We start from the raw sequence: 112329 nt of genomic DNA, 5'->3' as shown, positions 1-112329 counted from the left end.
GGCCGAGGATTGCTGGGAAGAGTGGCAGCAGTATCGGCGAGAGGCGCAAGCCTGAGAGGCGGACTTGGCGTGATCTCGTAAGTTTGTTGGGGTGGCTGGGAACGGCTTCTCAGCGCCTGCTCAGGGCCAAGCGAGCCGCAAACAGTACGAAGATCATCCCTGTGGTGCGGTCCATCCACTGGATCACCTTTTCCCGCTGCAGCACACCCGCCAGGGGCCGGGTGGCGGCAATCAGCAGCAGCGACCAGACCAGCCCCAGCACCACGTGAATGCTCACCAGGCCAAAGGTCCACAGCACCAGTGGCTGCCCCTGGGGAATGAACTGCGGCAAAAAGGACACATAGAAAATCCCCACCTTGGGGTTGAGCACGTTGCCCAGCAGGCCCTTGAGAAACCAGTTGGCCCCGGGTTTTTCAGCGGTGCCAGCGGGGGAAAATGTGCGGCGCGGGCGCAGCAGCATGTTCAGCCCCAGCCAGGCCAGGTAGGCGGCGCCGCAGTACTTCAACAGGTTGAAGGCCAGTTCCGACACCGCGATCAAGGCCCCCAGGCCGAAGGCCACGGCCGCTCCCCAGAGCAGGCAACCTGCGTTGATCCCCAGCGCCGCGCGTAGGGCCTGGCGTTTGCCTTCCACAGTGGCGGTGCGCAGCACCAGGGCGGTGTCCAGGCCCGGGGTCAGGGTCAGCAGGGTGGCGGCCAGGGTGAAGGCCAGGAGATTCTCGGTGATGGACATGGGCAGGGTTTCAGGTTGCGAGGTTGGCGAACGTTAGCACAGCCGCGCAGCGCTGATGCGCTGCACGGCGGTGTGGGCAAACCGCAGCGGTTCGTGCGCTGCAGGCCCGCCTCAGGCCTTGCACCGCACCAGCGCCAGATACACCCCCGAGCCTTTCCCGGGTTCGATGTAATGCGCGTCGTCCAGATCGGCTATCCGGGTCGGTTTCATTACCAGTTCCAGCTCCGGTGCGCCGGCGTACCATTCGTTGTTGTCGTTCAGGCCATTCTCGAAAGCGGCGAGAAACGCCGGGCAATCGTCGAACTTGCCATAGCTGTAGTTGCCTTGCTGGTCGCTGTAGAAGCGTGAGTAGCTCAGCAGCACGATGCCCCAGCGCTCGATGCGCTCACCAGGACTGGTGCGGGGAATCTGCTTGACCAGGTCCTTGCGGATTTCCCAGATCTTGTAATAGGCATTCTTGTTGTTGTGCACCACCTTGAACTCGATGGCGGTCGAGGGCTGTTCGGCGTAGCTGTCCTCGACCCAGATATCCACCTTGCGCCGCTCGGCGGCGATCAGCCAGCGCGGCACGTTGCTGCGCGCAATGCTGATGTTGCTGGGACGAAAGTCGTCGCGTTGATCCAGCTGGCCGCCGAGGCCGAGGTGGTCGCGATTGATGTCCAGCAATGCCGCCGATTCCAGGCTCAGCCACAGTTCCGGAGCGGTGGTGACCATGATGGATTTGAGGATGCGCTGGCGTTCGTCTTTTTTCAGGTGATTGAGCAGCAGCTCGGTAAAGCCGGGAACAAAGGACATGGGATCTCCTTATCAGGTCCGAAAGGGTGGAGCGGTCAGATCAATGCCCATCTGTAGGAGCGAGCTTGCTCGCGATGCTTTCCAAAGCGCCGCCTATCCCCTGCCAGTGCGCGTTATCGTTGAGGTTCTTCGCGAGCAAGCTCGCTCCTACGAGAGGGCGGCGGTCAATATGGGCCGCGGGGTTCAGGGATGCCCCGTTGCTGTTGCCGGGCTTCGAGCTGTTTGTCCACGGCGCGTTTGCCACTGAGTAGCTTGAGGTGCTGCACGCTGGGCGGTAGCTGGCTGTCGATCAGTGTCAGCAGATCCATCTGTGGGGCCTTGATGATGCGCAGGTCAGCAATGTTCGAGGTTTTCAGGCCGCTGAGTTCCGTCAAGGCCTTGAGATTGGCCAAGCGCAGCCTGCGCAGATGGGGAGTGTCGCCCAGCGCCAGCCGGCTCAATTGCGCCTGATCCTCGATCTGCAGCACTTGCAGCTGTGGAAACCCGTCCAGGTCCAGGCGGTTGAGGCCACGGACCCGCAGGATATCCAGTTCCTTAACGTACGGGTTGCGCAGTTCCGGCATGCCCTCGCGGCTGCCGAAGCTCACTGACAGGCTGTGCAGGCCGGACATACGGGCCACCATGCCCAGGGGCGTCTTGGCCGGCATGCGGTGCAAGTTCAGGGTGGCGATGTTCGGGCACTGGCTCAGGACGTCCAGGTTGTGGCTTTGCACACAGATGGATAGCTGTTGCAGGTCGGGCATCTGGTCGATCGGCGCGAGGTCGATGGCGGGGCCCTTGTCAAGGGAGAGCCGCAGTTGTTGCAGGTGCTTGAGGTTGGGCAGGCTGAGCAGTTCAGGCAGGTCGGCGCTGATCACCTGCAGGGCAAACTCCCGAAGCAGGGGCAGGCGGCCGATAGCCTCGTAATGCTCCAGGGCATCGAGGCAATCCAGGCTCAGGGACTGCACATGGGGCAGGGCCAGCAACACTCGGGCATCGAACGCGCTGCCCGGATAGTGGCTATAGAAACGCACCTTGAGGCGTTCACCGAAACGGGCGCAGAGCGTGTCGAGCTGACTCAGCAGTTCGCCGTCGTACTGTTCGGCCTTGGAGAACTGGACGATGACCTGGGCCTGGTCATCGGCCTCCAGGCGGGCGCTAACCTGCAGTTCCAGGTCGGCCTGGCTGGGGGCTTGAATTCGATGGGGAAACATCAGCGGTCCTTGATGATTTTCGCCGCGGCATCATGCCATTGCGCACGCTTCATCGCCATTTGCGCGCAGGCCCGGCCAACTGCCGGGCCGCCTTGCAGAAAAGGTTACGGATCGACCTGACCCATCAGCTCGGCCACCGATTCCGGGCGCTTGGCGTAGCGCTGGGCCAGCACCGCGCAGACCATCAGCTGGATCTGGTGGAACAGCATCAGCGGCAGAATCAGCACGCCCAGGGTGCTGCCGGCGAACAGCACCTGGGCCATGGGCACGCCGGTGGCCAGGCTCTTTTTCGAGCCGCAGAAGAGGATGGTGATGCGGTCTTCCTGGTCGAAGCCGAACAGCTTGCCGAGAAAGCTCGAGGCCAGCAGCACCAGGGCCAGGAGGATGCAGCAGGCCACCACCAGCCCGCCCAGTTCCCACAGCGGGATCTGCTGCCAGATGCCTTCGTTCACCGCTTCGCTGAAGGCGCCGTAGACCACCAGCAGGATCGAGCCCTGGTCGACGAAGCGCAGCCAGTTCTTGTTGCGCCCGACCCAGGCACCGATCCAGCGCCGGGCAATCTGCCCGGCGATAAAGGGCAGCAGCAACTGCACGCTGATCTTGAGGATCGCATCCAGGGTCGAGCCGCTGTCGCCGTGCACGTTCAGCAGCAGGGTCACCAAAAGCGGGGTGAGGAAGATGCCGAACAGGCTCGATGCCGCGGCGCTGCAGATGGCCGCCGGGATATTGCCCCGGGCCAGGGAGGTGAAGGCGATGGCCGATTGCACCGTGGCCGGCAGGGCGCACAGGTAGAGCATGCCCAGGTACAGGTCGTTGCCCACCAGCGGCGACAGCAGCGGCTTGAGCGCCAGCCCCAGCAGCGGGAAGAGCACGAAGGTCAGGCTGAACACCAGCAGGTGCAGGCGCCAGTGGCCGGCCCCGGCTATGATCGCTTCGCGCGACAGCTTGGCGCCGTGGAGGAAGAACAGCAGGCCGATGGCGAGGTTGGTCAGCCAGCCGAAGCCGACCGCCACCTGGCCGCTGGCGGGCAGGAAGCTGGCCAGCAGCACCACGCCGATCAGGGTCAAAGTGAAGTTGTCGGGCAAAAGACGCGAGCGTGTCATAGCGGGATCATCCGGAGGTTGCCAAGTGCGGTGGGGCGACTCTAACGTGGCTGGAATTTACCGACTAACGCCAAGGAGCCCATTAATGCCGCCTAAAGGACATGAAAAAATCGTCCGTCGCAGTATTCCCGGGCTGCCCAGTCTGCCGCGACCGGTGTACGGACGCACCGAATCCTTGCCCAATCGCGCCTTGACCCGGCGCCACAGCCACCCCTGGGTGCAGTTGTCCTACGCGATTGCCGGGGTGCTGGAGATCCAGACCAGCGCCGGGCGCTTTATCGCTCCGCCGCAGCGCGCGGTGTGGATTCCCGCCGGGGTGCCGCACCGGGTGTTCAGCTCGCCGCGCACCGAGATGCGCAGCCTGTACCTCGATTGCAGCGTTACCACCTGGGCGGCGCCAGACAGCTGCCAGGTGCTGGCGGTCAGCAGCCTGCTGCGCGAGCTGATCCGCGCCTTCAGCGAATTGCCGGTGGAGTATGTCGAGGACAGCGCCGACGGGCGCCTGGCCCAGGTGCTGCTGGACCAGCTGGCCGCCGCGCCGCAACTGGACCTGATGCTGCCGCTGCCCCTGGACCCGCGTTTGCGCTCGATTTACCGCAGCCTGCAGGTGCACCCGGAACAGCCCACGACGCTGGGCCAGTGGAGCCACAAGCTGGGTGTTACGGAGAAAACCCTCAGCCGCCTGTTTCTCAAGGACACCGGACTGACCTTCCGCGCCTGGCGCCAACGCTTGCGCCTGCTCGGCGCGCTGACTCCGCTGGAGCAGGGCGAGCGGGTCACCGATGTTGCCCTGGCCTGTGGCTATGACTCGACTTCGGCGTTTATCGCCGCGTTTCGCCAGCAGTTCGACGCCACCCCGGGGGAGTTTTTCCGCGATCTATGAAGGCTTGGCCGCTCCTTGTAGCCGCTGCCGCAGGCTGCTAACGGTCGCGAAGCGGCCGCAGCGTTATATCAGGATGCCGGTGTGGGTCTGCTGCGCAGCCCATCGCAGCCTGCGGCAGCGGCTACAGGGTGCGACGGTGCAGCGGTATGGGATGTGCGGCAGTGCGAAAACTACCGCATGGTGCGACAAGGCGCGGCAGGTCAGGCCCTTGACGGGCGCAGCAGTGCGATCTGCTCCGGCGGCACCAGGGTGCGCAGGGTCTTGTACAGGGCCCGGGTTTCCAGCAGGTTCCAGATCCGCAGCAGGGTTTCCAGGGCGTCCAGCGGCTTGCTGATGAAGTCCCGGGCGCCCAGGGCCAGGGCCCGCAGGCGGGTGTCGCGGGTGGCGTCGGCGGTGAGCACCAGGATCGGCAGGTAGTCGTGGGCCGGGATCCGCCGGTTGAGCTGTTCGAGCACGGCAAAGCCGTCGAACTCGGGCATGTGCAGATCGAGGATCACCAGGTCCGGTTCGAAGCTGTTGAACAGCTCCAGGGTGCGCAGCGGCTGGGTGCTGCTCAGGACGTTGTGCAGGCCTTCGCGGGCCAGCAGCTGTTCCATCAGGTCCAGGTTGGGGCGCTGATCATCGACGATGAGGATGCGCATATCGGCAGTCATAGGGGCTCCGCTAAACAGGCGTCCAAGTGGGCGAAGAACGCCGGGATTTGAATGGGCTTGGTGAGGATCGCCGTGGCGCCGGCTTCCAGCAGGCGGCGCTGGGTCAGTTCGCTGGCGTCGGCGGTGATCATCAGGATCGGCGTGGTGGCGGTGTTGCTGGAGGCCCGCAGCCGTTGCAGCACTTGCAGGCCTTGCAGGTCCGGCAGGTTGACGTCCAGCAGGATCATCTGCGGTGTGTGCTGGCGGGCCAGGTCCAGGCCCAGTTGGCCCTGCATGCTCGACAGCAACTGAATCCCCGGGCGGCGCTGCAGCAGGGTTTCGATCAGCGCCAGGCTTTGCAGGTTGTCTTCGATGCAGAGGATCTTGCCCTGATAGGGGCTGGGCGTGGGCAGCGCCGGCGGTTGCAGCAGTACAGTGGCCGGCGTCGCAGCCGGGGCATCGGGCAGGCGCACGCAGGGCAGTTCGAGGATGAAGCGGCTGCCGCTGCCCGGTGTGCTGTGCACCTCCAGGCTGCCGTCCATCATCTCCAGCAGGCTCTTGCTCAGGGCCAGGCCCAGGCCGGTGCCTTCGACCTTGGGGTCGGCGTCCAGGCGTTCGAAAGGCTTGAACAGGCGTTGCAGGTGATCGGCGGCAATCCCGGCCCCGGTGTCGATCACGGCAATGCGCAGGCGCGGCTCCTCCAGGGTCACCTCGATGCTGACCCGGCCCTGGGCGCGGTTGTACTTGATGGCGTTGGACAGCAGGTTGAGCAGCACCTGGATCAGCCGCTGGCGGTCGGCAATCACCCCGCTGTCGGCGGGCAGTTCCGGCAAGGCACTGAGCTGGATGCCGGCGTCGGTGGCCATCGGCGACACCAGGGTCAGGGCCTCATGCAGCACCGCCGCCAGGGGCATGGGCTCGACGTTCAGCGGCAGGCGCCCGGCTTCGATGCGGGCGATGTCCAGCACCTCGTTGATCAGCCCCAGCAGGTGCTGGCCGGCCCGCAGGATATGCCCGACCTGGGGGCGCTGGCCGGCGCTGGAGTCCATGTCCAGCAGTTGCGCGAAACCGAGGATGGCATTGAGCGGGGTGCGCAGTTCGTGGCTCATGCGCGAGAGGAATTCGCTCTTGGCGCGGCTGGCGCTTTCGGCTTCTTCGCGGGCGGTGCCCAGGGCGATTTCCGCGGCGCGGCGGTCGGTGATGTCCCGGGTGATCTTGGAAAACCCCCGCAGGGCGCCGCTGGCGTCGTATTGCGCGGTGATCACCACGCTGGCCCAGAAGCGGCTGCCGTCCTTGCGGCAGCGCCAGCCTTCTTCCATGTAGTGGCCGTGGGCGGTGGCTTCGCGCAGGGCCATCTCCGGGTGCTGCGGGCATTCCTCCGGCAGGTAGAACAGGGAGAAATGGCGGCCGATGATTTCCTGGTCGCGGTAGCCCTTGATCCGTTCGGCACCGAAGTTCCAGGTGGTGACCATGCCGGCGGTATCCAGGGCGAAAATCCCGTAGTCCTTGACCCCGTCGATGATCAGGCGCAGGCGTTCTTCGTTGTCGCGCAGGGCGCGCTCGCGCTCGGCCAGCAGTTGCCCCGCCTCCACCAGGCGCGTGCCCAGCTGGCCGATTTCATCCAGCTCCGGGGCTTGCGGCAGCAGGGGCTGGCCCAGGGCCAGGCGCTGGGCGTTGCCCTGGACCTGCTGCACCCGGGTGACGATGCCCCGGGACAACAGCAGCACCGCGACGATGGCGCCGAACAGCCCGCAACCGGCGGCCAGCAGCGTGGCGAACAGCAGGCGCATGCGGGTTGCCGCCGCGGCCGCGGTGCGCTCTGCCAGCAGTGCGTCCTCGTGGATGCGCATGGCGCTGATCTGCTCGCGCAGCACATCCAGCACCTGCTTGTTGTCGATGAGGATCGCGGTCACCGTGGCGCTATCGTCGCGGCTGCCGTTGCGCAGGGCCACCAGGCCTTCGAGCTTGGTCTGGATCAGCGGGGTGATGCTGTGCAGGTACTCGCGCATGCGCGTGTCGCGCACGTTGCGATCCAGGCGCTGCAAGGCGGCTTCGATCTGCGGGCGGGCCTGGAGGTAGGCGGGCAGGAAGTCCTCGCTGCGGGTCAGCAAGTAACCGCGCACACTGGCCGCGGCCTCGGCCAGCAGGGTGTGCACGGTCTGGATGTCGCCCTGCACCAGCAGCACCCGGCGCACGTCTTCTTCGGCGCGGGCGGTCTGGCGTTCGGCGCTGTAGATCAGCACCAGCGACAGCAGCAGGATCACCAGCGGCAGGGAAATCACCACCAGCGCCTTGCCCCGCAGCGGCAGGTCGGCCCAGCGCCGGGCGCTGCGCAGGTTCATGGCCACTGCCCGCTGGGCTGGGCCACCAGCCCCAGGGCGATGCCACGCACCGCCGCCTGGGTGCGGTCGGAGGCGCCGAGCTTGCCGATCACCCGCTCGACGTGGGCCTTGGCGGTGCCGGTGGTGATGCCGAGCTTTTCGCCGATCTCGCGGTTGCTGAAGCCACCGGCCACCAGCCCCAGGACCTGGCGCTCGCGTGCCGTCAGGGCCTGGGCCTGGGGGATCTGGCCGCTGCCGCGCTCGGTCATGCGTCGCAGCAGGCGCGCGCTGACCGCGCTGTTGAGGGCCTCCTCGCCCTGGGCCACCCGTTGCAGGGCGCCGATCACTTCGTCGCGGCTGGCGTCCTTGAGCAGGTAGCCCACGGCGCCGGCGGTCATGGCCGCTTCCAGGTGATCGGGGCTGTCGTCCATGGTGAAGATCACCACCTTGACCTCGGGCTGGCGCTGCTGCAGAAGGCGCGCGGCCCCCAGGCCATTGAGCCGCGGCATGCGGATGTCGAGGATGGCGATGTCCGGGCGCAGTTGCTCGCACAGGGCCAGGGCTTCTTCACCGTCCCTGGCCTGGCCCACCACCTCGAACTCCGGGTTGCCCGCCAGCAGGGCGACGAAGCCGGTGCGGGTCACTTCATGGTCGTCCGCCAGGACCAGGCGTATCAGGCTACTCATGGCGCTTGCTCCAAGGGTTGCACGGGCACGCTGGCCAGCAGCCGGGTGCCGCTGCCGGGCCGGCTGTCGCAGCTGAAATGGCCGCCCAGCAGATGGGCGCGCTCATGCATGGCGACCTGACCCAGCTGCTCGGCCACCGGGGCCGGCGAGCTGACGAATCCGCAACCGTCATCGTTGACCCCGAGCAGCGCCAGGCCGTCTTCCAGGGCCAGGCTCAGGTGCACCTGCGAGGCCCGGGCGTGCTTGAGGATGTTGTTGATGGCTTCCTGGGCGATGCGGAACAGGGCGATCTCCACCGCATCGGGCAGGCGCTGCGGCGCGCGCTGCCCCCAGTACACCAGCAGACCGGCGTCGCGCAGGCGGTCGGCCTCGCGGTCGATGGCCCGCAGCAGGCCGAAGTCGTCGAGCACGTGGGGGCGCAAGCCGCCGATCAGTTGCCGGCCTTCGCCGACGCAGCCCTGGGCCAGTTGCAGGATGGTCTGCAGGTCCTGGTGCAGCTCGGCGGGCAACGGCGGACAGCGCCCGGCGAAGCCCTGCAGGCGCTGGTGCAGCCCGGCCAGGGTTTGCGCCAGGCCGTCGTGCAGGTCATAGGCGACCCGCTTGCGTTCGTCTTCCTGGGCGCTGAACAGGCGTTGCACCAGCTCCGACATGCTGCGCTCCCGGGCTTGCAGGTCGCGCAGCAGACGATGGTTTTCCAGGTGCGCCGCCAGCAGGGTGGCCAGCAGTTGCAGGGATTCCAGGTCTTCGCTGTCCGGCGGGCTGATGGGCACGCTGTTGGCCAGCAGCAGGGCGCCGAAGGCCCGGCCGTCGGCGCGGTGCAACAGCACGCGCAGCACGGCGCTGTCCGGGGTCGGCGGCGGCTCCGGCCAGCGCGGGTGATCGGCCAGGGCGCGCAGGCCTTGCAGGCGTTCTTCATGACCCAGGGCGGCGCGGGTGTGGACCACGCCGTCTTCGGCCCATTCCAGCAGCAGCCCGTGGTCCATGGCGGCAAAGGCGCAGGCCCGTTGCACCACCCGCTGGCGCATCTGCTCGGGGGGCAGTTGCAGCAGTTCCTGGCCGGTGTCCACCAGCAGTCGCAGGCGCGCGGCGCGGCTCTGCGACTGTCGATACTGGCTGCGCAGGGCCAGGGCGCTGGCGGGGTCGAAGGATGGGGTGGACATGGCGGGGCTCCAGTGCGGCGGCGCTGCTGTTGAACAAAAGCGGGCATTAGACCCGCTGCTGCACGTCACGCCTATCTGCCGAATGGCATAGGCCAAAAGCTCCAGTTGGCCGATGGCGCGGGCGATGGCGATAGGCAAAGTGTGGCTCATTGAAACCCACTGGAGAAATCGTATGAAACTGAAAACCACTGCCCTGGCCCTGTTTTTTGCCTTCACCGCTCCACTGGCGGTGGCCGCCGAGGTCAAGCCCTATGTCTACAGCGCCGTTGCCGAGCAGCCGCAAGCGGCCCAGGACCGTGAGATCGCCGGCCTGTTCGATCGCTGGAACAGCGCCTTGCAGACCGGCAACCCGCAGTCGGTGGTGAGCCTGTATGCGCCGAACGCGGTGTTGCAGCCGACCGTATCGAACCAGGTGCGCAGCACTCACGCACAGATCCAGGACTACTTCGAGCACTTCCTGGCGTCCAAGCCGGTAGGTCAGATCAACTACCGTGAGATCCGTCACCTGGGCCCGGATGCCGCCCTGGACAGCGGCGTCTACACCTTTACCCTGACCGATGCGTCGGGCAAGGCCGAGAAGGTCCAGGCGCGCTACACCTTCCTGTACGAGCGTATCGATGGTCAGTGGAAGATCCTCAACCATCACTCCTCGGCCATGCCGGAAGTCCAGCCGCAGCTGGCCGCTCACTGATCCACCTTGCGTTGCCTTCACGCCGAGCTTTCGCTCGGCGTTGTCGTTTCCGCGGCTCACTGCTCGCGGTAGCGCCCCGGGGTCATGCCGAACCAGCGCAGGCAGGCCTTGTGAAAGCTGCTCTGGTCGCGAAAGCCCAATAGCGCGCCGATGTACTTGACGCTGCGCATGGAGTTGCGCAGGAAGCTGTGGGCCAGCATCAAGCGGGCTTCGTCCTGCAACGCCGAGAAGTGCACGTCTTCATGGCCCAGGCGGCGCTGCAGGCTGCGGGTGCTGACCCCCACCGCCTGGGCGATATGCGGCAGGTCGCTGGGCGCGCCCTGGGCCAGGGATTCGGACAGGGCCCGACGCACCCGCGCCGTCATCGAGCCGCTGAGCAACACGTTGAGCCGGTTGCGCGCATATTCCATGTGCAACACGTCCAGGGCCGGGTCGGCGGTGGGCAGGGCAATGGCGCAGTCCTGACGGCTGAACGTCAGGCTGTTGTGCGGAGCATCGAACTGCAGGTTGTCGCCCATCAACCGGCGCAGCATGCGGGTGTCCGCCGGCTCGGGGTAGGTGAAGGCGGCCATCTGCGGCCGCGGTTTGTGCTGCGGCAGCAGCCAGTGCAGCAGGCCCAGGGTCTGGGCGGCGCCGGCGTCGATCAGTGCCCGGGGAATCAGCGAGGGCTCGGCGGTGATATCGAAGCCGATCAGTTGCAAGGCATCGGGCTTGCGTTCCAGGCACATGCAGAAGCTGTTGCGGGTCAGTGCCTGGTAATCCACCAGGCGTTGTAGCGCCGCCCCCAGGGTCGCGCAGGACATCACCGCATAGCCCAGGGCTTCCAGGTTGGCTGGATGGGCCTTGCTGTAGGCCAGCAGGCCGAGGTCCGGGTTGCCGGTGCGCCGGGCGGCTTCGCGCATCACTTGATAAACCAGTTCCAGCCTCACGCCCTTGGGATTGTCCTCAACGTCCTGGATGCTGCTGCCGAAGGTTCTGAGCAGGGCGTCGACGTTGGCGCCGCCTTCTCTGATGACATCGGCAAGCACCCGAAAGCTGGCGCTGGTCATTCTGTGCATAGGTCTTCCTGAACTAGTGGCTAAATGATATCGATGAGGCCTTTTGCATGATTGCAATAAACAAAAGGCCGCAGACGAATAAGCACTGAGCCAGGTTTCCAAGGACAAGCGAAAGGTATCCGGGAACACTTCCGGGTGGCCTGGGCAGGGTCGATCATGGTTGGGCAGGGACCCTTGGGCGCGCGCTGGCCACGGCGTCACACCATGTCTGAGGGTGCATCGTTGGCTGGCCTATGGATTCGTCATGCAGAGCATCAAAGACTTTTATCGCGAACTGGCCGAAGGCCGTTTGATGCTGGCATTCCAGCCGGTGGTGTGGCTGCCGGACAGCAGCCGGGTGCTCTACCACGAAGGCTTGCTGCGGCATATCGATGCCCAGGGGGGCGATGTCTACCCCCTGGCGCTGCTGGAAAAGCACCAGGTGATGCGCGAGCTGGACCGCAGCGTGGTGCTCTGCGTGATCGATGCCCTGCAACGGGATGAACGCCTGCGCCTGGGGTGCAATATTTCCGCCCAGAGCGCGATCATCGACCCCTTCTGGCACGCCATTGTCCAGCAACTGCGAGACTTCCCCTCAGTCGCCGCGCGACTGGTGATCGAGATCACCGAAAGCGCCACGCCGCCGAGCATCGAGGCGGCCAGCGAATTCGTCCTGTGCCTGCGGGAACTGGGCTGTCGGGTGGCCATCGACGATTTCGGCGCGGGCCTGGGCACCCTGGAGTTCATCCGCCAGACCCGACCGGACATCGTCAAGATCGACAAGGGCTACATCCAGCGTGCCCGTGGCGAACTCAATAGCGCCCAGACCCTCAGCCACCTGGTGCAGCTGTGCAAGACCCTGGCGCCCTGCGTGATTATCGAAGGGGTGGAGGTGGGCAGCGACCAGAACCTGGCCACCGCCTGTGGTGGCGAGTGGGGGCAGGGCTATCTGTTCGGGCGTCCGCAGGTGGATCGCCTTGGCCGGCGCTGCCGCCTGGAGCAGCGGGCGGCAGAGTTGTGCGCGCCGGATCAGGCGTAGCCACGCTGCGGCAGCGGGGCTGGGATGGCGCGCAGTTCAGTCGGGCTGCACAGTGATGGGCGGGGTGTTGGCGGTCGGGTCTTGCACCTCGGCAGCGACGGGCAATGCCGGCAGGTCTTCCAGGGGCGAACGGGTCATGTCCACGTGCATGTTGCGCTTGGGCCGTTCCGGCTGGAATGCGTCGTAGGGCAGCAGCACCGTGTCGAGCGCCGCATCCAGGGGCAGGCTGGCGATCATCAGGATCGGGCACACCACCGTCACCCAGCAGCCGCCGGTGATCATGCGTGCGTAGCCCATGTCGTAGCCAGTGAGCACTTGGGCGTTGGTCTTGACGCTGCGGTAGTAGCGGTCGTCGCGAAAGTCCAGGGCATTGCCGCGAGTCATGTAGGTGCCACAGCCGGACAGCAGCAGGGTGTTGAGTAGCAACAGGTAATGGAGGATTCGGATGATCAGGCTTCCACGCAGGGTCGAGACAGGGGCGGGCGCGAATCAGTGATTCATCGCGTCGTAGGGCAGCAGCGCGGTGTCGGCCACGGCGTCCACCGGCAGGCTGACGATGGCCACCACCGGGCAGACGATGCTCATCCAGCAGAAGACCGTGGTATAGCCGTCGTAGCCGCTGGCGCCGCGCATGGTCAGCAGTTCGATATTGGCCTGGGTGCCTTTGTAGTAGTCGTAGCCGCTGTGGGCATTGGGGGTGCGGGCGATCAGGGTGCCGCAGCCCGTCAGGGACAGCAGGGTCAACAGAAGTGCAGCGTTGAGGGCTTTGATGATGCCATTCCTTAGCGAGCGGTTTTTTGCGCGCGCATCGTCGCAGAAGCCAGGCGCGCAAGCTAGATCAGGCCCGGATAAATAATCGCCAGGCGCGGCCCGATCAGATCTCTGACGGGATCAACAGCAGCAGATCGGTATCGCCGATATCCACCCCGGCCTGGCTCAGCAGGGTGCTGGCCTGGCCTCGGTGATGGGTCTGGTGATTGAAGAAATGCACCAGCAGGGCGTGGAAATTGCGCTCGGCGGCCACGCCTTTGGTGTTGGTGTAATGCAGGCTGCTGTCCAGGTCGGCGTCGCTCAGGGACTGGCTGAAATCCAGGATCAACTGGTCCAGCCATTGGCGTTGCTGCCAGAGCCCGCGCAGGTCGGGGAACAGCAGGGTCTTGAGGTCCTGGGGCAGGGCCACCTGCTGCAGCGGGGCCAGCGCCGGAGGCTGCGCCGGGTGTCGGGCAAAGCGCTTGAGCCAGATCGTGTCACCGGCCAGCAGGTGGTTGAGGGTGCCGAGGATCGAGCCGAAAAACGCCTGGCGGTCGAGGACGATCTGCGCCTCGGGCAGGCTCATGGCGGCCTGGTATAACTTGGCGTTCATCCACTGGTTGTAGCGGGCCATCAGGCACAGGTGCTCGGTGCGCTTCATGGTTGTTCCTCTGGGGTTGTGCGGGCGGGTGCGCAGCAGCTTTGCAAGCCTCGCTGCACACTTGCAAGGGGCGCGACGAAAGCCTTGCGCGCCGGCTGTTTGCGGGGCCTTGCAGCCATTAAAAAAACCGCCCCTTTGGCCCCGATAACATCGTTTCTCGGGGCTTGGGCTTTTCTCTATATTGGCCACCAGATCCAGCGCGGCAACAGGCCGCGCGCCCTCTATGGTGAGCCGTTGCAATGAATAAAAAACCTGAACGCACAGGGCTGGAAAACCCCGGGACCGCCACTCGCGTGGTCTGGGGCGGAGAGCAGATCCGTCACCCCTACAACGCCACGCAAACCCCGATTGTCGCCAGCGCCGCCTACGGTTACGACGACATCGACCAGTGGTACGACGTGGCCCTGGGCAAGGCCCCGGGCTTCATCTACAGCCGCATGAGCAACCCCACGGTGGAAACCTTGGAAGCCAAATTGTGCGACCTGGAAAACGCCGAATCGGCGGTGGCCTTCAGCAGCGGCATGGCGGCCATCAGCGGCGTGCTCTACAGCTTCCTGCGCCACGGCCAGCGAGTGGTGTCGACCAAGGACAGCTACGGCGGCACCAACAAGATTTTCGAGGAGTTCCTGCCGCGCATGGGCGTGGCCGTGACCCTCTGCGAAACCTTCGACCAGCAGCAGATCGAAGCCGAGATCGCCAAGGGTTGCGACCTGCTGTACCTGGAGACGCCGACCAACCCGACCCTGAAGATCGTCGATATCCAGCATCTGGTCGCCGCGGCGAAACAGGTCGGTGCCCTGGTGGTGGCGGACAACACTTTCGCCACGCCGCTGAACCAGAACCCCCTGGCCCTGGGCGTGGACGTGGTGATCCACAGCGCCACCAAGTTCCTCAGTGGCCACGGCGACGTGCTGGGTGGAGTGGCCTGCGGCAGCGAGGCGCTGATGAGCCAGGTGCGCCATTACCGGGAAATCAACGGCGCCAGCCTCGATCCGTTCTCGGCCTACCTGATCATCCGCGGGATCAAGACCCTGGCCCTGCGCATGCGCCAGCAACAGCACAGCGCCGCGCAGCTGGCGCAGTTCCTGCTCAACGAGCCGCTGGTGGAATCGGTGAACTACCCGGGCCTGCCCAGCCACCCGAACCACGCCGTGGCCTGTGCGCAGATGCGCGGTTTCGGCGCCATCGTCAGTTTTGTCCTGGTGGGCGGCATGGACAGCGTCAAGCAACTGTTGCCACGCCTGCGCTATGCCCACTGCGCCGGCAACCTGGGCGCGGTGGAAACCATCTACGGCCCGGCGCGCACCACCAGCCATGTCGAAAACACCCTGGAAGAGCGTCAGGCCCTGGGCATTTCCGAAGGGCTGGTACGGATCTCGGTGGGCATCGAAGACACCGATGACCTGCTGGCCGACCTGCAGCAGGCCTTCGCCTGGCTGCGCCAATCCCTCAAGCACAACCCGGCGCCCGGCGCCGTCCCTTCCCTGAATGCCCGGGCCGAGGTCGCCCACTGACAGAGCGCGCAACACCCCCACAGCAAGGCAGCCCGTGGGGGCTTCATGAAGAGGAATAACAATAAAAACCTGGTGGCATCCGATTTGTTTTCTGCCCATTTCCACAGTCGCAGAAATTGAGACTTGCCCTGACAACTTTCATGAGAACCATCATGTCCCTACAAGAACAACAGACCGACTTGCGCGGCGGCTTCAAGCAAGAAATGCAGACCCGGCACATTGTCATGCTCGCCCTCGGCGGGGTGATCGGCACCGGACTGTTCCTCACCTCCGGCTACACGGTGAACCAGGCTGGCCCGCTGGGCGCGGTGATTGCCTACATCATCGGCGCGCTGATGGTGTACCTGGTGATGATGTGCCTCGGCGAACTGGCGGTGCAGATGCCCGAGACCGGCTCCTTCAGCACCTACGCCACGCGCTTTCTCGGCCCCGGCACCGGCTACACCGTGGCCTGGCTGTACTGGCTGACCTGGACCGTGGCCATCGGCTCGGAATTCACCGCCGCCGGGATCCTCATGGCCCGCTGGTTCCCCGAGACCCCGGTGTGGATCTGGAGCGCGCTGTTCGCCATGGTGGTGTTCCTCTCCAACGTGGTCTCGGTGCGGCTGTTCGCCGAGACCGAGTTCTGGCTGTCGCTGGTCAAGGTGATCACCGTGCTGGCGTTTCTGGCGGTGGGCGGCGGGGCGATCCTCGGCCTTTTGCACATCGACCAGGCCCATAGCATTGGCCTGAGCAACTTCACCCGCGAGGGGCTGTTCCCCACCGGCTTCATGCCGATCGCCATGACCCTGCTGGCGGTGGCCTTCGCCTTCTCCGGCACTGAGCTGATCGGCATCGCCGCCGGCGAAACCCGTGACCCGCAACGCAACGTGCCACGGGCGATCCGCACCACGGTGCTGCGCCTGGCTATCTTCTTCGTCGGCACCATCTTCGTCCTCGCCACCCTGTTGCCCCGGGAGCAGGCCGGCCTGGTGGAAAGCCCGTTCGTCACGGTGTTCACCTACATCGGCATTCCGTACTCGGCCGACATCATGAACTTCGTGATCATCAGTGCGCTGCTGTCGGCCGCCAACTCCGGGCTGTACGCCGCCTCGCGGATGCTCTGGACCCTGAGCGACCAGGGCCACCTGCCCAAGCAGTTCTCGGCCCTGACCCGCATGGGCACGCCGCTTAACGCGATCATCGTGAGCATGGCCGGGGGCGCCGCCTCGCTGCTCAGCAGCGTGTTCGCCCCGGACACCATCTACCTGGCCCTGGTGTCGATTTCCGGGCTGGCGGTGGTGGTGGTGTGGATGAGCATCGCCGCCAGCCAGATCGCCTTCCGCCGGCACTTCGTGGCCAACGGCGGTGATGTGCGCGACTTGAAATTCCGGGTCCGTGGCTACCCCTGGGTGCCGCTGGGGGCGCTCCTGTGCTGCGCCCTGGCCTGTGTCGGCATCGGCTTCGACCCTGAGCAGCGGGTGGCCCTGTACTTCGGTGTGCCGTTCATCGCCTGGTGCTACCTGGTGTATTACATTACCCGCAGCAGCCGCCAGCGGCGCCTGGCCCTGGCACCTCTGGCACGCTCGTCCGATGCCCTGCCGGGCTGACGGATGGCAACGGCATCCAGGGCGTTGATGAGAGCCAGGCCATGAAGCAGAAAAGCTTGCCCCCGCTGAACTGGCTGCGCGCCTTCGAAGTGTCCGCCCGCTGCCTGAACTTCACCCACGCCGCCGAGGAGCTGTTCCTCACCCAGGGCGCGGTGAGCCAGCAGATCCGCCAGCTGGAAAGCCATCTCGGGGTGGCGCTGTTCAAGCGCCTGCCCCGGGGCCTGGACCTGACCGAGGAGGGCCGCTCCTACCTGCCGGTGGTGCAGGACGCCATCACCCGGCTGGCGGTGGGCACCAACGAGATCTTCGGCCAGCACCAGCACCGGCCGATCAAGGTGCGCGGCAGCCTGGCGTTCTTCGTCCACTGGCTGGCGCCCAAGCTGCCGACCTTTCAGCAGGCCCAGCCGCAGGTGGACATTCGTTACATCAGCAATATCTGGGTCAAGGAGCTGGATGGCGAAGACGACCTGGAAATCCGCTGGGGCCGCGGTCACTGGCCGGGGCTGGTGGCCCAGCGCCTGACCTGGGACAGCCTGTTCCCGGTCTGCGCCCCGGCCTTGCTGGCGCGCCTGCCGCTGCAGGTGCCGGACGATCTGGCCCGCCATCAACTGCTGCACGTGCTGGGCTACGAAGAGGGCTGGGGCTACTGGCTTGAACGAGCCGGCGCCAGCCGGGTGGACTCGTCCCGGGGCATGCAGTTCGACACCCTGATCTCGACCCTGCGCATGGCCGAGCTGGGCCAGGGCGTGGCCCTGGCCCGCTCCTCGATGGTCGCCGACATGCTCGCCGATGGGCGTCTGGTGGAGCCCTTCGAGCAGCGTATCGAGGCCAGCGAATCCTTTTACCTGGTGCGCGGCGCCGATGCCGAGCAACACCCCGATGCGCTGAAGTTTTCCACCTGGCTGGTGGAGCAGGCCCATCGCTACAAATGACTGGCCGGAGCCAAGCATGCGCTATGTGAGTACCCGCAGTGCCGCCGAACAGGTGGATTTTGCAACCGTGGTCCTGTCCGGCGTGGCCGCCGACGGCGGGCTTTATGTGCCGCAGCGGCTGCCGTGTTTCAGCCCCCAGGAAATCGCCAACTGGTCGACCCTGGATTACCCCGAACTGGCCTTTCGCGTGCTCAGCCCCTTTGTTGGCGACAGCCTGCCCGAGGCCGACTTCAAGGCGCTGCTGCACAGGGCCTACAGCGGTTTTGGCCATCGCGCGGTGGCGCCCCTGCGGCAGATCGATCGCAACGAATGGCTGCTGGAGCTGTTTCACGGCCCCAGTGGTTCGGCCAAGGATTTTGCCGCGCGCCTGCAGGCCCAACTGGTGAGCTACTTTCTCCAGCGCCGGCAGCGGCGTGGGGTGCTGGTGGGCGCCAGCAACGGCGACACCGCCCTGGCGGCGATCGACGCCTTCAAGGACTGTCCGCAGACCCAGGTGCTGGTGTTCTATCCGCAAAACGCCGTGCCCGAGCAGCAGGGGCGGCAGTTGCAGGCGGCCCATCACCCGGGGCTGTGGCGCTTTGCGGTGCAGGGCAGTTTCGACGACTGCCAGACCCTGGTCAGCCGCCTGTTGCGCCAGTGGCCTTTGCCCGAGCACGAGGCGATCGGCTTCAACTCCAGCAACTGGGTCGGGGTCATGGCCCAGCTGGTGCTGTATTTCCACGCCGTGCTGCAACTGGGCGGCGGCCAGCGGCCCATCGGCTTCAGCGTACCGGCGGCGAGTTTCGCCGAAGTCTATGCCGGCTACATCGTGCAGAAGATGGGCTTGCCGATCACCCAGATGATTGTCGCCACCAATAGCAACGACGCGCTGCATCAGCTGTTCCTGAAGAACCGCTACTCCCGCGGGCAGGCCCGCCAGAGCCTGTCGCCGGCCATGGACCTGTCGCTGTTCGCCAATCTCGAACGCCTGGTCTGGGAGCTGTATGGCCAGGACCCGCAGGCGGTGGCGGCGCTGATGCGCGGGTTCGAGGACAGCGGCGAGATGAGCCTGAACAACGAGGCCTGGCTGCAGGCGCGGATGATCATCGACTCCTATTCGGTCAGCGACGAAGAGACCGGCAAGGAGATCGTCAGCCTGTATCGGGACACCGGCTACGTCATCGATCCCCATGCCGCCACCGGGGTCCTGGCGGCGCGCCTGTACCGCCGCAGTCTGGTGGCGCCGATGGTCACCCTGGGAGAAATCGCCCCGGCCAAGTCGGCGCGGCTCCTGGGTTCGCTGGGCATTCCAGGGGTGGTCCCGCCACCGGTGGCCGCGCCCTCGACGCAGCAGTGGCAGACCCTGGCGGCGGATGATTTTGCCGCGCTGCTGCATCACCTCAAGGCACTGTGATGGACCGGTTCAAGGGGGCGGTATGAAGCGGATTCTCGATCCTCTGGATGAGCGCATCCTGGCCGAGCTGAGCGTCAATGCCCGGGCGGCCCACGCCGAGCTGGCGGCCAAGGTCAACCTGTCGCGCAACGCCGTGCGCCAGCGCATCGAACGCCTGGAACGCGACGGCGCGATCCAGGGCTACACCATTCGCCTGGGCGAAGGGCGCGGGGCGGATACCCGGATCAATGCGCTGATCTTCGTCTACCGCTACGACCGCATGCGCGGCGCCGAAGTGCTGCAGGCCTTGCGGGCCATGCCGGAGATCGTCCAGTGCGAAGTGCTCAGCGGCGAGTTCGACGTGCTGGTGCGAGTCAGCGCCGCCAGCGCGGAACGGGTGCACCGGGTGTGGAATGACATCGCCGCCTTGCCCGGGGTGGAAAATACCGTGACTTCCTTTGTTTTGTCGTCGGTGAGTTAGGCGCTGTTCGCCACGAAAAGAAGCCAACGCAAGTTGGCTTTTTTATGCCCGCTCACCTGGCTCCAGGGTTGGGCAAATTGCTCAGCAAATACAGCAAAACGGCATATTTCACTGCCCGGCCCCGACCCCTAACCTTGTGTCCATCAGCTTTTCAACCCGGATGGAACACAACAAAAATGACTGAATACAACATTGCCCTGGTGGGCTTCGGCGGGGTCAATCGGGCCCTGGCGCAATTGATTGCCGAGCGCAATCAGACCTGGAAACAACAACTGGGTTTCAGCCTGAAAATCGTCGGTGTCAGCGATCTGTTCCTTGGTTCCATCGTCGCTCCCCAGGGGCTGGATGCCGGTCTGCTGAGCAAGTTGCCGGCAACCAAGGGCGCCTTGGCGCAACTGCCCGGCGGCCAGGTGGAGGCGCTCAACGAGCAGGTGATCAAGGACTCCGGCGCCGACATCATCGCCGAGGCCACTTTTACCAATCCGGTGGACGGCGAACCGGCCAGCACTTTCTGCCGCTGGGCCCTGGAGCAGGGCAAGCACGTGGTGACCACCAACAAGGGGCCGATTGCCCTGCACGGTGCCGAGCTCAAGGCCCTGGCCCAGCGCAATCAGGCGGCGTTCGAGTACGAAGGCGCGGTGATGAGCGGCACCCCGGTGATCCGCATGGCCCAGCAATCCCTGGCGGGCAGCGAGCTGCTGGGTTTTGAGGGCATTCTCAATGGCACCTCCAACTTTGTGCTGACCCGCATGGAAGCCGGCCTGGGCTTTGCCGAGGCGGTGGCCGAGGCCCAGGCCCTGGGCTATGCCGAGGCCGATCCGACGGCGGATGTCGAAGGTTTTGACGTGCGCTTGAAGGTGGTGATCCTGGCCAATGAGCTGCTCGGTGCACAGCTGACCGTCAGCGACGTCAGTTGCCGCGGCATCTCCGGCCTGACGGCGGCGGATCTGGAGCAGGCCCGGGCCGAGGGTGCGCGCTGGAAGCTGATCGGTTCGGCCCAGCGTCTGGCCGATGGCTCGCTGCAGGCCAGTGTCGAGCCGCGGCTGTTGCCCTTGGCCCATCCGCTGGCGGGGATTGGCGGGGCGATCAACGCGGTGTCGTTCAACAGCGAACTGCTGGGCGCGGTAACGGTGTCCGGGCCGGGCGCTGGGCGCATCGAGACGGCCTTTGCCTTGCTCTCGGACATCATCCACATCCACCAGTCGCGCACCTGCCGCTAGGAGCCTGCCCATGAACCTGTCACGTCTGGCGCCGGTCGCCGATTCGATTGACGTCTGCAGCCCCTTCGATGGTCGGCTGATCGGGACCGTGCCACGCCTTGAGGCCGGTGCCGTGCCCTACCTGTTGCAGCAAGCCCGCCAGGGCGTCAGCGACTGCGCGGCGCTGCCGCGTTATCAGCGGGCACGGATTCTGGAGCGGGCGGCCTTGAACATCGAGCGCGATGCCGAGCACTTTGCCCGGCTGATCGTCGATGAAGCGGGCAAGACCCTGAAACAGGCACAGAAGGAGGTCAAGCGCTGCATCAACACCCTCAAGCTGTCGGCCGAGGAGGCCAAGCGCAATGCCGGCGAGGTGCTGCCATTCGATGCTTATGAAGGCTCGGAAAACCGCCAGGGCTGGTTCTCCCGCGAGCCTTTGGGGTTGATCCTGGCGATCACCCCCTACAACGATCCGCTGAACCTGGTGGCGCACAAGCTGGGTCCGGCCATCGCCGGGGGCAACGGGGTGATTCTCAAGCCGTCGGAGCTGGCGCCGCTGTCGGCGATCAAGCTGGTGGACTACTTGCGCGATGCCGGGCTGCCGGCTTCGGTGGTGACCCTGGCCACCGGCGGCGCGGAGCTGGGCAAGGCCCTGGTGGCGGCCCGCGAGGTGCGGATGATTTCCTTCACCGGCGGCTTTGTCACCGGCGAGCAGATCGCCCGCAGCGCCGGCCTGAAGAAGCTGGCCATGGACCTGGGGGGCAACGCGCCGGTGATCGTCATGGCCGACTGCGACCTGGCGGCGACGGTGGAAAGCTGCGTGTCCGGGGCGTTCTGGGCGGCGGGGCAGAACTGCATCGGCACCCAGCGCCTGCTGGTCCAGGCCTCGATCTATGAGGCGTTTCGCGAGGCCTTTGTGCGCCTGGCCCGGGAGCAGGTCAGTGGCGACCCGTTGGCCGACAGCACGGATATCGGGCCGATGATCAGCCTGCAGGCGGCGCAGAACGCGCAGAAGGTCGTGGATGAAGCGCTGCAGCAGGGCGCGCGGCTGCTCTGTGGGCATCAGCGCCGTGGTTCCTGCTACGCCGCCACGGTGCTGGAGGATGTCGACCATGGCAGTCGGCTGTGGCAGGACGAGGTCTTTGCGCCCGTGGTGGTCTTGCAGCCGTTCGACGATCTGGATCAGGCCATCGCCCTGGCCAACCAGCCCGAATACAGCCTGCATGCGGGGATCTTCACCAACGATCTGCGCACCGCCATGGACGCTGCACGGCGGATCGAGGCCGGTGGGGTGATGATCAACGATTCGTCCGACTACCGTTTCGATGCCATGCCGTTTGGCGGCTTCAAGTACGGCAGCCTGGGCCGCGAAGGGGTGCGGTTCGCCTATGAGGAAATGACCCAGCCCAAGGTGGTGTGCCTCAACCGCCTGAGCTGAGGCCGAATGCAGCAACACGACAGGTCGTCGGGCACCGGGCAGGTTTGGTCACCTGCCCGGTGTTTTTTTGTCTGGGCGCCAGCGGAGCGAATCGACCCGGACAGCGGCGGTGGTAGAGTCCGCCCACTCAGGATGAAGGATGCGGGAAGCACGAATGATCAAACTGTTGTGGCAACAAGGGCGCGGCCTGTGGCTGGCGCTGTTTCTCGGACTGCTGCTGCCGGCGCAGGGGTTCGCCGAGCCGGCGCCGCCGGGGGTGGCGAGGATCGACCTGGACCGGCGGATCATCGATCTGAGCGGCACGCTGGACGCGGCGCAGCAGCAGCGAATGACCGAGAAACTCGCAGCCCTGGAACAGCGCCGCGGTGCGCAGATCGCGGTGATGCTGGTGCCCAGCCTCGGCCAGCAAAGCATCGAGGCCCTGAGCAACCAGCTGTTTCGCGCCTGGAAGCTGGGGCGCAAGGGGGTCGATGACGGCATCCTGCTGCTGGTGGCGAAGAACGATCGCCAGGTGCGCATCGAGGTGGGTTATGGCCTGGAACCGGTGGTCACCGACCTGCTGGCCGGGCAGATCATTGCCCGGGACCTGACCCCGGCGTTTCGCCAGGGGGATTTTGCCGGGGGCATCGAACAGGCCCTGGATGACCTGATCGTGCTGGTGGACGGCGGCGAGCTGCCGGAGCCGGCGCCCTTGAGCGTACCGCTCGAAGCCTATGCCTTGCTGCTGGCATTCATCATCGGCTCGGTGGCCGGGGTGATGCTGGCCGCGGGCTGGAAGTGGCGCCGGGTCCTGGCCGCTCTGGTGCTGCTGGTGGCGTTGCTGGTGGGCGCGGTGGGCGGTCGCGAGTGGCTGGTGCAATTGTTCCTGGTGCCGCTGTGCATGCTGGTGGGCGGCGCGACCTTCGCCGGATTGTGGCAGGCGCGCCGGGTGTTCTATGGGGTGCTGGGGCTGTTGCTGTATATCGCGCTGCTGACCCTGGTCAGCCGGTATCTGGGCCCTGCGACCTTCCTTTACGGGTTGGCCTGGCCGGTCGGCGTGCTGCTGGTGCTGGGAGGGCATTGGCTGCTCTACCGGATGATGCGCAACCGTTGGCGCATGAGCCCCAAGGGCTTTGCCTGGCGATTTGTGACGCTGCTGGTGCTGATCCTGCTAATGGCCTGGGGTGTCGATGCCTGGAGCACGGCCCGGCAGTGGCTGACGGTGTTGCCGTTCGCCTACTTCCTCGGTTTCATGCTGTTTGCCAGCGTCGGCAGTTTTCGTTGGTCCAGCAGCGGCGGCAGTGGTGGCAGTTCGAGCTCGGGAGGCGGGTTCTCCGGAGGCGGTGGATCCAGTGGTGGCGGTGGGGCGTCGGGCAGTTGGTGATGCGCCTGTTTGCCTTTGCCATGGCGGACGGACCCGGGCGCTGCCGTGTCCGTCCGGGTTCGTGGATCAGACCACTTCGTCGATCAACGAGGTGTTTGGCGCCGTGACCGTGACCGGTGGCTGAGGCTGTTCCTTGGCCTTGTCCCTGAGTTTTTCCAGCGCGTCTTTTTGTTCCGCCGTCAGGGGCGGTGGGGTCAGCACCTTGCCCGAGTCAGGCAGCTTGATGCCAGGCTGGGAGCCGCCGGCGGTCAGTGGGGGAAGGGGACGGTTGTTTATTTCCATGTCACTGCATCCTTGAGTGGGGGGTGAATAAAAGATAACGACCGCTTTGCACTGATCTTTAGAGCCTATGCTCTAGATCGCCGCTCGCGGGCCGATCCAGGTGGTCTGCAAGTTCAACCCACGCTTCAAGGCGCGCCGGGGCGGGGCGAAAAACCGCAACAAGGGTTGATCCAGCGCCGGCTGCTGTCCTGCACAGGGCGCCCCGATACGCTGCAAGTACCGCCAGGCGCCCTGGTGGCCTATCGGCCCAGGCGGGCGATCAGGGGTTCGAGCGTGGGGCGTTTGCTCTGCCACTCCGCCTTGGTGATGCCCAGCAGGACCACGTCGATGCGCTGGCCATCCTTGAGGATGTTCTGGCGCCGCAGCCCCTCCTTTTGGAAACCGAATTTCAAGTGCATGTTGATGACGGCAGGGTTACTGGCCAGCACCTCGCAGTTGAGCTTTTCAACGCCGGCTTCATTGAAGGCGTAGTCCAGCATCCAGAACTCGATCCGGCTGCCCAGGCCTTTGCCTTGCTGCTCGGCGTCCAGGTAGAACGCCCAGTCGGCGGTTTTCTGGCGGGCATTGATGGCATTGAGTGAGACGATGCCCAGGGCCCGGCCTTGCTCCATGACCACAAATACCGCCTGGGTCGGATTGCCCCGCAGGGACTCCAGCCAGCGCTGGTGTTCCTGCTCGCTGATTTCGTGGGAGGTGTACATGTACTGGCGCACCTCTTTCTGGTTGCGCAGCGTGCGTACATGGGCCTGGGTGGCGGGGTCGGCATCGACCAGGGGGATGAACTGCATCCTGATGTCCTTCTCGGATGGGTGAGCGGTGCTGGCGCATGATGGCATATCCACTGCTGTCGCATGGATTTGTCTCCCGGGACAAGAACCGGTAGAAAGAGCCCTCGCATTCAGAAAACAGATACCTGCATGAGCAACATCGAGAAACCCAATAGTCGTCTGTTCGACCTCGACTTGCTGCGGGCCATTGTCACGGTGGCCGATTGCGGCAGTTTCACCACGGCCGCCAGTCGCCTGCATTCGACCCAGTCCACCGTCAGCCAGAAGATCCGCCGCCTGGAGGAAATGGCCGGGCAGCGCCTGCTGGAGCGTGGCAATCGCGACGTGCTGCCCACCGATGCCGGCGCCACGCTGTTGGGGTATGCCCGGCGCTTGCTGGCGCTGAACGACGAGATGCTGGAGGCGCTGTCCGGCGCCACGGTGGCGCTGACGGTGCGCATCGGGGTGCCGGATGACTTTGCCGCCGGGCGCACCACCGAGCAGTTGGCCGCCTTCAACCGCCGCTATCCCCAGGTCAAGCTGGAAGTCACCAGCGGCCTGAGTCGCGACCTGAGCGCCAGCTATGACCGCGGTGAACTGGACCTGGTGGTGCTCAAGCAACTGCGCAACAGCCGCGAGGCCCTGGGCTGCTGGCCGGAGAAGACCTGCTGGGTGGACAGCGCGAACAACCCCTGCATTGACCTCGATCCGCTGCCTATCGTCACCTTTCCGCCGCGGGGGGTGTACCGCGATGAAATGATCAATGCCCTGGAGTCCATCGGCCGGCGCTGGCACATCAGTTTCACCAGTTCCAGCCTCAGCGGCCTGCAGTCGGCGATTGCCGATGGCATGGGCATCGGCCTGCTGCCGATGCGCGCGGTGACGGCGGGGCATCAGGTTCTGGCCCGCAGCACCGGGCTGCCGTCGGTGGATGTGTTCGAGGTGGCGTTGCTGCACCGTCCGGCGGCGGATCCCATGGTCAAGGAGCTGGCCCGGGTATTGTCGCGGGTGCTGGCTCAGGACACTCGGAGCTGAGCCTGTTTGGTATTTGATAAATGAATATGCCGGATTCCGGTATTTAATTTGTGCATGAAGGCGGCGCTGGATATCGTGGTGCCCAGCAGTGGTCCGCGTCACCTCGTGGCGCGTCGACCCGCAGCTTTGTTCACCCCGGCGGCGCTGCCGCACGGGGCAGCAAAACAACAATGAGGAGAGTCTCGATGTCCAAAACCACTTATTACGCACCCCACGGCGGGCACCCGGCGCAGACCGAAATGCTCACCGACCGTGCCATGTTCACCGAAGCCTATGCCGTGATCCCCAAGGGCGTGATGCGTGACATCGTCACCAGCCACCTGCCGCACTGGGACAACATGCGCATGTGGGTGATTGCCCGTCCGCTGTCGGGTTTTGCCGAAACCTTTTCCCAGTACATCGTTGAAGTGGGCGCCAATGGCGGCAGCGACAAGCCCGAGCAGGACCCCAACGCCGAAGCGGTGCTGTTCGTCGTCGAAGGCGAAGTCAACCTGACCCTGCAGGGCCAGGAGCATGTCCTCAAGCCCGGTGGCTATGCCTTTATCCCGCCGGCGGCCGACTGGAAGCTGCGCAACACCAGCGGCACCGAGGCGCGTTTCCACTGGATCCGCAAGCACTACCAGAAAGTCGACGGCGTGCCGTACCCGGATGCGTTCGTCACCAACGAGCAGGACATCGAGCCGCGGGTGATGCCGGACACCGAGGGTCGCTGGAGCACCACGCGTTTTGTCGACATGAGCGACATGCGCCATGACATGCACGTCAACATCGTCAACTTCGAGCCGGGCGGCGTGATTCCGTTCGCCGAAACCCACGTCATGGAGCACGGCCTCTATGTTCTGGAAGGCAAGGCGGTGTATCGCCTGAACCAGGACTGGGTCGAGGTCGAGGCCGGCGACTTCATGTGGCTGCGCGCGTTCTGCCCGCAGGCCTGCTACTCCGGCGGCCCGGGTCGCTTCCGCTACCTGCTGTACAAGGATGTGAACCGCCAGATGCGCCTGACCCTCAACGCACCGCATTGATCCAACAGCAGGGCAGGGGCGCTCAAGGCCTCTGCATGGCTGGATGGCCAACCACGGGAACCGGCGACCATTCGCCGGTTTTCTTTTTTCTGCGGGCTGCGCCCGCCGGGAATATTCAGCGCTGCAACAGGCCACATCGTTCCCTTGCTCGATCCCCTTCACGTCCAGGATCGTTGCGGGCTTTTTGAAGCCGGCAGCAATGCAAGAGCGAGCCTGGTTGTAGCGCCATCACATCTCGATGGTCGGCATGGTGCTCTTGCCGCAGCTGATGAGTTGCCCTGCGGTGACCTGGAGCCCATTGCTGGGTTTCGCGCTGTACCCGGCGAGGAAGCCTGCCATTACCAAGGCCGTGTATAGAATCGATTTTCTGAAGATCATGCTGGTGCCCGCTGTAGGGGGGATAGGAACCTGTGCAGCACTGATCCCTGTTCCGGGAAAAGGTTCCTGATGAGCCGGCGCAACGGATAGCAGGCGCAGCTCGGCATTGACCGCGGTACCCGTGGAGGTCTGCGGACGTGGCGGAGCGTCGATGACTGGAGGGGGCGGGAAGCGCACTTGCGCAGTGGCGAAGGCCGCGAGGACAAGGTTTGGAAGAGGGCGCTGTGGATAGTCTTCGGGTCTCGCAACTGCTGCGGACCCGAAGGGCTTGTAGCTTACTTAGATGCGGTGAATCTGAGTGATGTGCGGCTTACCGTTAATTGGCGCGTAGATTTCAACTATCGCCTGCCAGCTGCTGGACGAGCCCGGTAGCGTCGCTTTCGTCTGGTAGCGATAGTTGGTGCCGTTGACTACCTGGGTCGACACCAGTTCGGGCGTGTAGTTAACACCTACGAACCCGGCCAAGGCCTCTTTGAAGACTTCCTGATCCTTTGGGGTCAGTTTGTGGTAAGCGGTCCATCCACCAACAAGATGTTCTTGAGCAGTCATGAATTAAATCTCCATATTTAAATTCCTACTCGTCTGGCTTTTCGGATTTCGCCCCGTCTATTGAATGGTTTCCGGAATCCATTTCCTGAATGGTTTTCCGAGCATCCCTACTCCTATTTACTGTGAATCCGGGTGCTTGGGAAAACACCGATACGAGCCTACTGCCGGCTCGGGGGAGTGTAGATCAGGAACGTTGTCTGGGCTGGCGGCCCTGCGCATAGGGGCGCGAGTTCGCCGCAACTCCTGGGCATCGGTCCACTCTGCGGTCATGGGCGTGTCGACCAGGCCTGGCGCCACAGCGTTTACGCGAATGTCCGGCCCCAGCGATAACGCGAGCAAGCGGGTCATGTGATTAAGTGCGGCTTTGCTGACCGTCCGTTGGAACTTGAGGAAAGTGCTGTGGGGGAGGCTGATTTTATTTCAGGCATGACGTTGATGAAGTCCTGTGCCGCTGCACGTGATGCCAGGAGAACAGACTTCAGAGCGTAGTAGCGATTGCCAGGGCCAGTTGTTTGTCGGTCATGTACGGCTGGCCATAGGCCGAGTGGTAGTAGCGAACGGCTTGCTCGAATTGAGCGCCGCGAATCTCGCCGTTTGAGCCTACGAATGCCAGTGCATCAGCCTTGGCAGGCTGGAATTGCTTCACCGCCAGCTCAGATAGTCCGGTTGTTCCTGAAAGAAGCAAGGTTGGAGCCAGCGTTATCATCATCATCGAGTTTTGATAGGAGCCCTTGTTTTCCGCCGCGGCTTGAGCGCCGGTCAATGCCAGGATGACGAACACTAGAGTTTTCCATTTATGCATTCCTCACCGCTTCCTTGCTGCCTGCCGAATAGTGGCGCAACGATACCAAGGTAGGTCGCTGTAGAGATAGAAGCATTCCGGTGCTGGGCCGGGTGCGAGGGGGAGGCCTGTCAATGATCAGCCGTTGTTCAGCGCATCGCCGTCGGCGGGCTTGGTTGAGGGCTTTATCAGCTGTGGCCCGTGGTTCCTGACGTTGCCAATGGCCGCGCTGACTCTGAACCACTCGAAGGCGCCGACAGGCTCACCCTGGAGCAAGGCCATCTGTTCTGCACGCTCCTTGGGCGTGCCAGAGTCGAGCCATTCTCGGGCCAGGTCCGGCGCCAGGACTACCGGCCGGCGGTCGTGAATATCGACCATGCCACCTTGAGCGTCGGCAGTGATGATCACAAAACCGTCGTGCTCGCCGTGGTCCGGGGCCGGAAGCTGTCCGATCGAGGCGCAGAGGATAGGAGAGCCGTCGAAGTGCCGGATCAGGTAGGGCTGCTTCTTCGGGCCGCCTTCGTCCACCCACTCGAACCAGTTGTCGATTGGGCATATGGCCCGGTGCGGCCAGATCTGGCGGAAGAACGGGCCGTGGGCCACTTTTTCGACCCGGGCATTGATCGGGGCTGCGCGATCATCCGCCCAGTGCGGCCGCCAGCCCCAGCGCACGGCGTTGGCATGCAACGCCTCGCCGACAACATGGAAGAGGGCAAGCTGCATCGTCGGTGCTGCGTTGTAGTGCCCCAAGGGCTGGTCGCCAATGCTGTTGACCAGTGCCCCTGGCATGCTCAGGGCAGCGACGAAGTCGTGGATACCGCGATACTGAGAGAGTCTTCCGCACATTGCTGTGCCCTCACGCTAGGAGCGTAAGCATAGCTTCGCCTGGGGACTTCTATTGATCAGCACGCTTGCTGGTGCAGAGCTGTGGCAGCGCGTCAAGCCTGAACGCCAGACACAAAAAAGCCCTGAAAAATCAGGGCTTTCTCGTTGAGATTTGGCGGAGGCGTAGAGATTCGAACTCTAGGACCTGTTACAGTCGGCGGTTTTCAAGACCGCTGCCTTAAACCACTCGGCCACACCTCCAGATCGCATTGCGGGCGCCATAATACCCGAATGAAACACACTGTCAAACTCTCTGCGTCGCGAGTTACAGAGCCTCTGTTATCATCCTTGCCACTAAATGTTTCCCCCAACAGGAGTGTCGCCATGCGCGAACAGGATTACGCAGTTAATAACGGCGTGCAGGCCGAGCAGCTAGAGGTTAGCCGCGTCCTGCGCAACACTTACGGCCTGCTGGCCCTGACCCTCGCGTTCAGTGGTGTCATGGCTTATGTGGCGCAGCAGATGCGCGTCGGCTACCCGAATATCTTCGTGGTGCTGATCGGCTTCTACGGTCTGTTCTTCCTCACCAACAAACTCCGTGACTCGGCCTGGGGCCTGGTGTCGGCGTTCGCCCTGACCGGCTTCATGGGCTTCTTGCTCGGCCCGATCCTCAACCGTTACCTGGGCATGCAAGGCGGCGCTGAAGTGGTCAGCTCGGCCTTCGCCATGACGGCCCTGGTGTTTGGCGGTCTGTCGGCCTACGTGCTGATCACCCGCAAGGACATGAGCTTCCTCGGTGGTTTCATCACCGCCGGTTTCTTCGTCCTGATGGGCGCCGTGCTGGCCAGCCTGTTCTTCCAGATCAGCGGTCTGCAGTTGGCGATCAGCGCCGGTTTCGTGCTGTTCTCCTCGGTGTGCATCCTGTTCCAGACCAGCGCCATCATCCACGGCGGCGAACGCAACTACATCATGGCCACCATCAGCTTGTATGTATCGATCTACAACCTGTTCGTCAGCCTGCTGCAGCTGTTCGGCATCATGGGTCGCGACGACTGATCCCGGTTGTTGAACCCATAGAAAAAGCCCGCTTCGGCGGGCTTTTTGTTGTCCGGGTTCCAGCAGCGACAAGGCTTCAAGGGCTGTGCAGCTGCAAGCGTGCGTTGGCCATGGCGTCCTTGTTGACTTCGATGGAGAAGGACAGGACCGAGACGTGCTGCTGCTCCAGCTGGTCGATCCAGGTGATCAGGCCGTTGAGCGGACCTTCCAGGCTGAGGTTGACCCGTCCTTCATCTTCTTGATCCATGCGTTCGAGGTTGAGTCCGGCCAGGCTGCTGGAGCGTGCCAGCATGCCGGGCAGGGCATCGCCGGAAATGGCCGGGCCGCGAAGGGAAGAGGTGCTGGCGGGCAGTTGTTGTAGATCGTGAAGCAATTGCGTTTCCTCGGTATAGCGTTGCTCGGCCTGGGCCAGAGCCTGTTGTTGCGGTTGCCAGAGCAGGTAGAGGCCGGTCAGGCCAGCAAAGACGGTCAGGGCTTGTAACGCCCGTTGTTCGCGTGTTGCCAGACGCTGCCAGCGTTGCCGGAGTGGGGTCACCAGGGCGGTCTTGGCCGGAGTCGTGGCGCTGGATGGATTCACGTCTTACTCCTTGATTTGAAAACGCGCGGAGACGCCTTGTGCGTCACGCACGGATGAATCGGTGCTGACATTCAGGCCCTGGTTGATCAGGCCCTCGCGCAGCAGTTGCAGATCGGCAAAGGCCGGGGCGCTGACCTGCAGGCTCCAGCCTTCCTCGGCCTGGTAATCCAGGCGCTGGATCTGTGACAGGGCGCCGCCGCTGGCGGCCCATTGCTCCGCCAGTTGCGACAGGCGCAGGGCCACGCCGGGTGTTTCCTGTACCTGTTGGCGTTGCTTGAGCCGCACTTGATGCGCCAGGTCGCGGGTAACCGGTTCATCGGCGAAGCGCTCTTGCCACAGACTCTGGCTGGCCGCGTGCAACTGGTCACTGCGCTGCTCCAGATACAGCCGGTGCCCGACGTTCTGCAGCAGTTGCGCGCCGCCGGCGATCGCCAGCACCAGCAGCGCCAGGCGCCAGGGCGTCGCTTTGCGGGTGCGGCGCTGGAACTGGCCCTGGCACAGGTCAATCGCCTGCACGCTGCCCTGGCTGAGCACTTGCCAGGGCTGCTTCTCGGCTTGCCAGTTCTCCGGCTCCAGGTCGTCGATGCCTGGGGCCTCGGCGCCTTGCCACAGCAGCCCGTCCGGCAACAGCCGGCCGAGTTCGCCAAGCTCCCGCGGGTCGAGACTCAGGCGCATCGCGGCGCTGCCGCCGAGCAGCCAGCGACCGTCCCAGGCCAGGGCCCGTGGCCGGTCCTGGGGCAGGCAGTCGGCATCGATGTGCATGCGTGACGGTTGCAGCCCGTGCTCGGCCAGACGCTTGAGACAACGCTGCAGGCGCTCGCGGTTGATGACCAGCACTGTGCAGTGACGTCGCTCGCGCAACGGGCCGTGGGCCAGGTGCAGATGCTCGACGTCCTCGATCAGTTGTTCTTCCAGGGCACTGTGCAGGGCCTGGCGCAACCAGCGACCGCTGCGCGCCGGGACGCTGACCTGGTGAAAGCTGGCCATTTCCATGGGCAGCAGCAGGGCGAAGGCCTGTCCGCGCAGGTGTTCGGCGGCCTGCTCCAGATCGCCTTCCCGGGGAGCGCTGTCGGTTGACCACCAGTGGCAATGCCAGGGGCGGTCGCCCGGGGTATGGGGTGAAAGGTAAAGCCAATGGCTCATCAATGGTTACTCGGTAAGCGAATGGTCGTTGAGCGGCGCGGGCAGCAAGGTGCGCTGTTGCACGCGGACCTGGTCGGCACTCATGACCCGCAGGTCGCTGACCAGGCGCAAGCGTCGGCCATGCAGTTCAACGTCGATGGTGGCGCGGAACTGGCGGCTGTTGACGCTCAGCCCGCGCGCGGTAATGTCCCGGCCCTGCAGCATGGGATTGGCGAGAAACGCGGCGACCGTCGGGTAGCCCTTGGCCGGGCGTGTCTGGGCCAGGGTCCGGGCGGTCGGCAGATCGATGCCTTCGATGCTGGCCAGCACCAGGGCGCCGGCGGTGTTGAGGTTGATGTGTCCCTGCTCGTAGGTCGCCACCAGCGGCGCCAGGCGTTGCAGGGTGTCGGCGCCCACCTCTGGCAGTGGCCGCAGTTCACTGATGTCGCTCAGGGGCAAAGGGCGGCCTAGGCGATCTCGGGGGCGCAGCAGCGCCGCCGGGTCGTGGGGCTTGATCTGGGCCAGGGCCAGCAGCCGCTGGTAGCGGGCGCGGGGAATGACATCGTCCTGCACCAGCGTGCTGTTGAGGTTGAGCCGGGCGCCCAGATCGACGATCTGGATCGCAATCCTGCCACCTTCGATCGGGAACGCCGGTGCCGGCCGGGCCCAGTGCTGGCCCAGATGGGTCACCAGCAGGCCGCCTTCGCTGCGGGCGTCTTCCAGCAACTGGCCGCGGGCCCAGCTCTCGCCGCTCAGGGCCAGTTGCCAGAGCTGCTGGTGCTGCACCAGATGGCTGCTGCTGGCCAGGCTGAGCCGCTGGCGGGCGAGCATATTGCTGACGATCAGGGTCACCAGCGCGGTGATCAGCAACACGCTGAGCAAGGCGACGCCGCGTTGGGCGCGGGGCCTACTCACCGGGTGCGTCCTCGTCCACTTCGGCGCCGCCGGGCAGCAGAATCAGCCGGCGGATATGCGGGAAGCCGGGCGCGCTCAGCTCGATGTCCACGGCCGCCGGCAGGCTCAGGGCCTCGCTGCCGATGGGCCAGCTGTCATGGGGCTGGCCCAGGGCGTCGATGAAGCGCAAATGCATCAGCTCGACGCCACTGAGCAAGGGCTGTACCTGGCTGACGCTGCCTGGTTCCAGGCCCTGGGTTTCGCGCAGCCACTGGCCATCGCTGAAGCGGTGGCTGACCTGCAACAGATCGCTGCGCGGATAGTCCAGGGGGTTGCGCCAGCCGCCGCGCAGCAGGCGCAGCCCCTGGTGCTGGCTGATCAGTGCCTGGCTATGGCTGTGGTCGTCCTTGAGGGCGTGACGCCGCACCTGCACCAGGTCGCGTTCCAGCAGACTCAGGGCCCGTTGCAGGTGACGCAATTGCAGTTCCTGGGTCTGGATGCGCTGGTCGCTGCGCATCACCCGGTCCAGCAACTGATAGGTTGCCAGGCCCAGGAGGCTGAAGATGGCGATGGCCACCACCACTTCCAGCAAGGTGAAGCCGCGCTGGTTCATGGGTTGGCCTCGATGTAGCCCAGCAGTTGCGCGCGGCTGTACTGCCGGGCCCGTTGCGGGTCCTGCTCGGCCGAGACCCGCAGGTTGACCTTGAGCAGCCGCGAGTCCGGGGCCGCTTCGATCTCGCTGAACAGCCACCAACTGCGCCCGCCAAACTCCACCTGCCGTTGCTGGCGGCCGCTGGTGCGCGGCTGCATCCCGCAGCGCAGTTCATTCATATAGTTGTCGGCGATCCAAGTGGCCTGGGTGCGTTCGGCCAGGTTGCCGCTGTTGATGGCCACATGCTGGATCGCACTGAACAGCGCAATCGACAGCGTGGCGAAAATCGCCAGCGCCACCATCACTTCCAGCAGGGTGAAGCCCCGTTCAGTTCGCGGTTTCAAGTCGGGGCTCCTGTAGGCCGTCGCTGGAAAGGCTCAGCAACGGTGTGTTGCGGTGCTCGATCCACAGGGTGAAGGCGCTGGTTTCGTCACTGGACAGCACCAGCAGCTGCGGCGTGGTGCTGCGACGGCCGGCCTGGCCCAGGGTCGGGCCGGCTTCGGGCACCTCAAGGCGCAGGCGCAGGTTGTCGGGCAGGCGCTGGGCCCGCCAGTCGCGGTCAGCCAGCCATTGCCCCTGTTCATCCAGGCGCAGCACGGAGTAGGCGTCGGGTTCGATGCGCAGGCCGTAGTCGCTGTTGCTCAACACCGCCTGCTGGCGCAGCAGTTGCAGCAGCGCCAGCAGGCGATCACCTTCGCGGCGCGCCTGCCGGCTGGCGGAGTCGGGGTTGATCAGGCCGATCATGCCCGCGGACAGGGCGATGATCAGCACCACCACCAGCACTTCGACCAGGGTGAAGCCCTTGGAGTGGGAGCGTTGCACCGATCAGCGGTCCCAGTTGCCGATCTCGGCGTTCAGGCCTTCACCACCGAGCTTGCCGTCGGCGCCAAAGGAGAACAGGTCATAGCCCGTGCCCCGGGTGCCTGGCACGCGGTACTGGTAGGCGTTGCCCCAGGGGTCGATGGGCAGGCGCTTGAGGTAGCCGTCGGGGTTCCAGTTGCGCGCCGGCGGGTTGCCGCTGGGCTTGCTGACCAGGGCTTCGAGCCCTTGCTGACTGCTGGGGTACTGATGGTTGTCGAGCTTGTAGATGTCCAGGGCCATGGCGATGGCCTTGATGTCGCTCTGGGCGGCGGCGGCCTTGGCCTGATCGGGACGGCTCATGATCTGCGGCACCACCAGGGCCGCGAGGACCCCGAGGATGACCACCACCACCATGATTTCAATCAGGGTAAAGCCGCGTTGTTTGTTCTGAGTCTGCACTTAGGGGGTTCCGCATTCAGGTAATCAATTGGTTCAGGCTGAGGATCGGCATCAGGATCGCCAGCACGATGATCAGCACCGAGGCGCCCATGAACACCAGCATGGCCGGCTCGAACAGGCCCACCAGCAAGGCGATGCGGTTGGCCAGTTGTTCCTCCTGCTGCTTGGCGGCGCGTTCGAGCATGCTGTCCAGCTCGCCGGAGCGTTCACCGCTGGCGATCATGTAGAGCATCATCGGTGGGAAACTGCCGTTGAGTTCCAGGGCCCGGGTCAGGCTGATACCTTCGCGTACCCCCCGGACAATGTCTTTCAGACCAGTACGAATCTTCTGATTGGCCACCACTTCGCTGGCGATGGACAGGGCGTCCAGCAGTGGCACGCCGCTGCGTCCGAGAATCGCCAGGGTGCTGACAAAACGCGTGCAGTTGCTGGCCCGGATCAGCCGGCCCAGCAGCGGCAGTTGCAGCACCAGGGCATGCCAGCGCTCGCGGGTGGCCGGGTTGCGGACGGCGCCGCGGGCGGCCAGGACCAGGGCCGCTATCACCAGCAGCATGAGCAGGCCATAGCTCTGCAGGAACGCGCTGCTGGCGATCAGGCCCCGGGTCAGCAGCGGCAGTTCCTGGCCACTGTCGATAAACACCTTGACCACATCGGGCACCACGAAGCCCAGCAGGAAGCCGACGATGCTCACGGCCGCCAGCATCAGGATGCTCGGGTAGAGCATGGCCAGCTGGATCTGTTGGCGGGCCGCTTGCTGGGCCTCGGTGTAGTCGGCCAGGTTCAGCAGCACCTGGCCCAGGTGTCCGGAACGTTCGCCGGCGGCCACCGTGGCCCGGTACAGATCGGGGAAGGCTTTGGGGTAGGCGGCCAGGGCCACCGCCAGGCTGTAGCCCTCCAGGACTCGGGAGCGGATGGCCAGCAGCATGCTCTTGATCCGCTGCTTCTCGCACTGCGCGGCGACCGCGGCCAGCACTTCTTCCAGGGGCAGGGCGGCCTGGACCAGGGTCGACAGCTGGCGGGTGAGCAAGGCCAGTTCGGCGCTGCTCAAGCCGCCGCCGGACACCTGCAACAGGCCTGTGCCGCGTACACGTTTGTTCTGCGCGGCGCTGAGCTTGAGGACCACCAGATGGCGCTCGCGCAACAGTTGCCGGGCATGACGCGGGCTGTCGGCTTCCACCACCCCGGTGGATTTTTTGCCGGCGGCGCACATGGCCAGGTATTCGTAAGCGGCCATGATCAGTCCCTCTGGGTCACGCGTAGCAGTTCTTCCAGGCTGGTCTGCCCTTGCAACACCATGGCCTGGCCGTCATCGAACAGGCTGGCGCTGTGCGTGCGCGCATGCTCCAGCAGTTGGTGCTCGCCGGCGCCGGTGTGGATCAACTGACGCAAGGTGTCGTCGAACAGCACCAGTTCATAGATGCCCCGGCGCCCGCGATACCCCGAGTGCTGGCAGGCGCTGCAGCCCTTGGGCCGGTACAGCCGCGGCGCGGCGTCGGCGCTCAGGCCCAGGCGTTCGCAGGCGGCGGCATCGGCGCTGTGGGGCTCCTTGCACTCCGGGCACAGCAGGCGCACCAGGCGCTGGGACAACACCCCCAGCAGCGAAGTGCAGAGCAGGAAGGGCTCGATGCCCATGTCCACCAACCGGGTCACCGCGCCGATGGCGCTGTTGGTGTGCAGGGTCGAGAGCACCAGGTGCCCGGTGAGGGACGCCTGCACGGCAATTTCCGCGGTTTCGCGGTCACGGATCTCGCCCACCATCACCACGTCCGGGTCCTGGCGCAGGATGGCCCGCAAGCCTCGGGCGAAAGTCATGTCGACCTTGGCGTTGACCTGGGTCTGGCCGATCCCGGTGAGGTGATATTCCACCGGGTCCTCGATGGTCAGGATGTTGCGCTCCAGGCTGTTGAGGCTGGCCAGCCCGGCATACAGCGTGGTGGTCTTGCCGGAGCCGGTGGGGCCGGTGACCAGGAGAATGCCGTGGGGTTTGTGCAGGGCGATTTCCAGGCGCTGGCGCACGTTGTCGTTCATCCCCAGGTGGCTCAGGTCGAGGCGCCCGGCCTGCTTGTCCAGGAGGCGCATCACCACCCGTTCGCCATGACTGGAGGGCAGGGTCGAAACCCGCACATCCACCTCGTGGCCGGCGATGCGCAAGGCGATCCGGCCGTCTTGGGGAATGCGCTTCTCGGCGATGTCCAGCTTGGCCATGACCTTGATCCGCGACACCAGCAGGGTCGCCAGCTCGCGGCGCGGGCGCAGCACTTCACGCAGCAGGCCATCGACCCGCAGGCGCACCGACAGGTGTTCCTCGAAGGCTTCCAGGTGCACGTCGGAGGCCTTGCTCTTGACCGCCTCGCTGAGGATCGCGTTGATCAGGCGGATGATCGGTGCGTCATCTTCCTGCTCCAGCAGGTCGGTGGTCTTGGGCAGTTGCTCGGCCAGGCTGTTGAGATCGAACTCTTCGTCGAACTGCTCGCCCAGGCCGTCGGCCACCTGCTTGGCGCCGTTCTGCCCGTCGCGGTAGTGAGCGGCCAGGCGCTGGGCGAAGGCTTCGTCGTCCAGCACCTCGCTGCGCAGCAACGAGCCGTTGCAGCGCCGGACCTCGGCCATCACCGACAACGGCGTACTGGCGCGGCAATAGAGCACCGCGCCGTCCGGCTGATGGTCCAGCACCACACCGTGGCGGCGCGCGTAGGCAAAGGCCAGACGCGCGTCTTCGGCGGTGGCGATCATGGTTGCCGCTGGGCGCCGGGGGCGCGCACATCGATCAGGCCCGCATCGCCCTGGCGGTTGGCGTCGAACAGGCGGTTGGCGTCGGCAGGCAACTGGCCGCCGCTCTTGCCGTCCGGGCTGCGCAGCAAGCGCATGTTGTTGTACTTGTGCTGGCTCATCTGCTCGGTGCTGGCGGCGCTGCGCAGCAGGGTCGGACGCAGGAACACCATCAGGTTGGTCTTCTCGTTGACTTCCTTGCTGCTGCTGAACAGGCGGCCGACCCAGGGAATGTCCCCCAGCAGCGGCACTTTGCTGACCTGGACCTTGACGTTGTCCTTGATCAACCCGCCGAGGACGATGATCTGCCCGTCGTTGGCCAGGATGGTGCTCTTGACCGAGCGCTTGTTGGTGATCACGTCGCTGGTGTTGATGCCCGGCGGCGCGGCGGCCAGTTCGGAGCTTTCCTGCTCGACGTTCAGGCGCAGGAAGTTGCCCTCATTGATATGCGGCGTGACCTTGAGGGTGATCCCCACATCCTTGCGCTCCACCGTGGTGAAGGGGTTGCTGGCACCGGCGGTGTCGGTGGTGTAGGAGCCGGTCTGGAACGGCACGTTCTGGCCGACGAGGATTTCCGCCGCTTCGTTGTCCAGGGTCAGCAGGCTCGGGGTGGACAGCAGGTTGTTGTTGGAGTCGCTGGACAGCGCGGTGATCAGCGCGCCGAAGTTGCTGCCGCCGATGCCGATGATCGCGCCATCGGGCAGGTTCGGGCGCTTATCGTCCTGCAGGTTGTTGAGCAAGGTGCCAATGGACAGGCCGGCGCTGTTGAAATTGCTGGCGGCGGACAGCTTGCCGCGGTTGCCGGCCCATTGCACGCCCAGGGCCTGGTTGATGTCGCCGCTGACTTCGACGATCGCCGCCTCTACCAGCACCTGGGCCCGGGGCCGGTCCAGCTCGTTGATGATGTTTTCGAAGGTCGCCAGCTGGGCCGGCGAGGCCATCAGCACCAGGGCGTTCTGGCTGGTGTCGGCGCTGACCAGCACCGGGCTGTCGGGCTTCTGGCTGTCGCCGCCACGGTTGCTGGATTCCATGCGCTTGCCAATGCCGCTGAGCAGTTCTTCGAGCTTCTTCGCATCGCTGTGGTTGAGCCGGCGTACCCGCGCGGTGTCGCCGACATTGGTCGGCACATCCAGGCTTTGCGCCAGACGCTGCATCTGCTGGCGGATCGGCGCCGGGCCGACCAGGATCAGGCGGTTGCTGCGCGAGTCGCCAATGGCCTTGGCGCTGGTCATCGCACTGTTGCTGTCGGCCAGGCTGTCGGTCAGGGTCTTGGCCACTTCGGTGGCCCAGGCATGCTTGAGCTGCACGATGCTGAACTGCCGGCCACCGGCGTTATCCAGCTCGTTGATCACCAGGCGCACCCGCTCGACGTTGTTGGCGCTGTCGGAAATCACCAGGGCGTTGGAGGTGGTGGAGGGCGCCATGTAGGCGTCCGCGGCCACCAGCGGGCGCACCGCGCTGGCCACTTCGCTGGCGTTGGCGTTGTTCAGCTCGATGACCTGGGTCACGAACTCTTCGCTGGCGCCGCTGGGCTCGGCGTGGGCCTTGGTCTTGGCTTCGGCCACCGGCAGGATCAGCACCCGGTCGCCCTGGTCCATGGCGACAAAGCCCTGGCTGCGCAGGGCGGTGAGAAACAGCGAGTAGATGCCCTGCTGATCCATGGCGGTGCTGGACTGCACCGTGACCTTGCCGTTCAGGCGCGGGTCCAGAATCATCGTCTTGCCGGTGATCTGGCCCACTTCGTTGACCAGGTCGCGCAGCTCGGCGTCCTTCATGTTCAGGGTCCATTGCTGGGCCGCGGCGGTTTTTTCCGTGGCGTACACGGGGTTGATCAGGGTGCCCAGGGTCAGCAGGGACCCGGCGATAAATGCTCGATTCATGATGCTCCAGGGGGTTGCAGGGACGGTTGCAGCAGGCTCCCGCTGCCTGGCTGTGGATGGGGTTGGGCCGCGGCGGCGTCCTGGTCCTGCGGAGTCAGCAACGCTGTTTCGTGCTGGGGCAGGCTCAGGATCAGTTCCTCGCCAAAGCGTTGCACCCGCACTTGGTCGGTGCCGATCTGGCGCAGGCTGCCACCGCCCGGCAGGGGCTCGCCGATGCCATAGAAGCGGCGGCCTTCGGGCGACTCGATCAGGGCCCGGGAGTGTTCCGGTTGCCCGGCCACCAGGCTGGCCACCAGGCTCAGCGGCACCCGGGGCAGGTCGCTGGAGTGCTCCGGCAACTGCACGCCGAACAGCCGGGCGATGGCTTGCGGGTCGGGCTGGGCCCGGGGCGTTGGCGGCGCGACGGAAGGCGCCTGCAGGCTCGCCGGGTTCAGGCTTTGCCGGAACTGCCAGCTGCTGTAGGCCAGCCAAGTCAGCCAGGCCGCCAGAAACGACAAGGCGCCGACCAGCAGGCCAGCGCGAAGTGTGAGGCGAAGGGCGCTCATAAGCACATGCGCCTGGGCAGGTTTTCACCCTGCCGGAGCAGGGTTCTTGAATAGGGGGTTGAGCTCATGGGGGGCTTGACCGCTAACGAGGAGCGTGGCGCCGTGGCGCCACGCTCGGGTGGTTGACGCTATGACTTACTTGGCGTTCCAGGCCGACTGCCAGGCGAAACCTACGCCCGGCTCGTAGGCGTTGGAGCCGCTGGTCCACTGGGTGCACCAGCCGGCGACGGCGCCAGGCTTGCACTCATAGGTCTTGCCGTCCTTGGGTTGCAGGACCACGGTGCCGGCCTTGTAGGATTTCAGGCCATTGGGGAACACGTAGTCGTACTTGGCGCCGCCTTCACCGCCGTTGCCGCCTTCGTTGCCACCTTCACCACCGCCGGCTTCGGCCTTGAGGGTGAAGCGGGCGGATTGTTGCAGCACTTCGCCTTTCTTCGAGGTGGCCACGACCACCAGGTCATAGACCCCGGGGCTGATATTGTTCAGCGGTATGGAGAAGTGCGGGGTGTTGCCGGCCGGCGCTTGCTGGAAGGTCACGCTTTCGCCTTTGGCGTTGAGCACGGTGGCCTTCACGGTGTAGTCGCCGCCCTTGGCGATGGCGTTGAAGTGCAGTTCGGTCTTGCCGTCTTTCAGGGTGTATTCGGACTGCATGCCGGTGATGGACAGCTCGCCCGGTTTGGCGGCCTGTTCCTTGTCGATCATCACGTTGACGATGTCGCTGCCTTTCTTGACCAGGATTTCGTTCCTGCCGAAATTCGGCACCACTTCGTCCTTGTCGTTGAGCAGGCCCATCTGGTAGCCCTGCTTGGCGGTATTGACCTTCTTCGCCAGCGCGTGCGGCCAGACGTCGGCCTTGGCCAATTCGGCGCTATCGATGTTCAGCACCACTTGCTTGGCGTTGAGCTCGCCCTGTGCGTTGAAGACGCGAGTCTTGACCTTGTCGCCGATGCTCAGGGCTTCAGGTTGTACCGCGCCCACGGTGTTCCAGTTCGACGGGATGACCTCGCCATTGTCGATGTTCAGGTCGACCACGCTGTAGAAGGTGGCGTCGGTGTCGTTGACTTTCCAGGTGGCCAGCAGCACGTGGTAACCGGAGCGGTCAGACGGGATGTTCACGGTGTGATGGGTTTTGCCGTTGGCCGGGGCCGGGACGGTGCCAGACGGCCATGGCTGATCCAGCAGTGGGGTCATTTCGAACGAGTCGCGGGTCAGCGGTTGGTTCGGGTTCCAGTCTTTTTTGGTGATGTAGAACTGCCAGTAGCGGGTGGCGTGACCGGCTTTGTAGTGCCAGGTGAAGTTCTGCGGGCCCGGCTTGACGGTGGTCTTGGCCCAGCGGGTAGCACTCTGCTCGTTGATCGGGGAGAAGCGCACCAGGCCGCCGGCGGCGATGGTACCGTTGGCCGGGCCGCATACCTTGAAGTCGCCGGTGCAGGCCTGGGCGTTGCTTGGAAAGTGCTCGAGATCGTTACGGCCAGGCACGCCGATGTACTCGGTGCTTTGTGGCTCGTACATCACTGGACCGCAGTTGACGTTCAGTCTGCCGCCATCGGAATGGCACATGAAGGCGCGGGACTTAGGGCTTTCGATGTAGCCGTGGGCGGAGGCTTGCTGGGCGGCCAGTCCCGCCGTCGCCATGGCGATGACGATTGGCAGTTTGAGGAAGGAGCGAGTCCGGTTGGAGTTGATCATGGTGTATGCCTTGAGCAATTAAAAAAATGAGTGTTGAAGCGCTGCGAGGGGCCGGTGATGGGGCACTGGGACACCCGTGATGTCCGCTGCTCCGGCAGCCTTGCCAGCGAGCACAGGCTACGTGCTGCTCCGGGGGGTTCACATGGGACGAGTACGAGAGTCAAAAGGCTCTGGAATAGGCGTTTGCTGGATTTTTAAAGGGCCTTTACGGCCCTTCTGGCGAGTCACTTCAGGCTTGCGCAAGCGGGTCGGTCGGGAAAAAAAATGAGCGTGACGCTTGCGCGTCACGCCCCAAGGAGCAACTGGGGAGTTGCTGGATTACTGGCGGGTCCAGGCCATTTCCCAATGAGAACCGGTGCCCGGTTCGTACTGGGTCGCGCCGGCCTTCCACTGCACGCAGTAGCCGCTATAAGGGAACGGCTTGCACTGGTAGGTCTTGCCGTCCTTGGGTTGCAGTACCCGTGTACCGGCCTTGTAGGCCTTCAAGCCCTCAGGGAACACGTGGTCGTACTTGGCCGGGGTCTCGGGGGTGGTGCCGCCGTCATTGCCGCCGCCTGGGGTTTCCTCAACTTCTGGCTCGGCCTTGAGGTTGAAGCTGATGGTCTGTTGCAGCAGCTCGCCTTTCTTCGACTTGGCCAGCACCACCAGATCGTACTGGCCCGCCGTCACGCCTTTGAGCGCGAGGCTGAAGTGCGGCGCATTGTTGCCACTGTCGGCTTGCTGGTGAGCGACGGTTTCACCCTTGGCATTGAGCACGCTGGCGGTGATGGTGAAGTCGCCGTTCAGGGCGATGGCGTTGAAGTGCAGGTCGACCTTGCCGTCCTTGAGGCTGTACTCGGACTGCATGCCGGTGACCTTGAGTTCACCCGGCTTGGCGGCTTGTTCCTCGGCGATCAGCACGCTGTTGATGTCGCTGTGCTTGTCGACAAAGATGCTGTTCTTGCCGAACTGCGGCACCACCTGGTCCTTGTCGTTGAGCTCACCGATCTGATAGCCGAGCTTGGCCCGGTTGACCTTCTCGGCCAGGGCTTTGGGCCAGATGCTGTCCTTGGCCAGTTCAGCGCTGTCGATGTTCAGGGTGACCTGCTTGGCCGACAGTTCGCCCTGGTCGTTGAACACCCGGGTCATGACCTTGTCGCCGATGCTCAGGGTCTTGGGTTGGACGGCGCCGATGTTCTTCCAGTTCGAAGGCACTACCGCGCTGTTCTCGATGTTCACGTCCACCACCTGATAGAAGGTGTTGGTGTTGTCGCCCACCATCCAGGTGCCAAGGACGATGTGGTAGCCGCTGCGGTCGGCCGGAATGTTGACCTTGTGGCTGGTGATGCCGCCGGTCTTGGTCGGCAGGGTGTTGTTCCAGTTGTCGGTCAGCAGCGGCGCCGCTTCGAACGAGTCGCGGGTCAGCGGCTGGTTGGGGTTCCAGTCTTTCTTGGTGATGTAGAACTGCCAGTTACGGGTGGCGTGCACCGCGGTGTAGCGCCAGTCGAAGGTGTTCAGCCCGGGCTTGATATTGACCTTGGTCCAGCGGTTGGCGGTCTGCTCGTTGAGGCCGGCGAAGTTGCGCAGGCCACCGGCGGCAATGGTGCCGTCCGCAGGGCCGCACTTGGTGAACTCGCCGTGGCAGGCCTGGGCTGTGGACGGGTAGCCGTCGCGGCTGCCGTTGGCCAGGTATTCGACGCTCTGCGGCTCGTAGGCCACCGAGCCGCAGTTGGCGTTCAGGTTGCCGCCTTTGGCGCTGCACATGTACGAGCGGGACTTAGGGTTTTCGATATAGCCGTGCGCCGCCGCCTGTTGCGCGCTGAGCGCCGCCAGGCCGATGGCCATCGCCAGCGGAAGTTTGAGGAAGGAATGCAAGGTATGCCGCGTGATCATCGATTGTTCCCTGATTGGACGTTATTGGATTCAACAAGCAATCGAGAGCTGGCGTAGCGACTCACCGGGAGTCTGGCGCCATTGACTGTCTGTGCTCGAAAGCCGGCGCAAGGTTAGGCAGCAGAGGGCGGCGGTTGAATGAGACAAGTACGAGAGTGGCGCCAGGGCCGGGGCGAGCAGCCCGGCACCGGCGTGCGCTTCAGGGAGGTGAATTCTGGGCCTGGGGCGTCTGGGGCTGGGGACCGCTGTCGGTGTCGGATGCTTCGCGCAAGCTGGCCAGCTGCTGTCGGGCCTCGGCGTACACCTGTTCCATGGCATTGAGCAGCGCCTGCTGGCAGTTGCGCACCGACGCCGCATGGCCGGTGTCGACCTTTCTCAGGGCCTCGCAGGTTCTGGCCATGTCCTGCGCGTTGATCAGGCAGGCCACGCCGCTCAGGCGATGGGTCAGGTCGTTGATCAGGTGCGGGGTATTGGCCAGGACGCAGGTGCGCAGTTCGGCGATTTCCTGCTGCAGGTTCTTGGTCAGTTCATTGAGGATGCGCCGATGCAGGGTCGGACTGTTTTCCCCCAGGTCCTTGAGGTGGTCGATGTCGAAGGCGCGCACCCGCTCTTCGCCAGCCCCGGTGTGACTGCCCAGCACTTCCTGCAGCCGGGCCAGGGTCACCGGCTTGATCATCAGGTCGTTCATCCCGGCGTTGGAGCACTGGGTCGCTTCGTTGCTCAGGGCGCTGGCGGTGTAGCCGACGATCAGGCGCGGCTTGGCCCCGCTCTGTTGTTCGGCTTCACGCACCGCTCGGGCCAGGCTGTAGCCGTCCATGCCCGGCATGTTGCAGTCGCTGATCAACACGTCGTAGTGGCGGTGGCGCAGTAGCTGCAGGGCTTCTTCGCCACTGCTGACGTGTTCGGCAACGTGGCCGATGCGCTCCAGTTGCAGGGTCAGCACCAGGCCGTTGGTGGAGACATCGTCCACCACCAGCACCCGCAAGGCTTTGCCGGTGATCGGTGGCACCTCCGGTTGTTCCGCCACTTCCACGTTCGCCGTCTGCCAGCTCACCGGCAGTTCGACGTGGATGCAGCAGCCTTGGCCGGGCTCGCTTTCCAGCCAGATGCGGCCGCCCATCAGTTGCACCAGCTGATGGCAGATGCTCAGGCCCAGGCCCGAGCCGCCGTACAGGTGGGCGGTGCGCGCGGTGGCCTGGCGATAGGGCTCGAAGATCCCCGCCTGGTTGGCCAGGGGAATGCCGATGCCGGTATCGCGCACGCTCAGGGTCAGCAGGCTGCTGTCGTCCCGTACATGGGTTTCGCGCAGGGTGACCTGGATGTGGCCGCGATCGGTGAACTTCAAGGCGTTGCTCAACAGGTTGTGCAGGATCTGCTGCAGGCGCAGCGAGTCGACCCAGTACAGCCGGTTGCGGCTGGCCTGATAGTCGAAATTCAACTGCAGGCGTTTCTCCCGGGCCTGGACGGCAAACAGTCCCAGGCCGTTGGCGAGCAGGGGTTCCAGGGCGGTGGGGTGGGGCGCCAGTTGCATCAGGCCACTCTCTATTTTGTCCAGGTCCAGGATGTTGCCGATCAGGTCGATCATCGAGGTCGCCGATTGCTGGGCCACCCGCAGGTTGTGCGAGGGCGTCTGGCTGGCGCTGGTTTCCAGCTCCAGCAGGCCCACCAGGGCGTTGAGCGGGGTGCGCAACTCGTGGCTCATGGAGGCGAGAAACTCGCTCTTGGCGGCGCTGGCCTTCTGCGCGATCTGCTTGGCCTCGCGCAGCTTGAGTTCCAGGTTCTTGCGTTCGGAAATGTCCAGCCAGCCCCCCAGCAGCCCCTGCAGGACCCCGCGGGCGTTGTAGAACGGCACCAGCCACTGATAGAGGCAGTACTGCTGCTCCTTGATCCACAGGCTGGTGTCGAGAAAGCGTGGCCGGTGATTGGCCAGCAGCAGTTGATGCTCCTCTTGCAGCACCTCGGCGAACTCGCGCGGCATGTTCGGCTGCTCGGTGGGCAGGCGGCCCTCGACCTGTTCCTGGGAGGTGGCGAAGAACTCTTCATAGGCGCGGTTGCAGGTGCTCAACCGGCCGTCCAGGTCACACACATACAGCGGCGTCGGCAAGCCGTTGAGCAGGGAGAACTGGAAGGCCAGCTTGTCCTGCAGGCGGGTCTGCACACAGATGGTTTCCCGGACCTGGATCTTCAGGCGCCAGTTCCAGATCAGCGACAGCACGAAGATGATCAGGATCACCACGCCCACGTGCCAGGCCTGCTCGACGACCCAGCTCCAGAGCGCGGTGCTGGACTGCTGTTCGGCGATCAGCTGGATATCGCTTTGCGGGTTCCTGGCCATGGAGTCGAGCAGCTTGTCGAGCACGCTCAGCAGCTCTCTGGAACCCGGGGCCGCGGCAAAGCGGTGGGGCGTGGGCAGGGCGTCGAAGGCCAGGCCGAACTGCAGCCCGGAGCCGGACAGCGCCTCGGTGCCCACCGGAGTGTCCAGGGTGGCGTCGACCTGGCGTTGCAGCACCAGGTTCAGGGCCTGGCGATGATCCTCGGTGAGCACCAGATGAATATCCGGGTAGCGCTGTTTCAGGTGTTCGAGCAGCGGGTGGTTGCGCGGCAGCGCCAGGTGCCGACCCAGCATGGCGTCCAGGGAACTGGGAGAGCTGTCGCCATGACGCACCACAAAGGCCCAGTTGCGGGTGCCGTAGCTCTGGCTCAGGCCAATGCCCCGGGCATTGTCGGGCAGGCCCAGGTCGCGGGTGGTCAGGTCGGCGCTGCCGGTGGCCAGTTGTTCCAGGTCATCGGCCCTGGAGCGACTGGGCAGGATGTTCAGTTGCAGGCGGAACGAGTTGGCCAGGGTGCGCAGGATATCGATGCTCAGCCCGGCCCATTGGCCTTCGGCATTGCGGTAGATGTAGGGCGGCGCTTCCTCGGCCAGCAGATTGATCTGCCGGTGCGCGGTGAGCCAGTTGAGTTCGCCGGGGGTCAGGGAAAACGACTCGGTCGGGGCGAAGGGAAAGGGCTCCTGGCTCGACTGGTTCTGGATCTGGCGCTTGTGCTCCTCGGGAATGGCGTTGAGCACGTAGTCGATCAGTGCCCGCAGGGTGGCATCCTCGCGCCGCACGGCGAAGGCGAAGCCGGCGTCGGGCAATTGCGGATAGAACTTGCTGTGCAGCCGCAGATCCGGGCGGGCCTGCATGTACAGGGTGGTGCGGAAACGGTCGCTGATAAAGGCGTCGGCCTGTTTGCCGGCCAGTTGCTCCAGGGCCAGGGCGGTGGTGTGCACGCCGCTGACGTCGGCCCGGGGATAGGTCTTGCGGACGGTCTTGAGGTCCAGGTAGTTGTCCAGCACCAGCACCCGCTTGTCTTCCAGGTCCGGTGGCAGGCTCTTGTCGTTGATGCGTCCGACAATGATCGGCTGGTTGTTCAGGTACGGGCGGCTGAGGGATAGGCCGGGGCTCTGCGCTTCCAGCGCGGCGGCCCGGGGCAGCAGGTCGACGCGGTGTTCGAGCAGGGCCCGGATCGCCTCTTGGGGCGAGGCCAGTTCGACGTACTCGAAACGCAGGCCCAGCTGCTTGCCGATGAGCTTGAGGTACTCGTCGGAGATGACTTTGAGCACCTGGTTGCCGGCGCTTTCCAGGGGCCGCTCAGGGGGCACGATGGTCGCCACCCGCAGCACCTTGTGGGGCAGCGCGCTGCGCATGTCCAGCAGTCGGGCCAACGACGGATTGCCCGGCTCCTGCGGCTCGGCGCAGTGAGCGGGGAGGCTGAAAAACAGGCTGACCAGCACCATGAAGCTGAACAGCAGGCAGACACGGATCAGCCTCCAGAACTGGGGGGGACGGGAAATCAGGGGCATAGGGGGGAAGCTCCGGAATTTTTCAGGACAGCTCAGCTCAGGCCGTGTTCCTGGATGTACAGAAACAGACTGGCCGAGGTGTCCAGGCCAAGCTTGCGCATGGCGCTGCTCTTTTGCGTGCTGATGGTCTGCTTGCTACGGCACAGGTGCTGGGCGATGGCGCCGATGCTCATGCCGGTGCCGTACAGACGCAGCACCTCGATCTCTCTGGCCGACAACTGCTCGGGCTGCAGCAGCGGCTTGCCATGCAGGGCGGTGCTGGTGTCCAGCAGGTGCTGGATCGACGGCGAGACGAAGGGCGCACGCGGGTGGGCGGCAATCGCCTTGGGCAGGTCGTTGAGTAGGCCGCGCTTGCTCACCAGGCCCTGGATTCCGAGCTTGAGCAGGCTGCTGATCAGCGCCGGGTTGTCGAGCATGGTGATCACCACGATGGCCAGTTCCGGGTAGCGTGAACGCAATCGTCTGATCAGACGAATCCCGTCCACCTGATCGCCACCGGGCATCATCAGGTCGGTCAGCAGCAAGTCGCAGGGCTGGCGCTGCAGGTTCTCCAATAGGTTTTCCACGCTGTGGGCCTGGGCAACGATCTCCAGTTCGGCGCGGTTTTCCAGCAGGGTATGAATCCCAATCAGGGTCAAGGGATGGTCATCGGCTATCTGCACGCGGATCGGCATGGGTTCTTGTACTCGGCTTTTCGACAGGCATGAGCCCACGACAATGCGCAGCTTCCGCAAAGGAGCAGGCATTTTGCTAGTGGGTTCGTCAGAGGATTCGCAGGGTATCACTGAAATTGACGCCAAAAAGACGTCCAGGGGATTTTAAGAATCGTCTTATGCCTGATGGGAAACTTTCTGAAAATTGGCCGAGAAGTCAGCTGGTTTTCTGTCAGAAACGCCTCTAGGACGGCCTTTCCACAGCACGGTTCCAGGCCTGTTTTCGGGGCTTTTTCGCGCTGAAAAAGCCCCTTTCACGGGGTTAATTCATGGGTGGCAAACGCCGCTTGATCGGCGATTTCTTGATGATCGCGGTGTTGGTTTCGGCGTCATGGTTGAGGCGGTCGAGCAAGCGGTCCAGCTGCTCCATGGAGCGCACCTGCAGGCGCGCGATAAAGCAGTCGTCCCCGGTGACCTTGTCGCATTCGGTGAACTCGGCAATCGCCAGGATCTGCCGTTCGACCTCCTGCAAACGGCCCGGCAACGGCCGAATCCGGACAATGGCCTGCAATTGATAGCCCAGGGACTTTGGGTCGATTTCCAGGGTATAGGCGGTGATCACCCCGCGTTCTTCGAGTTTCTTCAGGCGTTCGGCCACGCTGGGAGCGGACAGCCCGCTGATCTGCGCCAGGGCTTTGAGGGAGCGGCGGGAGTCCTGCATCAGGGCACTGATCAGGGCCTGGTCAATGGCATCGAGCATGGCAACCTCGTTAGGTGAATGGGCGTTTATGCCTTGATAAAAAAGGCCTGAATACAGACTAGCCCAGGTTTTCAACTGGGCATGGCCGCAGGCCGCTGGGCATAATCTGGTCACTGTTAGAGGAGATTGATGATGGATGCACTGACCCGTCGCGGATCACTGGAAATGACCGCCGCGATGCTGATTTCCGGAACCATTGGCTGGTTCGTTCTGGTGTCCGGGCAACCGGTGCTGGACGTGGTGTTCTGGCGGTGCCTGTTCGGTGCCGGCGCCTTGCTGCTGATTTGCGGCGCTTTCGGTTTTTTACGCAGGAATATTCTGACTCGTCGCAGTCTGTTTCTGGCCGTGCTCAGCGGCGTGGCGATTGTCGGCAACTGGGTGCTGCTGTTCGGCTCCTACTCCCGGGCCTCGATCGCGATCGGCACCGCGGTGTACAACGTCCAGCCGTTCATTCTGGTGGCCCTGGGCGCGCTGTTTCTGGGGGAGAAGATCACCCCGCAGAAACTGTTCTGGCTGTGCCTGTCCTTCGCCGGGATGCTGGCCATCGTCAGCGCCCATGGCGGCGAGGGCGAAACCGGCAATGACTACCTGCTGGGCATCGCTTTAGCCCTGGGCGCAGCGTTGCTGTATGCCTTCGCCGCGTTGCTGATCAAGCGCCTGAGCGGCACGCCGCCGCATTTGATCGCGCTGATCCAGGTCTGTACCGGGGTGTTGCTGCTGGCGCCCTGGGCCAACCTCGCCGAGCCACCCCAGCAAGCCACGGCCTGGGCCAGCCTGCTGACCCTGGGCATCGTGCATACCGGGGTGATGTATGTGCTGTTGTACGGGGCGATCCAGAAGCTGCCGACGGCGCTGACCGGCGCCTTGTCCTTCATCTATCCGATCGCGGCGATCTTCGTCGACTGGCTGGCCTTCGGTCATCGCCTGGGACTGCTGCAGTGGCTGGGCGTCGCCGCGATCCTGCTGGCCGCCGCCGGCATGCAGCAGGGTTGGACCCTCAAGCGCCGGCGCAGCGTTTTGCAGTAACCGCGACAGGCTCGCGCGCCACCAAACGCTCGGTCAGCCGGCTGACACCGGGCTATAGATCCGTGGCGCGTTGCGGTGCGGCACGTGGATCAGGTTCAGGTGGTGCTTGTTGGCCCATTGCACGGTCAGCGCGGTGGGTGCCGAGAGGCTGACCAGGGTGCCGAGGCGGGCGCGCACGGCCTTGTGGATCAGCTCCAGGCTGCAGCGGCTGGTGACCACGGTGAAGCCCTGGCGGCCATCGATCCCGGCGTTCAGCAGGGCGCCGATCAGCTTGTCCAGGGCGTTGTGGCGGCCGATGTCTTCCTGGCACAGGCGCACCTCGCCCTGTTCGTCGAAGTACAGCGCGGCGTGCAGGGCGCCGCTGCTGCGGGCCATGTGCTGGGCCTGTTCGATGCGCTCGCGCAGGCCCTGCAGGTGTTCGGCGGGGGGCAGGGGCGAAGGGTCGAGGATCTGCAGTTGCGGCAGCGCCTGTTCCAGGGCTTCCACGCCGCATAACCCGCAGCCGCTGGTCCCGGCCATCTGCCGGCGATGGTCCTTGAGGGCCCAGAAGGCCCGGCTGGAGATCTGCACGTCGGCCTGGCAGGCCTGGGGAAAGTGGCTTAAGCGGATGTCGTAGATTTCGCTGAGGTCGCTGACGATGTCGTTGGTGATGCTGAAGCCGCGAATGAAATCCTCCAGGTTGCCGGGGGACACCATCATCACCGCCTGGCTCAGGCCGTTGTAGGTGATCGCCAGGGCGATCTCGGCGGCCAGCGGCGCCTCGGCCACCCCGCCCTCGGGGCTGTATTCGCGATAGGCCACGCGCTGCGGCGCGGGGGCCGGTGCATTGGCCTCGGGCTGTTGCTCCGATTGTTCGATACGGCAAACCATGACGACACCTCGTTGCATTCGATTCGCCCCCGGGCCATGGGCGGCCCGGGGCATTGATTCAGTCTTTGAGCGCAAACAGCTTCCTGGCCTCGGCAAAGCACTTTTCGGCAATCGCCGAGCGTGGCTCGGTCTTGCGCATCACCAGCCCCAGGGGCGCCAGCACGCTGGCATCCGGCAACTGGATAAACGCCAGGTTGTCGATGGGCGAATCCAGGCCACTGTCCAGGGGCATGATCGAGCAGCAAAAGCCCTCGTGAATGGCCTGGAACAGCTGGTAGGTGGAATCGCTCTCCAGGATCGGCGTCGGGTTCAGGCCACGGCTGCGAAAGCTCAGGTCGATGGACTTGCGATAGTGCATGCCGGTGCTGAGCATGCCCAGGGGCAGCTCGGCGGCGTCTTCCCAGCTCATCTCAGTGCCTTGGAAATGAAAGTGCCGGGTGTCGTAGAGCAGGCCGACCCGGGTCTCGCCGATCTCGAAGAAGTCCAGGTAGTGGGTGTTGACGTGGTCCAGGTAGCAGACCCCGAGGTCCAGCTGGTTGTTGCCGATGTCCTCGATGATCCGGTCGGAGCTGGCGGAGGACAGGCTGAACTTGAGTTCGGGAAAGCTCGCCGAGAGCTTCTGCACATAGCTGATGGGGTTGAAGCCGCTCAGCGGCACCAGGCCCAGGCGCAGGTTGCCCACCAGTTGCCCACGGCAGGCGGCGGCCTCGGCGAACAGCCCGTCATGGGCCGCCAGCAGGGTCTTGGCCCAGGCCAGGACCCGCTCGCCGGCCTCGGTGAAGCCTTCGAAACGCTGGCCGCGGGTCACCAGGATCAGGTCCAGCTCGTCCTCCAGGTTGCGCAGGCGCATGGACAGGGTCGGCTGGGTGATGTGGCAGCGCGCGGCGGCCTGGCCGAAGTGCCGGGTCTGCTCCAGGGCGATCAGAAACTTGAGTTGCTTGATGTCCAAGATGGCACCTGTAGTGGGAAAAAACGGCGTCAGTAATAACGCAGGTGTTGCGCCCATGGAAAGGCTTGTAGCCTGGCCGGGCTGCCCCCTTGGCCAGCGCTGCGCTGTTCAGGCCAAGGGCTTGGGGCCTGTTTCAGACAGTAGTTCAGGGGTGTTGAAGTTGCTCAGCCGCGGATCGTCGGCGGCGCAGGGCAAAGGCTGCAAGCCGTGGGCGGCGAGGGCCCGCAGCAGGCTGCGCTCGCCGTGGTCCCAGGCCTGGCGCAGATCACCCAGCAGCGCCGTGGGTATCAGGCTGAACATCGGCTGCCATTGCCCGGCCTGCTGCACCATCACCGGCTTGGCGTCGTTGTCGCGGGCATCCAGCAGGGCCTGGATCAGCGCCGCGTCGATCCGCGGCGCATCGCAGGCCAGCACCAGCAGCCAGGGGTGCCGGGCCGCCGCCAGGCCGGCCAGGACGCCGGCCATGGGACCGGGAAAGTCCGCCTGCTGATCGGCCACCAAGCGATCGGCATAAGGCCGGTACTGCTCGGCGTTGCGGTTGCAGGAAATGATCAGGTCGTCGCTGAAGGGCCGCACCACTGCCTGCACATGGGCAATCAAGGGGCGGCCCTGCCACGCTAGCAGCCCCTTGTCACGCCCGCCCATGCGCGCGCCGCGCCCCCCCGCCAGCAGCAGGATCGAGCAGGGCGGTGAGAGGGGCGGGGCTGGGTGGGTCGGGGTCATGGTCGAGGGGCTATCCGGTGAGTGGCGCGAACCATCGCATGGTCTTTCGAACGCGTCCAATCGCAAGTGTTGAAAGGCTGATTGACCCGGCTTATTGGCACCAGGGGCTGGTCAGTGTTGCGTGCGCGGCCTAGATCTTCCAGTGCCGGGCGCTCTTGCCCAGGCGCTGGCGCATCTCGCCCAGGGTCGCGGCCAGCTGCCGGGTCAGCAGCCGGTAACCGTCCAGGGCCGAATACACCGGCGCTTCCAGGGCGTTCTCGGCGCGGCCTTCCAGGGCTTTTTCCAGGCGCTGGGTGACCCCCGATTGCAGGGCCCGGGCCATGCCGATCAGTTGCACGCGGATCTGCCGGTGCTCGGCCTTGAGCAGCCGTTGCATCTGCGCCATGGCCTGCGGGTCGCTGGCGTCGGGGCGGGTGTTGCCGAGGATCTCCAGGGTGCTGATGCACATCCGCAGGTTGCGCTGGATGGCGTCCAGTTCGGTCATGGAGATGCGCACTTCCTTGGACACCGACGGCATCAGCGAGCGCAGTTGCAGCATGGCGGCGTTGACCCGGCCCAGGAGCTTGAGGTGTTCGTCGTCGGTCACCGACTGGCCCTGGACGATCCTTCCGTAGAGCTGGGCGCAGTCGCGCAGGGCGCTGGCCAGGGTGTAGCGCCAGGAGTACACCGCGTACAGCGGAATGGCGAAGGAAAACGCCAGGGCCAGGGCAATCCCGATGAGGATGTCCACCGCGCGCCACAGGCCGTCGCTGACCTGGTTGTCGCCGTGGCCGGCGACGATGAACACGGTGATCGCCGCCAGCAGCGCGGTGTAGCCGCCCTTGCCGATGGCGTGGTAGGAAAAGTAGCCGCACACCGCCGACATCCCCAGGTAGGTCAGCCAGGGCTGGCCGAAGTACGCCTGCTGCACCACCAGCACCAGGCCGACCCCGGCGCCCACCAGGGTGCCGATGGCTCGCTCGGCGGCCTTCTTGCCGATGTTGCCGTGGTGCTGCAGGCCGCCGATCACCACCAGCATGGTCACCGAGGCCCACTCGCCGTGAGGCAGGTTGAGGCCGGTGGTCAGGAGGATGGTGGCGATCAGGCCGAGGGCGACCCGCACCGCGTGGATCAGCCGGGCGTGACGGTAGCGCCGGTACGGGTCCAGCACGGGACGCAGCAGGCGCCGCAGCAAGGGCGGCAGGGTGAGGCTTGGCAGGAAATTGAACGGGCCCAGACCGGTTTCTCCAATCGCGGATTGAGTGGCTGAATCAGTGGCCGGGACGCGCCGCGTGGCGAGCCCCGGCCAGGCGCTTCAGAAAATGTAGTCGGTGGTCAGGAAGCTGGAGTCACGGTTGCGGATGATGTCACTGATCAGCTGTTTGTTGCGCTCCTGGAACTTGGTCGCCACCAGGGTGCGGATCGAGAAGGTGCGCAACGCATCATGCACCGACAGCGTGCCCTCGGCGGAGTTCTTGCGACCGTTGAAGGGGAAGGTGTCCGGGCCGCGCTGGCACTGGGCGTTGATGTTGATCCGCCCGACCTGGTTGGCGAAGGTGTCCACCAGCCGGCCGATCACCGCCGGGTCGCTGCCGAACAGGCTCAGTTGCTGGCCGAAGTCCGACTCCAGGACGTAGTCGATCACCGTGTCCAGGTCGCGGTAGGGCACGATCGGCACCACCGGGCCGAACTGCTCCTCGTGGTAGACGCGCATCTGCGGGGTCACCGGGTACAGCAGCGCCGGGTAGAAGAACGACGCCCGCGACTCGCCGCCATGGGGGTTCACCACCTGGGCGCCGTGGGCCTGGGCATCGGCCACCAGGGCGTGCAGGTAATCGACCTTGGTGTTTTCCGGCAGCGGCGTCAGGGCCACCCCCGGCTCCCAGGGCATGCCCGGCTTGAGGGTTTGCAGCTTGGCGTTGAACTGCTCGATGAAGCGTTCGACCACGGCCTCGTGGACGAACAGGATCTTCAGCGCGGTGCAGCGCTGGCCGTTGAACGACAGCGCGCCGGTGACGGCCTCGCTGACCGCGTTGTCCAGGTCGGCATCGGGCAGCACGATCCCCGGGTTCTTCGCGTCCAGGCCCAGGGCCGCGCGCAGGCGGTGCGGCTTGGGGTGGAGTTTCTTCAAGTCGCTGGCGGCCTTGTTGGTGCCGATGAAGGCGAAGATGTCGATCTTGCCGCTGGCCATCAGCGCGCTGACGGTCTCGCGGCCGCTGCCGTAGATGACGTTGATCACCCCGGCCGGGAAGCTGTCGCGGAAGGCTTCGAGCAGCGGGCGGATCAGCAGCACGCCGAGCTTGGCCGGCTTGAACACCACGGTGTTGCCCATGATCAGCGCCGGGATCAGGGTGGTGAAGGTTTCGTTCAGCGGGTAGTTGTAGGGGCCCATGCACAGGGCCACGCCCAGGGGCACGCGACGGATCTGGCCGAGGGTGTCCTGCTCCAGTTCGAAGCGGCTGGAGCGCCGGTCCAGTTCCTTGAGCGCGCCGATGGTGTCGACGATGTAGTCGCAGGTGCGGTCGAACTCTTTTTCCGAGTCCTTGAGGTTCTTGCCGATTTCCCACATCAGCAGCCTGACCACCGCCGTGCGCTGCTCGCGCATGCGCGCCAGGAAGGCTTCCACGTGCTGGATGCGCTCGGCCACGCGCATCGTTGGCCAGGCGCCCTGGCCACGGTCGTAGGCGCGCACCGCGGCGTCCAGGGCGCTGAGGGCGGTGTCGGCGTCCAGCAGCGGCGTGCTGCCGAGGATCACTTGCCGGTCGCCGTCGGCGCCGCTCAGGTAGATCGGGCTGCGGACCTGGGCCAGCGGGCCATTCCAGGTGCGCAGTTCACCGTCCACCAGGTAGTCGCGCTGCTGCACCGGCTCGGGCAGGCGATAGGCTTCGGGGATGTCGGCGGCAGCGGGAAACAGGTTGGTGAGGACATTGGCTGTGGTCATGACTCTACCCCGTGTTGGAAATGGCTCCGGCGCGGATGACAGTGGCGCCATCGCTCCCAGGTTTATACGCCTGAATGGGCCGCACCTTCAGCAGTTTCTGCGGTCGGCGCGCAGGCGGTCACGGATCGAGATTAAACGTTTCAGCTGCTGCCCAGCAACTGCCGGATCAGGCTTGGGGTGCTGCCGGTCCAGCGCTTGAAGGAACGGCGGAAATTGGCCGGGTCATTGAAGTTCAGGTACTCGGCGACCGCCTCGTTGCTCCAGCCCCTGATCTGGTACAGGTACAGCGCCACCTGCTTGCGCACCCGGTCCACCTGTTGCTGGTAGCCGCTGTGGTGCTTGCTCAACTTGCGCTTGAGGGTCGCCGGGCTCATGGCGAAGGCCTGGGCGGTCTGTTCCAGGCTCGGCGCCTGTCGCACGTTGGCTTGCAGATAGCGCTCCAGGGCATCGAGAAAGCTGCAGGAAAAGCCCAGCTGGCGCAGGTGTTCGCCGGCCTCCAGGCGCGCCACCTGGCCGGCGGTGGCCGAGGCACCGGGCCAGGGCCGGGTCAGGTATTGCCTTGGGATGCGCATCAGGTCCAGGGGCCGCCGGAACTGGGTCTGTTCCCCCAGGTGCACCCAGTACTGCTCGACATAGCGCGGCTCGGCATGGCTGAAGCTGCATTCCCAGGGCAGGCGCTGGCCGGCCAGCCACTGACTCATGGCCACCAGGGCGGTCATGCTGGCCTCCAGCAGGAAGCGCCCGTGCTCGCCGGCGCCGCAGCTGTCCAGCCAGTAGCAGTAGGCGTGCTGCTCGTCCAGCACCAGGCGCGGGCTGAGCAAGGGGCTGAGCAGGGCCTGCTGCTGCACCAGGACGTCCAGGGCCTGCTGCAGGTTCTGCGCGTGCCGCAGGGCATGGCTGGCGGCGCCGTAGTGCCCGGGCAGCAGGCGCTGGCCGAACAGGAAGCTGCTGTCGTCGGCGTCCAGCAGGCGCCGGCTGTTGCCGATCAGCGCCAGGAACTGCTGCGGGCTGAGGCGGGTCTGCCCGGCCAGGATGTCCTCGTGGAACAGCCCGGTGCCGCGCAGCAGGCGGTGGCTGTCGATGTCCCGGGACAGCGCCAGGTCGATCAGCGATGCCGGTTGATAGTGCCCGGGGATAAACCGCGTATCGGCTTCGTACCAATGGGTCTTGACGGTCATGACGGCGCCTCAGGCGGTTTTCGCCAGGGGCTGCTTGGCCCGGGCCAGGGCCAGATTGAGGCGCTTGAGCAGGCCCTCGGGGGTTTCCTCCAGGGCCATCACCACCGCGGTGCTGGCCGCCAGGTACAGGCGCTCGCCGTGCTGCCGGGTCTTGTGTGCCAGGCCCTGCACCGCCTGTTGCAGCTCCAGGGCCAGCAGCCGGGCCTGGCTCTCGCCGGTGTTGGGCAACAGCACCACGAAGCGGTCGCCGGCCAGCCGGCACAGCAGGTCCTGGCGCCGCAGGTTGAGCAGCAGCACATGGCTCAGGGCCTGCAGCACCGCATCGCCTTCGGCGTGGCCGTAGTTCTGGTTGATCGCGGCGAAATGGTCCAGGTCCAGGGCCAGCAACGACAGCGGCTGCTGCTGGCGGCGACTGTCTTCCAGGCTGGCGGCCAGCTCGCGCTTGAGGTAGTCGGCGCCGGCCAGCGGCGTGAGCTTGTCGAACTGCCGGTGCTCGCGAAACAGCCGTTCCTTCTTTTCCATCTGCGCGCTGATGGCCAGCTGTTCGCGGTGCCAGTGGTAGATGCCGATGGTCAGCAGGATCATGCCGATGGGCATCGGCCCGGACTCCAGCCAGTGGTCCCAGGTGATGCTGGCGGGCAGGCGAATGAACTCGTCGAGGCTGTCGATCCACCAGGAAAAGAAAATGCAGCTCAGGCCCAGGGCCAGGTAGTTGGTGACCCGGCCGGCGGGGCGGCTCTTGAGCACCAGCCCCAACCAGACCAGGGCCAGCAGCGCCGAACCGCCTTCGCCGATGATGTCCAGCCATTGCCATTCACTGACCGATTTCAGGCTGCCGCAGGCCAGGTGCAGCAACAGCCCGGCATTGGCCGCCAGCAACAGCGCGGCGAGTTTCCAGCGGTGGGGTTTGAGCACGCAGAACATGGCCGCGATCCTTTTGCCAAGTGTGAGAGGGCGCCAGCACAGCAGATGTTTGTGACGCTGGGGTGACAGCGGAAAAAACCGTCGAGGGGTCGAATCAGCTCAGGGTTCAGGCGTTTTTTTTGCTGGATGGGGCCGCCTCGAGGGCTTCTTCGCGGGCAAGCCCGCTCCTACGGTGCGGCGGGCGCACCACGGATCTGTAGGAGCCGGCTTGCCAGCGAAGGGGCCCGCAAGACCTGCACCCGGCGCGGGAGGGCTTTCGCGGGCCGGCCCGCTCCTGCGGGGGTCAATTCAGCTCATTTGTCGGGGCGCTACCCGGGGAATGGGGCGTTTTCGCCTGTGGTCGCCCAGGCCTGTCACAGAACCGTCATTCGCCAACCCTAGCGTGCCCTCCCAGTTGCCGGGCCCCTTGCCCGGCGTTGGCGGACTCTTGGGGAGGAACCTCATGTACAAGCGCAGCAGTCCCGGGCTTGTCAGCTTTACCTTGACCGCGCTGGCCATGGCCATCGCCAGTGAACGCTTGAGCGCCGCCGAAACGGCCGCCACCGAGCACGTGCAAGTGGTGGGGCAGGCGGCCAGCATCGATCAGGCGCTCAAGGAGCAGCGGCGTTCGGACAGTATCCAGAGCGTGGTGCACGCCGACGGCGTGGCCCAGTTGCCGGACCAGAACGCCGCCGAGGCGGCGCAGCGCCTGCCGGGCATCAGCATCGAGCGCGACCAGGGCGAAGGGCGCTTTGTCAGCGTCCGCGGCCTGGGCCCGGACCTCAACAGCGTGACCATCAACGGCACCCTGGTGCCCTCGCCGGAAAGCGCGCGCCGTGCCGTGGCCCTGGATGTGCTGCCCTCGGAGCTGGTGCAGTCGCTGTCGGTGATCAAGACCCTGACCCCGGACATGGACGCCAACTCCCTGGGCGGCACCGTGGACGTGAAAAGCCTCTCGGCCTTCGACCACAAGGGCCTGTTCTACAGCGCCAGCAGCGAGGCCAGCTACGACCAGAACACCCGCCAGACCAGCCCGAAATTCTCCGGCGCGGCGAGCAACCGCTTCAGCCTCGGCGACGGCATCGACAACTTCGGCGTGGCCGCGGCCTTGAGCTGGCAGAAGCGCGATTTCGGCTCCGACAACGTCGAGACCGGCGGCGCCTGGGACTTCGAACAAGGCGCCAAGCTGCAGGAATTCGAGCAGCGCGACTACGCCATCAGCCGCGAGCGTGCCGGCGGCGGCCTGAACTTCGACTACAAGCCCGACGACAGCAGCAGCTACTACCTGCGCACCCTGTACAGCCGCTACAAGGACAGCGAGACGCGCAACTCCACCAGCATCGAGTTCGCCGACCCCCTGGCCGCCGGCGAGCGCGGCGACGCCGAGGCCAAGCGCAAGCTCAAGCAGCGCGAGGAAACCCAGGAGATCCAGTCCTACGTGTTCGGCGGCGAGCGCCAGCTGGGCCTGTGGACCCTCAGCGGCCAGACCGGCTACAGCCGCTCCAGCGAAGACAGCCCGGCGCATATCGCCGGGGCCACCTTCAAGGGCAACAGCGATTTTTCCGACAGCGGCTTCTACGACAACGGCAAGCCGCGCCCGGTGATCGGCGCCGGTTTCTATGACCCGGCCAACTTCACCCTGGACAAGGTCGACTGGGAAAAGCAGAACACCACCGACACCGAGAAGAACCTGCGCCTGGACCTGGCCCGGGACTATGACCTGAGTGGCTACGCCGCGCAGTTCAAGTTCGGCGGCAAAGTCAGCCGGCGCAACAAGGACAACGACCTGGAAGCCTGGGTCTACAAGGACTTCGACACCCTGGGCTTTACCGACCAGCAGCTCAACCTCGGGCAGTTCCAGAAGGGCAACGTGGACTATTCCCTCGGCCGCTTCGGCCCGGGCATCAGCGGCGGCGCCATCAAGCAGTTGATCGGCGGCCTGAATCCGGCGGCCTTCTACGACGAGGAAGAATCCCGGGTCAACGACTTCAAGATCCGCGAAGACATCAACGCCGGTTACTTCATGAACACCCTGGACATCGACGACTGGCGCTTCATCGCCGGCCTGCGATACGAGGGCACCGAGTTCGAGGCCAAGGGCACCGGGGTCACCGACGGCGCCTTCACCGCCACCGACACTCAACGCCGCTACCAGCACTGGCTGCCGGGGCTGCACGCGCGCTACCAGCTGGACAAGAACACCCAGGTCCGCGCGGCCTGGACCAAGAGTGTGGTGCGCCCGACCTTCGGCCAGCTGGCCCCGGGCTTTGTCATCGACGGCGACGAGGCGACCTTCGGCAACCCCGACCTCAAGCCCCTGGAATCGAGCAACCTGGACCTGGGCATCGAGCACTACATGGGCCATGCCGGCACGGTCTCGGCCTTCGTGTTCTACAAGGACATCCAGAACTTCGTCTACAACACCGACCTGGCCGGCACCGGCGCCTGGAGCGGGTTCTCCGAGGCGCACACCTTCGCCAACGGCGACAGTGCCAAGCTGTACGGCCTGGAACTGGCCTATTCGCAGAAATTCGACTGGCTGCCGGCGCCGTGGAACGGCCTGCTGCTGGGCGCCAACAGCACCTTCAGCCGCTCCAGCGCGAGCATCGAGGGCTTCGACCAGAAGGCCGGGGTCAATCGCAAGCGCGACATCGACCTGCCCAACCAGTCGGACACCGTGGGCAACCTGATGCTCGGCTGGGAGAACGACAAGCTCAGCCTGCGCCTGTCGGCCAACTACAAGTCGGCTTACCTCTATGAGCTGGCCTCCATCAGCGACAAGGCCCACGACCTGCACGTGGATGCCCAGACCTTCGTCGACTTCAGCGCCAAGTATTCCCTGAGCAAAAACCTGCAACTGAGCTTCGAGGCGCAGAACCTCACCGACCAGCCGTACTTCGTCTACACCGGCAACCGCTCCTACAACGCCCAGTACGAGGAATACGGCCCGACCTACAAGCTCGGCCTGACCTTCACCCATTTCTAAGTCCCGGGCCCTTGCCCGACTGCACCTCCAAGGATTGTGATGAGCACTGTATCGACCGCAAGAAACCGCCTGCTGGCCCTGTGCATTGGCTTGACCTGTGGCGCCGCCCTGGCGGCCCCCAGCGTGCCGGGCCTGACCCTCAAGCCCTGGGCCGAGCAGACCCCGGGCGTTACCGGCCTGGGTTTTGTGCCCGCCGGCACAGGCGCCGACCGGCTGCTGGCCAGCGAGCGCGAAGGCCTGTTGCTGGTGGATGACCAGGGCCGCCAGCTGGCCCGCTTCAAGGGCTCGTTCAACGGCCTGGACAGCCGCGCCGCCGGCCAGCAACTGCTGGTGGCCAGCCTCGACAACCAGCGCCAGCAGGCGCTGCTGCTGAGTCTCGACCCGGCCAGCCGCACCTGGGGCCAGCCGCTGTACCTGCCCACTCGGGACTACCCGGTCAACGGCCTGTGCCTGTACCGCGACGAGGCCAGCAACCTGTTCCTGTTCCTGGTGGGCGAGGAGGGCAAGGGCGAGCAGTGGCTGGTGGGCCACGGCGCGCAGTTGAGCGCCGAGCCGCAGCGGGTACGCGGCCTGCCGCTGCCGCCGGAGGCCAAGTTCTGCCAGGTGGACGACGCCGCCCAGCAACTGCTGGTCAATGAGCAGAATGTTGGCTGGTGGGCCTACCCGGCCCATGCCGAAGCCGACACCGCGCGCCAGCCGGTGGCCCTGCGCGCGCCCTTCGGCGACATCAAGAAGAGCGCCGGGGCCATGGCCCTGGTGCCGGGCGGGGTGCTGGGCCTGGATCCGAAAGCCGCGCAACTGCACCTCTATCAGCAGCAGGAACAAGGCTGGCTGGCCCAGGCCACGCTGCCCCTGGCCGGCCTCAAGGAACCGGAAAACATCGCCCTGCGTGCCAGCGCCAAGGGCCTGCAAGTGCTGCTGCGCGACGATGAAGACGGGCGCCTGTACCAGGGCCAGTTGAACTGGCAGGCCACCCCGCTGGCCCTGCCGCCGGTATTGCCCACGGTGCAGGCGGCGGTGCAGAGCGAACCGGTGGGGCGCCAGGGCGATGCCGCCGATGACCCGGCGATCTGGGTCCACCCGCAGCAGCCGTCCCTGAGCCGGGTGCTGGGCACCAACAAGAAGCAGGGCCTGCTGGCCTACGACCTGCAGGGCAAGCTGTTGCAGGAGCTGGCGGTGGGTCGGCTGAACAACGTCGACGTGCGCCCCCACTTCAAGCTGGGCCAGCAGACCGTGGACCTGGCCGTGGCCAGCAACCGCGACCGCAACAGCCTCAGCCTGTTCGCCATCGACCGCGCCAGCGGCGAGCTGCGCGAGGCCGGGGAGATCCCCACGCCGCTCAAGGCCATCTACGGCCTGTGCCTGTTCCAGCCGGCCAGCGGCGAGATCTATGCGATTGCCAACGACAAGGACGGCACCTTCGTCCAGTACCGCCTGAGCGCGCCGTCCGGCAGCGCCCAGGGCGAGCTGGTGCGCCAGTTCAAGGTGGCCAGCCAGCCTGAGGGTTGCGTCGCCGATGACCAGCGCCAGCGTCTGTTCCTCGGGGAAGAGGACGTCGGCGTCTGGGCCCTGGACGCCCGCCCCGAGCAGCCGGCGACCCTGCACAGCGTGATCAAGGTCGGCGGCCTGTTGCAGGCCGATGTCGAGGGCCTGGCCCTGTACCAGAGCAACGCCCGCGACTACCTGGTGATTTCCAGCCAGGGCAACGACAGCTACCTGGTGCTGGACGCCGAGCCGCCGTTCGCCTCCCACGGTGCCTTCCGGGTCAGCCTGAATGCCCGGGCGGGGATCGACGGCGCCTCGGAAACCGACGGCCTGGAAGTCACCTCGGCCAACCTCGGCGGGCCCTGGAGCCAGGGCCTGCTGGTGGTCCAGGACGGGCGCAAGCGCATGCCCGAGCAGACCCAGAACTTCAAGTTCGTGCCCTGGGCCGAGGTCACCCAGGCCCTGAAGCTGCCCTGAGCCGGCGGTCATCACCCGGTCATTTGAATGTCATCGAATAGCCCCGCCAGCCCAGGCGGGCACCCGAGAAGGAGTTCCACCATGCAGGCCACACTCGAACACATGAGCATCTGGGGGCTGATCAGCGATGCCAGCCTATTGGTCAAGGCGGTGATGCTGACCTTGCTCCTGGCGTCCTTGCTCAGTTGGTACCTGATCATCCAGCGTGGCGCCGTGCTGCGCGGCTGTGAGCGCCGCTGCAACGCGTTCATCCAGCGCTTTCGCGCCGCGCCCGAGCTGCTGCCGCTGTACCGCGAAGTGGCCCCGCAGACCGATGGCGAAGGCGGCGTGGAGCCGATCTTTGTCGCCGGCTACCAGGAATTTGGCCACCTGCGCGGCCAGTCCGGCGGCGCTGAAGGCGTGCTGGAGGGCGTGGAACGGGCCCTGTACGTGGCCATCAGCGAGCAGGAAACCCGCCTGGAACAGGGCCTGCAGTTTCTCGCCACAGTGGGCTCGGTAAGCCCCTATATCGGCCTGTTCGGCACCGTGTGGGGGATCATGAATTCCTTCCTCGGCCTGTCCCAGGTGCAGCAGGCGACCCTGTCCACCGTGGCCCCGGGCATTGCCGAGGCGCTGATCGCCACCGCCATCGGCCTGTTCGCGGCGATTCCCGCGGTGATTGCCTACAACCGTTTTTCGGCCCGCAGCCAGACCCTGCTGACCCGCTACTACGCCTTTGGCAATGAACTGCAAGTACGCCTGCATCGCACCTTGCAGGGCACCCCGAGCCACCTGGCCGTGGCCGCCTGAGAGAAGGAGCAAGCCGATGTTGACCCGGCCGCAACGCAAGCACGGACCCAAGGCGGAAATGAACGTGGTGCCCTACATCGACGTGATGCTGGTGCTGCTGGTGATCTTCATGGTCACCGCGCCGATGCTCACCCAGGGGGTGAAGATCGAATTGCCCAAGGTCGCCAGCGAAGCCCTGGCCACCGACAGCCGTCAGCAGATTCTCACCCTGTCGGTGCAGGCCGGCGGCGGCTATTACTGGAACCTGGGCAGCGAACTGGACACCCGAAACCACACCGACAGCGCCGTGGACCTGGAGCAGATGCGCGCCAAAGTGGCCCAGGTGATTGCCCAGCGCGGCGACACCCAGGTGTACATCCGCGCCGACCAGGACGCCGCCTATTCCAGCGTGGTGGCGGCCATGGCGGCGTTGCAGCAGGGCGGGGTGCACAACCTGGGGCTGGTGACCGAGGCCCCGCAATGACGGCGATGATCATGCACAACCCCACCGCGATGCCCCTGCGGCCCGAGGCATCCGGTTTCTGGCGCAACAGCCTGGCGGCGACCCTGGCCCTGGCCCTGCACGCCGGGGTGCTGGCGGCGCTGGTGCTGGGCTGGTCGGTGGACAAGCCGCAGGTCGAGACGCCGGCGGTACTGACCACCCAGCTGGTGATGCTGGCGCCAGCTGTGGCCCCCGCGCAACCGCTGCCAGCACTGGCCGAAGTGGCACCACCGGCGCCACCAGCGCCCGCAGCACCGCCCGCGGCTGCGCTGGAGCCTCCCAAGCCCCGGGTGGATCCCCAGGCGCAGGCGCAGAAGCTGGAACAGGCGGCCCTGGCGCGCAAGCGGGTGGAAGACAAGAAACGTGAGCAGCTGCAAGAGCAGCAACGCCAGCAGCGCGAGCGCCTGGACGCCGAGCAGCGCCAGCGCGATACCGAGCAACGCCTGGCCCAGGAGCAAGCCCAGGCCCAGCGCGCCGAACAGGCGCGGCTGGCCGCCGAGCGCGGGCGCCAGCAGGCGGCCCAGGCCGCCGCCGACAGCCGCCAGTACCAGCCCTTGAGCAAGGAGGCTCCGGACTACCCGCAGCGGGCCCTGGACAAGCACCTGGAAGGCGACTGCACCGTGGAATACAGCGTCAACCCCCAGGGCCGGGTGGAGAACCCCAAGGTCATCGACGGTTGCCATCCGCTGTTCATGCGCCCGTCCCTGGCGGCGGTGGCGACCTTCCGTTACCAGCCACGGTTGATCGACGGCCGGGCGGTAACGGTGCCGGCGGTGCGCAACACCTTTCACTATCGGATCCAGTAGGGGCGCTCCGGCGTTGCCCGCCAGCGCCGGGGCGCGCTTCCCAGGCGGGCCGGGTGGCCCCTTGGCGCAGGCAGGACCTGCGCTGTTCGCGTCCGCTGCCGCTGCGTTGCGCAACGGCACTGACGCCTGCCTCGCACAGCGGTAAACTCCCCGCCTTTATTCAGGAGTTCCCATGAGTTACTACCAGCCCGGCATCCTCGCTGCACCCGTTCCGTCCCAGGCCCGTCACCTGTTCTTTGCCCTCGAATCCATCGAGGCGTTGCCCCAGGCCCTCGACCAGTTGCTGGCACGGGTGGATGGCGCAACGGCGGTGGCAGGCTTTGGCGCTTCCCTGGTCAAGGCCCTGGGCGCCCGGGTGCAAGGGCTCAAGGCGTTCCCGGCGCTGACCGGCGTCGGCGTCGACAACCCGTCGACCCAGCACGCGCTGTGGGTCTGGCTGCACGGTGATGATCGCGGCGAACTGCTGCACCGCGGCAACGAACTGGCGGCGGCCCTGGCCCCGGCCTTGCGCCTGGTCGGCATGAACGAAACCTTCCGTCACAAGACCGGCCACGACCTGACCGGTTACGAAGACGGCACCGAAAACCCCCAGGATGAAGCCGCCGCGGCCGCCGCACTGGCCGAGGGTGAAGACGGCCTGCGCGGTGGCAGCTTTGCCGCGATCCAGCAGTGGCAGCACGACTTCAAGGGCTTTGCCGCGATGCACCAGCAAGAGCGCGACCACATCATCGGCCGGCGCCTGAGCGATAACGAAGAACTGGACGACGCGCCGGAGTCGGCCCACGTCAAGCGCACCGCCCAGGAGAGCTTCACCCCGGAGGCCTTCATGGTGCGTCGCTCGATGCCGTGGATCGAAGGTGAGAACGGTGGGCTGATGTTCCTCGCCTTCGGTCACAGCCTGAACGCCTTCGAAGTCCAACTGCGGCGCATGAGCGGCCTGGAAGACGGCATCGTCGACAGCCTGTACCGCATGAGCCGGCCGATCACCGGTGGCTACTACTGGTGCCCGCCGCTGCACAACGGCCAGCTCGATCTGCGCGCGCTGCAAGCGGCGAAATGAACGCCGGGGCCGAGCCGCTGCGCACCGTGCGCTGGGGCATGATCGGGTGCGGCAGCGTCACCGAGCGCAAGAGCGGCCCGGCCTTCTACAAGGTTCCGGGATCGGCGCTGGTGGCGGTGATGGGGCGCCGTGTCGAGGCGGTGCACGATTACGCGCAGCGCCACGGCATTGCCCGCAGCTACACCGATGCCCAGGCCCTGATCGACGACCCCGAGGTGGACGCGGTGTACATCGCCACGCCCCCCGACAGCCATTACGCCTACAGCCTGCAAGTGGCCGCCGCCGGCAAGCATTGCTGCGTGGAAAAGCCCATGGCCCTGCATGCCGGGCAAAGCCTGGCCATGCAGCAGGCCTTCGAGCAGGCCGGGCTGCACCTGTTCGTGGCCTACTACCGGCGTTCCCTGCCGCGCTTTGCCAAGGTGCGGCAATGGCTGGCGGACGGGCGCATTGGCGAGGTCCGGCACCTGCACTGGAGCCTGAGCAAGGCCGCCTCCGAGGCCGACCGCAGCGGCGCGGCCAACTGGCGGACCGATCCACGGATTGCCGGTGGCGGTTATTTCGCCGATTTGGCCAGCCATGGCCTGGACCTGTTCCAGTACCTGCTGGGCGATATCGTCGAAGTGGCCGGCATCAGCACCCGCCAGGCCGGGCTGTATGCCGCCGAGGACGCGGTCAGTGCCAGCTGGCGCTTCGCCTGCGGGGCCCTGGGCAGCGGCGCCTGGAACTTCGTCGCCGACCGCCGGGTGGACCGGGTGGAAATCATCGGCAGCCAGGGGCGCATCAGCTTTTCCGTGTTCGACGAGCATCCGCTGCAACTTGAAGCCCAAGAGCCCCTGAGCCTGTTCATCGAGCATCCCGAGCACATCCAGTGGCATCACGTGCAGGGCATGAACGCCCATATCCGCGGCCAGACCCGGCATCCGGCCCTGGCCAGCGAAGCCCTGAAGACCGACTGGGTCATGGACCAGATCCTGCGGCGCGGCTGATCCCGGGGCGCTTGCCTTTCGGGCTGCTTCGCCGGCAAGCCGGCTCTTGCGGGATTTGTGGGGCGCCTTGTCTGATGCCCGTCAGTTCCGGGCAAGCACTGTACCTGTGGCGAGGGAGCTTGCTCCCGCTGGGCCGCGCAGCGGCCCCAACAATGAGACTGCTCCGCCCCAGAGCGCCGCCCGCTCCCACGGGAGCAAGCTTGCGCGCCACAGGTTATGTTTCGTTCGTTCTAGCGCTTGACCGACCGGTCCTAGGCGCCTTGCCGGGGCGTTTGCGCAGGCTTTTGCAGGCCCTGGCTTGCCAGCGACGGCGGCCCGCGGGATGGGCATTCAGAAGGTCTTCTTGACGCTGGCCACCCAGGTCGCCCCGCACAAGTCGCTGAAGCCGTAGTTGCTGGTGCACTGGCTGCGGGACAGGTCGGTGTCGATGTAGCTCAGGCCCAGTTCCAGCCCGGCAAGGTCCCGGGTCAGTTTGGCCTCCCATTCGTGGTAGCTGTCCTCGCCCTGGCCCGAGGCGCGGATCAGCCGTGGGTCCTTGAAATCCATCTGGCCGTAGCGCAGTTGCAGCCCCAGTTCCAGGGGCAGTCGAGTCTCGTAGCCAAGGTAGCGGTACAGGGTGCTCTGCTGGCTGTCGATGCCGGGGGCATCGTCGGAGTAATAGGCCGCCAGCTTGACCCCGTAGACGCTGAGGATGCCGTACACCTCGCTCTGGTTGAACTGGGCTTCGCGCGGATAGCTGTACTTCAGGTAGCCCAGGTCCAGGCTGACGTCTGCGCTGGCCTGCCACAGCCAGCCGCCGTAGTAGTCGACTTCCTGGCGGGTCTTCAGGCCGCCGCCGAAATCGACGTTGGAGCTCCAGGTGCCCAGGTACAGGCCGCTGCTGTGCAGCAGGGTCACGGCGGCCTGGGCCGCGGGGTCGTTCTGGGTCTGGGAGATGCCGCGGGTGCGGTAGTCGCTGGCCAGGGTCAGCTCCAGTTCCACGGTCAGGTCGTCGGTCAGGGGCAGGGCGTGGCCGGCTTGCGGCAGCAGGCACGCGGCGCCCAGGGTGAGCAGGGTGAGGGTCTTCATGGGTATCCCGTTGTTGTGATTGTTATGGGGGGAGCGGACAAGGCGGCGCCGTGCCCCGGCGTCACCAGGGCGCGGGGCAGGCGGTGCAAAGGTGGGGCGGGGTCAGAGCGGGCGGCTGTAGACCTCGCGGCCGGCGAACCAGGTCTGCAGCACCTGGGTTTCATGCAGGGCCTTTTCGTCCACGGCAAACACGTCGCGGTCGAGAACGATGAAGTCGGCCTGCTTGCCGGCCGTCAGCGAGCCGATCTGCTGTTCCAGGCCCAGGGTGCGCGCGGCATTCAGGGTGTAGGCATAGAACAGGGTTTCGCGGTCCAGGCGTTCGTCGGCGTTGAGCACCCCCAGTGGCCCCTGGCGGGTAATGGCCTGGGCCATGGCGTTCCACGGGTTGGGCGACGACACCGGCCAGTCGCTGGCGCCGGCGAGGGTCGCGCCCTGCTTGAGCAGCGAGTGCGCCGGGTACTGGTAGCGGAACGCCAGGGCGCTGACGTAGGGCTTGATCATGTCCAGGGTGTAGTCGTCGGCCGAGGCCCAGAGCAGTTGCATCGAGGCAATCACGTTGAGCGGCTTGAAGCGGGCGAACTCCTTGGGGTTGACCATCTGCAGGTGGGTGATGGAGTGGCTGATGCCGCTCTGGCGATCCTTGCGCGCCTGCTCGATGCCGTTCAGCGACTCACGCACCGCACGGTCGCCGATGGCGTGGATGTGCACCAGCCAGCCGCGCTGGTCGATGGCGCTGACCAGTTCGCCAAAATGCGCCGGGTCGATCAGCAGTTCGCCGGGTTTGTGCGAGTTGCTGTAGGGCTCGAGCATCGCCGCGCTCTGCGCCGGGTATTCGATCACCCCGTCGGCGAAGATCTTGATGCCCGGCAGGGTCAGGTTGGGGATGCCCTGGAACTGCTGGCGCACCTTGTCCAGGGTGTCGAGGTCGGCGGGGCGGCTGCGGGGGTTGGCCACCAGCAGGGCGGCGACGTGGGCGGTCAGCCCGTCGCTCTCGGCCAGGGCCTTGTAGGCCGGCAGCACGCCGACGGTGTGTTCGGTGGGCTTGAGGGCGAACAACGCTTCGCCGGGGGCGGCGTTGGCGGCCGGGTCCATCCAGGCGGTAATCCCCAGGCTGTTGTTGTAGCGCAGGGCTGATTGCGCGGCGCGCAGCATCTGCTCGGGGGCCGGTACCGGCATTTTCGCGGCCACCCGGTCCCAGCCGGCGTCCACCAGGAAGCCATTGGGGCGGCCGTCGGGCAGTTGGCCAATGGTGCTGCGCTCGGCTTCGGGCAGGCTGTTGAGCAAGGCGGCGTCGATGCCGGCGCGCTTGAGCATGAAGTCATTGGCCCAGGCGGTATGGTGATCGCTGCCGGTGAATACCACCGGCACGCTGGCCCATTCACCCTGGTTGAAACGCTGGCCCAGGGCCTGGGCCTGGGCCCAGTAGGCCGAGCTCATGCCGGCAATGCTGAGCACGTCGGCATGCTGGGCGCTGCCGTCGTCACGCCAGGCGCGCAGGCGTTTTTCCAGTTCGTCGAGGCTGAGCACTTCGTCCTGCAGGTTGGCGCTGGTCATTTCCAGGCCACCGAAGATCGCGTGGGAGTGGGTGTCGATCAGGCCCGGCATCAGGGTCTTGCCGCCCAGGTCGACGACCCGGGTGTGGCTGTCGATCAGCGCCTTGATCTGTGGGTCGCTGCCGGTTTGCAGAACCTTGCCGTTTTCCACCGCCAGGGCCTGGACCTTGGGCTGGGCGCGGTCGGCGGTGAAGATCTGGCCGTTGAGCAGCACCAGGTCGGCAGCGGCCATGGCTTCCAACGAGGCAAAACTCATGGCGGCCAGCAGCAGCGTCGGGGTCAATCTTTTCATTGAACATTTCCTTGTTATTGCGTCTGATCGCCAGATTAGGGGCTGCCCGTAGCGGGCAGAACGGCCGATTCACGAAAAACATTTTTGCCTGGATGGAAAAACCATGGACAAGTGGAATGCCTTGAAGATGTTCGTGGTCACCGCCCAGCTGGGCAGTTTCAGTCGGGCGGCGGAGCAGTTGGGCAAGACCCCGTCGGCCCTGACCAAGGCGGTCAACCACCTGGAGGCCGAGCTGGGTTCGCGCTTGTTCGAGCGCAGTACCCGGCGCATCGTGCTCACCGAAGTCGGCCGGCTCTACCTGGAGACCGCGCGCCAGGTGCTGCAGCGCATGGAGGAGGTGGGCGAGGAGGTGGAGCAGTTGCAGCATGGCCTGCGCGGCAACCTCAAGGTCACCGCGCCGCTGGCCTACGGTCAGGCGTTTCTCGATCAGGTGTGTGGCGGGTTTCTTGAACAGTACCCGCAGATCAATCTGCAGGTGGACCTGTGCGACGAGTTCGTCAATCTGCTGGAAAGCGGCTACGACCTGGCCCTGCGCGAAGGCCATGACGACCTGCCGGGGCTGATTGCCCGGGTGGTCGGAAGCAACCGCCTGGCCCTGTGCGCCAGCCCGGCCTACCTGGCGCGCAAGGGCCGGCCGGTGAACCCGCAGACCCTGGAAGAGCATGAATGGCTGCTGTATCGCCATCCCTTGCTCAGCCGGGAGTTCTGGTGGGTCGAGCGCGACGGCCAGCGCCTGAGCCTGCCCCAGCCCCAGGCGCCACGCCTGCGCAGTGACAATTACGACCTGCTGCTGGCCAATGCCCTGGCCGGGCGCGGCCTGCTGCACACGCCGCTGTGGAGCGCCGCGCCGTACCTGGCTGATGGGCGCCTGGTGCGGGTGATGGCCGATTACGCGATCGACCCGGACAGCTTCGGGCCGCACATCCTCGCGGTTTACCCCAGCCACCGGCGGGCGACTGCCAAGGTGCAGGCATTCATTGACTATGTCGGCGGCTTTCTGGCTCGCCATGGCCTGGACTGATTGGCGGTTCTTGTCAGATAAATCCGAGAGGAGTACAAATGTACTCCATGACGACTTTATCCCCCCGCCGCAGTGCCATCCTGACCTTTATCCGCGAACGCATCGCCGATCACGGCCAGCCCCCGAGCCTCGCTGAAATCAGCGAGGCTTTTGGTTTCGCCTCGCGCAGCGTGGCGCGCAAGCATGTGCTGGCGTTGACCGAGGCCGGGTTCATCGAGGTCAACCCGCATCAGGCCCGAGGCATTCGCCTGCTCAATCAGCCGCGGCGCCCGGAGCTGCTGGAGATCCCGGTGCTGGGGCGGGTGGCCGCCGGTGCGCCGATTGGCGTCGATGCCGACATACACGGCCAGTTGTGGCTGGACCCGGGGATGTTCTCCCGTACTCCGGATTACCTGCTGCGGGTCCAGGGCGATTCGATGATCGATGACGGCATCCTCGACGGCGATCTGGTGGCGGTGCGCCGCAGCAGCGAGGTGCGCAACGGCCAGACGGTGATCGCCCGCCTGGACGGCGAAGTGACCATCAAGCGTTTCGAGCGCAAGGGGCAGGGCATTCGCCTGTTGCCGCGCAACCCGGCCTATCAGCCGATCGAGGTCACGGCCGACCACGAGCTGTTTATCGAAGGCGTGTTCTGCGGTCTGGTGAGGCCAGGCTGATGGGCGCCGTGGTCGCACTGGATGCCCTGTTCAATGGCGGACGGGTATGGAAAGGCCGCCCGGCGGCCGCGCCGGCCAGCTTGCAGCCGACGGGGCATGCCGCCCTGGATGCGGTGCTGCCCACCGGCGGCTGGCCGGAGGCGGCGCTGACGGAAATCCTCATCGCCGCCCAGGGCCTGGGCGAGCTGCAGTTGCTGTGGCCGAGCCTGGCGCGCTTGAGCGCAGCGGGGGAGCGCATCGTGCTGGTGGCGCCACCGTTCGTGCCCTATCCCCAGGCCTGGCAGAACGCCGGGGTGGATGTGCGCCAGTTGTCGATCATCCAGGCCGGGGAGCGCGATGCCCTGTGGGCCGCCGAGCAGTGCCTGCGTTCCGGCAGTTGCGGCGCGGTGCTGTGCTGGCCGCGGCAGGTCGACGACCGCGCCTTGCGGCGCCTGCAGGTGGCGGCGGAAAGCGGCCAGACCCTGGCCTTCGCCTACCGGCCCCTGGACGCCGCGCACAACCCGTCGCCGGCGGCCCTGAGGATCAGCGTGCAGGGGCGCCCCGTGCAGTTGCGGGTGCTCAAGTGCCGGGGCGGACTGGCCCATCCGGCGCCTATTGCCTGGCCCGCCGGGCACTGAGGTTGGCATGCGTTGGGTGTGCATTCTGTTCCCGCAATTGGCGCTGGACGCCGTGCTGCGTCAGCGCGCCGAACCCGAGGCGCCGCTGGCGCTGCTCAGTGGCAGCCCGCAGCGCCGGGTGATCCAGGCGGTGAACGGCGCGGCCCGCGAGCTGGGCCTGCGCCCGGGGCAATCGCTGACCGCCGCCCAGGCCCTGACCAAGGCCTTTGCCAGCGCCGAATACGACCCCCGGCAGATCGAGCACTGGCAGCAGTTTCTTGCCGCCTGGGCCTACGGTTTCAGCTCCCAGGTCAGCGTCGCCTACCCCCGTACCCTGGTGCTGGAGATCGAATCCAGCCTGGGCCTGTTCGGCCCCTGGCCGCAGTTGGAAGCGCGCCTGCGCCGGGAGTTGCAGGCCCTGGGCTTTCGCCACCGCATCGTCGCCGCGCCCAATCCGGCGGCGGCCCGGGTCCTGGCCAATGCCTATGACGGCTTGGCGGTGGCCGATTGCGCGGCCCTGGTCCAGGCCCTGGGGGCCATGCCCATCGAGCGCCTGGGGCTGGCCCCGGAGCAGGCCACGGCCCTGTCGCGCATGGGGGTGCGCAGCTTCGAGCAACTGCGCGAGCTGCCCCGGTCCAGTCTGGCCCGGCGCTTTGACGGCCGCTTGCTCAAGCACCTGGACACCTTGCTCGGCGAGCGTCCGCTGGGGCTGGCCTTTTACCAGCCGCCGGATCGTTTCGACCTGCGCATCGAGCTGAATTTCGATGTGCTGTCCCATCAGGCGCTGCTGTTTCCCCTGCACCGCCTGACCGCCGACCTGGCGGCCTTTCTCTGTGGCCGCGACAGCGGGGTGCAGCGTTTCGCCCTACACCTGGAACATGCCGAAGGCGCCGACACCCTGATCCCGGTGGGGCTGCTCAGCGCCGAGCGCGACCCGGCGATGCTGTTTGAACTGGCCCGCGGGCGCCTGGAGCAGATCCAGGTGCCGGCGCCGGTGCGCAACCTGCGGCTGGTGGCCGAGGACCTGCCGCTGTTCGTGCCCCGGCACACGGAACTGTTCGACGAGCGCCCGCAGCAGAACCTGCCCTGGGAACAGTTGCGCGAACGCCTGCGGGCACGCCTGGGGGATGACGCCGTGCAGGGCCTGGGGCATCGCGCCGATCACCGACCGGAACGCAGTTGGCAGGCGCAGAGCGATTCGCAACCGTGCCCGGCCAACCCCGGCTTGCGTCGTCCCGGCTGGTTGTTCACTGAACCCCAGGCCCTGAACGAAGGCAGCGTGCGGGTTCTCATGGGCCCGGAGCGCATCGAGTCCGGCTGGTGGGACGGCGCCGATGTGCGCCGCGACTACTACCTGATCGAAACTGCGGCCGGCCAGCAGGGCTGGGCCTATCGTCAGGTCGGCGAGCCCGGGCCCTTGCTCCTGCAAGGCTGGTTCGCATGAGCGCCTACGCCGAGCTGCACTGCCTGTCCAACTTCAGTTTCCAGCGCGGCGCCTCCAGTGCCGCCGAATTGTTCCAGCGCGCTGCTGCCCTGGGCTACCAGGCCCTGGCGATCACCGACGAATGCACCCTGGCGGGCATCGTCCGTGCCTGGCAGGCCTCTCGCGACAGCGGCCTGAAGTTGATCGTCGGCAGTGAAATGCAGGTCGAGGACGGCCCGCGCCTGGTGCTGTTGGTGGAAGACCTGGCGGGTTACCAGGGCCTGTGCCGGTTGATCACCCGGGCCCGGCGCCGGGCCGAGAAGGGCAGCTATCGCCTGCTGCGCGAGGACTTCGCCGAACCCTTGCCGGGGCTGCTGGCCCTGTGGCTGGCGGACGATGGCCCGGCGGCGGAGCACGGCCACTGGCTGCGCCAGATATTCCCCGAGCGCCTGTGGCTGGCGCTGGAGCTGCATTGCGGCCAGGACGATGCCCGGCGCCTGCAACAGCAACAGGCCCTGGCCCGGCAACTGGGGCTGCCGGCCGTGGCCTGTGGCGATGTGCACATGCATGTGCGCGGGCGCCGGGCGCTGCAGGACACCATGACCGCGATCCGCCATCACCTGCCGGTGGCCGAGGCCGGGCAGCGCCTGTTCGCCAATGGCGAGCGTCACCTGCGGCCGATCGCGGTGCTGCAAGGCCTGTACCCGCCAGCCCTGCTCGACGAGTCGCTGGCCATCGCCGGGCGCTGCGCTTTCGACCTCGGCCAACTGCGCTACCAATACCCCCGGGAGCTGGTGCCCGAGGGCCATGACGCCGGGTCCTGGCTGCGGGTGCTGACCCAGCGCGGCATTCTGCGGCGTTGGCCGAATGGGGCCCGGGCCGAGGTGCTGCAACAGATCGAGCATGAGCTGACGTTGATCTGCGAGCTGGGCTACGAGAGTTACTTCCTCACCGTGCACGACATCGTCGATTTTGCCCGGCGCCAGCACATCCTCTGCCAGGGCCGGGGTTCGGCGGCCAACTCGGTGGTGTGTTTTGCCCTCGGCATCACCGAGATCGACCCGGACCGCTCGACCCTGCTGTTCGAGCGCTTTTTGTCGCGCGAACGCAACGAGCCGCCGGACATCGACGTCGACTTCGAGCACGAGCGCCGCGAAGAGGTGCTGCAGTATGTGTTCCAGCGTTACGGCCGGCACCGGGCGGCGCTGACCGCGGTGGTCAGCACCTACCACGGCGCCGGGGCGGTGCGCGATGTGGCCAAGGCCCTGGGCCTGCCGCCGGATCAGGTCAATGCCCTGGCCGACTGCTGCGGTCGTTGGAGCGATACGCCGCCCAGCGTCGAGCGCCTGCAGGAGGCCGGCTTCGACCCCGAGAGCCCGGTGCTGCGCCGGGTCCTGAGCCTGACCGGGCAGTTGATCGGCTTTCCCCGGCACCTGTCCCAGCACCCCGGCGGCTTCGTGATTTCCGAGCAGCCCCTGGACCACCTGGTGCCGGTGGAGAACGCGAGCATGGCCGAGCGCACGGTGATCCAGTGGGACAAGGACGACCTGGACATGGTCGGCCTGCTCAAGGTGGACATCCTCGCCCTGGGCATGCTCAGCGCCATCCGCCGTTGCTTCGACCTGATCCACGGTTACCGCGGCCAGCGCTACAGCCTCGCCAGCATTCCGCCCGAAGATCCCGCCACCTACGAAATGATCGGCCGCGCCGACACCATCGGCGTGTTCCAGATCGAGTCCCGGGCGCAGATGTCGATGCTGCCCCGGCTCAAGCCGCAGAACTTCTACGACCTGGTGATCGAGGTGGCCATCGTCCGCCCCGGGCCGATCCAGGGCGGCATGGTCCATCCCTACCTGCGCCGGCGTAACCGTGAAGAGCCGGAGACCTATCCGTCGCCGAAGTTGGAAGCGGTGCTCAAGCGCACCCTGGGGGTGCCCTTGTTCCAGGAGCAGGTGATGCAGATCGCGATTGTCGCCGCCGACTACACCCCGGGCGAGGCCGATCAGTTGCGCCGTTCCATGGCCGCCTGGAAGCGCCACGGCGGCCTGGAACCGCACCGCGAACGGCTGCGCCAGGGCATGCGCAAGAACGATTACAGCGACGAGTTCGCGGCGCAGATCTTCGAGCAGATCAAGGGCTTTGGCAGCTACGGCTTTCCCGAATCCCATGCCGCCAGCTTTGCCTTGCTGACCTATGCCAGTTGCTGGCTCAAGTGCCACGAGCCGGCGGCCTTCGCCTGCGCCCTGATCAACAGCTGGCCCATGGGGTTCTACAGCCCGGACCAGATCCTCCAGGATGCCCGGCGCCACGGTTTGCAGATTTTGCCGGTGGATGTGAGTGCCAGTGACTGGGACTGCAGCCTGGAGCCGATTCCTGCCCAGCCTGCACGCGCTGAAAATGGCCTGCCCGGGCAGCCGGCCCTGCGCCTGGGGCTGCGCATGATCAAGGGCTTTCGCGAGGACGATGCCCGGCGCATCGAGCGTGCCCGCCGGCAACGGGCCTTTGTCGATATCGCCGACCTGGGCGAGCGCGCCCGCCTGGATGTCCGCGCCCAGGAGCTGCTGGCGGATGCCGGCGCTCTGCGGGCGCTGGCCGGAGATCGTTACCGGGCGCGCTGGGAAGTGGCCGGGGTGGAGAAGCAACTGGGGCTGTTCGCCGATCTGCCACGCCAGCAAGAGGCCCCGGTGAACCTGCCCCGGCCCAGCGTCGGCGAAGACCTGCAGGCCGATTACCACAGCCTCGGCACCACCCTGGGGCCCCATCCCCTGGCGCTGCTGCGGGCGCAGCTCAAGGCCCGGCGCTGCCGCAGTTCCCGCGAGCTGCTGGCGGTGGAGCACGGGCGTTCGGTGAGCGTGGCCGGGCTGGTCACCGGCCGCCAGCGCCCGGGCACTGCCAGCGGGGTGACCTTCGTCACCCTGGAAGACGAGTTCGGCAACGTCAATGTGGTGGTCTGGCGCGACCTGGCCGAACGCCAGCGCCGGGTGCTGGTGGGGTCGCAGTTGCTCAAGGTCGACGGCACCCTGGAAGCCGAAGGCGAAGTGCGCCACCTGATTGCCGGGCGCCTGACGGATCTGAGCCCGTTGCTGGATGGCATCAGCGTGCGCAGCCGGGATTTTCGCTGAGGGATCAGGCACTTGCCCGACGTGCTCGGGCGGGCCGGGGAATCAAGCAGTCAATGCGCTGGCGCCAAGGTTTTTTATTCCTTTTCGGCATGATGGCGCTTTGGCATAATCGCCGCCGATGATGCCCCCTGCATCAAGTTTCAGAACGTCCCGCCGATGCTTTTCGAGCCCGCACAGACTGGGGCCAGAGACTTACGGCAGGGCGAAAGTGCATCTAGACAGTGCACCCGAATGGATACTCAAAAAGGAACCTAGAGTGAGAGTGATCTCGACGTTGATGTTGTCCGCTGCAGCACTGGCCGTGCTGGCGGGCATGAGCGGTTGTGCCACCGAAAGCTCCCGCGCCTTGCCGGTGGAAAAGGTCCAGAGCGCCAGTCAGGCGTGGAGCGGGGCCCGGGTGCCGATGGCGGTGGGCAAGTTCGATAACCGGTCCAGCTACATGCGCGGGATCTTCTCCGACGGCGTCGACCGCCTCGGCGGCCAGGCCAAGACCATCCTCATCACCCACCTGCAGCAGACCAACCGTTTCAACGTGCTGGACCGCGACAACATGGGCGAGATCCAGCAGGAAGCGGCGCTCAAGGGCCAGGCGCAGAAGCTCAAGGGCGCGGATTTCGTGGTCACCGGCGACGTCACCGAGTTCGGCCGCAAGGAAACCGGCGACCATCAGCTATTCGGCATTCTCGGCCGTGGCAAGACCCAGGTGGCCTACGCCAAGGTGGCGCTGAACATCGTCAATATCAGCACCTCCGAAGTGGTCTATTCGACCCAGGGCGCCGGCGAGTACGCGCTGTCCAACCGTGAAGTGATCGGCTTTGGCGGCACCGCTTCCTACGATTCGACCCTCAACGGCAAGGTCCTGGACCTGGCCATGCGCGAGGCGGTCAACCGCATGGTCGAAGCCATCGACACCGGGGCCTGGAAACCCGGCCGCTGATCAACACTGCTGACAGGGAGAAGTAAGCATGTTCAAGACAATCACCGCGCGGCCACTGCTGGCCGGCGCTTTGCTGGGCTGCGCGTTGCTGGCCGGTTGCAGCGGGCCGAAGACGCTGTACCAGTGGGAAACCTACCAGGCCCAGACCTACGAATACTTCAAGGGCGAGGAAGCCCGCGAGGCCCAGGTCGAGGCGCTGGAGCGCGACCTGCAGAAGATCAAGTCCACCGGCAAGGCGGTGCCGCCGGGTTACCACGCGCACCTGGGCATGCTCTATGCGGGCCTGGGCAAGGATGACCAGATGGTGCAGCAGTTCAATACCGAGAAGGCGCTGTTCCCCGAGTCCGCCTCGTACATGGACTTTCTGTTGAAGAACGCCAAGCAGGGAGCCGCTAAATGAACTTCACCACCTTGCGCAACCTCCTGGGCCTGTTGAGCGTCAGCCTGCTGGTGGGCTGCGCCGCGCCCAAGACCGTGGACTACTCGGCCTACAAGCAGGCCCGGCCGAAGTCGATCCTGGTGCTGCCGCCGCTCAATGAGTCGCCGGACGTCAAGGCCACCTACAGCATGCTGTCCCAGGTGACCTTTCCCCTGGCCGAAGCCGGTTACTACGTGATGCCGATTGCGGTGGTGGATGAAACCTTCCGCCACAACGGCCTGACCAACCCGGCGGACATCCACGGCCTGTCGCCGGCCAAGCTCAACCAGATCTTCGGCGCCGACGCCGGGCTGTACATCACGGTCAAGGAATACGGCACCAGCTACATGCTGATCAGCAGCGAGACGGTGGTCACCGCCAGCGCCACCCTGGTCGATCTCAAGACCGGCACCACCCTGTGGACCGGCAGCGCCCGGGCTTCCAGCGAGGAGGGCAACAATGGCAACAACGGCGGCCTGGTGGGCATGCTGATCACCGCCGCGGTAAAGCAGATCATCAACACCAGCACCGACGCCGGACACCCGATCGCCGGCATCACCAGCCAGCGCCTGCTGTCGGCCGGGCAACGCACCGGTCTGCTGTACGGTCCGCGCTCGCCGAAATACGGCACCGACTGAGGTCCTGGCGGGCGGGCAATCCGCCTGTGCTCGGAGGGCGCCTGCGGGCGTCCTCCCGGACCGGACCGCATCGCCTATCCTGTGCTTTGCGGTCCGCCCCGGGGCGGCTGAACGAGGCGGCGGCCATTTCCGTGAAACCATCGGCAGCGGCTGTGCTCAAAGGCTCTGGAGGCTGTGCTGCAACCTCTTGAAAATCCATGCTGTATCACGTTTTTCGCAGAGTCCGTTCATGCCGTTCTTATCAGATCATCACGGGTGCCAAGGGTGGAAAGGCGAGATGGCCGAACGCATCCGGGCCTTCGACTGGTCCGTCACCAGCCTGGGTTCATTGCGCAACTGGAGCCACAGCCTGCGCAGCACGGTGCAGCTGATGCTCGGCTCGCCGGTGCCGATGGTGATGCTCTGGGGCCCTCTGGGCTACATGATCTACAACGATGCCTACGCGGTGTTTGCCGGCGGCCGCCATCCCTATCTGCTGGGCTGTGCGGTGGAGCTGGGGTGGCCGGAAGTGGCCGAGTTCAATCGCGGGGTGATGAGCACCTGCCTCAGTGGCGGCACCTTGTCCTATCGCAACAAGGAGCTGGTGCTGCTGCGCAACGGCGAGCCGGAAAACGTCTGGCTGGACCTCTATTACAGCCCGGTGGCCGGCGACAACCAGGCGCCGGCCGGGGTGATCGCCATCGTCGTGGAAACCACCGCCCATGTGATTTCCGAACAGCGCCGGCAGGCCGCCGAGGACAACCTGCGGCAGATGGCGCGCAGTCTCGAACAGCGGGTACTGGAGGAGGTCAACGCCCGTCTGGCCGCCGAAGAGCAGTTGCGCCAGTCGCAGAAGCTCGAAGCCATCGGCGGTCTTACCGGCGGTGTGGCCCATGACTTCAACAACCTGTTGCAGGTGATCGCCGGCAACCTGCACCTGCTGGCCCGGCACGAGCCGGACAACGGCAATGTGCAGCGCCGCACCCGTGCCGCGCTGACGGCGGTGGAGCGGGGGGCCAAGCTGTCGGCCCAGTTGCTGGCCTTCGCCCGGCGCCAGCCGCTGTCACCGGCGCTGTACGATCCCCGGGAGCTGGATCGGGGGCTGGCTGACCTGTTGCAGCGGGCCCTGGGGGAAACCATTCGCCTGCAGGTGCAACTGCCCGCCGAGCCCTGGTGCATCCATGTGGATCGCCACCAGCTGGAAAATGCCGTGCTCAACCTGGCGATCAACGCCCGGGATGCCATGGCCGGCGAGGGCACCATCGGCATCAGCGTCGAGAATCTGCTGCTGGATCAGACGTTCTGCGCCGGCAAGGACCTGAGCCCCGGCCAGTACCTGCGGCTGACGGTGGCCGACAGCGGTGGCGGCATGTCCGCCGAGGTGCTCAAGCAGGCCTTCGAGCCGTTCTTCACCACCAAGACCGACGGCCAGGGCACTGGCCTGGGACTGAGCATGGTGTTCGGTTTCGTCAAGCAGAGCGGTGGCCATATCGAGATTCTCAGCCACCCGGGGCAGGGCACCAGGGTGCAGATGTACTTTGCCCGCAGCATCGCTGCGCCCGTCTCGCCGGCCGTCGGCCCCGGGCCCCGGGCGAGCGCCGGCCAGGAGCGGATCCTGGTGGTGGAAGACGACAGCGATGTGCGCAGCGCCGCGGTGGAGATGCTCAGGCACGAGGGTTATCAGGTGTGCTCCGCGGCCAGCGGCGATGCCGCCATGCAACTGCTGGCGCAGGGGCTTGCGGTGGACCTGATCTTCACCGACGTGGTGATGCCGGGGCAGATCAAGAGCACCGACCTGGCCACCTGGGCCAGGACCCAGGCGCCACCGGTCGCGGTGCTGTTCACCTCGGGGCATACCCGGGACATGATCTCGCGCAATCATCAGCTCAGCCCGGATACCCACCTGTTGAGCAAGCCTTATGCCCCCGAGGACCTGAGCGCCATGGTGCGCTCGTTGCTGGGGGGCTGAGCCGCTTCAGACCGGCGCACCGGGGCATGCCCCGGCACCGCCGGCCCGGCTGCCGATGGCGGCTCGCGCCAGGTGGGTTTGCGTCCCTTTCGATGTCCAACTGCAGGCCGCTTCATGACTTCTTCGTCCCATGCTCCCCGTGATGCCCTGGCGGGCACGCCACCTTCTCACAGCGGCGGTTTTGTCCGGGTGCGCGGCGCCCGCGAGCACAACCTGAAAAATGTCGACGTGGACATTCCCCGGGATGCCCTGGTGGTGTTCTGCGGGGTGTCCGGCTCGGGCAAGTCGTCCCTGGCGTTTTCCACCCTGTATGCCGAGGCCCAGCGGCGCTATTTCGAATCGGTGGCGCCCTATGCCCGGCGCCTGATCGATCAGGTCGGGGTGCCGGATGTCGATCGCATCGACGGCCTGCCGCCGGCGGTGGCCCTGCAACAGCAGCGCGGCACGCCGAGCACGCGTTCCTCGGTGGGCAGCGTGACCACCTTGTCCAGCCTGGTGCGCATGCTCTATTCCCGGGCCGGCAGCTACCCGCCGGGGCAGCCGATGCTCTACGCCGAGGACTTTTCGCCGAACACCCCCCAGGGCGCCTGCCCGGAGTGCCACGGTCTGGGCCGGGTGTATGCCGTCGATGAAGCGAGCATGGTCCCCGATCCGTCGCTGACCATCCGCCAGCGCGCCGTGGCCGCCTGGCCCCTGGCCTGGCAGGGGCAGAACCTGCGGGACATCCTGGTGACCCTGGGCTATGACGTGGACATTCCCTGGCGCGACCTGCCGAAAAAGCAGCGCGAGTGGATTCTCTTCACCGAAGAAACCCCTACGGTGCCGGTGTACGCCGGGCTGACCCCGGAGCAGACCCGCGAGGCCCTCAAGCGCAAGCAGGAGCCCAGCTACATGGGCACCTTCAGCGGCGCCCGGCGCTACGTACTGCACACCTTCACCCACACCATGAGCGCGCTGATGAAAAAACGCGTGGCGCAGTTCATGCGCGGCAGCCCGTGCCCGCTGTGCGAGGGCAAGCGCCTCAAGCGCGAGGCCCTGGCGGTGACCTTTGCCGGGCTGGATATCGGCGAGCTGGCGCGTTTGCCGTTGCTGCAACTGGCCGAGGTGCTCAGGCCGGTGGCCGCCGCGACTTACCTGGAGCAGGCGGCCGCCGATGATCAGGTGCTGAGCCACGCCCAGACCCGCGCCGCGCGCCAGCAGCGCCATGCCCAGGGTGCCCCGGAGCATCGCGGCGCGCCGGATGTGCGGCACACGCCCAACCTGTCCCCGGAGAAACGCCTGGCCGCGCAACGCATCGCCCAGGACCTGCTGGAGCGGGTCAGTACCCTGACCGATCTGGGGCTGGGCTACCTGGCCCTGGAGCGCAGCACGCCGAGCCTGTCTTCTGGCGAGTTGCAGCGCCTGCGCCTGGCGACCCAGCTGGGCTCGCAGTTGTTCGGGGTGATCTACGTGCTGGACGAGCCTTCGGCGGGCCTGCACCCGGCGGATGCCGAAGCGCTGTTCCAGGCCTTGCAACGGCTCAAGGCCGCCGGCAACTCGCTGTTCGTGGTGGAGCATGACCTGCAGACCCTGCGCCGGGCCGACTGGCTGGTGGACGTGGGGCCGGCGGCCGGGGAGCGCGGCGGTCAGGTGCTGTACAGCGGGCCGCCGGCAGGGTTGGCGGCGATCGAGGCCTCCCCGACCCGGGCCTATCTGTTCGCCGAACAGGCCCCGGCCCGGCGCACCCCGCGCCAGCCCCGGGGCTGGCTGCGCCTGGAGGGGGTCAGCCGCAACAACCTCAAGGACCTGGACGCCGCGTTCCCCCTGGGCTGCTTCACCGCGGTGACCGGGGTGTCCGGTTCCGGCAAGTCCAGCCTGGTGAGTCAGGCCCTGCTGGAGCTGGTGGGGGCCCACCTGGGCAAGGTGGCCGGCGGCGAGGAGGCGCCGCAGCTGGACCTGGAAGACGATGAACCGCAGAGCAGCGGCGGCCGGGTCAGTGCCGGCCTGGAGCAGATCCAGCGCCTGGTGCAGGTGGACCAGAAGCCCATCGGCCGTACCCCGCGTTCCAATCTGGCGACCTACACCGGGTTGTTCGATCAGGTGCGCAAGCTGTTTGCCGCCACCCCCGAGGCCCGGGAGCGCGGCTTTGACGCCGGGCAGTTTTCCTTCAACGTGGCCAAGGGCCGTTGCCCGGCCTGCGAGGGCGAAGGCTTTGTCAGCGTCGAGCTGCTGTTCATGCCCAGCGTCTTTGCCCCATGCCCCACTTGCCATGGGGCCCGTTACCACCCCGAGACTCTGGCCGTGACCTGGCAGGGCCTGAACATCGCCCAGGTGCTGCAACTGAGTGTCGAGCAGGCCTTGCCGGTGTTCGCGCAACAGCCCGGCATCCGGCGTGCCTTGCAAGTGCTGCGCGACATCGGCCTGGACTACCTGCGCCTGGGGCAGCCGGCCACCGAGCTGTCCGGCGGCGAGGCCCAGCGCATCAAGCTGGCCACCGAACTGCAGCGCAATGCCCGGGGCGCGACCCTGTACGTGCTCGACGAACCCACCACCGGCCTGCATCCGCAGGACGTGGACCGGTTGCTTGCCCAGTTGGACAAGCTGGTGGAGGCGGGTCACAGCGTGGTGGTGGTCGAGCATGACATGCGCCTGGTGGCCCAGGCCGACTGGGTCATGGACATCGGCCCGGGCGCGGGGGACCAGGGCGGCACCCTGGTGGCCTGTGGCACCCCGGAGCATGTGGCCGGGCAGCGCAACAGCCGTACCGCGGCGTTTCTGGCCCAGGCCCTGGCCGGGCATTGATCCAGGACAGGGCTGGCGACGAACGGTTACCGCTGGTCTGATTGGCGGTCGACAGACCCGGGGCGCCAAGGCCATTCTGATTAACGGCAGGGGCGTCACCACGCCCTTGCTGCCATCAACCACGGAGGTGTTCCATGCCGGTGACCCACGACCTTTACCAGGACCTGAGCTGCAGTAAGGAAGACATTCAGAAGCGTCGCGCCAGTGACCCCCACCTGAATGCTCTGTTCGACAAATACAACATCATCGACGATCAGGTGCTCAAGGCCGAAGCGGCGGCTGCTGCCGACGACGAACTGAAGAAACTCAAGGAAAAGCGCCTGCTGATCAAGGACGAGATTTCCGAGAAACTCACCGCTGGTTCCTGACCCTCCCCCTGTGACAAGGGCGCTTGCTGCAGCAAGAAGGCTTGCTGCGGCAAAGACGCTTGTTGTAGCAAGGAAGCCTGTTGTGGCGAGGGAACCTGCTTGTGGCGAGGGAGCTTGCTCCCGCTGGGCGGCGTAGCCGCCCTAAAACACCCGCCACACACTTCGAACAATGCGCGGCGCATCAACTCCCCCCACCCTCAAGGCGCCAGCGCCTCCTGCAACGACAGCCGCGCCATGTGCCTGGCCGTCAGCGACCCCAGGTACAAGGCATCCCCATACTCGCGCACCGTGGTGATCGGCGAGTAGTTGCCACTGCTGGCGTCCTGCAGGTTGGCGATCACCTGGCCCTGGGTATCCAGGCCCAGCACAAAGCCGCGTTTCTCCACCGGCTTGGGCAATACCGTCATCGCCCGCACCAGCATCTTGCGCACCAGTGGGTAAGGCGCGGTGCTGTCGAGCAACGGGTTGCGCGGCGCATACAGGGCCACCCAGAAACGCCCGGCGCCATTGAAGCTCAAGTTGTCCGGCAGCCCCGGCAGGTTGTCGATGAACAGGTCATGCTGGCCGGCCTGGTCGCCCTTGAGCCAGTAGCGGCTGATGCGGTAGGCGCCGGTTTCATTGACCAGCACATAGGCCTCGTCCGGCCCCAGGGCGACGCCGTTGGCGAACTCCAGGCGCTCCAGCAGGACCTCGGTCTTGCCGCTCTGGAAGTCGTAGCGCAGCAGACGGCCATCGGCGCCGTGCTCGATCACCGCCTCACCGTCATGGCCATAGCCCCAGCGGCTGGTGGCGTCGCTGAAGTAGGCGTAGCGCCCGGCGGCGTCCACCGCCACATCGTCGGTAAAGCCGAACTTGAGGCCGTTGGCCTCGGTGCTCAGGGTCTGCAACTGGCCTTGGCTGTCCAGGGCCAGCAGGCCCTTGATGGCGTCGGCGATGATCAGCCGTCCGTCCGGGTGCCGGGCCAGCCCCAGGGGGCGGCCGCCGGTGTTGACCAGGACCTTGAGGGTGCTGCCGTCGAGGCCGGTCTGGATCACCCGGCCGTCATGCAGGCCGCTGATCAGCTGGTCCTGTTCCAGCAGCAGGGCTTCGGGGCCGTCGATATCCCGGGCGCCCACCGGCTGCACGGCCTTGAGCTTGTGGTTCTGGGCATAGGGGCCCTGGCTCAGGGAGGGCGCGGGGGCCGGGTTCCAGGCCACCGGCTGGACCCGGGTCGGCCACAGCAGCAAGAACGCCAGGATCGCCAGCAGCACCAGCAGGACAATTCGCGCAGCGCTGAAACGTCGAGGGGCTATGTGATTCATGCAATGACTCCTGTCGGGGGCGGCATCAGGCCGGATGGCCTGGCGTGGGGGCGGGCGGCAGCGGGATGGCGTGCTGGGCCATTGCGCACAATGCCAGCAATGAGGCGGCGGATTCTCGCTCAATCCGCCGCTTGAATAACAGCTGATTGCCCAGGCGTATCAGCGGGTTGTCGAAGCGGTATTCCAGGGTCCGCACAAAACGCGTGTGTTCGGCCGCCAGCGCCTGGCACTCATAGGTCAGGCGCAGCGCCAGGCCAGGCTCGCCTCGGGCCGTGGCGCGCCAGCGCTGTCCCGGCAGGTATTCCTCGACCCGCCAGCTCAAGTGACCGCTGCGCCCGCCGGCATGAATGTCTTCCTCGAAACCCTGCCCGGCGCCCAGCGGGCCCTCGGCGCCCAGCACCCGCAACGAGGACGGATGCCATTGCGGCCAGCAGCCTGGGCTGGCGGCATAGGCCAGGGTGGCCGCGGCGCTGCGCGGGATATCGACCTGATGCCGCAGGCGAGTCAGGGGCCTGCCCGGGTCGAAGGTGGCGGCGCTGGGTGGCGCCTCTTCGGGCTGCCAGTACAAGGTGCCGAACAGCCAGTCCATCAGCGGCAGGACGATATTGAAATTGCGCTCCTGCATCAGCTCGCGGCGGTGATGCAGTTCGTGAAGGCGGCGCATCTGCCGCACCCAGGGCAGGCGCGCCAGGGGGTGGCGGGCGGGCAAGTGCTCGCAGGCATGGAAGACTTCATAGGCCAGGTAGCCGATCAGGGTGCAACTGGCGAACAGCGCCGCCACGTTGCCGTTCCACAGGCGCAGCAAGGCCCACAGCGGCAGGGCGAAGAGCAGGCTGTGGACCACGATCAGCCAGGCCGGAAACAGGATCACCCGCCAGTCCTTGCGGCCTTCGTAGGTCATTTGCCCGGGGGCGAAGAAACTGTGGTGATCGCCGGTATGGCGGGCATAGAACAGCCGCGCAAAGCGCTGCTTGTGATGTCCCAGCCAGCGGTGCACCAGGTAGATGCACAGGTTGAAGAACAGCAGCGCCAGCGGCACCGCCAGCCATTCCAGAGGCTGCACCTGACGCAGGGTGCTGCACAGCAGGGCGATGCACAGCAGGCCATAGCCCAGGACAAAACCGCCATGCAGCCAGGGGTTGTAGCGCGGACTGACCGCGGCGCGATACTGCTCGCGAAAGTGTTCGATGGTGTCTCGCACGAGGCTGTTCCTGTTGTTGTTTTTGTCGCCAGCAGCGTAGCCGTCGACCCGTTATCCAGCCAATCGGCTGGGGGGGCATGGGCAAGATTCATAAGGCAAAAAGAGCCATTGCCGTGCACAATCCAGCCCTTTTACGCTTGCCAGGGATTGCTCGATGACTGAGGTTCGTTACCCGCGTTTCAAAGTGTTCATGATCTTTATCCTGTGCCCTCTGGTGCCGGGGTTTGTCGCGGGGCTGATCAATAGCGTGCTGCTGGTGGCGCATATCGCCACTCATCCACGGCTGATCGGCGAAGTGCATGGCGCCGAGATCCTGCTGATGCCGTTGCTGGCGCCGCTGGTGGCGGTCCTGGTGTTTTTCCTGCCGTTGTTCGGCCTGGCGCTGGGGGTGTCCCTGCTCAAGGTCAGGCGCTCGGCGCGCAGCTGCAACGCCTTGGCGCTGCTCGGCGCCGTGCTCGCCACCGGCTGGGTGTCGCTGTTTATCCGTGAGGTGGTCAAGCACAGCGAAAGGGCCCGCTATGACGACTACTGGCTGGGGCTGTTCCTGGTGTTCCTGGCCGCCCTCGTCACCTGCTGGTCGACGGCGCGGCTGTTTCTGCCGAAAAAACCTATGGTGCCTCATCAGTAACTACGCCGGGCCGGCGTTGGTCACAGCAGGTCCATCTCTTTGGCGATGGTGGCCAGTTCGATGGTGGTGCGCACCCCGAGTTTCTTCAGCACGTTGATCTTGTGTCCGCTGATGGTCTTGTTGCTCAGGTTGAGCTTGCTGGCGATTTCCAGGTTGCTGTAGCCGCTGGCCAGCAATTGCAGGATCACCAGTTCCTTGTTGGTCAGGTTGCTCAGTGCGTCATTGGCGGCGTGGCCGATTCCCCGGTACATCTCCAGTACCTCCCTGGGGAAATACAGATAGCCGTCGGCCAGGGCATTGAGGCCCTTGACCAGTTCCTGCAGGCCGGCGCTCTTGCTGATGAAGCCCATGGCCCCGGCCTGCATGCAGCGCACGCCGTAGGTGCTGGCGCGATTGGCGGTGAATACCAGGGTCTTGACCTCCAGGTTGTCCATGGCAATGCGTTGCAGGACCGAGAGCCCGTCCAGATTGTCCAGGCTGATGTCCAGCAGCATGTAGTCCGGGCGCAGTTTGCGAATCTTCTCCAGCGCGTCGAAGCCGTCGGAGGATTCGCCGATCGGCTTGTAGCCATGTTCTTCAAGCAGCTCGGTCACGGCGGCACAGATGATCGGATGGTCGTCGACGATCAGTACACGTTTGTTGTTCATGAGGCCCTCGGAAGACACGCAAGGGAGAGCAGGTGGTTTTCGTTGCGAAAAATGGGTCACTCGACGGTCACTGTCTTTGTTGTAGGGCTCCGGGCCTGATGACCCGTTGCAGGGGATCAAGGATTGTTTGCCTGGCCGAGGAGCGCCGGCATGAGCCCGGGGGCGCGAAGGCGTTGCCAGCGGCGCCAGCATGTTAGTTCAGAAAAACGGGCAGTGGATTCGTGCAAGAAACGCCTTGTCGGTTTCCAAGAAGCTTCTTGCCAGGGCCTTCACGCTGTCCTTGAGGGGCGTTCTCAAGTGGGAAGTTTGCGCTGTTGCACCTGCCGCTCAAGGACTGAGGGCAGGTCACTGGCGGCAGATCGGAGGTCTGTCTGCGAGGGCTGGGAACTGGTTACGGCGCTTTCAACAGCACATAGGCTTCGCCGCCACGGCGATCGTGCATGAGGATGAAGGTCTGCCCGTCGAGGGTGATCTTGGTCGGCACGCTCTGTGCCAGCGCAGTGCTGGAGAACTTGCCGGCCATGCTCAGAAACTGCTGGGTCAGGGAGCTGTCGTTCTGGCTCGGGGTGGTGATCGCACACTCCTTGCCGGCCTGGACCTGGACCCCCAGGGTCTGGTCCTCGTTCATGCCCATCTTGGCGAAGCCGGCATCGGTGAGTTGAAGAATGCCGTGGGCCCGGGCGGCGGTTTCGGCACCGGCGAAGGACGGCGCGGACTTCAGGCAGACATCGCGAAAGGCCAGGATGCCGGCGGAGGTGATGGTGGGTTCCTGCCGGATTTCCCGGGTCACGCTGGAACAGGCGCTGAGCAGCGCCAGAGCGGCGAGAAGTGAGGCTAGGGGGGCGGTGCGGGGCAGAATGTTCATGGAAATTCCTTGCAAACGGGCCGGCCAGGGCGCGGGAAATGGTGTGTGCCGAGTGAGGCGTCGGCGCTCTAGCAGGTTAGGCAGCGGCACCGTGCAGATCAATCTTTTGTGTGACATCCGCCCGGCCAGCACCGATGGGCGAAGGGCTGGCGCAGTAATTGCGTGCCTGCTGCATCCGTTCAGCGAGGGGGCCGGTGGCCATGCAGTTACGAGCGTTGCGTTACTTCCACGAGGTGGCCCGTTGCGCCTCCCTGCGTCAGGCGGCGGAACGCCTGTACGTGACTCCGACCGCCGTGAGCCGGCAGATCGAGCAGTTGGAGCACTTCTTCGGCACTGCGCTGATCGAGCGTGGCCCGCGGGGCATCCGCCTAACGGTGGAAGGTGAGTGCCTGGCCGAGCAAGTCACCTCGACCTTGCGCGGCTTCGATCAGGTGCGCGATGTGATTGCCAGCCGCCAGAGCCAGGTGGCGGGCAGCGTCAGCATCCATGTGTCGGAAAGTATCGTTTCCAGCGTGCTGGCGCCGGTGCTTGCGGCGTTCAACCGGGCCCATCCGAAAGTCACCTTCAATATCGTCATCGCCAGTGCCGGCGCCACCCTCGATGCCCTGTGCAGCGGCGAGGCCGACCTGGGGCTGGCCTTCTACCTGCCGGAACGGGCCGAGGTGGAAGTGACCGCCCATTGCCAACTGTGGCACCGGGTGCTGGTGAGCGCCGAGCACCCCTTTGCCCAGTGCCCGAGCATTCGCCTGGCGGACCTTGAGGGCCAGCCCCTGGCCATTCCCGACTCGGCCTACGGCGTGCGCCAGGCCCTGGAGGGGGCGGCGAAGAAGCGTGGGGTGAGCATTCTGCCGGTGTTTACCACCAGCTCCCTGGAGGTACAGAAAAGCCTGGCCCGCCAGCGCGCGGCGGTGCTGATCCTGCCCCAGGTGGATGCCGAGGCCCGGGACCTGGGGGATGGCCTGGTGGCGGTGCCGATCGATGACGAGCACCTGGAGCGGATCCGCGTCGACCTGTGCGTGGTACGCAACCGGCCCTTGTCGGTGGCGACCCTGAAATGCCAGGAAATGCTGGCCCGCGCCATGCAACGCCATAGCCTGGCGTAGGAGCGGGCTTGCCCGCGAAGGCGTCCGCCAGGGCGATGCAAGGCTGACGGGCCTCTTCGCCGGCAAGCCGGCTCCTACGGAGGAGGGGCGGTGGTCAGAACAGGTTGAACGGGAAATTCCCCACCAGGCGGAACTCGTCATAGCTGCCGTCGATCTGCCCGCCACTGGCGCGGTGGTTGTAGACGATGGTGCGCAGCACCGCGTCCTTGAGCCGCCCGGACTGCACCACATACGCCAGCATCAGGCCGTTCTCGTCGTGCTGGGCGCCGTCCAGGCCGCGCACGTTGTAGCCGCGGTTGCGGCCGTTGCGATCGCCGTCGTAGTGCGTGCCGTCGATGCCCCAGCCCTTGGCGTGCCACAGGCTGGCGCTCAGCCCCGGCACGCCGTAGCCGGCAAAGTCCAGGTCGTAGCGCAGTTGCCAGGACTTTTCATTGGGGTCGTTGTAGTCCGAGTACAGCGAGTTGGCCATGTAGTTGCCGGTGGACTCCCAGACATAGTCGAAGTACTCGTTGCCGAACACCTGCTGCCAGGCCAGGGTCAGGCTGTGGGCCTGATGGCTGCCGGTCAGCGCCAGGCTCAAGGCGTCGTTGTCGATGTAGCCCAGGCGCTGCTGGCCCTGATCCCGGGTGTGGTAGAAGTTGAACGCGGTCTTCAGCGCCAGTAGGCTTTTGTCCCCGGCGCGGTGGGTCAGGCCCAGGTAGTACTGGTCCCACATGTTCTCGAAGCGCGAAGCGTAGAGGCTGCCTTCCAGGCCCAGGCCGGGCTTGACCGTCGCGCCCAGGTAGCTGATGTGCTCGCCGCTGTAGGCGCGGTTGCCGAAGGTGGTGGTCAGGCGCTCGCTGCCGGTGCCGGTGCGCGGGATGGCCCGGTCGAAGCGGCCGGCCTGCAGCGACAACCAGTCGGTTTCATTGCTGTACAGGCCCACGCCCTGGAAGCTTGAGGGCAGGGCGCGGTTGTCCTTGTAGCGCAGCACCGGGTTGTCGGTCATCAGGCGCCCGGCCTTGAGCTCGGTGTTGGACAGGCGCAGGCGCACATCGCCGATGCCCAGGCGGCTCCAGGTGGGCAGGGCGTCGCCGTCGCTGTCCACCAGAACCCGGTCGCCGCCGTTGGCCACCCGGCCGTGGCCGCGCTCCAGGTTGACCGCGCTGAACAGCGCCGCATCCACGCCAAGGCCGATCAGGCCCTGGGTGTAGCCGGAGCTGTACTTGAGCATGCCGGTCTGTACCCAGGTTTCCCGCACCCGGGTGCGCTGGTTGCCGTCGGGTTTCTTGATCGTCAGGTAGGTGTCGCGCTGGGTGTGCTGGTTGGAATAGTAGTGACGCAGGTTGAGGTCCAGGTGGCTGCCCTCGATGAAACCCGGCGCTTGCTCCTGCTGGCTCGGGCGCGGGTTGTCCTGGGCGATGACGGCGGTACTGGCAGCCAGTGCCAGGGTGAAGAGTACAGGCTGTTGCATGGTGCTTCCCCACAAATCAAAGGCGTCGTTCCACCGCCCGGCCGCGGTTATGCGCGGCCGGCAGGGTAGAGAAAAACGCGGTGCCGAAAAAGGGTATTGGGCCGTGAGGCGAATGCTCAGCGGGCGCGGGCTTCTGCGAGCCGTTGGCCGGGGTGGCTGCGCCCGGGTGTTTGCGGGCGGGTTTCCTTGGCGAACCAGGCGGCGGTCAGGCACACCAGGTTGGCCACCAGCAGGTAGCCCACCGGCGACATCGGGTTGCCGGTGGTGCCGATCAGCCAGGTGATGATGATCTGCGCGGTACCGCCGAAGGCCGCCACGCCAAAGGCGTAGACGATGGAGAAACCGGTGGAGCGCACCGCCCTGGGAAAGCTCTCCACCAGCAGCACGATCAGCGCCGCGCCGCTCATGCCGTGCAGGCCGGAGAGCACCGCCAGGGTCAGCAGGAAGGTCGTCGGGCTGGGGTGTTCGGTCATCAGTTGCAAGGCCGGGAACAGCACCAGCAACAGCACCACCCGTGGCGCCATGAGGATGGTGCGGCGGCCGAAACGGTCGCAGAGCATGCCGCCGGCAATCGCGCACACCGCCATGGCCGCGCCGGCCACCAGGGTCGAGAGCATGGAGATGCTGGTGGGCAGCTTGAGTTCGGTGAGGGCGAAGGTGGTCATGTAGTTGATGAAGTACTGGGTGATGGTGCTGCCCGACAGAATCAGCAGCCCCAGCACCAGGGCCCGGCGATGCTCGCCGAACACCTGGCGCACCAGGCTGCCGGTGCTGGCTGCTTCGCCCTGGCCATGGAAGGTTTCCGCCAGGTTGCGGCGGATGTAGATGCCGATCGGCAGCACCAAGAGGCCGAACACGAAGGGCACGCGCCAGCCCCAGGTGTTCAGGTCCTCAGGCGACAGCACCTGGGTCAGGGTGTAGCCTACGGTGCCGGCGGCCATGGCGGCCACGCCCTGGGCCACCACCTGCCAGCAGGCATAGGTGCCGCGCTTGTGCGCTGGCGCGGCTTCAAGAATGTAGGTGGTGGCGGGGCCGGCCTCGCCGCCCCAGGCCAGGCCCTGGATCAGCCGGGTGATTACCAGCAGGATCGGCGCGGCGATGCCGATGCTCTCGTAGCTGGGCAGGATGGCGATGCTGCCGGTGCCCACGGCCATCATCACCAGGGTCAGGAGCATCGCCGGCTTGCGCCCGACGCGGTCGGCGTAGGCGCCGATCAGCACCGCCCCCAGGGGCCGCACGATAAAACCCACGCCGAAGGCGGTGACCGACAGCATCAGGCTGACGAAGGCGCTGTCGGAGGGAAAGAAGGTGTGGCCGATCATCACCGCGAAGGTGGCGTAGACCCCGAAATCGAAGAACTCCACGGCATTGCCGAGGATCACCGCGAACACGCTGCGCTTGCCCCCGGGGACATTCGGTGCTTCAGGGTCGTGGTGCTGGGAGTGGGTGGAATCGTGACTGTGCATACTGGCCCCTCGAATTTTTATTCATAGGTTGCCCAGGCCCCGGGCGGCGAGGCCCGGAGCTGGGGTGAAGGTGGCAGTTTCGGTGTGTCAGTGGGACGGCGGATTCGGCCAGCTGTGGATTGCTCCGCGCCAGCTCTCATAGGTCTTGGCCACTTGCAGCAGCCATTGATCGGCAAAGCGCGGGGCGATCATCTGCAGGCCGATGGGCAGGCCATCGGCGGCGAAACCGCAGTTGATCGACAGCGCCGGTTGTTCGCCCATGTTCCAGGGCAGGGTGAAGACGATGTGCTCGAACGGCTGTTGCGGGTCGTTGCTGGGCGACGGCCACTGCGCGGGAAAACGGTTGACCTGGTTGGTGGGCGACAGCACCAGGTCGAACTCGCTGAACACCTGGGCGGCGCGCCGGCGCATCTCGAAGGTCTGGTTGAAACCCAGCACCGCCTCGACCCCGGACAACTCGGCCCCCGGCGCCGCCCAGTCGCGGATGTACGGCAGCACCTTGGCAAACTGCTCGGCGCCCAGGGCCGAGAGCTCCGCCCATTGCCGGGCGCGCCAGAAGCGGTCGAGGCCGTCCAGTTGCGCGCGGTCCATGATCGGCGCCAGGGGGCGCACCTGGGCGCCGTGGCTTTCGAACCATTTCGCGGCGCGCTCCACCGCCTCACAGACAAAGCTTTCCGGCTGCAGCCCGGCGCCGGGCTCCAGCATCAGGCCGATCTTCAAGCCGTTGACCGACACCGGCGCATCGCTCCAGTCGCTGGTCAAGGGCGGCAGGCTGGTGGCGTCCCGGGCATCGGGCTTGGTCAGGTAGTGCATCATCAGCACCGCGTCATCGACGCTGCGGGTCATGGGCCCGGCGCAGCGCCCGGTGTAATACGGGTCGATGGGAATCCGCCCCAGGGTCGGCTTGAACCCCACCAGCCCACACCAGGCGGCCGGCAGGCGCACCGAGCCGCCGATGTCGGTGCCGATGTGCAGCGGCCCGTAACCGGCCGCGGCGGCCGCAGCGGCGCCGGAACTGGAGCCACCGGTATTGCAGGCAGTGTTCCAGGGATTGCGGGTAATACCGTGGAAGCTCGACAGCCCCGAGGACAACATGCCGAAATCCGGCACCGTGGTCTTGGCCAGGAGGATCGCCCCGGCCTCACGCATCCGCGCGGCGGGTGGCGCATCCTGCAACGCCGGCTTGAGCGTGGTGGCCGCGCTGCCCAGGGGAATCGGCGTGCCCTGGGTGGCGATCAACTCCTTGACCGTCACCGGCACCCCGTCCAGCGGGCCATTGGGCGTGCCCTTGTTCCAGCGCTCGGTGGCGGCCTGGGCCTGCAGGCGCACCTGCTCCGGATCGAAGGCGTAGAGCGCACGGATATGCGGCTCCCAGCGCCCGATATGGGCCAGCAGGTGTTCGTAATAGTCCAGGGGAGAAAGCTGACGGCTGGCGAATTGCGCCAGCAATTGAGCGGTGGATAGATCGTGCAAATCAGTCATCGAACGCATCCTTGTGTCGGGCGTCAGTCGGGTTGCTGATGACCCGACTGTAGCGCTTGCACCTTAGCCCAACCATCACAAAGGACGCAGCCGGGTGTTGCGTTTTTGTGAGCACTGCGGCGCTGTCTCCTCCCGCATCATTGATTGCGGCCCCCCGTATCCCACGCAATACCGGAACCTTGTGCAGGAGCGGGCTTGCCCGCAAAAGCGGCCTCAGATTTTCCTAGTGATACAAGAACAGCAGAGGGCTACCGAGGCAGCTTTTGACTTCTTCGACCGGCACGCACTGAGGGCCGACGCCTTCGGAGTACTTGCTGGTCAGTCGGGCAAAGCAGGCTGCATTGGTCAGGGCTTGTTGGTAGATTTTCGAGTTTTTAGTGGCAGATAAATCCAGCTCGGCGGTCAGGCTAAAACCTGTTTCAAAGAGGCTTCCGACACTTTTCTCGACATCCAGCGCGAACAGGTATTTGTCCCAACAGGCCTTGTATTGCGGGGTGGAATAAGGTGAATCGGTATGAAGGGATAACTTGCTGCGCATATTGAGATCGCCCACGATGAAGTAATACTCGGGCCGAGGAATCCAGGCTATTGCGTCTCCGTAGCCACGGTAGTCCGCTTTTGCATATTCGCCTTTGAGAAAAGCCGCTTTGCCCCGTGCCTCGGCTTCTTTTGCGTATTTGATATTCTTCTTGTTGTTTATTCCTTTTTTATAATTCTTCACAACTCGCTTGAGTGTCTCCCAGTTTGTTATGTACCTGTCGTCAGCATCCATTGCGAATGCTGTTGCATCGTGGAGGGGAACCAGGGACATGCTAAAAAAACAAAGGATGTTAAGAGTGAGAGTTCTCATCATTGTGTTCTCGCTGGTTTGCCTTTGACAATAAGAGTTCCCACGCTGTTGCCATCGGGACTGCGATGACTGACAAGCGCTTCATGAATCGCAGACCATCGATTCAAACTGACAACGGTGACACATCCTTCCGAGACATTGCCGACGTGAACGTACCGGCTCTTATCTCCATGGTCAATTGGAAACCACACTTGGTGGTGGGACAGGTTGGGGTACTCAGCCTTGTATGGCTCGGTATAGTCTTTTGCGTGTGGCACATCGGGTAAAAGGATGCTGTAAGTACCCGGCGGTATGGGAGAGTATGTAAGACCCCAGGCTGTATTCATTGCAGCTTCGAAGTGAATGCCATCGAGCGTCCCATTGGCCAGCTGCTGCGGTAATGCTCTATCTCTGGTGATTGACATCCACTTGTCATTGAAGCGCCCGTAGACCATGACAAGTTCGACAGGCTTCTTTTTAGGCGCAATTTTGCCAAGGTATTCCTTGGCATTGGCTTCAGATAGAAATGCGGTTTTACCTTTGTGCGCGCCCTCAAGAATCTTGAAATATGTCTTCTGATCTTTTGTGAACGTTAATGTGACCCTGCAATACTTGAAAAGAAATGGCCAGTTCTCGCGAGGGACGTTGTCCATGCCAACAAGCAGCCAGCCACTTTCGTTGGGGACTTTGTTGATGTAGCGCGTGACGTCCGCAAGTACTCGCTGGATATGTCCCGGAGTGGTCGTGGTTGTGCCGCTGCCTGACCATAAAGGGTTGTTCATTGCCTAGTCTCCCTGAGTGTTTTTTGATGGGCTAATCGGTGGTTGGACTGATCGTGAACGGTTGAATCTCAATGCTGCTGGCAATTGAAAGTCATGGTGTGCGCGGGTTGAGTTAATAGCTGGCTGGCATCTGTTATTGGCTCAAAAAAATCATCGCATTGCTTTGTCTCGAACAGAGAAAGTGCGATCAAGTAAAGCTTTCAGAAGGCAGGATGTATGTGGGAGTTTTCTTATTGTCAGTGGCGACTGGTCTGCTAGAAGGCTATTTTTCGGCCGATCCATGTCGCCCGGTAGATTGTGCTCCGAACGAGAGGAACGGCTTCAGCAAAACCTGTGTGCTGTTGCCAAGGGCGAGGCAGTAAACATCCTCGCTCAGCGCTTACTTATGTAAGTACTGGCTTGTCAGCGAAGACGGCTTTTCTGTACAAGGTTCGCGGACCTTTTTCGCCAGCAAGCCGGCGCGGCGGTTCATCTCAAGTTGTGCGCTTCATCGTGACAGGTATTCAAGCGGATTCAGGGATGGGGCAGAACAGCAATGACTAGCATCAGTGATACCTTCGACCAGCTCTGTGCACTGGCCGCTTTGTCCTATGACGAGACGGGCGACACGCGCTTCGAGTCGCGTTTGCTGGATATCCTGAACCTGGTGAAGTCTTATCCGCAGGCCCGGGATCTGTTTGTAGAGAAATTCAAGATCATGCTGTCTTCTCGCGTTACGCCCTTGGAGGTTGTGGAGTTCTGCATGCGGGAGCTGCAATGGGAGGAAGTCAAGTGCTTCGCCTTGGCGCTTTACCAGCCCTCCATCAATCCTCGCAGTCAAGCCTTGGCGGGACTTATCAGTGCTTACGAAGAGGTTTGGCCGGACGAAGACCTCTATCGGTACTACTCCAACCGATCGTTGTAGGAGCGGGCTTGCCTTCGAAGGCGGCCTCAGAATTACCCATAACCAACCGATCCCTGCGCACGATGACTGTTGGATACCGGCCTCAGAATTTTCCTAGTGATACAAGAACAGCAGGGGGGTACCGAGGCAGCTTTTGACTTCTTCGACCGGCACGCACTGAGGGCCGACGCCTTCGGAGTATTTGCTGGTCAGTCGGGCAAAGCAGGCTGCATTGGTCAGGGCTTGTTGGTATATTTTCGAGTTTTTAGTGGCAGATAAATCCAACTCTGCAGTTAAGCTGAAGCCTCTTTCAAAGTGGTCTATTACGCTACTACGTGCATCTAGGGCGAACAGGTATTTGTCCCAGCAGGCTTTGTATTCTGGGGTGGAATAAGGTGATTCAGTATGAAGGTGCAACTTGCTGCGTAGTTGTATGTCGCCAATTATAAAGTAGTACTCTGGTCTGGGAATCCAGGCCAGTGCGTCGCCATAGCCATGGAATTCAGATTTTACATAATCATTGTTTAGAAATGCCTCTTTTCCCCTTGCTTCAGCTTTGCTTGAGTTTTCAATGTTTTTTTTGTTTTTTATTCCGGATTTATATCTTTTTATGATCTGGTTGAAAAATTCCCAGTCGGTTATGTAGCGTTCGTTAGTATCTGATGCGCACGCACTTATATGAGGCAAGGTGGCGAGCAATGCAGTGAGGATGGACCATGCGTATAAATTTTTTTTGCGCATTACTTTGCTCTCTCTGGCTTGCCTTTTACAATAAGGTTGCCCACGCTTTTTCCATCGGAGGAGCGATGGCTAATAAGCATTTCTTGAATTTCAGACCATTTATCCAGGCTTATGACAGTGATGCACCCTTCCGATACATTACCTACGTGAACGTATCTGCTCCTGTCACCATGATCAATTGGGAACCATACTTGATGGTGAGACAGGTTGGGGAACTCTTTTTTATATTGTTGGGTGTAGTTTTTCGAGTGAGGGAAGTCAGGTAGCAATATCTTGTAAGTGCCAGCTGGAATAGGGAAGTATATACCGTTCCATACTGTATTCATTGTTGCTTTGAAGTTGAGATTGTTAATGTTTCCATTTGCTATTTGTTGTGGGAGATGTTCGTTTCTAGTTATTGATTTCCAGTTTTGATCTAAGCGTTCATAGTTCATGATAAGCTCGATAGGCTTCTGTTTTGGTGCGATTTTTCCAAGGTATTCCTTTGCGTTTGTCTCTGATAGGAATGCAACTTTTCCTTTGTGAGCTCCTTCAAGGACTTTGAAATAGGTCTTATTGTCTTTAGTGGTTATTAGTGTAACCTTTCAATACTTGAAAAGCTGTGGCCAATTCTCGCGAGGGACATTGTCCATGCCAACAAGCAGCCAGCCACTTTCGTTGTGAATTTTATTGACGTACCGAGTTATATCAACGGTAACTCTCTGGGGGGCGCCGCGAGAGGGGGTCGTTGTAGCGGTATGAGACCATAAAGGATTGGCCATTGCACAATCTGCCTGATTGTTATTGAACGATCGATTAATGATTCGTATCAATTGTGAGGTGTTGAGCTTCAATGCTCGTCGCAATTGGTTTTTTTGTCTGTGTGGTCAGGCTGCTTGGCAAACTAGCAGGAGAGGTTTTAAGTCGAGTTGCAGTGTTTATCCTCCAAGAAAATCGAAAAAGCTCGGATGATTAGATCTTTCAAAAGGCGTTATGTCTGTGAGGATTCTCTTATTGTATGTGGCGATTGATCTGGTAGTTCGATACTCTTCAGTTTCTCTATATGCCTGGATAGAGAAAGCTCAGGTAAAAACCTCTATTGGGCATATGACGTCCATGCAGTTGCCAATGGCGAGTGCGGCATTGCCCTCGCCATTGACGGGGTTCAACTTATGGCCTGGGTGCGCAACTGACGACCCAGCACATCCAGGACATCGCAGCCATCGCGCAGCGGAATGGCGCAGATCAGCGCCAGCTCTTGCAGCACCACGGCATCGCCGGGGATGTCGGGGCGGGCGGCGAAGTTTTCCAGCAGTTGAGTGACGGCGCGGATGCGATAGGCGGCTGCTTCGTACAGCACATCGGCAGGGGCCTGGGTATCGATCAGCAGGGAGGGAATGGTGCAGTCGTGGCCGGTGATCGGCATGTATCTGTTCATAAGTAACGCCTCGGTCGGTTGAGAGCGCCACTGGATCGTCGCCAAACGAAAGGTGGCAGCTGTACGCAGGTTGGCGAACCGGGACCGGGGAGCCGGCAGACCCATAGGTCTCCCGCGTACAGCCGCCATATAGGCAGCGTTACAGATGCGAAAAGCCCTGCAAATAAGCGCAGGGCTCTCGCACACGGTCATCGGGTCGCCAAACCCGTTCGTCATCAGGACGACTCGGGACTATAGGCATGTACCCAAAAACGGAACAAGGCACTGGCAGGACAGGACTTTCTGAGTTTGCTGTAGGACTCAGGAGCGCGAGTGTGGATCAAGCGCGCCACAGGTTCAATGGCGGGGCTCAGTCGAAGCCGATGCTTGAGCTGTGGCGGGTTTCGCGGTCGTGCAACTGGTCGATATTGGTTTCGTAGGTGCATTGGCCGCTGCAGTGGTGCTCGTAGCTGATGGCCGGCTTGAACGGCAACTTGAGCTTCGGCGTGTCGCTTTCTGGCGCCGGGGCCTGGGCGGTGGCCGGCAACGGCGGTTGTGGGTAGCTCAGGTCTAGGCCCGCGGCCTGGGCCGAACAGGTGGCCATCAGTAACAGGGCCGGGAAAAACACTTTGCAACTGAACATCATCGAATCCGCGTGGCCATAAAAGGGTTGCCGATTATAACGAGCCAGGGGCGAAAAATTTAACCGCACGGGCTCTGGCACAGGCTTTTCGCGCTGTTTTCGCGGCCTTGGGTTTTCGCACCGTGAAACATTTGTCATGGGGGCGCGAGACGGGGCGCTCCTACACTGCAAGTCACCTCCATGGCCAAGGACACTTCCCATGCCGGCAAAATCCACCACCAGCATCCTCGATACGGTTGAAGGCCGGCGCCTGCAAGGCAGCGAGGCCGAGCACTGGCGCCAGTGGGGGCCGTACCTCAGCGAGCGGCAGTGGGGCACGGTGCGCGAGGACTACAGCGCCGACGGCGATGCCTGGAGCTACTTCCCCCACGAGCACGCTCGCAGCCGTGCCTACCGCTGGGGCGAGGACGGGCTGGCGGGGTTTTCCGACAAGGCCCAGCACTGGTGCCTGGGGCTGGCGCTGTGGAATGAACACGACAGCATTCTCAAGGAGCGCCTGTTCGGTCTGAACAATGCCGAGGGCAACCACGGCGAGGACGTCAAGGAGCTGTATTTCTACCTCGACGGCGTGCCCAGCCATGCCTACATGCGCATGCTCTACAAGTACCCCCAGGCGGCCTTTCCCTATGCCGATCTGGTGGAGGAAAACGCCCGGCGTGGTCTGTCTGATGCCGAGTACGAGATCCTCGATACCGGGGTGTTCGAGGACAACCGCTACTTCGATGTGACGGTGGAGTACGCCAAGCACACGGCCGATGACATTTTCATGCACGTCACCGTGCACAACCGTTTTCACCAGCCGGCCCGCTTGCGGGTGCTGCCCCAGGTCTGGGCGCGCAACACCTGGAGCTGGGGTGGCGACGCGCCGCGACCGAGCCTGCGCCTGCAGGGCGACCGGGTGCTGGCGCGGCACGGGCAACTGCCCGAGCGGCAGATCACCGCCTGGGGCGCCGAGCCTTGCCAGTGGCTGTTCTGCAACAACGACAGCAACTTCCCCAAGCTGGACAGGCTGGCGGCGCCGGGGCCGTTCAAGGACGGCATCAACGACTATCTGGTGGGCGGGCAGGCCAGTGCGGTGGCCTTGGATGGCGGCACCCGGGTGGCGGCGCATTTCGTCCTGGAGCTGGCGGGCGGCGAGAGCAAGCGCCTGTTCCTGCGCTTTGCCCCGGCCGGTAGTGAACCGGTCAGCGCCCGCCAGCTGTTCGAGCAGCGTCGGCGCGAGGCTGATGAGTTCTACGCGGCCCTGCAGCAGGGCATCGAAAGCGCGGATGCGCGCAATGTGCAGCGTCAGGCCCTGGCCGGGCTGCTGTGGTCCAAGCAGCTGTATTACTTCGACGTCAACCAGTGGCTGGACGGCGACCCCGGGCAGCCGGTGCCCCCTAGCGAGCGTGAGCACCTGCGCAACACCCATTGGCGCCATCTGTCCAACTGCGACATCGTTTCCATGCCCGATACCTGGGAATACCCCTGGTACGCCTCCTGGGACCTGGGCTTCCAGGCGGTAGCCTTCGCCCTGATCGACCCTGGCTTTGCCAAGCAGCAGCTGTTGCTGTTGGTGAAAGACCGCTTCATGCACCCCAACGGCCAGCTGCCGGCCTACGAGTGGCGCTTCGATGATGCCAACCCGCCGGTGCACGCCTGGGCCTGCTGGCGGGTCTATCAGCAGGAAAAGGCCCTGACCGGCGTGGGTGACCTGGATTTTCTCGAACGCATCTTCCACAAGTTGCTGCTGAATTTTTCCTGGTGGGTCAACCGCAAGGACGCCGAGGGCCGCAACCTGTTCCAGGGCGGTTTTCTCGGCCTGGACAATATCGCCCTGTTCGATCGTTCCGCGCCGTTGCCTGATGGCTTCACCCTGGATCAGGCCGACGGCACGGCCTGGGTCGCGGCCTACGCCCTGGACCTGATGCGCATCGCCCTGGAGCTGGCCAAGCGCAACGGCGTGTACGTGGACATTGCGGTGAAGTTCTTCGAGCACTTCCTGTATATCGCCGGGGCCATCAACCGCGTGGATGAAAGCGCCGAGGGGCTGTGGGACGAACAGGACCAGTTCTTCTACGACGTGCTGCACCGCCCTGATGGGCAGAACGAACCCTTGCGCCTGCGCTCCATCGTTGGCCTGATGCCGCTGTTCGCGGTGCAGGTGCTGGAGCAGCACGAGCACGAGAACCTGCCGGGGCTGGCCCAGCGCCTGCTGGGTTTTTTGCATCATCGTCCGGACCTGGCGAGCCTGGTGTCGCGCTGGTACGAGCCGGGCAAGGGCAACCGCATGCTCCTGGCGCTGTTGCGCGGCGAGCGCACCAAGGACCTGCTCAAGCGCATGCTCGATGACAGCGAGTTCCTTTCGGACTTCGGTATCCGCTCGCTGTCCAAGGCCTTCGAGCAGCCGTTCGTCATGCAGGTCGACGGCAAGCAGCTGTGCGCCCGCTATGTGCCGGCGGAGTCCGATTCACGGCTGTACGGTGGCAACTCCAACTGGCGCGGGCCGCTGTGGATGCCGATCAATTACCTGCTGATCGAATCCCTGCGCGAGTTTCATCGTTATTACGACGTCAACTTCTCGGTGGAGTACCCGCAAGGTTCCGGGTATCTGGCGTCCCTGGAGGAAGTGGCCGATGGCTTGAGCCAGCGTCTGGCGCGTTTGTTCCTGCTGGACGAGGACGGGCGCAGGCCGTCCATGAGCGGCTACCCGCAGTTGCAGGTGGCGGCCGAGGACCGCGAGCTGGTGCTGTTCCATGAGTACTTTCATGGCGAAACCGGGCGCGGATTGGGGGCTAGTCACCAGACCGGCTGGACGGCGCTGGTGGCCTTGCTGTTGCAGTCGGGAAAATGAAACCGCCCGGTGCTTAGCCGGGCGGTGATGGATCGTGCATCGATCGTGGATCAACCCACCAGGGCGATGTCCTGGGGCTTGGCCCAGGCTTCGATCAGTCGCTCCGGGGTGCAACAGGTCTTGCGCTTGTAGACGAAGTTGCTGCACTTCTCGGCGAAGCCCTTGCGGTTTTGCACCATGTCCATGTGCATCTCTTCCAGCTCGGCGTTGCGGCAGTGCTGCATCAGCTGCGGGTCGGCGTCCAGCTTGCGCTGGCGCAGGTGCTGGTAGCGCGGGTCGGTGAGGACGCCATTGGCTCGTTGCAGCAGCCACAGGCCGAATTCGTCCGGGCAGCGTGGGCCGATCTCCTGGACCATGCCCATCTGCAGGGCCTGGAGGGCGCTGATGGGCAGGCAGGCTTCGGTCAGTTGCTTGGCCATGGCCTGGCCGACGGCGCGGGGCAGGCTGTAGGTCCAGTATTCGGAGCCGTACAGGCCCATGCTCTTGTAGTGCGGGTTGTACACGGTGTCAGCGCGGGCCAGGACCACGTCCGCGGCCAGGGCCAGCATCAGGCCGCCGGCGCCGGCATTGCCGGTCAGGCCGCTGACCACCAGTTGGCGGGCGCTGAGCAGTTCCAGGCAGACGTCGTCGATGGCCTGGATATTGGCCCAGGCTTCCAGGCCCGGCACTTCGGCGGCCTGGATCACGTTCAGGTGCACACCGTTGCTGAAGGCACCACGGCCGCCGCGCACCAGCAGCACCTGGGTGTCCCGGGCCTTGGCCCAGCGCAGGGCACTGACCAGGCGCTGGCATTGTTCGGTGCTCATGGCGCCGTTGTAGAACTCGAAGGTCAGCTCGCCGACTCGGCCGGACTCGCGGTAGCGGATCGGCTGGTAGGGCTCGGTGCTGAATGGGCTGCTGGATACCGACCAGTCCAGTACCGGGACATCGGCCAGGCGTTCGCCGAGCACGTGGCGGGCGGGGCGCTTGAAGGTTTCCTCGCCGGGTTGCGGCTTGAGGCGCAGGGAGCCGATCCACAGGCTGTGATCGCCGCAGGCCACCAGCACGGCGTCGTCGTGCACCGCCAGCAGTTGCCCGGGCATGCCGGTGCGTGAGTCCAGGTGGGCGTCGTACACGTAGTACTGGCCGCCGGCGAGGCTGGCGAGAACGCCGGGCTGGCCGTCGGCGGCGTCGATGCTGCGTTTGATGAATTGCGCGCTGTCGTGCCAGCTGAAGGTGCGGTCGCATTGCTTCATGTTCGGCTGCAGGCGGCCGAGCACCGCGGGGTTGTCGTAATCCAGGGGCACGGGGGTAAAGCCGTTGCGGAATTTTTCCACCACGTCGCGGATGCAGTGGATGGCGGCGTCGCTGACCAGGCCGTTGTACAGCTCGGATTTGCGCAGGCCGGCGGGCAGGTTGAATTCATGGGTCGACCAGATCGGCCCGGCGTCCATTTCTTCCACCGCCTGCAACGCGGTGACGCCCCAGCGCTTGAGCTCCTTGCTGATGGCCCAGTCCAGGGCGCTGGCGCCACGGTCGCCGACTATCCCTGGGTGGATGATCACCACCGGGCGCTTGGGGTTGCTCCACAGCTGTTGCGGCACCCGGTCCTTGAGGAACGGGCAGATCACCAGGTCGGCCTCGGCTTCTTCGATCTGCCGGCAGACCTCTTCTTCACCGGTGAACAGCACCACGCTGGGGCGATGCCCGGCCTGGCGCAGGTCGAGCCAGGCGCGTTGGGTCAGGCCGTTGAAGGCGGTGGACAGCAGGATGATCTTCAGTGATCGCATAAGCAGACTCTTCCGTGAGTGATAGCGGTGTGGCAAAGGGCTCCGGCTGTGCCGTCCCTGGCCGCGATGGAGGCGCAAGAGTAGAGGGGGGCTGCTGCGCGAGAGCTGACCGAGATCAATCAAGCGTGCCGCCTGGACGCTGAGCCGCCCAGTGGTATTGATCCAGGGCAAACACGCGGGCTAGAGGCTTTGCGTGGTCCAGAAACGACAAATCCCGCCACAGGGGCGGGATTTGTCTACAGCCGGACCTTGCGGGTCTTAGGCTGGGAACAGCTCGCTCAGTTTCATGGCCAGCATCATGTCGCCTTCGGCGCGCAGTTTGCCGCCCATGAAGGCTTGCATGCCGTCGGTTTCGCCGGTGACGATGCCGTTCAGGGTTTCACCGTCCATGACCAGGGTGACCTGGGCGTCCGGGTTCTCGCCTTCCTTGAGTTCGCAGGTGCTGTCCTTGACCACCAGCGAGAAGTGCTTGGAGTCATCGATGCGGAAACCGAAAACCAGGTCCAGGCCGGCAGCGGCAGCTGGGTTGAACTTGGCTTTCATGGCTTGTACGGCGTCAGCTACGGAGGTCATGGTTCGATCCTTTTATGGGGTGGTTACAGCAAGGGTCACAGTTAGCCGGGCTCAACGGAAGGTGATGAGCTCCGGGGCCTTCAACAGTTGCAGATGGGCATGACCGTTGAAGGAAGCCAAAGACACCTCGCGCCCGCGGAACTTCAGTTGGTTGAGCGAGGTGTTGACGATTTGCCAATTCAGTTCGAACGCCTGCTGCGCGGGCATCCGGGTGATCAGGTGGAGCAGGGCGGTGATGGTGCCGCCGGAGGTGAACACGGCGATCTTCTGTTGATTGTTGGCCGCTTCGAGAATCCGCTGCAGGCCGCCCTGGACCCGCTCGACGAAACCCAGCCAGCTTTCCAGTCCCGGCGGGTCGTAGGTGCCGGCCAGCCAGCGCTGGATGATCAGGGCGAAGATGCGCTGGAACTCGGCGCGGTTCTGCGCGGCATTGCGCAGGATGTTCAGGGCTTCGGGTTCCTGGGGCAGCAGGTCGGGCAGCAGGGCGCGGATGATGGCATCGGCGTCGAATTCGTTAAAGGCGGAATCGATTTCCAGGGACGGCTGGCCAACACCGGCGGCGCTCATCTGTTCCATGGCGGTGTGCGCGGTGTGCTGCTGGCGTCTCAGGTCGCCGGACAGGCAGCGATCGAAGCGGATGCCCAGCGCCGCCAGATGCTCGCCGAGCACTGCAGCCTGGCGCACGCCGGTGGCGGACAACACGTCGTAGTCGTCTGCACCGAAAGAGGCTTGGCCATGTCGAATCAGATAGATGCTGCCCACGTCCGTGTCGTCCCGGTACGTTGAAAGTTTTGCGAGGTTATGAGGATGCCGGTGAGCTGTCAATGAAAAAACATACGCTTGTTTGAAATGCTTGTTGGAGCCTCGTAACACGAGGTTTCGCGACTGGTGGCCGACCGGTCGCGCCGGTATGCTTTAGCCCATTGCGCTGCCGGTTGGCAGCGGTTCATGTTTGAGGAGTCCCTGTGGAGTTTTTCGCCGAATACGCCAGTTTCCTGGCCAAGACCGTGACCCTGGTGGTTGCCATCCTGGTGGTGCTGATCACCGCCGCTGCGCTGCGCAGCAAGGGCCGGCGCAAGGGGGTAGGGCAGTTGCAGGTCAGCAAGCTGAATGATTTCTACAAGGACCTGCGCGAGCGCCTGGAGCAGAGCCTGCTGGACAAGGATCAGCTCAAGGCCCTGCGCAAGGCGCAGAGCAAGACTGAAAAGACCCAGAAGAAGCAGAAGAAACAGCCTGCCGAAGCCAAGTCCCGGGTCTTCGTGCTGGACTTCAATGGCGATATCAAGGCCTCGGCTACCGAAGGCCTGCGCCACGAGATCACCGCCTTGCTGAGCCTGGCCACGCCCAAGGATGAGGTGGTGCTGCGTCTGGAAAGTGGTGGCGGCATGGTGCACAGCTATGGCCTGGCCTCCTCGCAGCTGGCGCGTATCCGCCAGGCCGGAGTGCCGCTGACGGTGTGCATCGACAAGGTGGCGGCCAGTGGCGGCTACATGATGGCTTGCATCGGCGAGAAGATTATCAGCGCGCCGTTCGCCATCCTCGGTTCCATCGGCGTGGTGGCGCAGTTGCCCAACGTCAATCGCTTGCTGAAAAAACACGACATCGATTTTGAAGTGCTCACCGCTGGTGAGTACAAACGCACCCTGACGGTGTTTGGCGAGAACACCGAGAAGGGCCGGGAGAAGTTCCAGGAAGACCTGGACGTGACCCATCAGTTGTTCAAGAACTTCGTGTCCCGCTATCGCCCGCAACTGGCCATTGATGAAGTAGCCACCGGTGAAGTCTGGCTGGGCGTGGCAGCGCAGGAGAAGTTGCTGGTGGACGAGCTGCAGACCAGCGATGAGTACCTGGCGGAAAAGGCCAAGAATGCCGAGGTGTTCCACCTGCACTATGCCGAGCGCAAGAGCCTGCAGGAGCGCGTAGGCCTGGCCGCCAGCGGTTCCATCGACCGCGTGCTGCTGACCTGGTGGAGCCGCCTGACCCAGCAGCGCTTCTGGTAACCCCCGCATTGCAGGCGCCGGCTTTGTAGGAGCTGGCTTGCCAGCGAAGGCGGCCGCAAGGTTTGTACAAGGCTCAAGGGCCTCTTCGCCGGCAAGCCGGCTCCTACAGTGGTTGGAGTTGGGAGAGCCGATACAAAAAAGCCCTGAACCGGGAAACCGGTTCAGGGCTTTTTGTTGGCGCCAGGCTTTAGCGGCGACGGAACAGCGGTAGCGGTTCGTCGGTGGCGGCCTGGTAGGTCACCGAGAAGTCCTTGAGGCTTTCCAGGGCTTCGTAGGGGTCCTTGTCGGCCCGCAGGGCATAGGCGTCGAAGCCGCAGCGGTGCAGGTAGAACAGCTGGTCGCGCAACACGTCGCCAATCGCTCGCAGTTCGCCTTTGTAGCCATAACGGTCACGCAGCAGGCGGGCGTTGGAGTAGTTGCGGCCATCGGTGAAGGCCGGGAAGTTCAGGGCAATCACCTGGAAATGCTCGACGTCGTCACCGATTTCCTCGGCTTCTTCGTCCGCATCCAGCCATACGCCCAGGCCGCCATCGCGGGCCTTGAGGGCGTGAGCATGATCGCGCCACAGGGCCAGCGGCACGATCAGGTCGTCGCAGTTGGAGATGCCGTCGAGGGTCGCGTCCTTGGGCAGCAAGTGCCAGGTTTCGTCGATGACCTCGTTGTTCTTAATGATTCGCTGCATAGACGCGCTCCTTGAAGAGGTCGATGCCAATACGTTGATAGGTGTCGATGAAGCGTTCGTCTTCGGTACGTTGTTCCACGTACACGTCGATCAGCTTCGAGATCACGTCGGGCATGTCGTCCTGGGCGAACGACGGGCCGAGGATCTTGCCCAGGCTGGCGTCGCGGCTGGCGCTGCCACCCAGGGACACCTGGTAGAACTCCTCGCCTTTCTTGTCCACCCCGAGGATGCCGATATGGCCCACGTGGTGGTGACCGCAGGCGTTCATGCAACCGGAGATGTTCAGGTCCAGCTCGCCGATGTCGAACAGGTAGTCCAGGTCGTCGAAACGGCGCTGGATGGATTCGGCGATCGGGATCGACTTGGCGTTGGCCAGGGAGCAGAAGTCACCGCCCGGGCAGCAGATGATGTCGGTCAGCAGGCCGATGTTCGGCGTGGCAAAGCCGTTTTCACGCAGCTCGCCCCACAGGGTGAACAGCTGGCTCTGCTCGACGTCGGCGAGAATCACGTTCTGTTCATGGGAGGTGCGCAACTGACCGAAGCTGTAGCGGTCGGCCAGGTCGGCGATGGCGTCGAACTGCTTGTCGGTGACATCCCCCGGCGCTACGCTGGTGGGTTTGAGCGACAGGGTCACGGCCACGTAGCCCGGCTTTTTGTGGGCCAGGGTATTGCGCGCGCGCCAGCGGGCGAAGCCCGGGTGCTGTTTGTCCAGGGCCGCCAGTTCGGCGTCCTGGTTGCTCAGGGCTTTGTAGTCCGGGTCGACGAAGTGCTTGGCCACGCGATGCACTTCGGCTTCGGTGAGGGTGGTCTGGCCGCCGCGCAGGTGGACCATTTCCGCCTCGACCTTCTCGGCGAACACTTCAGGGGTCAGGGCCTTGACCAGGATCTTGATCCGCGCCTTGTACTTGTTGTCACGACGGCCGTAGCGGTTGTAGACCCGCAGGATGGCGTCGAGGTAGCTCAGCAGGTCCTGCCATGGCAGGAACTCGTTGATGAAGGCGCCGACCACCGGAGTGCGGCCCAGGCCACCGCCCACCAGGACCCGGAAGCCCAGCTCGCCGGCGGCGTTGTACACCGGCTCCAGGCCGATGTCGTGGACTTCGATGGCTGCGCGGTCGGACGTCGAGCCATTGATGGCGATCTTGAACTTGCGCGGCAGGTAGGCGAATTCGGGGTGGAAGGTGGTCCACTGGCGGACGATCTCGCACCAGGGGCGCGGGTCGATCAGCTCGTCGGCCGCGACCCCGGCGAACTGGTCGGTGGTGACGTTGCGCAGGCAGTTGCCGCTGGTCTGGATCGCGTGCATCTGCACGGTGGCCAGCTCTGCGATGATGTCCGGCACGTCTTCCAAGGCCGGCCAGTTGAACTGCACGTTCTGCCGGGTACTGATGTGCGCGTAGCCTTTGTCGTAGTCGCGGGCGATCTTGGCCATCATCCGCGCTTGGCGCGAGGTCAGTTGGCCGTAGGGCACGGCGACCCGCAGCATCGGGGCAAAACGTTGGATATAGAGGCCATTCTGCAGACGCAGGGGGCGGAATTCTTCTTCGCTCAGCTCGCCTGCCAGATAGCGTCGGGTCTGATCACGGAACTGCTTGACGCGGTCCTCGATGATCCGCTGATCGTACTCGTCGTATACGTACATATAGGTCCAGTTCTCAGGCTACAGGTGGCACACCAGCGCACACGCTCAACGCCACCCATGTAAGCAAATCTGCGCGCACGGCCGCGCACTCCCTTCAGAGCCGGCGAACGATACCAGTTTGTGGTTATGCGCAAAAGTGATGTTTGAGTATATGAAAAGAACCAAAACGACTAACGGTAGGGGAGATCCAGTAACCCCATTTGTGGTAGGGGCAATCCTGAGCTTAACTGTGATCGTGTCTTTGAGCCGTCACCAACAAAATCTACTAGAGGCGATGCTATGAGCCATCCAACCAAAACAAGGAAAAGTGACAGTAGCGTTGATGCATGGGCCATTCTCTTTCTGATCATTCTGGTCGTGGGTACGGCCGTGTTTTGGGTCAGTCACCAGTAGTCGAGTCCAATCCAAGAGCCCGAATTGTCGGACAATCATGACAATTTGCCGCCGTTGGCCAGTACGTTGCCAGTTATACTGCCTGGGATAATTCTGGGGCTCTTCTCGCAATGTTCAAGGTTCTGTTCAAGTGCTTGCTGCTTCTGAGTCTGCCGTTCTGGGCAGTGGCTCAGGCGACATCCGTGGTGTTCCTCAATCCCGGCAATTCAACGGAAACCTTCTGGGTCAGCTATTCGCAATTCATGCAGGCCGCCGCCCGGGATCTGGGCATGGATCTGCAGATTCTCTATGGCGAGCGCAATCCCCAGAACTCGCTCGATCAGGCCCGGGAGCTGTTTCAGCGGGCGCAAAAGCCCGATTACCTGATGCTGGTCAACGAACAGTATGTTGCGCCACAGATCCTGCGCATGTCTCAGGGCACCGGGGTCAAGCTGTTCATTGTCAACAGTCCGCTGACCGAAGATCAGCGGGCCTTGATCAGCCAGAGCCGCAGCAGTTACTCCGACTGGATCGGCAGCATGATGGGCAACGACGAAGAGGCCGGCTATCGGATGCTCAACGAGCTGTTGCGCAAGCACGGCCCTTTGCCTGAAGGGCAGACCATCGACTTGCTGGCGTTCTCCGGGGTGAAAGTCACGCCGGCGGCGCAGTTGCGCGAGCAAGGGCTGCGTCGAGCCCTGGCGGAGCATCCTCAGGTGCGTCTGCGGCAGATGGTGTATGGCGAGTGGAACCGGCAGCGAGCGTACGAACAGGCGCATCAATTGCTGCAGCGCTATCCGCAGACGCAACTGGTCTGGTCGGCCAACGACGAAATGGCCCTGGGGGCCATGCGGGCTGCCCGGGAGCTGGGCCGCAAGCCGGGGGGCGACCTGCTGTTCAGCGGGCTCAACAGTTCGCCCGAGGCCTTGCGGGCCTTGATCGACGGGCAGTTATCAGTGCTGATGGCCGGGCATTTCACGATCGGTGGCTGGGCCCTGGTGGCCCTGCATGACGATGCGCTGGGGCTGGATCCCCGGCGCCTGGGCGGGCCCGACTGGCAATTGTCGCTGTTCCAGTCATTGACCCGCGCTCAAGCCCAGCAGCTCTTGCGCTTTGGCGATCAGGTCGGGGACCGTGTCGACTTTCACGGGCTGTCCGCCCAGGGCAAGCCAGACAGCTATCGCTATCCCTTCGGTTTGCAGCTGTTGCTGCGCTGACCCGGTTTCAGGCCCCTGCCAGGTGCATCGCCAGATTGGCGATGCCCAATAGCACCAGGACAAACAGGGCGGTGAAGACAATGCCCAGCACGATGAAGTGACTGGGCTTGCCGTGGCTGAAGTCCCGGGCGCGATTTTTTCCGCTTTGCACGCCAAAGGCCGCCGCCAGCACGCTTTGCAGCATCTGCAGGAAGGTGGGCGGTTGCTGGTCGTTGCTTGGATCGTCCATAAATCCCTCGACACGTTGGGGTGTCAACAGAGCATAGACAATGCGGCCTGTGAGGGCGGACGGGTATGGCAAGCGGCTTGCCAGCGAAGCAGTCCCGGGGACCGCCTGCGCCGACAAGCCGGCTTCTAGCGCATTCGGATCAGTTGTCGTAGCCCAGGTTCGGCGCCAGCCAGCGCTCGCTCACGGCCAGGTCCTGGCCTTTGCGCTCGGTGTAGCTCTGCACCTGGTCCTTGTCGACCTTGCCCACGGCGAAGTACTGCGCCTGCGGGTGGGCGAAGTACCAGCCGCTGACCGCCGCCGCCGGGAACATGGCGAAGTGCTCGGTGAGGAACACGCCACTGCGGCCGGCTTGGCCTTCGCTGGCTTCGGGGTCGAGCAGGGCGAACAGGGTGCTCTTCTCGGTGTGATCCGGGCAGGCCGGATAACCCGGGGCAGGGCGGATACCGCTGTACTGCTCCTTGATCAGTGCCTCGTTGTCCAGTTGCTCGTCCTTGGCATAGCCCCAGTAGTCCTTACGCACCTGCTGGTGCAGCCACTCGGCGCAGGCCTCGGCCAGGCGGTCGGCCAGGGCCTTGACCATGATCGAGTTATAGTCGTCGCCGGCGTCCTGGTAGGCCTTGGCCACTTCCTCGGCGCCGATCCCGGCGGTGGTGATGAAGCCGCCCACGTAGTCGGTGATGCCGCTGTCCTTGGGCGCGACGAAGTCGGCCAGGGAGAAGTTCGGCTTGCCGTCGGTCTTGATGATCTGCTGGCGCAGGTGGTGCAGGCGCGCCAGGGGCTGGCCGTCGTCGCCGTAGACTTCCAGGTCGTCGTCCTGCACCTGGTTGGCCGGCCAGAAGCCGAACACGGCGCGGGCGCTGATCAGCTTTTCGTTGATCAGCTTGTCGAGCATCTCCCGGGCGTCTTTGTAGAGCGCGGTCGCGGCCTCACCGACCACCTCGTCCTCAAGGATGCGCGGGAACTTGCCGGCCAGGTCCCAGGAGATGAAGAACGGCGTCCAGTCGATGTATTCGGCCAGCACCTTGAGGTCGATGTTGTCCAGCACCCGGGCGCCGGTGAAGGTCGGCTTGACCGGCTGGTAGCTGCTCCAGTCGAACTGCGGCTTCTTGGCGATGGCCGCGGCGTAGCTCAGGCGCTCGGTACGGGCGCTGCGGTTGGCGGTGCGCTCGCGCACTTCGACGTATTCCTCGCGGGTCTTCTGCACGAAGCCGGCCTTGAGCTCCTTGGACAGCAACTGGGTAGCCACGCCCACCGCGCGGGAGGCGTCGGTGACGTAGACCACCGCGTCATTGCTGTACTTGGGCTCGATCTTCACCGCGGTGTGGGCCTTGGAGGTGGTGGCGCCACCGATCATCAGCGGCAGGTGGAAATCCTGGCGCTGCATCTCGCGGGCGACGTGGACCATCTCGTCCAGGGACGGAGTGATCAGTCCGGACAGGCCGATGATGTCGCACTGCTGCTCCTTGGCCACCTGGAGGATCTTCTCTGCCGGCACCATCACCCCGAGGTCGACGATGTCGTAGCCGTTGCAGCCCAGGACCACGCCGACGATGTTCTTGCCGATGTCGTGCACGTCGCCCTTGACCGTGGCCATGAGGATCTTGCCCTTGGCTTCCGGCTTGTCGCCTTTTTCCAGCTCGATAAACGGAATCAGGTGGGCCACCGCCTGCTTCATTACCCGGGCGGACTTCACCACCTGGGGCAGGAACATCTTGCCGGCGCCGAACAGGTCGCCGACCACGTTCATGCCGGACATCAGCGGGCCTTCGATGACTTCGATCGGGCGGCTGAAACTCAGGCGCGACTCTTCGGTGTCTTCGACGATATGGGTGGTGATGCCCTTGACCAGGGCGTGTTCCAGGCGCTTGTTGACGTCCCAGCTGCGCCATTCCTCGGTTTCCGCTTCCTTGACGCTGCCGTCGCCCTTGAACTGGTCGGCGATCGCCAGCAGCGCGTCGGTGCCGTTCGGCGTGCGGTTGAGCACCACGTCTTCCACGGCGTCGCGCAGCTGCTGCGGGATCTGGTCGTAGATCTCCAGCTGGCCGGCGTTGACGATGCCCATGGTCAGGCCGTTGCGGATCGCGTACAGCAGGAACACCGAGTGGATCGCCTCGCGCACCGGGTTGTTGCCGCGGAACGAGAACGACACGTTGGACACGCCGCCGGAGCTCAGGGCGTAGGGCAGCTCGTCGCGGATGTAGGCGCAGGCGTTGATGAAATCAACGGCGTAGTTGTTGTGTTCCTCGATGCCGGTGGCCACGGCGAAGATGTTCGGGTCGAAGATGATGTCTTCCGGCGGGAAGCCCACTTCATTGACCAGGATGTCGTAGGAACGCTTGCAGATTTCCTTCTTG

Annotated in this window: 102 protein-coding genes, 1 tRNA gene and 2 pseudogenes (2 of these 105 running past the window's edge); 41 read left to right on the top strand and 64 right to left on the bottom strand. The window is 64.8% G+C overall.

Annotated features, from left to right (window positions below):
* Positions 1-55, top strand: the 3' end of a protein-coding gene (locus GWQ44_RS11280; protein ID WP_103739724.1) for a hypothetical protein. 188 nt of this gene lie to the left of the window's left edge; the window shows 55 of its 243 coding nt (coding positions 189-243); its start codon lies beyond the left edge, outside the window; its stop codon occupies positions 53-55.
* Between the two features lie 54 nt (positions 56-109).
* Here GWQ44_RS11280 and GWQ44_RS11275 read toward each other — a convergent pair whose 3' ends face one another.
* The 4 genes from GWQ44_RS11275 to GWQ44_RS11260 all read right to left on the bottom strand — a co-directional run bounded on the left by GWQ44_RS11275 (position 110) and on the right by GWQ44_RS11260 (position 3821).
* Positions 110-730: a LysE family translocator gene (locus GWQ44_RS11275; protein WP_110652797.1), complete on the bottom strand. Its 621-nt coding sequence runs from the start codon at positions 728-730 to the stop codon at positions 110-112.
* Between the two features lie 111 nt (positions 731-841).
* Positions 842-1525, bottom strand: coding sequence for a hypothetical protein (locus tag GWQ44_RS11270; protein ID WP_275927342.1), 684 nt, complete (start codon positions 1523-1525; stop codon positions 842-844).
* A gap of 164 nt (positions 1526-1689) precedes the next feature.
* Positions 1690-2718: a hypothetical protein gene (locus GWQ44_RS11265; protein ID WP_275927341.1), complete on the bottom strand. Its 1029-nt coding sequence runs from the start codon at positions 2716-2718 to the stop codon at positions 1690-1692.
* A 104-nt stretch (positions 2719-2822) separates the two neighbouring features.
* Positions 2823-3821, bottom strand: a complete 999-nt coding sequence (locus tag GWQ44_RS11260) for a bile acid:sodium symporter family protein (protein ID WP_103739719.1) — start codon at positions 3819-3821, stop codon at positions 2823-2825.
* Between the two features lie 85 nt (positions 3822-3906).
* Between GWQ44_RS11260 and GWQ44_RS11255 the strand changes: the two genes are divergently transcribed.
* Positions 3907-4704: a helix-turn-helix transcriptional regulator gene (locus tag GWQ44_RS11255; RefSeq protein ID WP_275927340.1), complete on the top strand. Its 798-nt coding sequence runs from the start codon at positions 3907-3909 to the stop codon at positions 4702-4704.
* A 200-nt stretch (positions 4705-4904) separates the two neighbouring features.
* Here the strand turns inward: GWQ44_RS11255 and GWQ44_RS11250 are convergent, their stop codons facing one another.
* The 4 genes from GWQ44_RS11250 to GWQ44_RS11235 are packed head-to-tail and all read right to left on the bottom strand — an operon-like array spanning position 4905 to position 9503.
* Positions 4905-5357, bottom strand: a complete 453-nt coding sequence (locus GWQ44_RS11250) for a response regulator (protein WP_016966775.1) — start codon at positions 5355-5357, stop codon at positions 4905-4907.
* Positions 5354-7678 carry an ATP-binding protein gene (locus GWQ44_RS11245; RefSeq protein ID WP_179600835.1) on the bottom strand — a complete coding sequence of 775 codons (2325 nt, stop codon included), beginning with the start codon at positions 7676-7678 and terminating at the stop codon, positions 5354-5356. The genes GWQ44_RS11250 and GWQ44_RS11245 overlap by 4 nt, the downstream gene beginning before the upstream one ends.
* Entirely contained in the window at positions 7675-8343 is a 669-nt protein-coding gene (locus GWQ44_RS11240; RefSeq protein WP_060844069.1) for a response regulator transcription factor, read from the bottom strand. Before GWQ44_RS11240 ends, GWQ44_RS11245 begins: the two co-directional genes overlap by 4 nt.
* Positions 8340-9503, bottom strand: coding sequence for a sensor histidine kinase (locus GWQ44_RS11235; RefSeq protein WP_275927339.1), 1164 nt, complete (start codon positions 9501-9503; stop codon positions 8340-8342). Before GWQ44_RS11235 ends, GWQ44_RS11240 begins: the two co-directional genes overlap by 4 nt.
* A 172-nt stretch (positions 9504-9675) precedes the next feature.
* On the opposite strand from GWQ44_RS11235, the gene GWQ44_RS11230 reads away from it, so the two are divergent.
* Positions 9676-10194, top strand: coding sequence for an SgcJ/EcaC family oxidoreductase (locus GWQ44_RS11230; protein ID WP_047305201.1), 519 nt, complete (start codon positions 9676-9678; stop codon positions 10192-10194).
* A gap of 56 nt (positions 10195-10250) precedes the next feature.
* Here the strand turns inward: GWQ44_RS11230 and GWQ44_RS11225 are convergent, their stop codons facing one another.
* Positions 10251-11252, bottom strand: coding sequence for an AraC family transcriptional regulator (locus tag GWQ44_RS11225; protein ID WP_016967797.1), 1002 nt, complete (start codon positions 11250-11252; stop codon positions 10251-10253).
* A gap of 244 nt (positions 11253-11496) precedes the next feature.
* Here GWQ44_RS11225 and GWQ44_RS11220 point away from each other — a divergent pair, with 244 nt between their 5' ends.
* A complete protein-coding gene (locus tag GWQ44_RS11220; RefSeq protein WP_275927338.1) occupies positions 11497-12270 on the top strand; it encodes an EAL domain-containing protein in 774 nt (257 codons plus the stop codon).
* Between the two features lie 36 nt (positions 12271-12306).
* Here GWQ44_RS11220 and GWQ44_RS11215 read toward each other — a convergent pair whose 3' ends face one another.
* From GWQ44_RS11215 to GWQ44_RS11205, 3 genes are all read right to left on the bottom strand, one after another.
* On the bottom strand, positions 12307-12696 hold the full coding sequence (locus tag GWQ44_RS11215) for a YceK/YidQ family lipoprotein (protein WP_016967795.1): 390 nt from the start codon (positions 12694-12696) through the stop codon (positions 12307-12309).
* 63 nt (positions 12697-12759) lie between these two features.
* Positions 12760-13014, bottom strand: coding sequence for a YceK/YidQ family lipoprotein (locus GWQ44_RS11210; protein WP_016967794.1), 255 nt, complete (start codon positions 13012-13014; stop codon positions 12760-12762).
* 130 nt (positions 13015-13144) lie between these two features.
* Complete coding sequence (locus GWQ44_RS11205; RefSeq protein ID WP_275927337.1) at positions 13145-13681, bottom strand: DinB family protein; 537 nt, start codon at positions 13679-13681, stop codon at positions 13145-13147.
* Between the two features lie 239 nt (positions 13682-13920).
* On the opposite strand from GWQ44_RS11205, the gene GWQ44_RS11200 reads away from it, so the two are divergent.
* The 8 genes from GWQ44_RS11200 to GWQ44_RS11165 all read left to right on the top strand — a co-directional run bounded on the left by GWQ44_RS11200 (position 13921) and on the right by GWQ44_RS11165 (position 23569).
* Positions 13921-15195, top strand: coding sequence for a cystathionine gamma-synthase family protein (locus GWQ44_RS11200; RefSeq protein ID WP_275927336.1), 1275 nt, complete (start codon positions 13921-13923; stop codon positions 15193-15195).
* A 152-nt stretch (positions 15196-15347) separates the two neighbouring features.
* On the top strand, positions 15348-16784 hold the full coding sequence (locus GWQ44_RS11195; RefSeq protein ID WP_103739712.1) for an amino acid permease: 1437 nt from the start codon (positions 15348-15350) through the stop codon (positions 16782-16784).
* A gap of 41 nt (positions 16785-16825) precedes the next feature.
* Positions 16826-17716, top strand: coding sequence for a LysR substrate-binding domain-containing protein (locus GWQ44_RS11190; protein ID WP_016967790.1), 891 nt, complete (start codon positions 16826-16828; stop codon positions 17714-17716).
* Positions 17717-17732: 16 nt separating this feature from the next.
* Positions 17733-19109, top strand: a complete 1377-nt coding sequence (gene thrC / locus GWQ44_RS11185) for a threonine synthase (protein WP_275927335.1) — start codon at positions 17733-17735, stop codon at positions 19107-19109.
* A gap of 22 nt (positions 19110-19131) precedes the next feature.
* Positions 19132-19569, top strand: a complete 438-nt coding sequence (locus GWQ44_RS11180) for an Lrp/AsnC family transcriptional regulator (RefSeq protein ID WP_016967788.1) — start codon at positions 19132-19134, stop codon at positions 19567-19569.
* A gap of 176 nt (positions 19570-19745) precedes the next feature.
* Complete coding sequence (locus GWQ44_RS11175; RefSeq protein WP_275927334.1) at positions 19746-20789, top strand: homoserine dehydrogenase; 1044 nt, start codon at positions 19746-19748, stop codon at positions 20787-20789.
* A 10-nt stretch (positions 20790-20799) separates the two neighbouring features.
* Positions 20800-22206 carry an aldehyde dehydrogenase family protein gene (locus tag GWQ44_RS11170; RefSeq protein ID WP_016967786.1) on the top strand — a complete coding sequence of 469 codons (1407 nt, stop codon included), beginning with the start codon at positions 20800-20802 and terminating at the stop codon, positions 22204-22206.
* Positions 22207-22360: 154 nt separating this feature from the next.
* On the top strand, positions 22361-23569 hold the full coding sequence (locus GWQ44_RS11165; RefSeq protein WP_275927333.1) for a TPM domain-containing protein: 1209 nt from the start codon (positions 22361-22363) through the stop codon (positions 23567-23569).
* 66 nt (positions 23570-23635) lie between these two features.
* On the opposite strand, the gene GWQ44_RS11160 is transcribed toward GWQ44_RS11165, so the two are convergent.
* Positions 23636-23851 (bottom strand): hypothetical protein, encoded by a 216-nt coding sequence (locus tag GWQ44_RS11160; protein WP_275927332.1) that lies wholly within the window; start codon positions 23849-23851, stop codon positions 23636-23638.
* 85 nt (positions 23852-23936) lie between these two features.
* On the opposite strand from GWQ44_RS11160, the pseudogene GWQ44_RS11155 reads away from it, so the two are divergent.
* Positions 23937-24020: pseudogene (locus GWQ44_RS11155) on the top strand (50S ribosomal protein L36); the annotation flags it as partial.
* A gap of 70 nt (positions 24021-24090) precedes the next feature.
* Here the strand turns inward: GWQ44_RS11155 and pseH are convergent.
* Positions 24091-24639 carry a UDP-4-amino-4,6-dideoxy-N-acetyl-beta-L-altrosamine N-acetyltransferase gene (pseH, locus tag GWQ44_RS11150; RefSeq protein ID WP_275927331.1) on the bottom strand — a complete coding sequence of 183 codons (549 nt, stop codon included), beginning with the start codon at positions 24637-24639 and terminating at the stop codon, positions 24091-24093.
* Between the two features lie 129 nt (positions 24640-24768).
* Here pseH and GWQ44_RS11145 point away from each other — a divergent pair, with 129 nt between their 5' ends.
* Both GWQ44_RS11145 and GWQ44_RS11140 read left to right on the top strand, forming a co-directional pair.
* A complete protein-coding gene (locus GWQ44_RS11145) occupies positions 24769-25653 on the top strand; it encodes a LysR family transcriptional regulator (protein WP_016963332.1) in 885 nt (294 codons plus the stop codon).
* A gap of 185 nt (positions 25654-25838) precedes the next feature.
* A complete protein-coding gene (locus GWQ44_RS11140) occupies positions 25839-26675 on the top strand; it encodes a bifunctional allantoicase/(S)-ureidoglycine aminohydrolase (protein WP_047305085.1) in 837 nt (278 codons plus the stop codon).
* Positions 26676-27332: 657 nt separating this feature from the next.
* Here GWQ44_RS11140 and GWQ44_RS11135 read toward each other — a convergent pair.
* The 5 genes and pseudogenes from GWQ44_RS11135 to GWQ44_RS11115 all read right to left on the bottom strand — a co-directional run bounded on the left by GWQ44_RS11135 (position 27333) and on the right by GWQ44_RS11115 (position 29469).
* Positions 27333-27602 carry a hypothetical protein gene (locus GWQ44_RS11135; RefSeq protein ID WP_016963335.1) on the bottom strand — a complete coding sequence of 90 codons (270 nt, stop codon included), beginning with the start codon at positions 27600-27602 and terminating at the stop codon, positions 27333-27335.
* Positions 27603-27791: 189 nt separating this feature from the next.
* Positions 27792-27974: pseudogene (locus tag GWQ44_RS11130) on the bottom strand (SDR family oxidoreductase); the annotation flags it as partial.
* A gap of 106 nt (positions 27975-28080) precedes the next feature.
* The gene (locus tag GWQ44_RS11125; protein ID WP_275927330.1) at positions 28081-28404 is read right to left on the bottom strand and encodes a DUF2388 domain-containing protein; all 324 of its coding nucleotides are present in this window, start codon (positions 28402-28404) and stop codon (positions 28081-28083) included.
* Between the two features lie 117 nt (positions 28405-28521).
* Positions 28522-29229, bottom strand: coding sequence for an SOS response-associated peptidase family protein (locus GWQ44_RS11120; RefSeq protein WP_275927329.1), 708 nt, complete (start codon positions 29227-29229; stop codon positions 28522-28524).
* Between the two features lie 152 nt (positions 29230-29381).
* A tRNA-Ser gene (locus GWQ44_RS11115) sits at positions 29382-29469 on the bottom strand.
* Positions 29470-29592: 123 nt separating this feature from the next.
* Between GWQ44_RS11115 and GWQ44_RS11110 the strand changes: the two genes are divergently transcribed.
* Complete coding sequence (locus GWQ44_RS11110; RefSeq protein ID WP_011062013.1) at positions 29593-30264, top strand: Bax inhibitor-1/YccA family protein; 672 nt, start codon at positions 29593-29595, stop codon at positions 30262-30264.
* 76 nt (positions 30265-30340) lie between these two features.
* Here the strand turns inward: GWQ44_RS11110 and gspM are convergent, their stop codons facing one another.
* The 16 genes from gspM to GWQ44_RS11030 all read right to left on the bottom strand — a co-directional run bounded on the left by gspM (position 30341) and on the right by GWQ44_RS11030 (position 48778).
* Positions 30341-30841: a type II secretion system protein GspM gene (gene gspM / locus GWQ44_RS11105; RefSeq protein WP_275927328.1), complete on the bottom strand. Its 501-nt coding sequence runs from the start codon at positions 30839-30841 to the stop codon at positions 30341-30343.
* A gap of 3 nt (positions 30842-30844) precedes the next feature.
* The gene (gene gspL / locus GWQ44_RS11100; protein WP_275927327.1) at positions 30845-31984 is read right to left on the bottom strand and encodes a type II secretion system protein GspL; all 1140 of its coding nucleotides are present in this window, start codon (positions 31982-31984) and stop codon (positions 30845-30847) included.
* A 6-nt stretch (positions 31985-31990) separates the two neighbouring features.
* Positions 31991-32878, bottom strand: a complete 888-nt coding sequence (gene gspK / locus GWQ44_RS11095) for a type II secretion system minor pseudopilin GspK (protein WP_275927326.1) — start codon at positions 32876-32878, stop codon at positions 31991-31993.
* Positions 32871-33470 carry a type II secretion system minor pseudopilin GspJ gene (gene gspJ / locus GWQ44_RS11090; protein WP_275927325.1) on the bottom strand — a complete coding sequence of 200 codons (600 nt, stop codon included), beginning with the start codon at positions 33468-33470 and terminating at the stop codon, positions 32871-32873. Before gspJ ends, gspK begins: the two co-directional genes overlap by 8 nt.
* Positions 33467-33853: a type II secretion system minor pseudopilin GspI gene (gene gspI, locus GWQ44_RS11085; RefSeq protein ID WP_275927324.1), complete on the bottom strand. Its 387-nt coding sequence runs from the start codon at positions 33851-33853 to the stop codon at positions 33467-33469. The genes gspJ and gspI overlap by 4 nt, the downstream gene beginning before the upstream one ends.
* Positions 33837-34331 carry a type II secretion system minor pseudopilin GspH gene (gene gspH / locus GWQ44_RS11080; RefSeq protein ID WP_275927323.1) on the bottom strand — a complete coding sequence of 165 codons (495 nt, stop codon included), beginning with the start codon at positions 34329-34331 and terminating at the stop codon, positions 33837-33839. Before gspH ends, gspI begins: the two co-directional genes overlap by 17 nt.
* A 3-nt stretch (positions 34332-34334) precedes the next feature.
* Entirely contained in the window at positions 34335-34769 is a 435-nt protein-coding gene (gene gspG / locus GWQ44_RS11075; RefSeq protein WP_199012341.1) for a type II secretion system major pseudopilin GspG, read from the bottom strand.
* Between the two features lie 16 nt (positions 34770-34785).
* Complete coding sequence (gene gspF, locus GWQ44_RS11070; RefSeq protein WP_275927322.1) at positions 34786-36003, bottom strand: type II secretion system inner membrane protein GspF; 1218 nt, start codon at positions 36001-36003, stop codon at positions 34786-34788.
* 2 nt (positions 36004-36005) lie between these two features.
* Positions 36006-37499, bottom strand: a complete 1494-nt coding sequence (gene gspE / locus GWQ44_RS11065) for a type II secretion system ATPase GspE (protein WP_275927321.1) — start codon at positions 37497-37499, stop codon at positions 36006-36008.
* Complete coding sequence (gene gspD / locus GWQ44_RS11060; protein ID WP_275927320.1) at positions 37496-39415, bottom strand: type II secretion system secretin GspD; 1920 nt, start codon at positions 39413-39415, stop codon at positions 37496-37498. Before gspD ends, gspE begins: the two co-directional genes overlap by 4 nt.
* Positions 39412-39960 carry a type II secretion system protein N gene (locus GWQ44_RS11055; RefSeq protein WP_275927319.1) on the bottom strand — a complete coding sequence of 183 codons (549 nt, stop codon included), beginning with the start codon at positions 39958-39960 and terminating at the stop codon, positions 39412-39414. Before GWQ44_RS11055 ends, gspD begins: the two co-directional genes overlap by 4 nt.
* A gap of 135 nt (positions 39961-40095) precedes the next feature.
* On the bottom strand, positions 40096-41649 hold the full coding sequence (gene gbpA / locus GWQ44_RS11050) for an N-acetylglucosamine-binding protein GbpA (RefSeq protein WP_275927318.1): 1554 nt from the start codon (positions 41647-41649) through the stop codon (positions 40096-40098).
* 318 nt (positions 41650-41967) lie between these two features.
* Positions 41968-43521 carry an N-acetylglucosamine-binding protein GbpA gene (gene gbpA / locus GWQ44_RS11045; RefSeq protein WP_275927317.1) on the bottom strand — a complete coding sequence of 518 codons (1554 nt, stop codon included), beginning with the start codon at positions 43519-43521 and terminating at the stop codon, positions 41968-41970.
* A 199-nt stretch (positions 43522-43720) separates the two neighbouring features.
* The gene (locus GWQ44_RS11040; protein ID WP_275927316.1) at positions 43721-47365 is read right to left on the bottom strand and encodes a transporter substrate-binding domain-containing protein; all 3645 of its coding nucleotides are present in this window, start codon (positions 47363-47365) and stop codon (positions 43721-43723) included.
* A gap of 32 nt (positions 47366-47397) precedes the next feature.
* The gene (locus tag GWQ44_RS11035; RefSeq protein ID WP_016963353.1) at positions 47398-48039 is read right to left on the bottom strand and encodes a response regulator transcription factor; all 642 of its coding nucleotides are present in this window, start codon (positions 48037-48039) and stop codon (positions 47398-47400) included.
* Positions 48040-48340: 301 nt separating this feature from the next.
* Positions 48341-48778 carry an Lrp/AsnC family transcriptional regulator gene (locus tag GWQ44_RS11030; RefSeq protein WP_016963354.1) on the bottom strand — a complete coding sequence of 146 codons (438 nt, stop codon included), beginning with the start codon at positions 48776-48778 and terminating at the stop codon, positions 48341-48343.
* Positions 48779-48910: 132 nt separating this feature from the next.
* Between GWQ44_RS11030 and GWQ44_RS11025 the strand changes: the two genes are divergently transcribed.
* Positions 48911-49804 carry a DMT family transporter gene (locus GWQ44_RS11025; protein ID WP_199010276.1) on the top strand — a complete coding sequence of 298 codons (894 nt, stop codon included), beginning with the start codon at positions 48911-48913 and terminating at the stop codon, positions 49802-49804.
* A gap of 33 nt (positions 49805-49837) precedes the next feature.
* Here GWQ44_RS11025 and fdhD read toward each other — a convergent pair whose 3' ends face one another.
* From fdhD to GWQ44_RS10990, 7 genes are all read right to left on the bottom strand, one after another.
* On the bottom strand, positions 49838-50674 hold the full coding sequence (gene fdhD / locus GWQ44_RS11020) for a formate dehydrogenase accessory sulfurtransferase FdhD (RefSeq protein WP_199010298.1): 837 nt from the start codon (positions 50672-50674) through the stop codon (positions 49838-49840).
* Between the two features lie 58 nt (positions 50675-50732).
* Positions 50733-51623, bottom strand: a complete 891-nt coding sequence (locus GWQ44_RS11015) for a LysR family transcriptional regulator (RefSeq protein WP_275927315.1) — start codon at positions 51621-51623, stop codon at positions 50733-50735.
* A 108-nt stretch (positions 51624-51731) separates the two neighbouring features.
* Positions 51732-52346, bottom strand: coding sequence for a molybdenum cofactor guanylyltransferase MobA (gene mobA / locus GWQ44_RS11010; RefSeq protein WP_275927314.1), 615 nt, complete (start codon positions 52344-52346; stop codon positions 51732-51734).
* Between the two features lie 130 nt (positions 52347-52476).
* Positions 52477-53520, bottom strand: coding sequence for an FUSC family protein (locus GWQ44_RS11005; RefSeq protein WP_047305068.1), 1044 nt, complete (start codon positions 53518-53520; stop codon positions 52477-52479).
* A 120-nt stretch (positions 53521-53640) separates the two neighbouring features.
* Positions 53641-55266, bottom strand: coding sequence for an NADP-dependent glyceraldehyde-3-phosphate dehydrogenase (locus GWQ44_RS11000; protein WP_275927313.1), 1626 nt, complete (start codon positions 55264-55266; stop codon positions 53641-53643).
* Positions 55267-55406: 140 nt separating this feature from the next.
* Entirely contained in the window at positions 55407-56444 is a 1038-nt protein-coding gene (locus GWQ44_RS10995; RefSeq protein ID WP_016963361.1) for an AraC family transcriptional regulator, read from the bottom strand.
* 9 nt (positions 56445-56453) lie between these two features.
* Entirely contained in the window at positions 56454-57368 is a 915-nt protein-coding gene (locus GWQ44_RS10990; protein ID WP_047305065.1) for a GGDEF domain-containing protein, read from the bottom strand.
* A 442-nt stretch (positions 57369-57810) separates the two neighbouring features.
* Between GWQ44_RS10990 and GWQ44_RS10985 the strand changes: the two genes are divergently transcribed.
* From GWQ44_RS10985 to GWQ44_RS10955, 7 genes are all read left to right on the top strand, one after another.
* Positions 57811-60333 (top strand): TonB-dependent receptor, encoded by a 2523-nt coding sequence (locus tag GWQ44_RS10985; protein WP_275927312.1) that lies wholly within the window; start codon positions 57811-57813, stop codon positions 60331-60333.
* Positions 60334-60372: 39 nt separating this feature from the next.
* The gene (locus GWQ44_RS10980) at positions 60373-62295 is read left to right on the top strand and encodes a phytase (protein WP_275927311.1); all 1923 of its coding nucleotides are present in this window, start codon (positions 60373-60375) and stop codon (positions 62293-62295) included.
* Between the two features lie 81 nt (positions 62296-62376).
* Positions 62377-63084, top strand: a complete 708-nt coding sequence (tolQ, locus tag GWQ44_RS10975) for a protein TolQ (RefSeq protein ID WP_103739683.1) — start codon at positions 62377-62379, stop codon at positions 63082-63084.
* 16 nt (positions 63085-63100) lie between these two features.
* Complete coding sequence (gene tolR, locus GWQ44_RS10970) at positions 63101-63547, top strand: protein TolR (RefSeq protein WP_047287795.1); 447 nt, start codon at positions 63101-63103, stop codon at positions 63545-63547.
* Complete coding sequence (locus GWQ44_RS10965) at positions 63544-64371, top strand: energy transducer TonB (RefSeq protein WP_275927310.1); 828 nt, start codon at positions 63544-63546, stop codon at positions 64369-64371. Before tolR ends, GWQ44_RS10965 begins: the two co-directional genes overlap by 4 nt.
* Positions 64372-64543: 172 nt before the next feature.
* Entirely contained in the window at positions 64544-65431 is an 888-nt protein-coding gene (locus GWQ44_RS10960) for a Dyp-type peroxidase (protein ID WP_275927309.1), read from the top strand.
* Between the two features lie 17 nt (positions 65432-65448).
* Positions 65449-66417, top strand: a complete 969-nt coding sequence (locus tag GWQ44_RS10955; RefSeq protein ID WP_275927470.1) for a Gfo/Idh/MocA family oxidoreductase — start codon at positions 65449-65451, stop codon at positions 66415-66417.
* A 330-nt stretch (positions 66418-66747) separates the two neighbouring features.
* Here GWQ44_RS10955 and GWQ44_RS10950 read toward each other — a convergent pair whose 3' ends face one another.
* Together GWQ44_RS10950 and GWQ44_RS10945 are read right to left on the bottom strand one after the other, a co-directional pair.
* Positions 66748-67485 carry a TorF family putative porin gene (locus GWQ44_RS10950; protein ID WP_253126316.1) on the bottom strand — a complete coding sequence of 246 codons (738 nt, stop codon included), beginning with the start codon at positions 67483-67485 and terminating at the stop codon, positions 66748-66750.
* Positions 67486-67587: 102 nt separating this feature from the next.
* Positions 67588-69330, bottom strand: coding sequence for an amidohydrolase (locus GWQ44_RS10945; protein WP_275927308.1), 1743 nt, complete (start codon positions 69328-69330; stop codon positions 67588-67590).
* Between the two features lie 103 nt (positions 69331-69433).
* Here GWQ44_RS10945 and GWQ44_RS10940 point away from each other — a divergent pair, with 103 nt between their 5' ends.
* From GWQ44_RS10940 to GWQ44_RS10890, 11 genes are all read left to right on the top strand, one after another.
* Positions 69434-70351 (top strand): LysR family transcriptional regulator, encoded by a 918-nt coding sequence (locus GWQ44_RS10940; RefSeq protein ID WP_275927307.1) that lies wholly within the window; start codon positions 69434-69436, stop codon positions 70349-70351.
* 38 nt (positions 70352-70389) lie between these two features.
* Positions 70390-71007 (top strand): transcriptional repressor LexA, encoded by a 618-nt coding sequence (lexA, locus tag GWQ44_RS10935; protein ID WP_275927306.1) that lies wholly within the window; start codon positions 70390-70392, stop codon positions 71005-71007.
* Positions 71007-71624, top strand: a complete 618-nt coding sequence (imuA, locus tag GWQ44_RS10930; RefSeq protein WP_275927305.1) for a translesion DNA synthesis-associated protein ImuA — start codon at positions 71007-71009, stop codon at positions 71622-71624. The genes lexA and imuA overlap by 1 nt, the downstream gene beginning before the upstream one ends.
* A gap of 7 nt (positions 71625-71631) precedes the next feature.
* Positions 71632-73047, top strand: a complete 1416-nt coding sequence (locus GWQ44_RS10925) for a DNA polymerase Y family protein (RefSeq protein WP_275927304.1) — start codon at positions 71632-71634, stop codon at positions 73045-73047.
* The gene (locus GWQ44_RS10920) at positions 73044-76148 is read left to right on the top strand and encodes an error-prone DNA polymerase (RefSeq protein WP_275927303.1); all 3105 of its coding nucleotides are present in this window, start codon (positions 73044-73046) and stop codon (positions 76146-76148) included. The genes GWQ44_RS10925 and GWQ44_RS10920 overlap by 4 nt, the downstream gene beginning before the upstream one ends.
* Positions 76149-76425: 277 nt before the next feature.
* Entirely contained in the window at positions 76426-77085 is a 660-nt protein-coding gene (locus GWQ44_RS10915) for a CsgG/HfaB family protein (protein ID WP_085984438.1), read from the top strand.
* Positions 77086-77113: 28 nt separating this feature from the next.
* Entirely contained in the window at positions 77114-77485 is a 372-nt protein-coding gene (locus tag GWQ44_RS10910; protein WP_275927302.1) for a DUF4810 domain-containing protein, read from the top strand.
* Positions 77482-78141: a DUF799 domain-containing protein gene (locus GWQ44_RS10905; RefSeq protein ID WP_047305052.1), complete on the top strand. Its 660-nt coding sequence runs from the start codon at positions 77482-77484 to the stop codon at positions 78139-78141. Before GWQ44_RS10910 ends, GWQ44_RS10905 begins: the two co-directional genes overlap by 4 nt.
* A gap of 229 nt (positions 78142-78370) precedes the next feature.
* Positions 78371-80089, top strand: coding sequence for an ATP-binding protein (locus GWQ44_RS10900; protein WP_275927301.1), 1719 nt, complete (start codon positions 78371-78373; stop codon positions 80087-80089).
* 114 nt (positions 80090-80203) lie between these two features.
* Complete coding sequence (locus GWQ44_RS10895) at positions 80204-82870, top strand: excinuclease ABC subunit UvrA (protein WP_275927300.1); 2667 nt, start codon at positions 80204-80206, stop codon at positions 82868-82870.
* 134 nt (positions 82871-83004) lie between these two features.
* A complete protein-coding gene (locus GWQ44_RS10890; protein WP_016965577.1) occupies positions 83005-83238 on the top strand; it encodes a DUF465 domain-containing protein in 234 nt (77 codons plus the stop codon).
* Positions 83239-83435: 197 nt separating this feature from the next.
* Here the strand turns inward: GWQ44_RS10890 and GWQ44_RS10885 are convergent, their stop codons facing one another.
* Entirely contained in the window at positions 83436-84539 is a 1104-nt protein-coding gene (locus GWQ44_RS10885) for an SMP-30/gluconolactonase/LRE family protein (RefSeq protein WP_275927299.1), read from the bottom strand.
* A 25-nt stretch (positions 84540-84564) separates the two neighbouring features.
* On the bottom strand, positions 84565-85740 hold the full coding sequence (locus GWQ44_RS10880; protein ID WP_275927298.1) for an SRPBCC family protein: 1176 nt from the start codon (positions 85738-85740) through the stop codon (positions 84565-84567).
* 154 nt (positions 85741-85894) lie between these two features.
* On the opposite strand from GWQ44_RS10880, the gene GWQ44_RS10875 reads away from it, so the two are divergent.
* Positions 85895-86368 (top strand): hypothetical protein, encoded by a 474-nt coding sequence (locus GWQ44_RS10875; protein WP_275927297.1) that lies wholly within the window; start codon positions 85895-85897, stop codon positions 86366-86368.
* 20 nt (positions 86369-86388) lie between these two features.
* On the opposite strand, the gene GWQ44_RS10870 is transcribed toward GWQ44_RS10875, so the two are convergent.
* Together GWQ44_RS10870 and GWQ44_RS10865 are read right to left on the bottom strand one after the other, a co-directional pair.
* A complete protein-coding gene (locus tag GWQ44_RS10870; RefSeq protein WP_179600925.1) occupies positions 86389-87015 on the bottom strand; it encodes a response regulator transcription factor in 627 nt (208 codons plus the stop codon).
* 391 nt (positions 87016-87406) lie between these two features.
* Entirely contained in the window at positions 87407-87880 is a 474-nt protein-coding gene (locus GWQ44_RS10865) for a hypothetical protein (RefSeq protein WP_047305047.1), read from the bottom strand.
* A 200-nt stretch (positions 87881-88080) separates the two neighbouring features.
* Between GWQ44_RS10865 and GWQ44_RS10860 the strand changes: the two genes are divergently transcribed.
* The gene (locus tag GWQ44_RS10860; protein ID WP_042940577.1) at positions 88081-88983 is read left to right on the top strand and encodes a LysR family transcriptional regulator; all 903 of its coding nucleotides are present in this window, start codon (positions 88081-88083) and stop codon (positions 88981-88983) included.
* A 94-nt stretch (positions 88984-89077) separates the two neighbouring features.
* On the opposite strand, the gene GWQ44_RS10855 is transcribed toward GWQ44_RS10860, so the two are convergent.
* From GWQ44_RS10855 to GWQ44_RS10835, 5 genes are all read right to left on the bottom strand, one after another.
* Positions 89078-90436, bottom strand: a complete 1359-nt coding sequence (locus GWQ44_RS10855; protein WP_275927296.1) for an OprD family outer membrane porin — start codon at positions 90434-90436, stop codon at positions 89078-89080.
* A 116-nt stretch (positions 90437-90552) separates the two neighbouring features.
* Positions 90553-91902, bottom strand: coding sequence for a citrate-proton symporter (locus GWQ44_RS10850; protein WP_275927295.1), 1350 nt, complete (start codon positions 91900-91902; stop codon positions 90553-90555).
* An 87-nt stretch (positions 91903-91989) separates the two neighbouring features.
* The gene (locus GWQ44_RS10845) at positions 91990-93384 is read right to left on the bottom strand and encodes an amidase (protein WP_275927294.1); all 1395 of its coding nucleotides are present in this window, start codon (positions 93382-93384) and stop codon (positions 91990-91992) included.
* A 223-nt stretch (positions 93385-93607) separates the two neighbouring features.
* Positions 93608-94156 (bottom strand): hypothetical protein, encoded by a 549-nt coding sequence (locus GWQ44_RS10840; RefSeq protein WP_275927293.1) that lies wholly within the window; start codon positions 94154-94156, stop codon positions 93608-93610.
* Positions 94157-94233: 77 nt separating this feature from the next.
* Entirely contained in the window at positions 94234-94995 is a 762-nt protein-coding gene (locus tag GWQ44_RS10835; RefSeq protein WP_275927292.1) for a hypothetical protein, read from the bottom strand.
* 535 nt (positions 94996-95530) lie between these two features.
* Between GWQ44_RS10835 and GWQ44_RS10830 the strand changes: the two genes are divergently transcribed.
* Positions 95531-95899 carry a hypothetical protein gene (locus GWQ44_RS10830; protein ID WP_275927291.1) on the top strand — a complete coding sequence of 123 codons (369 nt, stop codon included), beginning with the start codon at positions 95531-95533 and terminating at the stop codon, positions 95897-95899.
* Positions 95900-95992: 93 nt separating this feature from the next.
* Here GWQ44_RS10830 and GWQ44_RS10825 read toward each other — a convergent pair whose 3' ends face one another.
* The 4 genes from GWQ44_RS10825 to GWQ44_RS10810 all read right to left on the bottom strand — a co-directional run bounded on the left by GWQ44_RS10825 (position 95993) and on the right by GWQ44_RS10810 (position 98658).
* Positions 95993-96619 carry a hypothetical protein gene (locus tag GWQ44_RS10825; protein WP_275927290.1) on the bottom strand — a complete coding sequence of 209 codons (627 nt, stop codon included), beginning with the start codon at positions 96617-96619 and terminating at the stop codon, positions 95993-95995.
* On the bottom strand, positions 96619-97053 hold the full coding sequence (locus GWQ44_RS10820; protein WP_275927289.1) for a hypothetical protein: 435 nt from the start codon (positions 97051-97053) through the stop codon (positions 96619-96621). The genes GWQ44_RS10825 and GWQ44_RS10820 overlap by 1 nt, the downstream gene beginning before the upstream one ends.
* 710 nt (positions 97054-97763) lie before the next feature.
* On the bottom strand, positions 97764-98036 hold the full coding sequence (locus tag GWQ44_RS10815) for a hypothetical protein (RefSeq protein ID WP_047305039.1): 273 nt from the start codon (positions 98034-98036) through the stop codon (positions 97764-97766).
* Positions 98037-98385: 349 nt separating this feature from the next.
* Positions 98386-98658, bottom strand: coding sequence for a hypothetical protein (locus GWQ44_RS10810; RefSeq protein WP_275927288.1), 273 nt, complete (start codon positions 98656-98658; stop codon positions 98386-98388).
* A 199-nt stretch (positions 98659-98857) separates the two neighbouring features.
* Between GWQ44_RS10810 and GWQ44_RS10805 the strand changes: the two genes are divergently transcribed.
* Positions 98858-101491, top strand: coding sequence for a glucosidase (locus GWQ44_RS10805; protein WP_275927287.1), 2634 nt, complete (start codon positions 98858-98860; stop codon positions 101489-101491).
* A gap of 50 nt (positions 101492-101541) precedes the next feature.
* Here the strand turns inward: GWQ44_RS10805 and GWQ44_RS10800 are convergent, their stop codons facing one another.
* The 3 genes from GWQ44_RS10800 to GWQ44_RS10790 form a co-directional block, all read right to left on the bottom strand.
* The gene (locus GWQ44_RS10800; protein ID WP_103739656.1) at positions 101542-103260 is read right to left on the bottom strand and encodes a hydrogenase maturation protein; all 1719 of its coding nucleotides are present in this window, start codon (positions 103258-103260) and stop codon (positions 101542-101544) included.
* A gap of 258 nt (positions 103261-103518) precedes the next feature.
* Positions 103519-103833, bottom strand: coding sequence for an SCP2 sterol-binding domain-containing protein (locus GWQ44_RS10795; RefSeq protein WP_016966424.1), 315 nt, complete (start codon positions 103831-103833; stop codon positions 103519-103521).
* Between the two features lie 51 nt (positions 103834-103884).
* The gene (locus GWQ44_RS10790) at positions 103885-104595 is read right to left on the bottom strand and encodes a histidine phosphatase family protein (protein WP_016966423.1); all 711 of its coding nucleotides are present in this window, start codon (positions 104593-104595) and stop codon (positions 103885-103887) included.
* A gap of 203 nt (positions 104596-104798) precedes the next feature.
* Here GWQ44_RS10790 and sohB point away from each other — a divergent pair, with 203 nt between their 5' ends.
* Positions 104799-105833 carry a protease SohB gene (gene sohB / locus GWQ44_RS10785; RefSeq protein WP_275927286.1) on the top strand — a complete coding sequence of 345 codons (1035 nt, stop codon included), beginning with the start codon at positions 104799-104801 and terminating at the stop codon, positions 105831-105833.
* Between the two features lie 187 nt (positions 105834-106020).
* On the opposite strand, the gene GWQ44_RS10780 is transcribed toward sohB, so the two are convergent.
* Positions 106021-106515, bottom strand: a complete 495-nt coding sequence (locus tag GWQ44_RS10780; protein WP_016966421.1) for a DUF934 domain-containing protein — start codon at positions 106513-106515, stop codon at positions 106021-106023.
* Complete coding sequence (locus GWQ44_RS10775; RefSeq protein WP_275927285.1) at positions 106499-108157, bottom strand: nitrite/sulfite reductase; 1659 nt, start codon at positions 108155-108157, stop codon at positions 106499-106501. The genes GWQ44_RS10780 and GWQ44_RS10775 overlap by 17 nt, the downstream gene beginning before the upstream one ends.
* Positions 108158-108660: 503 nt before the next feature.
* Here GWQ44_RS10775 and GWQ44_RS10770 point away from each other — a divergent pair.
* Positions 108661-109746 (top strand): ABC transporter substrate-binding protein, encoded by a 1086-nt coding sequence (locus GWQ44_RS10770; protein WP_275927284.1) that lies wholly within the window; start codon positions 108661-108663, stop codon positions 109744-109746.
* A gap of 7 nt (positions 109747-109753) precedes the next feature.
* Here the strand turns inward: GWQ44_RS10770 and GWQ44_RS10765 are convergent, their stop codons facing one another.
* A complete protein-coding gene (locus GWQ44_RS10765) occupies positions 109754-109975 on the bottom strand; it encodes a DUF2970 domain-containing protein (protein WP_047305031.1) in 222 nt (73 codons plus the stop codon).
* Positions 109976-110114: 139 nt separating this feature from the next.
* Positions 110115-112329, bottom strand: partial view of a methionine synthase gene (metH, locus tag GWQ44_RS10760; protein WP_275927283.1) — the 3' portion only. The gene runs 1496 nt beyond the window's last position; 2215 of the gene's 3711 nt are visible here — the last part of the coding sequence; its start codon lies beyond the right edge, outside the window; its stop codon occupies positions 110115-110117.

The organism is Pseudomonas sp. 3MA1, from assembly GCF_029237275.1.
Classification (GTDB): Bacteria; Pseudomonadota; Gammaproteobacteria; order Pseudomonadales; family Pseudomonadaceae; genus Aquipseudomonas; species Aquipseudomonas fluorescens_AP.
Note: the sequence above shows the minus strand (reverse complement) of the source record. Positions and strands in the feature narration are given on the sequence as shown.

Coding starts and splice junctions, on each gene's coding strand:
- GWQ44_RS11275 (WP_110652797.1), bottom strand. CDS start 730: ATGTCCATCACCGAGAATCTCCTGGCCTTCACCCTGGCCGCCACCCTG.
- GWQ44_RS11270 (WP_275927342.1), bottom strand. CDS start 1,525: ATGTCCTTTGTTCCCGGCTTTACCGAGCTGCTGCTCAATCACCTGAAA.
- GWQ44_RS11265 (WP_275927341.1), bottom strand. CDS start 2,718: ATGTTTCCCCATCGAATTCAAGCCCCCAGCCAGGCCGACCTGGAACTG.
- GWQ44_RS11260 (WP_103739719.1), bottom strand. CDS start 3,821: ATGACACGCTCGCGTCTTTTGCCCGACAACTTCACTTTGACCCTGATC.
- GWQ44_RS11255 (WP_275927340.1), top strand. CDS start 3,907: ATGCCGCCTAAAGGACATGAAAAAATCGTCCGTCGCAGTATTCCCGGG.
- GWQ44_RS11250 (WP_016966775.1), bottom strand. CDS start 5,357: ATGACTGCCGATATGCGCATCCTCATCGTCGATGATCAGCGCCCCAAC.
- GWQ44_RS11245 (WP_179600835.1), bottom strand. CDS start 7,678: ATGAACCTGCGCAGCGCCCGGCGCTGGGCCGACCTGCCGCTGCGGGGC.
- GWQ44_RS11240 (WP_060844069.1), bottom strand. CDS start 8,343: ATGAGTAGCCTGATACGCCTGGTCCTGGCGGACGACCATGAAGTGACC.
- GWQ44_RS11235 (WP_275927339.1), bottom strand. CDS start 9,503: ATGTCCACCCCATCCTTCGACCCCGCCAGCGCCCTGGCCCTGCGCAGC.
- GWQ44_RS11230 (WP_047305201.1), top strand. CDS start 9,676: ATGAAACTGAAAACCACTGCCCTGGCCCTGTTTTTTGCCTTCACCGCT.
- GWQ44_RS11225 (WP_016967797.1), bottom strand. CDS start 11,252: ATGCACAGAATGACCAGCGCCAGCTTTCGGGTGCTTGCCGATGTCATC.
- GWQ44_RS11220 (WP_275927338.1), top strand. CDS start 11,497: ATGCAGAGCATCAAAGACTTTTATCGCGAACTGGCCGAAGGCCGTTTG.
- GWQ44_RS11205 (WP_275927337.1), bottom strand. CDS start 13,681: ATGAAGCGCACCGAGCACCTGTGCCTGATGGCCCGCTACAACCAGTGG.
- GWQ44_RS11200 (WP_275927336.1), top strand. CDS start 13,921: ATGAATAAAAAACCTGAACGCACAGGGCTGGAAAACCCCGGGACCGCC.
- GWQ44_RS11195 (WP_103739712.1), top strand. CDS start 15,348: ATGTCCCTACAAGAACAACAGACCGACTTGCGCGGCGGCTTCAAGCAA.
- GWQ44_RS11190 (WP_016967790.1), top strand. CDS start 16,826: ATGAAGCAGAAAAGCTTGCCCCCGCTGAACTGGCTGCGCGCCTTCGAA.
- thrC (WP_275927335.1), top strand. CDS start 17,733: ATGCGCTATGTGAGTACCCGCAGTGCCGCCGAACAGGTGGATTTTGCA.
- GWQ44_RS11180 (WP_016967788.1), top strand. CDS start 19,132: ATGAAGCGGATTCTCGATCCTCTGGATGAGCGCATCCTGGCCGAGCTG.
- GWQ44_RS11175 (WP_275927334.1), top strand. CDS start 19,746: ATGACTGAATACAACATTGCCCTGGTGGGCTTCGGCGGGGTCAATCGG.
- GWQ44_RS11170 (WP_016967786.1), top strand. CDS start 20,800: ATGAACCTGTCACGTCTGGCGCCGGTCGCCGATTCGATTGACGTCTGC.
- GWQ44_RS11165 (WP_275927333.1), top strand. CDS start 22,361: ATGATCAAACTGTTGTGGCAACAAGGGCGCGGCCTGTGGCTGGCGCTG.
- GWQ44_RS11160 (WP_275927332.1), bottom strand. CDS start 23,851: ATGGAAATAAACAACCGTCCCCTTCCCCCACTGACCGCCGGCGGCTCC.
- pseH (WP_275927331.1), bottom strand. CDS start 24,639: ATGCAGTTCATCCCCCTGGTCGATGCCGACCCCGCCACCCAGGCCCAT.
- GWQ44_RS11145 (WP_016963332.1), top strand. CDS start 24,769: ATGAGCAACATCGAGAAACCCAATAGTCGTCTGTTCGACCTCGACTTG.
- GWQ44_RS11140 (WP_047305085.1), top strand. CDS start 25,839: ATGTCCAAAACCACTTATTACGCACCCCACGGCGGGCACCCGGCGCAG.
- GWQ44_RS11135 (WP_016963335.1), bottom strand. CDS start 27,602: ATGACTGCTCAAGAACATCTTGTTGGTGGATGGACCGCTTACCACAAA.
- GWQ44_RS11125 (WP_275927330.1), bottom strand. CDS start 28,404: ATGCATAAATGGAAAACTCTAGTGTTCGTCATCCTGGCATTGACCGGC.
- GWQ44_RS11120 (WP_275927329.1), bottom strand. CDS start 29,229: ATGTGCGGAAGACTCTCTCAGTATCGCGGTATCCACGACTTCGTCGCT.
- GWQ44_RS11110 (WP_011062013.1), top strand. CDS start 29,593: ATGCGCGAACAGGATTACGCAGTTAATAACGGCGTGCAGGCCGAGCAG.
- gspL (WP_275927327.1), bottom strand. CDS start 31,984: ATGAGCCATTGGCTTTACCTTTCACCCCATACCCCGGGCGACCGCCCC.
- gspJ (WP_275927325.1), bottom strand. CDS start 33,470: ATGAACCAGCGCGGCTTCACCTTGCTGGAAGTGGTGGTGGCCATCGCC.
- gspF (WP_275927322.1), bottom strand. CDS start 36,003: ATGGCCGCTTACGAATACCTGGCCATGTGCGCCGCCGGCAAAAAATCC.
- gspE (WP_275927321.1), bottom strand. CDS start 37,499: ATGATCGCCACCGCCGAAGACGCGCGTCTGGCCTTTGCCTACGCGCGC.
- gspD (WP_275927320.1), bottom strand. CDS start 39,415: ATGAATCGAGCATTTATCGCCGGGTCCCTGCTGACCCTGGGCACCCTG.
- GWQ44_RS11055 (WP_275927319.1), bottom strand. CDS start 39,960: ATGAGCGCCCTTCGCCTCACACTTCGCGCTGGCCTGCTGGTCGGCGCC.
- gbpA (WP_275927318.1), bottom strand. CDS start 41,649: ATGATCAACTCCAACCGGACTCGCTCCTTCCTCAAACTGCCAATCGTC.
- gbpA (WP_275927317.1), bottom strand. CDS start 43,521: ATGATCACGCGGCATACCTTGCATTCCTTCCTCAAACTTCCGCTGGCG.
- GWQ44_RS11040 (WP_275927316.1), bottom strand. CDS start 47,365: ATGCCCCTGATTTCCCGTCCCCCCCAGTTCTGGAGGCTGATCCGTGTC.
- GWQ44_RS11035 (WP_016963353.1), bottom strand. CDS start 48,039: ATGCCGATCCGCGTGCAGATAGCCGATGACCATCCCTTGACCCTGATT.
- GWQ44_RS11030 (WP_016963354.1), bottom strand. CDS start 48,778: ATGCTCGATGCCATTGACCAGGCCCTGATCAGTGCCCTGATGCAGGAC.
- GWQ44_RS11025 (WP_199010276.1), top strand. CDS start 48,911: ATGGATGCACTGACCCGTCGCGGATCACTGGAAATGACCGCCGCGATG.
- fdhD (WP_199010298.1), bottom strand. CDS start 50,674: ATGGTTTGCCGTATCGAACAATCGGAGCAACAGCCCGAGGCCAATGCA.
- mobA (WP_275927314.1), bottom strand. CDS start 52,346: ATGACCCCGACCCACCCAGCCCCGCCCCTCTCACCGCCCTGCTCGATC.
- GWQ44_RS11000 (WP_275927313.1), bottom strand. CDS start 55,266: ATGACCACAGCCAATGTCCTCACCAACCTGTTTCCCGCTGCCGCCGAC.
- GWQ44_RS10995 (WP_016963361.1), bottom strand. CDS start 56,444: ATGACCGTCAAGACCCATTGGTACGAAGCCGATACGCGGTTTATCCCC.
- GWQ44_RS10990 (WP_047305065.1), bottom strand. CDS start 57,368: ATGTTCTGCGTGCTCAAACCCCACCGCTGGAAACTCGCCGCGCTGTTG.
- GWQ44_RS10985 (WP_275927312.1), top strand. CDS start 57,811: ATGTACAAGCGCAGCAGTCCCGGGCTTGTCAGCTTTACCTTGACCGCG.
- GWQ44_RS10980 (WP_275927311.1), top strand. CDS start 60,373: ATGAGCACTGTATCGACCGCAAGAAACCGCCTGCTGGCCCTGTGCATT.
- tolQ (WP_103739683.1), top strand. CDS start 62,377: ATGCAGGCCACACTCGAACACATGAGCATCTGGGGGCTGATCAGCGAT.
- tolR (WP_047287795.1), top strand. CDS start 63,101: ATGTTGACCCGGCCGCAACGCAAGCACGGACCCAAGGCGGAAATGAAC.
- GWQ44_RS10965 (WP_275927310.1), top strand. CDS start 63,544: ATGACGGCGATGATCATGCACAACCCCACCGCGATGCCCCTGCGGCCC.
- GWQ44_RS10960 (WP_275927309.1), top strand. CDS start 64,544: ATGAGTTACTACCAGCCCGGCATCCTCGCTGCACCCGTTCCGTCCCAG.
- GWQ44_RS10950 (WP_253126316.1), bottom strand. CDS start 67,485: ATGAAGACCCTCACCCTGCTCACCCTGGGCGCCGCGTGCCTGCTGCCG.
- GWQ44_RS10945 (WP_275927308.1), bottom strand. CDS start 69,330: ATGAAAAGATTGACCCCGACGCTGCTGCTGGCCGCCATGAGTTTTGCC.
- GWQ44_RS10940 (WP_275927307.1), top strand. CDS start 69,434: ATGGACAAGTGGAATGCCTTGAAGATGTTCGTGGTCACCGCCCAGCTG.
- lexA (WP_275927306.1), top strand. CDS start 70,390: ATGTACTCCATGACGACTTTATCCCCCCGCCGCAGTGCCATCCTGACC.
- imuA (WP_275927305.1), top strand. CDS start 71,007: ATGGGCGCCGTGGTCGCACTGGATGCCCTGTTCAATGGCGGACGGGTA.
- GWQ44_RS10925 (WP_275927304.1), top strand. CDS start 71,632: ATGCGTTGGGTGTGCATTCTGTTCCCGCAATTGGCGCTGGACGCCGTG.
- GWQ44_RS10920 (WP_275927303.1), top strand. CDS start 73,044: ATGAGCGCCTACGCCGAGCTGCACTGCCTGTCCAACTTCAGTTTCCAG.
- GWQ44_RS10915 (WP_085984438.1), top strand. CDS start 76,426: ATGTTGTCCGCTGCAGCACTGGCCGTGCTGGCGGGCATGAGCGGTTGT.
- GWQ44_RS10910 (WP_275927302.1), top strand. CDS start 77,114: ATGTTCAAGACAATCACCGCGCGGCCACTGCTGGCCGGCGCTTTGCTG.
- GWQ44_RS10905 (WP_047305052.1), top strand. CDS start 77,482: ATGAACTTCACCACCTTGCGCAACCTCCTGGGCCTGTTGAGCGTCAGC.
- GWQ44_RS10900 (WP_275927301.1), top strand. CDS start 78,371: ATGCCGTTCTTATCAGATCATCACGGGTGCCAAGGGTGGAAAGGCGAG.
- GWQ44_RS10895 (WP_275927300.1), top strand. CDS start 80,204: ATGACTTCTTCGTCCCATGCTCCCCGTGATGCCCTGGCGGGCACGCCA.
- GWQ44_RS10890 (WP_016965577.1), top strand. CDS start 83,005: ATGCCGGTGACCCACGACCTTTACCAGGACCTGAGCTGCAGTAAGGAA.
- GWQ44_RS10885 (WP_275927299.1), bottom strand. CDS start 84,539: ATGAATCACATAGCCCCTCGACGTTTCAGCGCTGCGCGAATTGTCCTG.
- GWQ44_RS10875 (WP_275927297.1), top strand. CDS start 85,895: ATGACTGAGGTTCGTTACCCGCGTTTCAAAGTGTTCATGATCTTTATC.
- GWQ44_RS10870 (WP_179600925.1), bottom strand. CDS start 87,015: ATGAACAACAAACGTGTACTGATCGTCGACGACCATCCGATCATCTGT.
- GWQ44_RS10865 (WP_047305047.1), bottom strand. CDS start 87,880: ATGAACATTCTGCCCCGCACCGCCCCCCTAGCCTCACTTCTCGCCGCT.
- GWQ44_RS10860 (WP_042940577.1), top strand. CDS start 88,081: ATGCAGTTACGAGCGTTGCGTTACTTCCACGAGGTGGCCCGTTGCGCC.
- GWQ44_RS10855 (WP_275927296.1), bottom strand. CDS start 90,436: ATGCAACAGCCTGTACTCTTCACCCTGGCACTGGCTGCCAGTACCGCC.
- GWQ44_RS10850 (WP_275927295.1), bottom strand. CDS start 91,902: ATGCACAGTCACGATTCCACCCACTCCCAGCACCACGACCCTGAAGCA.
- GWQ44_RS10845 (WP_275927294.1), bottom strand. CDS start 93,384: ATGACTGATTTGCACGATCTATCCACCGCTCAATTGCTGGCGCAATTC.
- GWQ44_RS10840 (WP_275927293.1), bottom strand. CDS start 94,156: ATGGATGCTGACGACAGGTACATAACAAACTGGGAGACACTCAAGCGA.
- GWQ44_RS10835 (WP_275927292.1), bottom strand. CDS start 94,995: ATGAACAACCCTTTATGGTCAGGCAGCGGCACAACCACGACCACTCCG.
- GWQ44_RS10830 (WP_275927291.1), top strand. CDS start 95,531: ATGACTAGCATCAGTGATACCTTCGACCAGCTCTGTGCACTGGCCGCT.
- GWQ44_RS10825 (WP_275927290.1), bottom strand. CDS start 96,619: ATGCGCAAAAAAAATTTATACGCATGGTCCATCCTCACTGCATTGCTC.
- GWQ44_RS10820 (WP_275927289.1), bottom strand. CDS start 97,053: ATGAACTATGAACGCTTAGATCAAAACTGGAAATCAATAACTAGAAAC.
- GWQ44_RS10815 (WP_047305039.1), bottom strand. CDS start 98,036: ATGAACAGATACATGCCGATCACCGGCCACGACTGCACCATTCCCTCC.
- GWQ44_RS10810 (WP_275927288.1), bottom strand. CDS start 98,658: ATGTTCAGTTGCAAAGTGTTTTTCCCGGCCCTGTTACTGATGGCCACC.
- GWQ44_RS10805 (WP_275927287.1), top strand. CDS start 98,858: ATGCCGGCAAAATCCACCACCAGCATCCTCGATACGGTTGAAGGCCGG.
- GWQ44_RS10800 (WP_103739656.1), bottom strand. CDS start 103,260: ATGCGATCACTGAAGATCATCCTGCTGTCCACCGCCTTCAACGGCCTG.
- GWQ44_RS10795 (WP_016966424.1), bottom strand. CDS start 103,833: ATGACCTCCGTAGCTGACGCCGTACAAGCCATGAAAGCCAAGTTCAAC.
- GWQ44_RS10780 (WP_016966421.1), bottom strand. CDS start 106,515: ATGCAGCGAATCATTAAGAACAACGAGGTCATCGACGAAACCTGGCAC.
- GWQ44_RS10775 (WP_275927285.1), bottom strand. CDS start 108,157: ATGTACGTATACGACGAGTACGATCAGCGGATCATCGAGGACCGCGTC.
- GWQ44_RS10770 (WP_275927284.1), top strand. CDS start 108,661: ATGTTCAAGGTTCTGTTCAAGTGCTTGCTGCTTCTGAGTCTGCCGTTC.
- GWQ44_RS10765 (WP_047305031.1), bottom strand. CDS start 109,975: ATGGACGATCCAAGCAACGACCAGCAACCGCCCACCTTCCTGCAGATG.